119 protein-coding genes, 3 tRNA genes, 1 pseudogene and 1 other annotated feature (1 of these 124 running past the window's edge) are annotated in these 115343 nt (G+C 45.2%); of the genes and pseudogenes, 39 read left to right on the top strand and 84 right to left on the bottom strand.

Going from position 1 to position 115343, the window contains the following annotated elements; all coding sequences use genetic code 11:
• Window positions 1-432, top strand: partial view of a DUF2062 domain-containing protein gene (locus tag AB3351_RS06875; RefSeq protein WP_371146395.1) — the 3' portion only. 69 nt of this gene lie to the left of the window's left edge; only the last 432 of its 501 coding nucleotides appear in the window; its start codon lies off the left edge, out of view; the stop codon is at window positions 430-432.
• A gap of 46 nt (window positions 433-478) precedes the next feature.
• Here AB3351_RS06875 and AB3351_RS06870 read toward each other — a convergent pair whose 3' ends face one another.
• The 5 genes from AB3351_RS06870 to AB3351_RS06850 form a co-directional block, all read right to left on the bottom strand.
• Complete coding sequence (locus AB3351_RS06870; protein WP_371146394.1) at window positions 479-1273, bottom strand: ABC transporter ATP-binding protein; 795 nt, start codon at window positions 1271-1273, stop codon at window positions 479-481.
• A complete protein-coding gene (locus tag AB3351_RS06865) occupies window positions 1266-2216 on the bottom strand; it encodes an ABC transporter permease (protein ID WP_371146393.1) in 951 nt (316 codons plus the stop codon). Before AB3351_RS06865 ends, AB3351_RS06870 begins: the two co-directional genes overlap by 8 nt.
• Window positions 2217-2262: 46 nt before the next feature.
• Window positions 2263-3315 (bottom strand): ABC transporter substrate-binding protein, encoded by a 1053-nt coding sequence (locus tag AB3351_RS06860; RefSeq protein ID WP_371146392.1) that lies wholly within the window; start codon window positions 3313-3315, stop codon window positions 2263-2265.
• A 227-nt stretch (window positions 3316-3542) separates the two neighbouring features.
• Complete coding sequence (locus AB3351_RS06855) at window positions 3543-3827, bottom strand: hypothetical protein (protein ID WP_371146391.1); 285 nt, start codon at window positions 3825-3827, stop codon at window positions 3543-3545.
• 86 nt (window positions 3828-3913) lie between these two features.
• Window positions 3914-4834, bottom strand: a complete 921-nt coding sequence (locus AB3351_RS06850) for an RluA family pseudouridine synthase (protein WP_371146390.1) — start codon at window positions 4832-4834, stop codon at window positions 3914-3916.
• 189 nt (window positions 4835-5023) lie between these two features.
• Here AB3351_RS06850 and pyc point away from each other — a divergent pair, with 189 nt between their 5' ends.
• The gene (gene pyc / locus AB3351_RS06845) at window positions 5024-8479 is read left to right on the top strand and encodes a pyruvate carboxylase (protein ID WP_371146389.1); all 3456 of its coding nucleotides are present in this window, start codon (window positions 5024-5026) and stop codon (window positions 8477-8479) included.
• Between the two features lie 45 nt (window positions 8480-8524).
• Here the strand turns inward: pyc and ytfJ are convergent, their stop codons facing one another.
• Window positions 8525-9034, bottom strand: coding sequence for a GerW family sporulation protein (gene ytfJ, locus AB3351_RS06840; protein WP_371146388.1), 510 nt, complete (start codon window positions 9032-9034; stop codon window positions 8525-8527).
• A complete protein-coding gene (locus AB3351_RS06835; RefSeq protein ID WP_371146387.1) occupies window positions 9007-9681 on the bottom strand; it encodes a DUF2953 domain-containing protein in 675 nt (224 codons plus the stop codon). The genes ytfJ and AB3351_RS06835 overlap by 28 nt, the downstream gene beginning before the upstream one ends.
• A gap of 135 nt (window positions 9682-9816) precedes the next feature.
• Between AB3351_RS06835 and AB3351_RS06830 the strand changes: the two genes are divergently transcribed.
• Window positions 9817-10764 carry an S-layer homology domain-containing protein gene (locus tag AB3351_RS06830; RefSeq protein ID WP_371146386.1) on the top strand — a complete coding sequence of 316 codons (948 nt, stop codon included), beginning with the start codon at window positions 9817-9819 and terminating at the stop codon, window positions 10762-10764.
• A gap of 69 nt (window positions 10765-10833) precedes the next feature.
• Here the strand turns inward: AB3351_RS06830 and AB3351_RS06825 are convergent, their stop codons facing one another.
• The 8 genes from AB3351_RS06825 to AB3351_RS06790 all read right to left on the bottom strand — a co-directional run bounded on the left by AB3351_RS06825 (window position 10834) and on the right by AB3351_RS06790 (window position 17346).
• Window positions 10834-11652 carry a CoA-transferase subunit beta gene (locus AB3351_RS06825; protein ID WP_371146385.1) on the bottom strand — a complete coding sequence of 273 codons (819 nt, stop codon included), beginning with the start codon at window positions 11650-11652 and terminating at the stop codon, window positions 10834-10836.
• A gap of 1 nt (window position 11653) precedes the next feature.
• Complete coding sequence (locus tag AB3351_RS06820; protein ID WP_371146384.1) at window positions 11654-12628, bottom strand: CoA transferase subunit A; 975 nt, start codon at window positions 12626-12628, stop codon at window positions 11654-11656.
• 307 nt (window positions 12629-12935) lie between these two features.
• On the bottom strand, window positions 12936-14531 hold the full coding sequence (mbcS, locus tag AB3351_RS06815) for an acyl-CoA synthetase MbcS (protein WP_371146383.1): 1596 nt from the start codon (window positions 14529-14531) through the stop codon (window positions 12936-12938).
• Between the two features lie 236 nt (window positions 14532-14767).
• A complete protein-coding gene (locus AB3351_RS06810; protein ID WP_371146382.1) occupies window positions 14768-14974 on the bottom strand; it encodes a small, acid-soluble spore protein, alpha/beta type in 207 nt (68 codons plus the stop codon).
• A 98-nt stretch (window positions 14975-15072) separates the two neighbouring features.
• Window positions 15073-15747 (bottom strand): TerC family protein, encoded by a 675-nt coding sequence (locus AB3351_RS06805; protein ID WP_371146381.1) that lies wholly within the window; start codon window positions 15745-15747, stop codon window positions 15073-15075.
• 81 nt (window positions 15748-15828) lie between these two features.
• Window positions 15829-16017, bottom strand: coding sequence for a hypothetical protein (locus tag AB3351_RS06800; RefSeq protein WP_371146380.1), 189 nt, complete (start codon window positions 16015-16017; stop codon window positions 15829-15831).
• Window positions 16018-16057: 40 nt separating this feature from the next.
• Window positions 16058-16723: a Crp/Fnr family transcriptional regulator gene (locus tag AB3351_RS06795; protein ID WP_371146379.1), complete on the bottom strand. Its 666-nt coding sequence runs from the start codon at window positions 16721-16723 to the stop codon at window positions 16058-16060.
• 71 nt (window positions 16724-16794) lie between these two features.
• The gene (locus AB3351_RS06790; protein ID WP_371146378.1) at window positions 16795-17346 is read right to left on the bottom strand and encodes a DJ-1/PfpI family protein; all 552 of its coding nucleotides are present in this window, start codon (window positions 17344-17346) and stop codon (window positions 16795-16797) included.
• Window positions 17347-17522: 176 nt separating this feature from the next.
• Between AB3351_RS06790 and thpR the strand changes: the two genes are divergently transcribed.
• The 4 genes from thpR (at window position 17523) to AB3351_RS06770 (ending at window position 23436) form a co-directional block, all read left to right on the top strand.
• On the top strand, window positions 17523-18077 hold the full coding sequence (gene thpR, locus AB3351_RS06785) for an RNA 2',3'-cyclic phosphodiesterase (protein ID WP_371146377.1): 555 nt from the start codon (window positions 17523-17525) through the stop codon (window positions 18075-18077).
• Between the two features lie 410 nt (window positions 18078-18487).
• Entirely contained in the window at window positions 18488-18877 is a 390-nt protein-coding gene (locus tag AB3351_RS06780) for a response regulator transcription factor (RefSeq protein WP_371146376.1), read from the top strand.
• Window positions 18858-21785: an ATP-binding protein gene (locus tag AB3351_RS06775; protein WP_371146375.1), complete on the top strand. Its 2928-nt coding sequence runs from the start codon at window positions 18858-18860 to the stop codon at window positions 21783-21785. The genes AB3351_RS06780 and AB3351_RS06775 overlap by 20 nt, the downstream gene beginning before the upstream one ends.
• Window positions 21786-21792: 7 nt before the next feature.
• On the top strand, window positions 21793-23436 hold the full coding sequence (locus AB3351_RS06770) for a response regulator (RefSeq protein ID WP_371146374.1): 1644 nt from the start codon (window positions 21793-21795) through the stop codon (window positions 23434-23436).
• A 72-nt stretch (window positions 23437-23508) separates the two neighbouring features.
• Here AB3351_RS06770 and purU read toward each other — a convergent pair whose 3' ends face one another.
• Together purU and folE are read right to left on the bottom strand one after the other, a co-directional pair.
• The gene (gene purU, locus AB3351_RS06765; RefSeq protein ID WP_371146373.1) at window positions 23509-24402 is read right to left on the bottom strand and encodes a formyltetrahydrofolate deformylase; all 894 of its coding nucleotides are present in this window, start codon (window positions 24400-24402) and stop codon (window positions 23509-23511) included.
• 121 nt (window positions 24403-24523) lie between these two features.
• A complete protein-coding gene (gene folE / locus AB3351_RS06760; protein ID WP_371146372.1) occupies window positions 24524-25117 on the bottom strand; it encodes a GTP cyclohydrolase I FolE in 594 nt (197 codons plus the stop codon).
• Between the two features lie 161 nt (window positions 25118-25278).
• On the opposite strand from folE, the gene AB3351_RS06755 reads away from it, so the two are divergent.
• Window positions 25279-25599: an iron-sulfur cluster assembly accessory protein gene (locus AB3351_RS06755; RefSeq protein ID WP_371146371.1), complete on the top strand. Its 321-nt coding sequence runs from the start codon at window positions 25279-25281 to the stop codon at window positions 25597-25599.
• A gap of 57 nt (window positions 25600-25656) precedes the next feature.
• Here AB3351_RS06755 and AB3351_RS06750 read toward each other — a convergent pair whose 3' ends face one another.
• Window positions 25657-26466 carry a Cof-type HAD-IIB family hydrolase gene (locus tag AB3351_RS06750; RefSeq protein WP_371146370.1) on the bottom strand — a complete coding sequence of 270 codons (810 nt, stop codon included), beginning with the start codon at window positions 26464-26466 and terminating at the stop codon, window positions 25657-25659.
• Window positions 26467-26738: 272 nt separating this feature from the next.
• On the opposite strand from AB3351_RS06750, the gene AB3351_RS06745 reads away from it, so the two are divergent.
• Both AB3351_RS06745 and AB3351_RS06740 read left to right on the top strand, forming a co-directional pair.
• A complete protein-coding gene (locus AB3351_RS06745; protein WP_371146369.1) occupies window positions 26739-27182 on the top strand; it encodes a hypothetical protein in 444 nt (147 codons plus the stop codon).
• The gene (locus AB3351_RS06740) at window positions 27170-27469 is read left to right on the top strand and encodes a YxcD family protein (RefSeq protein ID WP_371146368.1); all 300 of its coding nucleotides are present in this window, start codon (window positions 27170-27172) and stop codon (window positions 27467-27469) included. Before AB3351_RS06745 ends, AB3351_RS06740 begins: the two co-directional genes overlap by 13 nt.
• Before the next feature lie 48 nt (window positions 27470-27517).
• Here the strand turns inward: AB3351_RS06740 and AB3351_RS06735 are convergent, their stop codons facing one another.
• On the bottom strand, window positions 27518-28531 hold the full coding sequence (locus AB3351_RS06735; RefSeq protein WP_371146367.1) for a DUF294 nucleotidyltransferase-like domain-containing protein: 1014 nt from the start codon (window positions 28529-28531) through the stop codon (window positions 27518-27520).
• A 198-nt stretch (window positions 28532-28729) separates the two neighbouring features.
• On the opposite strand from AB3351_RS06735, the gene AB3351_RS06730 reads away from it, so the two are divergent.
• Window positions 28730-29656, top strand: a complete 927-nt coding sequence (locus AB3351_RS06730) for a phosphatase PAP2 family protein (RefSeq protein WP_371146366.1) — start codon at window positions 28730-28732, stop codon at window positions 29654-29656.
• 25 nt (window positions 29657-29681) lie between these two features.
• On the opposite strand, the gene AB3351_RS06725 is transcribed toward AB3351_RS06730, so the two are convergent.
• From AB3351_RS06725 to AB3351_RS06690, 8 genes are all read right to left on the bottom strand, one after another.
• Entirely contained in the window at window positions 29682-30494 is an 813-nt protein-coding gene (locus AB3351_RS06725; RefSeq protein WP_371146365.1) for a hypothetical protein, read from the bottom strand.
• 14 nt (window positions 30495-30508) lie between these two features.
• Window positions 30509-30757, bottom strand: coding sequence for a hypothetical protein (locus AB3351_RS06720; protein ID WP_371146364.1), 249 nt, complete (start codon window positions 30755-30757; stop codon window positions 30509-30511).
• On the bottom strand, window positions 30754-32427 hold the full coding sequence (locus AB3351_RS06715) for an ABC1 kinase family protein (RefSeq protein ID WP_371146363.1): 1674 nt from the start codon (window positions 32425-32427) through the stop codon (window positions 30754-30756). The genes AB3351_RS06720 and AB3351_RS06715 overlap by 4 nt, the downstream gene beginning before the upstream one ends.
• Window positions 32428-32574: 147 nt before the next feature.
• Window positions 32575-32943, bottom strand: a complete 369-nt coding sequence (locus AB3351_RS06710; RefSeq protein WP_371146362.1) for a group I truncated hemoglobin — start codon at window positions 32941-32943, stop codon at window positions 32575-32577.
• Between the two features lie 106 nt (window positions 32944-33049).
• On the bottom strand, window positions 33050-34111 hold the full coding sequence (gene mtnA, locus AB3351_RS06705; protein ID WP_371146361.1) for an S-methyl-5-thioribose-1-phosphate isomerase: 1062 nt from the start codon (window positions 34109-34111) through the stop codon (window positions 33050-33052).
• Complete coding sequence (locus AB3351_RS06700; protein WP_371146360.1) at window positions 34108-34806, bottom strand: class II aldolase/adducin family protein; 699 nt, start codon at window positions 34804-34806, stop codon at window positions 34108-34110. The genes mtnA and AB3351_RS06700 overlap by 4 nt, the downstream gene beginning before the upstream one ends.
• A gap of 340 nt (window positions 34807-35146) precedes the next feature.
• Window positions 35147-35281, bottom strand: coding sequence for a hypothetical protein (locus AB3351_RS06695; protein WP_371146359.1), 135 nt, complete (start codon window positions 35279-35281; stop codon window positions 35147-35149).
• 17 nt (window positions 35282-35298) lie between these two features.
• Entirely contained in the window at window positions 35299-37254 is a 1956-nt protein-coding gene (locus AB3351_RS06690; protein ID WP_371146358.1) for a methyl-accepting chemotaxis protein, read from the bottom strand.
• 273 nt (window positions 37255-37527) lie between these two features.
• On the opposite strand from AB3351_RS06690, the gene AB3351_RS06685 reads away from it, so the two are divergent.
• Window positions 37528-38001: a YtxH domain-containing protein gene (locus AB3351_RS06685; RefSeq protein ID WP_371146357.1), complete on the top strand. Its 474-nt coding sequence runs from the start codon at window positions 37528-37530 to the stop codon at window positions 37999-38001.
• A 33-nt stretch (window positions 38002-38034) separates the two neighbouring features.
• Here AB3351_RS06685 and AB3351_RS06680 read toward each other — a convergent pair whose 3' ends face one another.
• The 3 genes from AB3351_RS06680 to phaQ form a co-directional block, all read right to left on the bottom strand.
• On the bottom strand, window positions 38035-38478 hold the full coding sequence (locus tag AB3351_RS06680; RefSeq protein ID WP_371146356.1) for a MaoC family dehydratase: 444 nt from the start codon (window positions 38476-38478) through the stop codon (window positions 38035-38037).
• Between the two features lie 100 nt (window positions 38479-38578).
• The gene (gene phaP, locus AB3351_RS06675) at window positions 38579-39157 is read right to left on the bottom strand and encodes a polyhydroxyalkanoic acid inclusion protein PhaP (protein WP_371146355.1); all 579 of its coding nucleotides are present in this window, start codon (window positions 39155-39157) and stop codon (window positions 38579-38581) included.
• 83 nt (window positions 39158-39240) lie between these two features.
• On the bottom strand, window positions 39241-39675 hold the full coding sequence (gene phaQ, locus AB3351_RS06670; protein ID WP_371146354.1) for a poly-beta-hydroxybutyrate-responsive repressor: 435 nt from the start codon (window positions 39673-39675) through the stop codon (window positions 39241-39243).
• A 331-nt stretch (window positions 39676-40006) separates the two neighbouring features.
• Between phaQ and phaR the strand changes: the two genes are divergently transcribed.
• The 3 genes from phaR (at window position 40007) to phaC (ending at window position 42524) form a co-directional block, all read left to right on the top strand.
• Complete coding sequence (gene phaR / locus AB3351_RS06665; protein WP_371146353.1) at window positions 40007-40516, top strand: polyhydroxyalkanoic acid synthase subunit PhaR; 510 nt, start codon at window positions 40007-40009, stop codon at window positions 40514-40516.
• Window positions 40517-40594: 78 nt separating this feature from the next.
• Window positions 40595-41338 (top strand): acetoacetyl-CoA reductase, encoded by a 744-nt coding sequence (gene phbB, locus AB3351_RS06660; protein WP_371146352.1) that lies wholly within the window; start codon window positions 40595-40597, stop codon window positions 41336-41338.
• Between the two features lie 97 nt (window positions 41339-41435).
• A complete protein-coding gene (phaC, locus tag AB3351_RS06655; RefSeq protein WP_371146351.1) occupies window positions 41436-42524 on the top strand; it encodes a class III poly(R)-hydroxyalkanoic acid synthase subunit PhaC in 1089 nt (362 codons plus the stop codon).
• Window positions 42525-42587: 63 nt separating this feature from the next.
• On the opposite strand, the gene thiI is transcribed toward phaC, so the two are convergent.
• Entirely contained in the window at window positions 42588-43793 is a 1206-nt protein-coding gene (gene thiI, locus AB3351_RS06650; RefSeq protein ID WP_371146350.1) for a tRNA uracil 4-sulfurtransferase ThiI, read from the bottom strand.
• Between the two features lie 5 nt (window positions 43794-43798).
• Window positions 43799-44953: a cysteine desulfurase family protein gene (locus tag AB3351_RS06645; protein ID WP_371146349.1), complete on the bottom strand. Its 1155-nt coding sequence runs from the start codon at window positions 44951-44953 to the stop codon at window positions 43799-43801.
• Window positions 44954-45275: 322 nt separating this feature from the next.
• Between AB3351_RS06645 and AB3351_RS06640 the strand changes: the two genes are divergently transcribed.
• The gene (locus AB3351_RS06640; RefSeq protein ID WP_371146348.1) at window positions 45276-45428 is read left to right on the top strand and encodes a hypothetical protein; all 153 of its coding nucleotides are present in this window, start codon (window positions 45276-45278) and stop codon (window positions 45426-45428) included.
• Between the two features lie 84 nt (window positions 45429-45512).
• Here AB3351_RS06640 and AB3351_RS06635 read toward each other — a convergent pair whose 3' ends face one another.
• The 3 genes from AB3351_RS06635 to AB3351_RS06625 all read right to left on the bottom strand — a co-directional run bounded on the left by AB3351_RS06635 (window position 45513) and on the right by AB3351_RS06625 (window position 47765).
• Entirely contained in the window at window positions 45513-46619 is a 1107-nt protein-coding gene (locus AB3351_RS06635) for a site-2 protease family protein (protein ID WP_371146347.1), read from the bottom strand.
• Window positions 46620-46695: 76 nt separating this feature from the next.
• On the bottom strand, window positions 46696-47007 hold the full coding sequence (locus AB3351_RS06630) for an AzlD domain-containing protein (RefSeq protein WP_371146346.1): 312 nt from the start codon (window positions 47005-47007) through the stop codon (window positions 46696-46698).
• Entirely contained in the window at window positions 47004-47765 is a 762-nt protein-coding gene (locus AB3351_RS06625; RefSeq protein ID WP_371146345.1) for an AzlC family ABC transporter permease, read from the bottom strand. The genes AB3351_RS06630 and AB3351_RS06625 overlap by 4 nt, the downstream gene beginning before the upstream one ends.
• Window positions 47766-47844: 79 nt before the next feature.
• Between AB3351_RS06625 and AB3351_RS06620 the strand changes: the two genes are divergently transcribed.
• Window positions 47845-48399 (top strand): helix-turn-helix domain-containing protein, encoded by a 555-nt coding sequence (locus AB3351_RS06620; RefSeq protein WP_371146344.1) that lies wholly within the window; start codon window positions 47845-47847, stop codon window positions 48397-48399.
• A gap of 40 nt (window positions 48400-48439) precedes the next feature.
• Here AB3351_RS06620 and AB3351_RS06615 read toward each other — a convergent pair whose 3' ends face one another.
• From AB3351_RS06615 to fabG, 4 genes are all read right to left on the bottom strand, one after another.
• On the bottom strand, window positions 48440-48790 hold the full coding sequence (locus AB3351_RS06615; RefSeq protein ID WP_371146343.1) for a DUF4190 domain-containing protein: 351 nt from the start codon (window positions 48788-48790) through the stop codon (window positions 48440-48442).
• Window positions 48791-48831: 41 nt separating this feature from the next.
• Window positions 48832-49050 (bottom strand): DUF1540 domain-containing protein, encoded by a 219-nt coding sequence (locus AB3351_RS06610; RefSeq protein ID WP_371146342.1) that lies wholly within the window; start codon window positions 49048-49050, stop codon window positions 48832-48834.
• Between the two features lie 133 nt (window positions 49051-49183).
• Window positions 49184-50398, bottom strand: coding sequence for a M20 metallopeptidase family protein (locus tag AB3351_RS06605; RefSeq protein ID WP_371146341.1), 1215 nt, complete (start codon window positions 50396-50398; stop codon window positions 49184-49186).
• 72 nt (window positions 50399-50470) lie between these two features.
• Entirely contained in the window at window positions 50471-51211 is a 741-nt protein-coding gene (gene fabG, locus AB3351_RS06600) for a 3-oxoacyl-ACP reductase FabG (RefSeq protein ID WP_371146340.1), read from the bottom strand.
• A gap of 152 nt (window positions 51212-51363) precedes the next feature.
• Here fabG and AB3351_RS06595 point away from each other — a divergent pair, with 152 nt between their 5' ends.
• Window positions 51364-52152, top strand: coding sequence for an SDR family oxidoreductase (locus AB3351_RS06595; RefSeq protein ID WP_371146339.1), 789 nt, complete (start codon window positions 51364-51366; stop codon window positions 52150-52152).
• Between the two features lie 88 nt (window positions 52153-52240).
• Window positions 52241-52441, top strand: coding sequence for a DUF378 domain-containing protein (locus AB3351_RS06590; RefSeq protein WP_371146338.1), 201 nt, complete (start codon window positions 52241-52243; stop codon window positions 52439-52441).
• Window positions 52442-52512: 71 nt separating this feature from the next.
• Here the strand turns inward: AB3351_RS06590 and AB3351_RS06585 are convergent, their stop codons facing one another.
• Entirely contained in the window at window positions 52513-52665 is a 153-nt protein-coding gene (locus AB3351_RS06585) for a hypothetical protein (protein ID WP_371146337.1), read from the bottom strand.
• A 444-nt stretch (window positions 52666-53109) separates the two neighbouring features.
• Window positions 53110-54684, bottom strand: coding sequence for a Vga family ABC-F type ribosomal protection protein (locus AB3351_RS06580; RefSeq protein ID WP_371146833.1), 1575 nt, complete (start codon window positions 54682-54684; stop codon window positions 53110-53112).
• Window positions 54685-55095: 411 nt separating this feature from the next.
• Between AB3351_RS06580 and AB3351_RS06575 the strand changes: the two genes are divergently transcribed.
• A complete protein-coding gene (locus AB3351_RS06575; protein ID WP_371146336.1) occupies window positions 55096-56250 on the top strand; it encodes a TIGR04053 family radical SAM/SPASM domain-containing protein in 1155 nt (384 codons plus the stop codon).
• A 185-nt stretch (window positions 56251-56435) separates the two neighbouring features.
• Here the strand turns inward: AB3351_RS06575 and AB3351_RS06570 are convergent, their stop codons facing one another.
• From AB3351_RS06570 to AB3351_RS06505, 14 genes and pseudogenes are all read right to left on the bottom strand, one after another.
• The gene (locus AB3351_RS06570) at window positions 56436-56999 is read right to left on the bottom strand and encodes a hypothetical protein (protein ID WP_371146335.1); all 564 of its coding nucleotides are present in this window, start codon (window positions 56997-56999) and stop codon (window positions 56436-56438) included.
• Between the two features lie 160 nt (window positions 57000-57159).
• Window positions 57160-57996: a hypothetical protein gene (locus AB3351_RS06565; RefSeq protein WP_371146334.1), complete on the bottom strand. Its 837-nt coding sequence runs from the start codon at window positions 57994-57996 to the stop codon at window positions 57160-57162.
• 85 nt (window positions 57997-58081) lie between these two features.
• Complete coding sequence (locus AB3351_RS06560; protein WP_371146333.1) at window positions 58082-58690, bottom strand: immunity protein Imm33 domain-containing protein; 609 nt, start codon at window positions 58688-58690, stop codon at window positions 58082-58084.
• A gap of 588 nt (window positions 58691-59278) precedes the next feature.
• Window positions 59279-59593: a ferredoxin family protein gene (locus AB3351_RS06555; RefSeq protein ID WP_371146332.1), complete on the bottom strand. Its 315-nt coding sequence runs from the start codon at window positions 59591-59593 to the stop codon at window positions 59279-59281.
• On the bottom strand, window positions 59575-60870 hold the full coding sequence (locus AB3351_RS06550) for an FAD-dependent oxidoreductase (RefSeq protein WP_371146331.1): 1296 nt from the start codon (window positions 60868-60870) through the stop codon (window positions 59575-59577). Before AB3351_RS06550 ends, AB3351_RS06555 begins: the two co-directional genes overlap by 19 nt.
• Window positions 60863-61921: an electron transfer flavoprotein subunit alpha/FixB family protein gene (locus tag AB3351_RS06545; RefSeq protein WP_371146832.1), complete on the bottom strand. Its 1059-nt coding sequence runs from the start codon at window positions 61919-61921 to the stop codon at window positions 60863-60865. The genes AB3351_RS06550 and AB3351_RS06545 overlap by 8 nt, the downstream gene beginning before the upstream one ends.
• A gap of 132 nt (window positions 61922-62053) precedes the next feature.
• Window positions 62054-62197, bottom strand: a pseudogene (locus AB3351_RS06540) (4Fe-4S dicluster domain-containing protein); the annotation flags it as partial.
• Window position 62198: 1 nt separating this feature from the next.
• Window positions 62199-63023, bottom strand: a complete 825-nt coding sequence (locus tag AB3351_RS06535; RefSeq protein ID WP_371146330.1) for an electron transfer flavoprotein subunit beta/FixA family protein — start codon at window positions 63021-63023, stop codon at window positions 62199-62201.
• A 407-nt stretch (window positions 63024-63430) separates the two neighbouring features.
• Entirely contained in the window at window positions 63431-63607 is a 177-nt protein-coding gene (locus tag AB3351_RS06530) for a hypothetical protein (RefSeq protein ID WP_206249633.1), read from the bottom strand.
• Window positions 63608-63760: 153 nt separating this feature from the next.
• Window positions 63761-64606, bottom strand: a complete 846-nt coding sequence (locus AB3351_RS06525; protein WP_371146329.1) for an acetyl-CoA carboxylase carboxyltransferase subunit alpha — start codon at window positions 64604-64606, stop codon at window positions 63761-63763.
• Complete coding sequence (gene accD / locus AB3351_RS06520) at window positions 64596-65441, bottom strand: acetyl-CoA carboxylase, carboxyltransferase subunit beta (RefSeq protein ID WP_371146328.1); 846 nt, start codon at window positions 65439-65441, stop codon at window positions 64596-64598. Before accD ends, AB3351_RS06525 begins: the two co-directional genes overlap by 11 nt.
• 3 nt (window positions 65442-65444) lie before the next feature.
• Window positions 65445-66629 (bottom strand): iron-containing alcohol dehydrogenase, encoded by a 1185-nt coding sequence (locus tag AB3351_RS06515; RefSeq protein ID WP_371146327.1) that lies wholly within the window; start codon window positions 66627-66629, stop codon window positions 65445-65447.
• Between the two features lie 35 nt (window positions 66630-66664).
• A complete protein-coding gene (locus tag AB3351_RS06510) occupies window positions 66665-67507 on the bottom strand; it encodes an SDR family NAD(P)-dependent oxidoreductase (protein WP_371146326.1) in 843 nt (280 codons plus the stop codon).
• Window positions 67508-67987: 480 nt separating this feature from the next.
• A complete protein-coding gene (locus AB3351_RS06505) occupies window positions 67988-68791 on the bottom strand; it encodes a DUF169 domain-containing protein (RefSeq protein ID WP_371146325.1) in 804 nt (267 codons plus the stop codon).
• Between the two features lie 183 nt (window positions 68792-68974).
• Between AB3351_RS06505 and AB3351_RS06500 the strand changes: the two genes are divergently transcribed.
• From AB3351_RS06500 to AB3351_RS06485, 4 genes are all read left to right on the top strand, one after another.
• The gene (locus AB3351_RS06500) at window positions 68975-70288 is read left to right on the top strand and encodes a BaiN/RdsA family NAD(P)/FAD-dependent oxidoreductase (RefSeq protein WP_371146324.1); all 1314 of its coding nucleotides are present in this window, start codon (window positions 68975-68977) and stop codon (window positions 70286-70288) included.
• Between the two features lie 4 nt (window positions 70289-70292).
• Entirely contained in the window at window positions 70293-72200 is a 1908-nt protein-coding gene (locus tag AB3351_RS06495; RefSeq protein ID WP_371146323.1) for a DUF294 nucleotidyltransferase-like domain-containing protein, read from the top strand.
• A gap of 266 nt (window positions 72201-72466) precedes the next feature.
• On the top strand, window positions 72467-72826 hold the full coding sequence (locus tag AB3351_RS06490) for a DUF485 domain-containing protein (RefSeq protein WP_371146322.1): 360 nt from the start codon (window positions 72467-72469) through the stop codon (window positions 72824-72826).
• Entirely contained in the window at window positions 72826-74355 is a 1530-nt protein-coding gene (locus tag AB3351_RS06485) for a solute symporter family protein (protein ID WP_371146321.1), read from the top strand. The genes AB3351_RS06490 and AB3351_RS06485 overlap by 1 nt, the downstream gene beginning before the upstream one ends.
• A gap of 279 nt (window positions 74356-74634) precedes the next feature.
• Here AB3351_RS06485 and AB3351_RS06480 read toward each other — a convergent pair whose 3' ends face one another.
• The 7 genes from AB3351_RS06480 to trpB form a co-directional block, all read right to left on the bottom strand.
• Window positions 74635-76878, bottom strand: coding sequence for a septation ring formation regulator EzrA (locus tag AB3351_RS06480; RefSeq protein ID WP_371146320.1), 2244 nt, complete (start codon window positions 76876-76878; stop codon window positions 74635-74637).
• Between the two features lie 96 nt (window positions 76879-76974).
• The gene (refZ, locus tag AB3351_RS06475) at window positions 76975-77601 is read right to left on the bottom strand and encodes a forespore capture DNA-binding protein RefZ (protein ID WP_371146319.1); all 627 of its coding nucleotides are present in this window, start codon (window positions 77599-77601) and stop codon (window positions 76975-76977) included.
• 27 nt (window positions 77602-77628) lie between these two features.
• Complete coding sequence (locus AB3351_RS06470; RefSeq protein ID WP_371146318.1) at window positions 77629-78288, bottom strand: TVP38/TMEM64 family protein; 660 nt, start codon at window positions 78286-78288, stop codon at window positions 77629-77631.
• A gap of 110 nt (window positions 78289-78398) precedes the next feature.
• Entirely contained in the window at window positions 78399-79382 is a 984-nt protein-coding gene (locus AB3351_RS06465; protein WP_371146317.1) for an MBL fold metallo-hydrolase, read from the bottom strand.
• 94 nt (window positions 79383-79476) lie between these two features.
• A complete protein-coding gene (locus AB3351_RS06460) occupies window positions 79477-81747 on the bottom strand; it encodes a sensor domain-containing diguanylate cyclase (protein ID WP_371146316.1) in 2271 nt (756 codons plus the stop codon).
• Between the two features lie 74 nt (window positions 81748-81821).
• Window positions 81822-82439 carry a histidine phosphatase family protein gene (locus AB3351_RS06455; protein ID WP_371146315.1) on the bottom strand — a complete coding sequence of 206 codons (618 nt, stop codon included), beginning with the start codon at window positions 82437-82439 and terminating at the stop codon, window positions 81822-81824.
• Window positions 82440-82593: 154 nt separating this feature from the next.
• Window positions 82594-83787, bottom strand: a complete 1194-nt coding sequence (trpB, locus tag AB3351_RS06450) for a tryptophan synthase subunit beta (protein WP_371146314.1) — start codon at window positions 83785-83787, stop codon at window positions 82594-82596.
• Window positions 83788-83909: 122 nt separating this feature from the next.
• Between trpB and AB3351_RS06445 the strand changes: the two genes are divergently transcribed.
• Window positions 83910-84824 (top strand): DMT family transporter, encoded by a 915-nt coding sequence (locus AB3351_RS06445; protein ID WP_371146313.1) that lies wholly within the window; start codon window positions 83910-83912, stop codon window positions 84822-84824.
• Between the two features lie 238 nt (window positions 84825-85062).
• Complete coding sequence (gene rpsD / locus AB3351_RS06440; RefSeq protein ID WP_371146312.1) at window positions 85063-85659, top strand: 30S ribosomal protein S4; 597 nt, start codon at window positions 85063-85065, stop codon at window positions 85657-85659.
• Between the two features lie 126 nt (window positions 85660-85785).
• On the opposite strand, the gene tyrS is transcribed toward rpsD, so the two are convergent.
• Window positions 85786-87048 (bottom strand): tyrosine--tRNA ligase, encoded by a 1263-nt coding sequence (gene tyrS, locus AB3351_RS06435; RefSeq protein WP_371146311.1) that lies wholly within the window; start codon window positions 87046-87048, stop codon window positions 85786-85788.
• A 48-nt stretch (window positions 87049-87096) separates the two neighbouring features.
• Window positions 87097-87330: a binding site (T-box leader), on the bottom strand.
• 118 nt (window positions 87331-87448) lie between these two features.
• Between tyrS and AB3351_RS06430 the strand changes: the two genes are divergently transcribed.
• Window positions 87449-89866: a transglycosylase domain-containing protein gene (locus tag AB3351_RS06430; RefSeq protein ID WP_371146310.1), complete on the top strand. Its 2418-nt coding sequence runs from the start codon at window positions 87449-87451 to the stop codon at window positions 89864-89866.
• Window positions 89867-89901: 35 nt separating this feature from the next.
• On the opposite strand, the gene acsA is transcribed toward AB3351_RS06430, so the two are convergent.
• On the bottom strand, window positions 89902-91620 hold the full coding sequence (acsA, locus tag AB3351_RS06425) for an acetate--CoA ligase (protein WP_371146831.1): 1719 nt from the start codon (window positions 91618-91620) through the stop codon (window positions 89902-89904).
• A 235-nt stretch (window positions 91621-91855) separates the two neighbouring features.
• Here acsA and AB3351_RS06420 point away from each other — a divergent pair, with 235 nt between their 5' ends.
• The 3 genes from AB3351_RS06420 (at window position 91856) to AB3351_RS06410 (ending at window position 94365) form a co-directional block, all read left to right on the top strand.
• Window positions 91856-92488 (top strand): N-acetyltransferase, encoded by a 633-nt coding sequence (locus AB3351_RS06420; protein WP_371146309.1) that lies wholly within the window; start codon window positions 91856-91858, stop codon window positions 92486-92488.
• Window positions 92489-92563: 75 nt separating this feature from the next.
• The gene (locus tag AB3351_RS06415) at window positions 92564-93211 is read left to right on the top strand and encodes a CBS and ACT domain-containing protein (protein WP_371146308.1); all 648 of its coding nucleotides are present in this window, start codon (window positions 92564-92566) and stop codon (window positions 93209-93211) included.
• Complete coding sequence (locus AB3351_RS06410; RefSeq protein WP_371146307.1) at window positions 93208-94365, top strand: acetoin utilization protein AcuC; 1158 nt, start codon at window positions 93208-93210, stop codon at window positions 94363-94365. Before AB3351_RS06415 ends, AB3351_RS06410 begins: the two co-directional genes overlap by 4 nt.
• Before the next feature lie 115 nt (window positions 94366-94480).
• Here the strand turns inward: AB3351_RS06410 and AB3351_RS06405 are convergent, their stop codons facing one another.
• From AB3351_RS06405 to AB3351_RS06385, 5 genes are all read right to left on the bottom strand, one after another.
• On the bottom strand, window positions 94481-94675 hold the full coding sequence (locus tag AB3351_RS06405) for a DUF4017 family protein (protein ID WP_371146306.1): 195 nt from the start codon (window positions 94673-94675) through the stop codon (window positions 94481-94483).
• A gap of 36 nt (window positions 94676-94711) precedes the next feature.
• Window positions 94712-95404, bottom strand: a complete 693-nt coding sequence (locus AB3351_RS06400) for a 5'-methylthioadenosine/adenosylhomocysteine nucleosidase (RefSeq protein ID WP_371146305.1) — start codon at window positions 95402-95404, stop codon at window positions 94712-94714.
• Window positions 95405-95415: 11 nt separating this feature from the next.
• Window positions 95416-96450: a catabolite control protein A gene (gene ccpA, locus AB3351_RS06395; protein WP_371146304.1), complete on the bottom strand. Its 1035-nt coding sequence runs from the start codon at window positions 96448-96450 to the stop codon at window positions 95416-95418.
• Between the two features lie 174 nt (window positions 96451-96624).
• Complete coding sequence (locus AB3351_RS06390; RefSeq protein ID WP_371146303.1) at window positions 96625-97269, bottom strand: hypothetical protein; 645 nt, start codon at window positions 97267-97269, stop codon at window positions 96625-96627.
• A 131-nt stretch (window positions 97270-97400) separates the two neighbouring features.
• Entirely contained in the window at window positions 97401-98492 is a 1092-nt protein-coding gene (locus AB3351_RS06385; RefSeq protein ID WP_371146302.1) for a bifunctional 3-deoxy-7-phosphoheptulonate synthase/chorismate mutase, read from the bottom strand.
• Window positions 98493-98692: 200 nt separating this feature from the next.
• On the opposite strand from AB3351_RS06385, the gene AB3351_RS06380 reads away from it, so the two are divergent.
• Window positions 98693-100855, top strand: a complete 2163-nt coding sequence (locus tag AB3351_RS06380; RefSeq protein ID WP_371146301.1) for a cell division protein FtsA — start codon at window positions 98693-98695, stop codon at window positions 100853-100855.
• A gap of 53 nt (window positions 100856-100908) precedes the next feature.
• On the opposite strand, the gene ytxJ is transcribed toward AB3351_RS06380, so the two are convergent.
• The 3 genes from ytxJ to AB3351_RS06365 all read right to left on the bottom strand — a co-directional run bounded on the left by ytxJ (window position 100909) and on the right by AB3351_RS06365 (window position 101912).
• On the bottom strand, window positions 100909-101229 hold the full coding sequence (ytxJ, locus tag AB3351_RS06375; RefSeq protein ID WP_371146300.1) for a bacillithiol system redox-active protein YtxJ: 321 nt from the start codon (window positions 101227-101229) through the stop codon (window positions 100909-100911).
• A 93-nt stretch (window positions 101230-101322) separates the two neighbouring features.
• Window positions 101323-101661: a spore coat protein gene (locus AB3351_RS06370; RefSeq protein ID WP_371146299.1), complete on the bottom strand. Its 339-nt coding sequence runs from the start codon at window positions 101659-101661 to the stop codon at window positions 101323-101325.
• A 17-nt stretch (window positions 101662-101678) separates the two neighbouring features.
• On the bottom strand, window positions 101679-101912 hold the full coding sequence (locus tag AB3351_RS06365; protein ID WP_371146298.1) for a hypothetical protein: 234 nt from the start codon (window positions 101910-101912) through the stop codon (window positions 101679-101681).
• 181 nt (window positions 101913-102093) lie between these two features.
• Here AB3351_RS06365 and AB3351_RS06360 point away from each other — a divergent pair, with 181 nt between their 5' ends.
• Window positions 102094-103173 (top strand): isocitrate/isopropylmalate family dehydrogenase, encoded by a 1080-nt coding sequence (locus AB3351_RS06360; RefSeq protein ID WP_371146297.1) that lies wholly within the window; start codon window positions 102094-102096, stop codon window positions 103171-103173.
• Window positions 103174-103459: 286 nt separating this feature from the next.
• On the opposite strand, the gene AB3351_RS06355 is transcribed toward AB3351_RS06360, so the two are convergent.
• On the bottom strand, window positions 103460-103840 hold the full coding sequence (locus AB3351_RS06355; protein WP_371146296.1) for a hypothetical protein: 381 nt from the start codon (window positions 103838-103840) through the stop codon (window positions 103460-103462).
• A gap of 472 nt (window positions 103841-104312) precedes the next feature.
• Between AB3351_RS06355 and AB3351_RS06350 the strand changes: the two genes are divergently transcribed.
• Complete coding sequence (locus tag AB3351_RS06350; RefSeq protein WP_371146295.1) at window positions 104313-105026, top strand: S1C family serine protease; 714 nt, start codon at window positions 104313-104315, stop codon at window positions 105024-105026.
• 8 nt (window positions 105027-105034) lie between these two features.
• On the opposite strand, the gene AB3351_RS06345 is transcribed toward AB3351_RS06350, so the two are convergent.
• The 5 genes from AB3351_RS06345 to AB3351_RS06325 all read right to left on the bottom strand — a co-directional run bounded on the left by AB3351_RS06345 (window position 105035) and on the right by AB3351_RS06325 (window position 108770).
• Window positions 105035-106612, bottom strand: coding sequence for a peptide chain release factor 3 (locus AB3351_RS06345; protein ID WP_371146294.1), 1578 nt, complete (start codon window positions 106610-106612; stop codon window positions 105035-105037).
• A 128-nt stretch (window positions 106613-106740) separates the two neighbouring features.
• Window positions 106741-107385, bottom strand: a complete 645-nt coding sequence (locus tag AB3351_RS06340; RefSeq protein WP_371146293.1) for a YhcN/YlaJ family sporulation lipoprotein — start codon at window positions 107383-107385, stop codon at window positions 106741-106743.
• A 114-nt stretch (window positions 107386-107499) separates the two neighbouring features.
• Window positions 107500-107931 (bottom strand): CBS domain-containing protein, encoded by a 432-nt coding sequence (locus AB3351_RS06335; RefSeq protein ID WP_371146292.1) that lies wholly within the window; start codon window positions 107929-107931, stop codon window positions 107500-107502.
• Window positions 107932-108079: 148 nt separating this feature from the next.
• A complete protein-coding gene (locus tag AB3351_RS06330; RefSeq protein ID WP_371146291.1) occupies window positions 108080-108562 on the bottom strand; it encodes a hypothetical protein in 483 nt (160 codons plus the stop codon).
• Window positions 108555-108770 carry a hypothetical protein gene (locus AB3351_RS06325; RefSeq protein ID WP_371146290.1) on the bottom strand — a complete coding sequence of 72 codons (216 nt, stop codon included), beginning with the start codon at window positions 108768-108770 and terminating at the stop codon, window positions 108555-108557. Before AB3351_RS06325 ends, AB3351_RS06330 begins: the two co-directional genes overlap by 8 nt.
• A 244-nt stretch (window positions 108771-109014) precedes the next feature.
• Between AB3351_RS06325 and AB3351_RS06320 the strand changes: the two genes are divergently transcribed.
• The 3 genes from AB3351_RS06320 to AB3351_RS06310 are packed head-to-tail and all read left to right on the top strand — an operon-like array spanning window position 109015 to window position 110098.
• On the top strand, window positions 109015-109251 hold the full coding sequence (locus AB3351_RS06320; RefSeq protein WP_371146289.1) for a spore coat associated protein CotJA: 237 nt from the start codon (window positions 109015-109017) through the stop codon (window positions 109249-109251).
• Window positions 109248-109505: a spore coat protein CotJB gene (locus tag AB3351_RS06315; RefSeq protein WP_371146288.1), complete on the top strand. Its 258-nt coding sequence runs from the start codon at window positions 109248-109250 to the stop codon at window positions 109503-109505. The genes AB3351_RS06320 and AB3351_RS06315 overlap by 4 nt, the downstream gene beginning before the upstream one ends.
• Window positions 109506-109528: 23 nt before the next feature.
• Window positions 109529-110098, top strand: coding sequence for a manganese catalase family protein (locus tag AB3351_RS06310; protein ID WP_371146287.1), 570 nt, complete (start codon window positions 109529-109531; stop codon window positions 110096-110098).
• Between the two features lie 104 nt (window positions 110099-110202).
• On the opposite strand, the gene AB3351_RS06305 is transcribed toward AB3351_RS06310, so the two are convergent.
• Window positions 110203-110775 (bottom strand): nitroreductase family protein, encoded by a 573-nt coding sequence (locus AB3351_RS06305; protein ID WP_371146286.1) that lies wholly within the window; start codon window positions 110773-110775, stop codon window positions 110203-110205.
• Between the two features lie 17 nt (window positions 110776-110792).
• Entirely contained in the window at window positions 110793-111917 is a 1125-nt protein-coding gene (locus tag AB3351_RS06300) for an alpha/beta fold hydrolase (protein ID WP_371146830.1), read from the bottom strand.
• A gap of 110 nt (window positions 111918-112027) precedes the next feature.
• Here AB3351_RS06300 and recU point away from each other — a divergent pair, with 110 nt between their 5' ends.
• The 3 genes from recU to AB3351_RS06285 all read left to right on the top strand — a co-directional run bounded on the left by recU (window position 112028) and on the right by AB3351_RS06285 (window position 114629).
• Window positions 112028-112663 (top strand): Holliday junction resolvase RecU, encoded by a 636-nt coding sequence (recU, locus tag AB3351_RS06295; RefSeq protein WP_371146829.1) that lies wholly within the window; start codon window positions 112028-112030, stop codon window positions 112661-112663.
• 51 nt (window positions 112664-112714) lie between these two features.
• Entirely contained in the window at window positions 112715-113128 is a 414-nt protein-coding gene (locus AB3351_RS06290) for a DUF309 domain-containing protein (RefSeq protein ID WP_371146285.1), read from the top strand.
• Window positions 113129-113342: 214 nt separating this feature from the next.
• A complete protein-coding gene (locus AB3351_RS06285; protein WP_371146284.1) occupies window positions 113343-114629 on the top strand; it encodes an FAD-dependent oxidoreductase in 1287 nt (428 codons plus the stop codon).
• A 67-nt stretch (window positions 114630-114696) separates the two neighbouring features.
• Here AB3351_RS06285 and AB3351_RS06280 read toward each other — a convergent pair whose 3' ends face one another.
• From AB3351_RS06280 to AB3351_RS06265, 4 genes are all read right to left on the bottom strand, one after another.
• Entirely contained in the window at window positions 114697-114822 is a 126-nt protein-coding gene (locus tag AB3351_RS06280; protein WP_371146283.1) for a hypothetical protein, read from the bottom strand.
• 184 nt (window positions 114823-115006) lie between these two features.
• Window positions 115007-115082: transfer RNA gene (locus AB3351_RS06275), tRNA-Ile, on the bottom strand.
• A 4-nt stretch (window positions 115083-115086) separates the two neighbouring features.
• A tRNA-His gene (locus tag AB3351_RS06270) sits at window positions 115087-115162 on the bottom strand.
• Window positions 115163-115184: 22 nt separating this feature from the next.
• Window positions 115185-115273 (bottom strand) — tRNA-Ser (locus AB3351_RS06265).
• Between the last annotated feature and the right edge of the window lie 70 nt (window positions 115274-115343).

The following is a 115343-nucleotide window of genomic DNA, read 5'->3' as shown; positions in this document are numbered from 1 at the left end:
TCTATCGTGGCACGCAGCTTTTCTCTCGGGATTTTTATTGAATTTATTACCTTACCTACGCTCGGCTCCGCATTTTTGCTTCTATATCCGCTAAATGCACTGATCCGTGGCAACTTCCCCGCCTCGATTATCGGATTTATTATGGGGAAGTTTGTACTTCCACTGTTTTTTGTCCTCAATCTAAGTGTAGGAAATCTGCTTGTCGGCCACAAGGCCATATCGGAGACAAGCGGACACATGGATCATATGAATATTATGGCTTTATGGGAATTTGTCAAAGAAAAAGGGATCGCATTTTTTGTTGGCAGCGCTACCAATGGTACCGTCGTAGCCATTGCCTGCTATGTGCTAGTATTTTATGCGCTTCAGCTATACCGTAAAAAACGGGAAAGTCGACGTATCGAAATTCGCTTAGAAAAAGAAATCAAGTAGCTAAAAATCCCCGAGGGCATTTCCCCGGGGATTTTTCTGTTCATCATTATGCGAGGACTGCGCGGTCGCTTGCAAACTTCTCTCCACGCAGACGCTGGAATTCAGCCAGAAGTCGTTCAATGGTCAGGCCCTTCTTCTCTTCTGTTGGCACATCAAGAATAATAGCCCCTTTATCCATCATAATCAGACGGTTACCCAAATCAAGTGCCTGTTGCATATTGTGCGTAACCATTAAGGTTGTAAGCTGCTGTCTTCCAACAATTTCTTCTGTCAGCTCTGTAATCCGCTGTGCGCGTGCCGGGTCAAGAGCTGCCGTATGTTCATCAAGCAGAAGAACTTTTGGCTTTGTAAAAGTCGCCATCAAAAGACTCAATGCCTGTCGTTCACCGCCGGACAGAAGACCAACCTTTGCATTCAATCGATTCTCAAGTCCAAGATGAAGCGTTTCAAGATACGTACGGAATTCCTCACGACGCTTGGCATTTACGCCTCGTCCGAGTGTTCTGCGCTTATCTCTGGCATAGGCAAGCGCGAGATTCTCTTCAATTGTCATGGCTGGTGCGGTACCAGCCATCGGATCCTGAAACACCCGGCCGATCATGGGCGCACGCTTATATTCCGGAAGGTTGTTAACCTTTACCCCATCGATCTCGACGCTGCCGTAATCAGGTTTTAATACGCCTGAAATAATATTCATTAGCGTGGATTTACCTGCACCGTTACTTCCGATAATGGTGACGAAATCACCGGGATTTAGCTGAAGATTCACATGGTTTAATGCAATCTTTTCATCTACCGTGCCTTCATTGAACACTACATAAATGTCATCTAGCTTAAGCATGTTTCTTCACCTCGTTCCGATCAAGCACCACGGGACTTTGCTCACGTTTTTTCATTCGTGCATTACGCCGCTTCCGCTCCTTGTAGCTAGATGAGACACGCGGCATGACGAGTGCAATAATAACAATCAATGCTGTCATCAGTTTCATATCGGACGGATCAAGTCCAACCTGCATAGCCAGCGCAACAACCATACGATAAATAATGGCACCACCAATTACGGCAAATGTTGCGCGTACAATCGTGCGATCTCCAAAGATTGCTTCCCCAATAATTACCGAAGCAAGACCGATAATAATCATCCCGATCCCCATCGATACGTCAGCAAACCCTTGGTATTGAGCATATAATGCTCCGGATAATGCAACCATACCATTTGATATGCTGAGCCCAAGAATAATTGTATTGTCCGTATTGGTGGAGAAGCTTCGAATCATACGCTGATTGTTACCTGTTGCACGCAGCGCAAGACCCACTTCCGTATGAAGAAACCAGTCATTAATAAACTTGATAACAAGGGCGATGACGGCTACTGCCAGTAACAGGCCGTAATCTCCGAGTGCAGAGAGCACACCTTGAATTTGGGTAAAAAGAGTATCTTCCCCTAACAGCGGAACATTGGCCTTACCCATAATCCGAAGATTGATGGAATACAAGGCAATCATGGACAAAATCCCCGATAACAGGGCGTTAATCTTTCCTTTGGTATGCAGAATGCCCGTCATAGCACCTACAAGTAAGCCAGTTAGCAGTGCTGACACTGTAGATACAAACGGCGCAATTCCTGCTGTAATCATCGTGGCGCTAATCGCGCCTCCCGTGGCGAAGCTTCCATCTACTGTCAAATCGGGAAAATCTAAAATCCGAAATGTTAAGTATACGCCAAGCGCCATAATTGCGAAAATTAAACCTGATTCAATGGAACCTAATAACGCTACGCTCATAGCGTCCTCCTTTCGTATGCTCCTCTATTGATGCTTTATTGGGGGACTATTCGATCATTTGCGGCTTCCATTTATCCATCGCTTCCTTTGGAAGCTTTTCAATATCAATTCCTTGCTCTTTCGCCGCTTTTTTGTTGATAGCAAGATTCAATTTATTCGGATAACCAACAGCCATATCTCCTGGATTCGCTCCGTCTTTTAAGATTTTCACAGCCATAAGGCCCGTCTCGTAGCCAATATCGGAGTATTCAAATCCCATTCCTGCAAAGCCACCGCCTCGCACTGACTCAAGCTCTCCTACGAATAATGGAATTTTATTTTTATTTGCTGTGGCAACGATTGTTTTTAGTGCGGCAACCGCCGTATTATCCTGCGGTACATAAATTGCATCCACTTTGCCTACAAGCGATTCTGCTGCTTGCTTGACTTCGCTTGTATTCGTGGCAGTCGCATCCACTGGAGTAAGCTGGAGCTTGCCTAATTCACTTTTTACCACTTTTACGTTTGCTACGGAATTCGCTTCGCCGCTATTATAAATTACGCCCACTTTTTTAGCCTGCGGGAAGAAATCTTTTATTGCCTTCATTGTATTAGGAATAACATCTGGCGGTGTATCAGAGAAACCGGTAATATTCTTGCCTGGCTTCTCCAGGTTGTCTACCAGCTTGGCTTCCACAGGGTCCGATACCGCAGTGAATAGAATCGGGGCATCCTTTACGTTTTGCAGCATCGCCTGCGCATTCGGCGTTGCAATAGCTAGAATTAAGTCCTTCTTATCAGAAGCAAACTTCTGTGCAATCGTTGTTGTATTTGTCTGATCAGCCTGTGCAATTTGGAAATCAATTTCGATATTCTTGCCTTCTTCCAATCCGTTTTCCTTAAGAGCTTTAATGAAGCCTTCACGGGCTGCATCCAAGGCCGGATGTTCTACGAACTGCGAAATACCTATTTTAAATGTTTTCTCCGCGCCTGCTCCTGCTCCCGGCTTCTCCGCGCCTCCGGCCTGCTTGTCTGTCGACTGACCGCCACAAGCAGCGAGCAATACCATCATTGCTGTAAGCAGCATTCCAAGCCACCGCTTCTTTTTCACCACATTCATTCCCCCCGCTATAACTTTTGTTTTATTTAAAAGATTCCATTTGCTCAGTAGGTTTATTATAGCATGTTCTCTTTTACTTTAAAGCAAAAAATTAACGGAAATATTCGATTTTTTAGAAATAAGTAGAGAGAATTGCTTGAATTTTCTACTTTAACGCGTCCTCACAGCAAAGCAATAAAAAAAGTTATTAATTGATTAACAAATCAAATAATAACTTTTTTTCGTTATTAATTACTTATTCCCTGAATCATTGCGAGTACAAATACATCAAGCGCAATAAGAAAACCCGCAAAAAATCCAAACATCCCAAATACAAACCGGTTTCTTTTTGCTTTCTCAAATTGCAGTGCTGCTCCTGCCGCAACAAATGGAATGATCGCCTCTAAAAAAATGAAACGTGTCTTAAGACTCTCGTTATTCCCCTGCAGCGCTTCAATCGAAATGGAATAACAATACGCCGCAAGTCCAGCAATCACAAGCAAAAACGGACTCATCCTCAGTAATGTCTTCACGTCGCTCCCCCCTATCGCCCATGTTACTTCGTTCCCGGATAGTGGTAAATAGAGAGACTATAATGTTCACGAATTATCTACAACATCTACGTAGCATCACCAAGCAGTGCACTCATATCCCCCGGTAGTGGCGCTTCGAATGAGTGGATGGATTTATCTCGCGGATGCGGAAAAGAGAGGGTTCGCGCATGTAAGGCTTGTCTGCCAATCAGCGACCGCTCCCCTCCATATAGATCATCACCAAGCAGCGGATGGCCAATATAGCTCATATGCACGCGAATCTGATGTGTTCTCCCTGTATCAAGTTTCACACGTACATGCGTATACGCTCCGTATCGGGCCAGTACGGTGTAATGAGTACGCGCCCACTGTCCGCCTTCCCCGACAACCCTCTCCATTAACGAATCTGATTTGCGACGAATCGGGGCATCAATCGTATCGCCCTCCCCCGCAATATGTCCGTGAACAAAGGCTTCATAGTGCCGCTCGATTCGATTTTCCTGCTGCACTACAGCCAACTGTTGGTGAGCATACTGACTTTTCGCGATAAGCACTAAGCCCGATGTATCTTTATCAAGCCGGTTGACCGGCCGAAATTTACGAGAAATCCCCTGCCTATTCCAATGATAAATCACCCCATTTGCCAGCGTTCCGCTTGGATGCAGCATGGTCGGATGCACACACAGTCCCGCTGCTTTGTTTACAACCAGTACATCCTCATCTTCAAATACAATGTCAAACGAAATCGGTTCTGCAATAATATTCTCCGATTCTTCTTCCGGTAGGTGCAGCTCAATACAATCACCCGGCAGCAGCGGATGATCAAGATACGTCACACTTCCGTTTAGACGAATTCCTTTTACATGCTTTAATTCCACTAAAAGGCTGCGGGAGATACCATGCTCTTCGCGCAGAAAGCTGCGTACATTCTTCTCATCAGTCTCTTTAATATGATCAGGCACAATAAATCGGATGACCTGATTTCTTTGTTCCTGTTTTTCATTCATTTTGCATTCCCCTTATCTGTGTTACTTCCATATGTATTTCCCATTCCTTCTTTCCAACTAAAATCCATACTTTAGCCGCTTTTCTTGGTTCTGAATATTCATTCATGTGTTATGATAAATGATAGTTCTCAAATGTATATAATGGTATTAAATTTGAGAGAAAAAATTCAGTAGGAGAGGGAGATGTGAATGGCCCAGATTCAAAAGTTCAAGAAAATTCTGGTGGCAAACCGTGGTGAGATTGCCATCCGTATTTTCCGTGCCTGCTCAGAGCTTGGCATCCGCACCGTCGCTGTATATTCCGAGCAAGACAATGTTGCTCTCCATCGTTTCAAAGCCGATGAAGCGTATCTGATCGGCGAAGGAAAAGGCCCGATCGAAGCCTACCTAGACGTTGAAAACATTATCCGTGTAGCGAAACGCCATGATATCGATGCCATTCATCCTGGATACGGCTTTCTGTCGGAAAACGAACAGTTCGCCAAGCGCTGCGAAGAAGAAGGCATTGTGTTCATCGGGCCTAAGTCCGAACACATTGCTAAATTTGGCGATAAAGTGATTGCCCGTCAAATGGCAGTCGAAGCCGATATTCCAGTGATCCCTGGAACGCCGGAACCTGTCCGTACTTTAGAGGAAGCGCTGCGCTTTGTCAAAGAAAACGGATATCCCATTATCATCAAAGCCGCATCTGGTGGTGGCGGACGCGGCATGCGTATCGTTCGCAAACAAAGTGAGCTTACGGATGCGCTTGATCGCGCACGCTCTGAAGCAAAATCAGCTTTCGGTAACTCCGCTGTCTATCTCGAAAAATTCCTTGAAAACCCAAAACATATTGAAGTACAGGTGCTTGCAGACCAGCACGGTCATGCGGTGCATTTATTCGAGCGCGATTGCTCGATTCAGCGCCGTCACCAAAAAGTCGTCGAGGTAGCTCCTAGCCTCTCACTGACTGAGCGGCAGCGCGAAGAGATTTGCAACGCTGCACTGCGCCTAACAAGAGCAACCGACTATATTAATGCCGGTACGGTTGAGTTCTTGGTAGCACCTGATGGAAGCTATTATTTTATCGAAGTGAATCCGCGAATTCAAGTTGAGCATACCATCACCGAGATGGTTACCGGTATTGATATTGTACAATCACAAATTCGCATTGCGGAAGGCTATGCGCTTGAAGATGTTGAGATTGGCATCCCATCTCAGTCTAGTATACAGATGCGCGGATTCGCGATTCAATCACGCGTTACCACAGAAGATCCTGAGAAGGGATTTGCACCGGATACAGGTCGTCTGCTTGCTTACCGTTCGGCCAGCGGCTTTGGCGTTCGCCTAGATGCAGGCATCGGTGCGCATGGTGCCGTAATTACACCACATTATGACTCATTGCTTGTTAAAGTATCCACGCATGCTTTGACATTTGAGCGGGCAGCCAGTAAAATGCTGCGCACGTTGAAGGAATTCCGAATTCGCGGTGTCAAAACCAACATTCCGTTCCTTGAAAATGTAATGCAGCATCCCGATTTCCTAAGTGGTAATTATAACACATCATTTATTGATACGAAGCCGGAGCTGTTTGTGTTTCCAGTTCGAAAAGACCGTGGGACAAAACTGCTCAGCTATATCGGACAAACCATTATCAATGGCCATCCGGGTCTGGTCAAATCCGACAAAAAACCGGCTTTTATCGAACCACGCATCCCGGAGCTTCCATCTAAAAAGGACATACCAGCCGGTACAAAGCAAATCTTAGATGAGCACGGACCAGAAGGCGTTGTGAAATGGGTACAGCAGCAAAAACAATTGCTTGTGACAGATACGACATTCCGTGATGCACATCAATCGCTATTTGCAACACGTATGCGCACACACGATCTACTACAGATTGCCGAAGCAACATCTGTACTCGCGCCTAATCTCTTCTCTCTAGAGATGTGGGGTGGCGCTACGTTCGATACGAGCATGCGCTTCCTTAATGAAGACCCGTGGGACCGTCTACGTCAACTACGCGAGAAAATCCCGAACCTGCTTTTCCAGATGCTGTTCCGGGGGGCTAATGCGGTTGGATATACAAATTATCCAGATAATGTGATTAAGAAGTTTATCGAAACATCCGCACAAGCAGGCATTGATGTCTTCCGTATTTTCGACAGCCTAAACTGGGTGGATGGTATGCGCCTTGCGATTGAAAGCGTCCGAGAAGCAGGCAAGATTGCGGAAGGAACGATTTGTTATACAGGCGATATTATGGATTCGAAGCGGGATAAATACAATCTGGGCTATTATGTCAATCTGGCCAAGGAACTGGAAAAAGCAGGCGCACACATGCTGGCCATCAAAGACATGGCTGGGCTTCTGAAGCCGTATGCCGCTTACGAGCTTATCAAAGCACTCAAGCAGGAGGTCGGCATTCCGATTCATCTGCATACGCATGATACGAGCGGCAATGCCGGTGCCATGCTGCTGAAAGCGGCAGAAGCTGGCGTCGATATTGTAGATGCTGCGCTCAGTTCCATGTCAGGGCTCACATCACAGCCAAGCCTCAACGCGCTTGTGTATGGACTTGAATATGATAAGCGTGCAACAGGACTTGATCATGATAATTACCAAAAATTATCCAATTACTGGGAAGACATTCGCACATTCTATGCCGGCTTTGAAACCGGCATGAAAGCAAGCAATGCCGAGGTGTACAAGCATGAAATGCCTGGCGGTCAATATACCAACCTGGAGCAGCAAGCCAAAGCCGTAGGACTCGGGGAACGCTGGGATGAAGTAAAAGAGATGTACACGACGGTAAATCACATGTTCGGAGATATTGTAAAAGTAACGCCGTCTTCTAAGGTAGTCGGAGATATGGCACTGTTTATGGTGCAGAACAACCTTACGGAGAAAGACGTGTATGAGCGGGGAGAATCCATCGACTTCCCTGAATCGGTCATTACATTCTTCCAAGGGTATCTTGGCCAACCGCACGGAGGTTTCCCTGAGGAGCTGCAGCGCATCATTCTTAAAGGGCGTGATTACTTCACAACACGGCCGGGCGAACTTTTGCCATCTGCTGATTTTGAAGAGATCCGGGCGCTGCTTGAGGATAAGCTTGAGCGGGATGTCACTGAATACGATATTATGTCCTATGTGATGTATCCGCAAGTCTTCTTGAATATGCAGGAGCGGCAGAAGGAATTCGGAGATGTGTCGGTTTTAGACACGCCAACTTTCTTCTATGGTCTACGTCTTGGTGAAGAAATCGCGGTTAATATCGAGAAAGGAAAGACACTCATCGTCAAACTTGTCTCCATTGGTGAGCCGACACCTGATGGCATGCGTACCATTTATTATGAGCTGAACGGTCAGCCGCGTGAGATTAGCATCCGCGATGCATCTGCTAAGGTTACGACGGTACAGCGTCCAAAGGCCGATTCTTCAGACCCGGGTCATATCGGCGCTTCTATGCCTGGAAAGGTTCTGAAGGTTATGGTAGAACCTGGTGATAAAGTGAAAAAGGGCGAGCATGTCATCGTAACGGAAGCGATGAAAATGGAGACGACTATGCAAGCTCCGTTTAGCGGTATCGTTAAGGAAGTGCATGCCAAAGCTGGCGACACAATTGAGACGAACGATTTGCTACTTGTCATCAGTAAAAGTTAATCAGCTTTTATACAAAAAAAGAGCACCTGGCGTGCTCTTTTTTTATTAGTGCAGCTCATCAATAATTTTTTCTTCCCTCTCACTTTTCTCTGCACAATTCGTTTTCCGATCTCTCTCCTTATCTCCTCCACGAATCATGCTTTGAATCTTCTCGACTACAGCCGGAGCTAAATCCATCATTCTTTCATAAAGATGAGACTGTCCTTGCAATGAAATGGAGCGAACGCCATGCTTTCCTACAATAAGGAATGCGATCGGAGTAATGGATACACCGCCGCCGCTTCCGCCACCAAATGGCAAATCACCCTTCGCCCCCCCATTAACATGCTGGCGGGCCTGATCCCCATCCTGTCGGTCCTGACGGCGGCCGGTTTCCTGATATGTCTCAAATTCACTTCCACCTGCTGCAAAACCAAAGCCGACTTTTGAGACAGGAATGATAACACTGCCGTCCGGTGTTTCTACAGGATCTCCAATAATTGTATTTACATCTACCATGTCCTTAATATTTTCCATGGCTGTCTGCATCAAGCCTTGAATCGGATGTTCTCCCATATACGTTCACGCCCTTTCCAGAAATAGTGCACTGCAATTCGAATGACTGCAATGATAGCATGTCCGATCCGGAAGCGGAGTATGCAAAGCAGATGGACATTGAAAGTCTCGCGCTGAAATTCGGGAAATACATACAAATACGGCCGAACATGCAGAGAAATATAATGTGCAAGCACAGCAACCAATGCGCTCTTTATTGCCCAGACTGCTCCAACAATCGCTCCGGTTGCTGATGCTTCCCCAAGCCCGATGCTTGTCCTCCATTCCAGCTTCTCCCCTTGAACATGCTTCATCGTCTGGATCAAGATATGGTTTAAGTCATGTACATTATGCAGAAGACGCGCAAAATTTCGTTGAAAGTGCGCAATAACACGCGGTGTAATCCACGTTTTTTTCTTCTTTTTTGTCTTATCTCCTTCTCCAACCTTCGCTCTCTCTGTAACCTTGACCCCTTTGGATAAACTTTCAAGCTGCAGCATATTTACTGTAAAACGATATTTTATCAATCTTTTATAGATGGATAATTCCACTTCGATTCGATCATTTTCCGCGATTCGCTTATAGACAATCTCGATACGCACTGACGTAAACCAGACGATTAATATAATCAATACGATACTGCCAAAAGTAATCAGCCAGCCGTTCATATCCGCTCCACCTTCCCACACGTAGTATGAGCGGAACCTCTGCTTGACATACGGAAATCATAAGCAACTTTTCCACAAAAAATGAGTCAAAACAATGGAGACGATTACTTTTTACATATAGGAGATGTGGCAAACGTGAAAAAAACTTGGATGGCGCTGGCGATTGGCCCATTGGTTGCTGGCAGCTTGTTGATCGGTGAACAATCTGCTGCGGCCGCGTCTTTTACCGATATAGAGGGCCATTGGGCAGAAACACAAATTCTTTCCCTGGCACGCCAGGGGATCATCAAAGGTGTCGATGACGGAAAGTTCGCCCCCGATCAGACGCTGACAAAGGGACAATTTGTCGTCATGCTGGCCGGTATTTTTAAAAGCGACTTAACGACGCGCGGGACAGCACAGGAGGTAACAAAGTATTTCTCAGATGCGAAACGGTCTGATTACTATGCGGATGAATTGGTTCGTCTGCGCAAAGCAGGAGTTGTAGACGATCGGGGAACCTTTAATGGGGAACGCAAGCTGACCCGACAGGAAATGGCTCACTATCTTACGAATGCATACCGCTACCTGTATAAGCAGGATCTCTCCTCCCTTATCAATGTCAATAACATTCCGTTCAAAGATGCGAAAGAGATCGCCTCTGGCTATCGTGATGATGTCGTAATTGCAGACAAAATCAATCTGATCAGCGGACGCGACAATGGAGAATTCGACCCCCGCGCTACCCTTACCCGTGGAGAAGCGGCTTCTGTGATCTATCGCTTCGGACAATTAGTTCCATACGATGATATCGGTGTACGCTCAGGAGCTAAGCTGGCTACTATTCAGAACGCATATTATAAAGGGGGAAAGCTATATATTACTTTTACTTATAGCCTCCCTGGAGCCGGTTATAATGGACAGATTATTGTTATTACCCGTTCTGGACAGCAGATGAAGATTGATGTGGATCAAGTTAAACTTGACAGCAGTTCCTCCACCGCTGGATTTAAGCAGACTCGTACCATCACTGTAGAAGAAAGCAATGTAAGCACCATCATTGTTCGTGTGAATGGAAAAGAACAATCCCGCTTTTCCTTCTAGAGCTTTTACGTTCACAGCATGCCAAAAGGAGCCGAAAATATAGCCCGGCTCCTTTTTTTGATCGCTCACTTATTTCCTCGGCTCAAGAAAAATCCCTTCAGGATCTACCACTTCATGAAGAATGCGAAGTTCTTCATATGTAGGAGGCTCGGTCTCACCTCTGCATTTTGAAAAATCAAGCGGGAATCCTGTATGTTCCTGCAATTGTTCACGCGTCACGCCCGGATGAAGCGTATCTACATACATTAAGCCTGTTTCCTCATCAAAACGCAAAACCGCCATATTGGTAATGACAGCGCTTGGTCCTCCAAGAAATTTTTTGCCATATGCTTCACGACGGTGAATCAACTCTCCTTCCGGCCACTTTTTAACCATCCAGCCAGGAGATGTAATATAATCTACACGCTCCTTAAATCGCCGCTTCTCCTGTACCATAATAAATACAGTTCGTTTAGCAAGAGAATTAATATCAGGATTTCCTCCACTGCCTGGAAAACGCATGGACGGTGTAAGATAATCCCCGACAATCGTCGTATTTACGTTACCATATTTATCAATTTCCGCCCCGCCTAAATAAGCAAGATCGACTTTGCCCCGTTGCAGTTGACTAAATACATCAAACAAACCGGACGCCACGGATGCTTGTGTAACACAGCGCGGATCTCCCACAGAAGAAGGAAGAGAATCGCCCTTAGAATCAATAGTGCCAGCTTCATAAATCAGCTTAGAGTTTGGAGCGCTTACCTGCTGTGCCAGCATAATTGCAAGCATCGGAAGGCCTGTTCCTGCGAATACAACCTCTTCATCTCTAACCTCACGCGCAGATGCCACAGCCAGCATATCAACTACTGAGTATTCACCGGGTTTTGCGTATTGCTTCTCCTTCATCTTACCGCACCCCCCGTTTTACTTTTGTACTATATTTATGGTATGAATTCGCCCGCAGCTTCTCTAGGCGAGATACCCCTACTTTATTCAAATACTCCTCATGGTCTTTCACACCATATACCCACTCATCAGCCCATACCGTAAATCCTTCATCCGTCTTCGACGCCGAAGAAAATTCGCGGATAAACGAACCATCTACGTCATAGCAACCGTATGCTCCGGTAGGGTGTGCTCCCCATGGCAGTTCAACGATCGCATCCACTAAATAGCCAGGAATGAGATTGCGTTCCGGTTCTTCACGCAAATACGACTCCGGTACAATCTCTTCAGCAAGCACAATAACGATTTCAGAAGCCTTAATCGCCTGCTCATCCGAGTATGTTTGACCGGTAATACGGATGGTACCTTCCTCTCCTACTTGTTGGGCATGTACAATACATACGCGCGGACGGACAGCAGGCACGTGAATAATCTCTCCCTCGTTATAAAAAGGATCTGCTGCGAAATCGAATTTCTTTGCCGGAATGCGTTCATTTGCGCCAGTACGCAAGCCAGCTTTCTCCAACATATCATATTCTGGATTGAGAATATCGGTACCACGCGATGCCCACGTCGGCATATACGGAACCCCTATCGCTCCGGCCGTCATTCGATATAGCATATGCTGATGGCTGTAGTCTTCTACAATGACTGAGCGCTCTTTCACTTTTCGATCTAAACAATACGGTACCTTCCCGTATAGCTCATGGCCGATCCAGCACGATTCCCAAATAGATACCGCGCCAGCACCTATTAATAGTTCGGCATGCGTACCTGAATTGACCTCGACCAGGTGCAATCCTTTCTTCTCCTGACGCAGCATTTCATATATGGCTGCCATCGGACGGCGCCAAATTACAAAACCGCTGAATGTAATCATGTCATTATCTTGAATCATTTGCACTGCTTCCTGTAGTGAGCATCTTTTATCTACCATGACACATCCTCCTTACTCCTATTTGTATATATTTATCTATCATTTACTATTTTTAAAGAAATTCAGAAAAATGTCTATACTGCACTTTTTAATTTTCTCGTCAACAGATCTTTTTTACTGAATGAGCGCTTGTTCGCTTTATAGTGCGGAAGAAAAACTGTAAAACAAGGCCTATTCTTTGTCTAAAAATCAGAAATTGCATGATCTATATTATTTTATTCTTTATCAATAAATATATTCATGGTCTATACAGCACAAAGCCCTCAGATGAGGTCTGAGGGCTTTGCTATAGCTGACATAGTTTTATTTATTGGGCTTGCGTAGTCTTACGCGCTTTTTCAGCCTGGCGCAGTTCTACACGGCGAATTTTTCCCGATGTAGTTTTCGGCAGATCCGCTACGAATTCAATCTCACGCGGGTATTTATACGGCGCGGTAACGTTCTTCACATGTTCTTGAAGCTCTTTCACTAACTCATCTGAAGCCGCATTTGTGTCACGAAGAATGACAAATGCTTTTACGATGCTGCCGCGCACTGGATCGGGGCTTGCAACAACCGCACACTCTTTTACTGCGGCATGCTTAACCAATGCATCCTCTACTTCGAACGGTCCAATCGTATATCCGGAGCTGATGATAATATCATCGGAGCGGCCTTCGAAGAAATAGTACCCGTCCTCATCTTCTTTTGCCTGATCTCCAGTCAGATACCAATCTCCACGAAACGCGGCAGCTGTGCGTTCCGGATCGTTAAGATAGCCTTTAAAGAGAGCCGGCACGCTGCGGTGTACCGCAATATCCCCTACCTGTCCACGCTCTACTGGGTTTCCTTCCTCATCAATGATCGCAATGCGATTGCCAGGTGTTGGCTTACCCATTGAGCCTGGTTTTACTTCCATGCCTTCAAGCGTACCGATCAACAGTGTATTTTCTGTTTGACCATAGCCATCACGAACCGTTACACCGAAATAGTTCTTAAATGTATCAATTACTTCACGGTTCAGCGGCTCTCCTGCGCTTACCGTACTGCGGAGATGCTCTAATTTATATTGCTCAAGCCCTTCTTCTTTGGCTATGATGCGATATTCTGTCGGTGTGCAGCACAGAACATTCACTTCATACTTGTCAAGAAGACTTAAATACTTCTTCGGATCGAATTTTCCAAGATACACCAGACCTATCGCACCGGAGCCGAGCACCGAGATAAATGGACTCCAATTCCACTTAGCCCAACCCGGTCCTGCTGTAGCCCATACGATGTCGCCATCCCGGACATTCAACCACAGCTTGGCAGCTACTGCCTGATGCGCGTATGCCCAGCTATGCGTATGAATAACACCCTTTGGATTGCCTGTTGTTCCTGATGTATAATTTAAGAACGCAACATCATCAGCACGAGTATTCTCCACTTCAAACTCATCGCTCTGCCCTTCCATCACTTTATCGAATGAAAGCCAGCCTTCCTTCTCGCCTCCATATACGATAAATGTTTCCATTGTGCGGCAATCCGGGCGAACCTCATCGATACGATCAAGCAGATCGTGGAAAGAAATAACGGCTTTAATCCCGGCATGCGTAGCGCGGTATAAAATATCTTTTGGCATCAACATCTCAGATCCAGGCAGGATAATTGCTCCGATCTTCAATGCGGCCATATAGCTAATGTATGCCTGCTCAATACGCGGCAGGATAATCATGATTTTATCGCCCTTCTCAATCCCCAGCTCACGCAAACCATTGGCTAATTGATTCGAAGCCTTGCTAAGTTGAGCGTATGTGAAACGCTTGGTTTCTCCTGCTTCATTCTCCCATAGCAGCGCAAGCTTATTTGGGTCCTTTGCGTGACGTTCAATGTCATTTACCATGTTGTAGTACTCAGGTGCGTGCAACTGTAATTCGGTCATTCTCCATCTCCCCTATCTTTCATCCATTTACTTTTTACAAAAACAAATAAACATTTTCTTATAAAATAAGTGAAAACGTTTACGATAAACTAATTATTCTATCTTTTTTGTTATTTTCCTGCTTTATTTTTAATTAATCCTGAATTAAAATAATCCGTTCGAAAATTTGTCATATCTATGCAGAGAAAGGGCCGACGAAGTATCGCCGACCCTTATCATTCAGGTATGCAGATTTACTATGCGCGACGACCGCCAAGTTGTTGTTCAGCCATTTGAACAAGACGCTTAGTGATTTCGCCACCAACAGAACCGTTTTGACGAGAAGTCGTATCCGCTCCCAGCTGTACGCCGAATTCAGAAGCGATTTCATACTTCATTTGGTCCAGAGCTTGTTGTGCGCCTGGAACAACCAGGTTATTTCTGCTGTTGTTGCTTTGTGCCATGTGATTTCACCTCCTTGAGTGGTGTATCTATAGAATGTCACCACCTCGAAGGTTACATACAGATAAACGCAAAGAAAATGTTGGAAGCAGAAGCAACTCTATAAAATCGAATGATATAACCGCTTACGCCACCAAAGACCTATAACAAGAACTACTATTGTTAGTAAGAGGGGAAATACCCAATCAACATAATAAGATACCGGAGCTATACGCTGCTGTATGCTTTCTTCAGATATAATCATCGTTCCTGCGGTATAACTGAGAATACAGGCACCAATATAGACAAGCGCAGGCAATCGATCCATGAGTGCCGCCACTGCATTGCTGCCAATCATCAACAACGGTATGCTAAGACCAAGACCGAACAAAAGCAGCACAAAATCTCCCTGTGCAGCGCCGCCGACCGCTAGCACATTGTCTAAGCTCATCACAAAATCCGCGATAATAATCGTCTGCACCGCAGCAAACAGTGTTTGACCTGCTTTTATATCCGATGCATCCTCCCCTTCACCAATAAGCAGCTTCAAAGCAATCCATGCAAGGACAGCCCCACCTATCGCTTTCAAGTAAGGAATCAATAATACCCATGTAGCCATTGCCGTTAGCAGAATCCGCAAGCCTACTGCACCTGCCGTACCATACAGTACTGCTCTTCTCCGCTGCTCATACGGAAGGTTGCGGCTTGCCATTCCGATGACTACAGCATTATCTCCGCTTAAAACAATATCAATAATAATAATATGGACAAATCCAATCCAGAATGAAGCATCCATGCGCCCTGTCCACCACCTTCTAGCACTGAATATATTCAGTAAGCAGACAGGCTATGCAAACGAATTTCATCTCATCTGGAGTTATGGAGATACTTGCGGGTTAGAAGACATTTTTACAACAATACCTGCCTGATTACTCTCAATGTCATGTGATGGTGTTGTGGGCTGTTCATAAAGTACAAGTAATGTATAGATAAGACTCCAAAACAGAAAACCTGCGGGAAGTAATATTTGTCTTACTTTTACTTTTTTCTTCTCTTTCTCCATCATGAACCGCCCCTTTCTATATTCCTCTTACGCCTTTGTATCACTATGGCCGCTGAATCCAAATATGATGAGAATCGAATTCTACCCTGCCTTCACGCTTCAGTTGACTGACAATTCGACTTGCAGTCTCTCTTGTAGTCCCTACCATATCTGCTATATCCTGGTGTGTAAGTTCCATCCGCAGCAAATAGCCATCATGATCCGCTTCTCCTCTGGAGGAGGCCAAAGAAGTAAGCGTATTCATAATTTTTTCCTTCATATCCTTGCTCAGCACATCGGTCAGACGCCGCTGCAAATCCCGAATCTTACCTTCAAGAATTTGAAGCAGCCGCAAGCACAGCGCAGTATTTCCCGTAAGCATAGTCGTAAGTTCTTGGACATTAATAGAGTATAGCGAACACTCTTCCATTGCTTCCGCTGTAGCCGGATATGGACTCCCTCCGAACATGCCTACATGCGGAAACAAGTCACCTTCATGCAGTACATTTACGATCTGTTCACGGCCGTCTTCTGTCGTTTTGTACACCTTAACTACTCCCTGCTCTAGCAGGTAGATCGCTGTACATGGATCATCTTCATAAAATAAGATCGCCCGCTTCTTTACTTTCTTATAAGACATGACACCTGCAATAGCTTCCCTCTCCTGTTCACTTAACGAAGCAAACAGCGGTATCGTCCCTAAAAAATGTTCTAATGAATCGTACTTCAACGCTTCCCCATCGTCCCTTCTTATGGAAAAATAGGAGGCCGCTTCATCAGCAGCCTCCTATATATTGCTCATTAGCGCAGCAACTTAATAAACTCGCGCATAAAGCCTGGCAAATCAGGCCATGCATGTCCCGATACTAAGTTCCCATGCGTATGCAGCGTTTTTTCGATATACGTGGCCCCACAGGCAACAACATCCGGCTTGCATGCAATATATGCCGTATATTCTCTGTCTTTCATGAGATCCGCTACAACAGAAAGCACTTGAGCGGCATGACAGATGGCACCAACCGGTTTGTTTGCTTCAAAAAAGTGACGCACAATCCTTGGCAGATTCTCATCCATGCGAATATACTCAGGCGCACGTCCTCCTGGTATGATTAATCCATCATACTGTGTCGGGTCTATTTCGGCAAATGAAGCATGGGAATCTAATCCGTATGCCGGCTTCTCCACATAAGTTTCCATACCTTCCACAAAATCATGACTTACAGTCTGCAATTTTTTTACGGAAGGTGAAGCAATTGTTACTTCAAATCCTTCTTCTAAACAACGATAATACGGATAAAAAACCTCTAGTGCTTCTACAGCATCTCCTGTAACAATTAATACACGTTTGCTCATAAGTCCACCCCATTAATTTAGAATCGTGATCTTTTGGAACATAGGTTTTGCTTTACCCGACCCTGTAAAGTATTCGACATACAGCAGGAAATTCCTGCTTTCTATTTTACAAAAGGGATGTACAGAAGAAGAGATAAGTATACTATATAAGCGACTACTCTTAGATAAGGAGAGGCATGATGAGATTATTTACCGCTGTTGAACTAAATCATGAAGCGACCCAAGAGCTTTTGCGGCTGCAGCAAGAAGCAAAAAAGCAATTCATCTCCCGCAAATGGCAAACACCAGAACGTATGCACCTTACCCTGCATTTTCTCGGCGAACTTTCTGCCACACAAGCAGATACAGTCAAGCAAGAACTCCGCCTAGCTGCCGCTTCCTGCCAACCTTTTGAGCTGTGTCTTACAGATATAGGGGCTTTTCCTAGCTTGCAAAGACCGCGAGTACTATGGGCCGGCATCGATGAACAAGACAACTGCTTATCCACGCTTCAGCGTACACTCTCGACCCGGTTACAAGAAAAGCAATTGTATGAGGAAGAACGACGGTATTCTCCCCATATCACACTTGCCAGAAATGTATCGGTAAAGAATGAAGCAAGTGCGCATGATCCCCTTCTTCGTGTTCAGCCTGTTCGCTGGACTGTACACGAGTTAACTTTGTTCCGCTCTACGCTTACAAAAGAAGGCCCTCTATATGTAGTAATAGAAAAATATCCTTTCATCCCCTAGATGTTTTACACACATGTACGAAGGGTAATACATAAAAGTACTACACAGATACAATTAGTCAAAGGGGGATTTACAGATGTTCCATCTATTATGTCATACATGCGGCGATCATTTTTTCAGCGGGGAGAGCGACAAGGACTATGTTTGTCCATTCTGTCATACGGAGCTTGAACCTAGCGGGGCGTCGTTCGCATCCGAAATGCCAGAAGATGCTTCGCAACCTTTCGCATAAGACATTCAAATAGTCTCACAGCAAAAGTACGGTCAATGTGACACGTACTTTTTTTATGTTCAAATTTGTTTTTTTAATTCTATTTTCCTATCTTCTATGGTAAAAATTCGTATTTAGTATTAAGGTGTAGTATAGAAGACTTTGTCTATTAAATTTTCAAATGAAAGATGTGAACGATATGCCCCCAAAGATACTTATTGCCGATGATGAAGATGTACTGCGCATGCTAATTATGGAAACCCTTGAGATTGAAGATTATGATCTTGATGAAGCCCAAGATGGAATCGAAGCGTATGAGAAAATCATGAACAATGATTATGATTTAATTCTGCTTGATTTAATGATGCCCGGCAAAACTGGACTTGAGGTCTGTCAGCTTGTACGCGAGCAGGGCAAAACAGACACACCGATTGTGATGCTCACAGCCAAAACACAAGCGGAAGATCGGCAAAATGCCATTCAAGCAGGAGTCAATCATTTTTTCTCCAAGCCATTTAGCCCTATGCAGTTATTAACCTTTATCCAGGATATTCTTGAAGGAGATGGCAATGAGAAAAAGTATCGTTAACCGCCTGCGCCTTTTTTTGCTGATTCCTCTTATCTCCATTTTCGTATTATCTGCTGTACTATGGACATTCAACATTCGTGAATTGAACAGCTATAATCGCGAAATGGCAGAGCTATTAGAAAAGCGTAATGAACTCCGTCTGATTCAATATGCTTTTGAGGCGGAAATATCAGAAATACGCGGCTTTATCGCCATTGGTAACGATACTTTCCTTACCCGGATGAACACCCAAAAAGAAAAGGCATTAAAAAGCATGCAGGCTTATAGCGCTCTGCCTCTTACAAGTGATGAACGCTCCTTTATTGATGGAATTAAACGCGATATCATTACGTATAACGAAAAATATATGCCCGCAGGTATTCAACTAGGAAAAGCCCGGGATTATCAAGGCATCAATAAATTAGCAAACAATCAAGGCGCCACTAAGTTTGTCAACAATATCCGTGAACGTCTCGAGAACCAAATGGAGAGGTATACACAGCAGCTAAGCGATGAACAGAGCGAGCACCAGAATTATATTACGTATTCACTTGGAGGCTTTCTGACGCTTCTCCTGCTTATTTTAGTCCTGTCCTTCTGGATTACTACCAGGTTCGGACGCGAGATTGGCAAACCGCTACAGACGCTTACAGCTTCTGCCCAGCGCTTATCAGACGGTGAATATGAACCGGTCACCACACTTGAGCGAGAAGATGAGATTGGTGAACTGGCTAGAGCATTCAATCAAATGATTAAGGACATTGAAGAAAAAGAAGTCGATCTTCTTTCACATAATCAAGAGCTAACCGCCCATCAGGAAGAATTATATGCTCAGCAACTCGAACTTGAAGAAACGGTAGAAAAACTGACCGATAAAGAAAACCTGCTGCTGCGCCGCAACCAGCTCAGCACGTCCCTTGCTACAGATATTGAGGTAGGCAGCATGCTCTCCAAGACACTCGATAGCATGTTATTACTTATGCGTTCACAACTAGGCGCTATTATTGTTCTCGATGAAGAGATTGAGCGACGCACCGTCAGCCGCGGTATTTCTGCTCCCCAGCTTGATGTGCTGCTCACTCATCTTCACAGCGGAATGAGCGGGCGAGCCATTAATGAGAAAACAGTCCATACACTTCAACGCCCGCCACAGGCCGAGGAACAGGATTATCATGAAGCCTATCCCATGCATGACCTGTATGTTCCACTTCTAGATCGGGAAGACAATGTCATCGCCTTGCTGCTGCTAACACGCTTATCCGGCCTTGCCTTCTCGCCTTCAGAAATCAGCGAGGTGCAAGCATTGGGCCGGCAGATCTCTCTAGCCATCGAGAATGCAGTATCCTACAACAAAACACAGCGCGCTCATTCTATCAGTCAGGCGATTCTCAACTCGGCTCTAGAAGGAATCGCTCTGATTGATACACATAAAAAAATGCTCGCAGTCAACCACGCATGGTGTGAGATGTATGGTCTAGATAAACCTGAAGATATCGCCTTAATGCCCAATGATGTCTTCGATACGCTTATTCGCCCAAGACTGAAATATCCAGACGAGGTGTCTTCCTTCTACACTCACGCAATTACCGGAGCACTCAGCGAGACAGAAGAGTTGACGTTCGAAATGGTGCTGCCATCCTACCGCGTAATGAAAATGTATCATCGCCGGGTTACGAATGAGCATAAAGAGACGCTTGGCTGGATCATTGTCACACGTGATATTACGCGTGAATACGAAGTAGATCGTATGAAGTCAGAGTTTGTCAGCACAGTAAGTCATGAATTGCGGACGCCTCTCTCAAGCATTCTCGGTTTCGTGGAGATTATGCTGCAGCGTAAGATAACACCTGACAAGCAAATGCGTTATCTTAATACCATCTATAAAGAGGCACGGCGCTTAACCAATCTGATCAATGACTTCCTTGATGTTCAACGCATGGAGTCTGGCAAGCAAGAATATAATAAACAACCGCTTCGCCTACATGAGGTAACAGAAGAGGTAATCCAACTCCAACAGACCTCCTCCCATCAGATTGTATTCAATCAGAATACTGAACGGGATGTGCTTATGGCTGACCATGAGAAAATGCAGCAGGTCATCACCAACCTGCTCAGCAACGCGATCAAGTATGCCCCAGCCGGCGGAACAATTACGGTAACGGTAGATTCTTGCGCATCGCGTCCACAGGATGTCTGCCTGCACATACAGGATGAAGGATTAGGCATTCCGGAAGAAGCCATTCCACATTTGTTCGAGAAATTCTATCGCGTGGATAATTCTGACCGCAGGAAAATCGGCGGTACCGGTCTGGGTCTTGCTATCTGTGCAGAGATTGTCAAAGCGCATAACGGCTTGATTCATGTCCAGTCTGAACTTGGCAAGGGAAGCATCTTTACCGTCTCTCTTCCTACCTACATGGGAGAAACACCGCTGCCTGATCCGAAATCACATACCTTGTCCGAGCCGCAGGCAGCCGTAACACAAGAGGCTGAGCAGATGTTTTATGGCCATATTCTTATAGTGGAAGACGACGAGAGTCTGCGAGCATACCTCAGCGAAGAACTCGGCAATTCACTGCAGCGTCGCGGTATAAAAATTGTGCATGTATCAAATGGGGAGAAGGCGCTGCAAAGCATCGAACAAGAACCGCCGCTTCTTATCATTCTCGATATTATGCTTGGAGAAGGAAAAGACGGCTGGGAAATCATTCAGGAATTAAAGCGAAGCGAACACCTCCGCTCCATTCCTGTCGTAATCTCTAGCGCATTAGAAGAAAAAGAAAAAGGCTATGGATATGGCATATCTGATTACCTTATCAAACCATATCCGGCTGAAAAGCTCACCACGACCGTCTGGAATGTATTGCAACAAACAAACAACGAGGGGCATGTTTTTATTCCGAAGGAAAAGGGAAGCAGGAGCGAGTGAGAAAACTATGGGAAAAGAGACGATCGAACAAATTTTTCGCAAAAAGTATTATGCACAGCTTTGTGAAGTAACCTCCAGGATCACCCAACCGGAGCGGCTTGCAAAGGATGAAAAATGGCGGCAGGAGATTTATCGGATTCTGCACAGCCTTAAAGGAACCGCCGGAACACTTGGCTACCATTCGCTTAGCCATATCGCAGAGACGGGGCTATCCATGTTTACGGATACGGATGACTATATACTTCCTAATTATATGGTATCACCCATGTATGCGCTCATCCGCGAGGCAATGGATCTGTTGCGTTCCACAGAGCACGCTTATGTGAGTGAAGGAATTATTCAAGAACTGCAGGCGTTTAATAAGGAAGACGAAAAGCCAAAACGCATCCTTATCATTGACGATGATGAAGCGCTGCTCGCCTCCATTCATCAGGTGCTTTCCCTGGCTGGTTTTGATGTTGAGGTCTTATCGGATGCAAGCACAGGACTTGATGAAATGCTAAACAAACAACCTGATTGCATCATACTCGATGTCATGATGCCAGAATTGAACGGATTCAATGTCATGCGTCGTATCCGCAGTGATACACAGCGACAATTTACACCCGTTCTATTCCTTACCGCAAAATCTGATATCGAAGACAAATATAAAGGGTTCCAACTAGGTGCAGACGAATACTTAACCAAACCATTCCAGTTTGAAGAATTGATGCTGCGGATTAAAACCCTCATCTCCCGCGTGGAAACCTATCGTTCCTTATCCATGCGGGACGCGCTTACTGGACTCTATAACCGCCGCTATCTCATCGAACGGCTGCAAGAACTCTTTGTCTCTTATGCACGAAAGCCATCCGATATCTCGCTCGCGATTATGGACCTTGATTATTTCAAACGGGTAAATGATACGTACGGCCATCCATGCGGTGATACTGTACTTAAAAGCTTTGCTAGTTTTTTGAAATCCAGACTGCGTGAGGTAGATATCATTACCCGCTACGGTGGAGAAGAATTCATTGTTATCCTTCCCGACACCAATGTAGAACAAGCACGAACAATTCTAAACCGGATGCGGGAAGAATTCGGACGCCATGAGATCGAATGTGACGATGCACGAATCTTCCAGACATTTAGCGGCGGCATTGCTCAGCTTGGCAAAGAGGGAGATGATATTCCCAAACTTATTCAACAGGCCGATCAAGCACTCTATTTGGCTAAATTTAAAGGCCGGAACCGACTATGCCTCGCCTCAGAAGTCGAGGCTGCCGGAGAAGAAGCGATGCGTAAGAAGGTGTTGATTGCCGACGATGACCTTATCGTTCACTCCATTCTTGAGCATCAATTAGAAGATACAGGTTGGGAATTGCATTTTGCAAATGACGGTCATGAAGTGCTGGACTTGGTGGACAATGTGACACCAGATATGTTTATTCTTGATGGGATTATGCCGGGTATGACCGGACTTGAGATCTGCGAGGCTCTGCGCAAGCAGCCGCGCTTTGCGAAAACCCCCATCATTATGCTGACAGGGCGCAGCGGAGAAGACGATGTGGCAATGGCCCTTGATACGGGTGTGGACGATTACGTAGTTAAGCCGTTCTCCCCCATTGAACTCAAGGCACGGATGAATCGATTGTTTGTGAGAATGAAGTAAGAAACACAAAAGGCTTACCCGCGAAGCGATCGCAGGGCAAGCCTTTTTATCTTGATTGCTTACTTACACTAATTACATGAATACAACCGTTTTATTTTTATCAACGAGAATACGGTCTTCAATATGCCATTTAACAGCACGGGCCAGCACGATACGCTCGATATGGCGGCCTTCTCTTTTTAACTCGGCAGCATTATCGCGATGGCTCACACGACTTACATCCTGTTCGATAATCGGGCCTGCATCCAGATCTTCCGTAACGTAGTGAGCTGTAGCACCGATAATTTTTACACCGCGCTTATATGCTTGATCGTACGGTTTGCCCCCAATAAATGCCGGAAGGAAGGAATGGTGAATATTTATCACACGATTGCGGTAGTGTTCTACTAAGTACGGTGACAAAATCTGCATATATCTCGCCAATACGATAAAGTCTACATTTCCCTCCATCAATTCACGCTGCCTCTGCTCTACTTCCAGCTTCGTCTCCGCTGTAACCGGAAGATGATGGAACGGAATACCCAGTGATTCTACGATTTCCCGTGAATCTTCATGGTTGCTGATGACCATTGTAATCTCTGCGTTCAGATCTCCAGCCTGCCAATTCCATAACAATTCGCGCAAGCAATGGTCTTCTTTAGATACGAAAATCACCATCTTCTTCGGTCGGCTTGCTTGCGTAATCCGCCAGTTCATCTCAAATGAATCCGCCACTGAAGCAAAAGCCCGGCGCAATTCTCCGATTGTTTCTTCAAGCCCTTCTTTAAAAAACTCAATGCGCATGAAAAACATGCCGCCTTCTGGGTCCTGTGTATATTGATCGGATTGCAAAATATTTGCTCCGCTCTGAAACAAAAAATTAGAAACCGCTGAAACGATTCCCGGCCTATCCGGACATGCGATCAACATACGACCCACGTCCCGATATTTTTCTTCGAATATTGTTTTCACTTGTTGTGCAACCATCTCTTACTAGCCTCCATAATTTTCACATACTATGTATTTTTCTGCCTATTATACATTATTCCCACCGCACAGCAAAGAAAAAAGAGACGAATGTATTCGTCTCTCCTTATTCTTCCCCAGTCTATTGCTTCTCTAGCAAACGGAAAAAGCGTTCTTCCTGGACACCATTATCTTTATCAAAAATTCCGCGGCGTGCAATTGTTCTTGTTTTGCTGCCAGGCTTCTTCACTCCGCGCATGCTCATGCACATGTGTTCAGCCTCCACAACAGCAATAACGCCAACCGGTTGGATCACTTTCTCAAGTGTATCGACAATCTGATTGGTAATGCGCTCCTGCACTTGCGGACGTCGTGATAAAATTTCAACCAAACGGGCAAATTTACTTAGCCCGACAATGCGCCCATTCGGAATGTATCCGATATGCGCCTTCCCGAAAAACGGAACAAAATGGTGTTCACATACACTGTGAAAAGGAATATCTTGTACGATTACGATGTCGTTGGTGCCTTCTGCCGGGAATGTCTTCCCCAATACTTCAGCCGGGTCCTCATCCAATCCGCTGAAAATCTCTCGGTACATCTTCGCGATGCGCTTCGGCGTCTCCTGTAATCCCTCGCGTTCCGGGTCTTCGCCGATAAGATGAATAATATCATAAAAGTGTTTTTCGATCGGGTCGGTACATGTTTTACTGGACTTAACTGCTTCTGCGCGCATAGCGGTCATCTCCTTGAATCATATATAGAACAGATTGAGCAGTGCCAGCGTCTGTTCTTCATACTACAACGTATAGCATTCGTCCAAGAATTGCAAGCTGAAAATGTTCTCTTCCACCATAGAAACAGGTACAATAGAAAAAAAGAGAAAGGAGACGTATCATGCTGCACATTACATCTACAGCACATAAAGAGGCGAAAGCACAACTTACAGCGCCGCGGCGGCTGTCCATTCTCGGTATTTTAGAAGGGGGCTGCGGATTTATGATGCGCTTCTCTTTGGTCAAAGGCGAAGTACCTGACTCCTCGTTTCATTGTTTCGAACAGGATGGTATTACCTACTGCCTCGACAAAGACATTCTGACTATGTATCCGGAAGCCTTCACGCTTGACTACGTGCCAAACCAAGGATTCCGCTTATACACAAACAGTCAATATATGGCCACTCACTTATCCATTCTCGATTCGGTTGAACAGGCGTAAGGACGCACAAAGGCCCCGGTCCTATCTGATAGGTATACCTGGGCCTTCTTAACTTTACTATACACCTTGCTTATTCATCAGCACCAGACGCTCCAGCGCTTCTGCCACACCGCTCTCATTGTTAGAAGCTACGACAAGATTTGCCTTATCCTTCACATCCTGCGGCGCATTCCCCACCGCTACACCAACTCCGGCCATCATAATCATGTCTAAGTCATTATAATAGTTGCCAATCGCGATGGTGTCATTTAGTGAGATGTTGAGATGCTGCGCTAAATTGTTGAGTGCCGCTCCTTTGGATGTTGCCTGGTCAATCAAATCAATATAAGAAGGACCGCTGCGAAGCGTTCGAACCGGAAGATTCATCAATCCCAAATCGGTATATGCCTTATCCAGTTGTTCTCTCGTACCGAACAACGTGAATTTCACCAGCTTGTCCTCTATATTGAGCGCATCAGCGAGGAGGGTTGGCTGCGCCAAATATTTAGCGTACATTGTCCGTACATCCTCACGCTCTAAACTCTCGGTATACATATCGAATGCCGTACAAAAATCAGTATGAATATTTTCCTTCCGACAGTAATTCAGGGCATTTCTCACTGAATCCATCAGAAAACCCGCCTCATGAAGCACTTCTTTTGTTTTGGAGTGCGAGGTAACAGCCCCATTATGACAAATATAATACCCATGAATTCCGATCTCTTCGAGCAGGGGAGTTACGCTGCGAGGAGCACGTCCTGAGCAAAGAACGATGCTTACACCCTCTTCCTCTGCCGCCTTTAGCGCCTCCTTGTTCGCTTCTGTAATTTTATAATCATCATTTAATAATGTACCGTCTATGTCGATTGCAGCTAATTTATATGCCATATGTTGCATCCTTTCCATTCGATATTCCATATGATCGACGCGATTCGACCATTTTTTCTTATCTTTTACTATACCACACATCATTTATCGGTTTTTACCAAGAAAACCATAAGGAAATTGCAATTTATTGTGCAGAAATGATATGAAACATGTACAATAGCAAGAGAGCCTTACAAAAAAGAATATTTTTCGAAAAAAATATGTAACTTTTATCGAAACGATCCGTATTGAATATACGTACGAAGATTATCAGAGAGGGGTTTACTCGCAGAATGAAAAAAATTATTATGCTGTTTATGTCTATGGCGTTGGTGTTTAGTGCAGGAACTTTCGTAAATGTGGATCATGCAGATGCAAAAGGAAAGAAATCATATAATTCCGGTACTAAAAACTACCAACCAAGCAACAATCAAAATTCTAATATTTCCAATCAAAACTCTAATGTAAACAGCCCGGCTAAGAATAACGCACCGACTAAAAATGCAGCCACACCTGCAAAAAGCAAAAGCGGCGGCTTGATGAAGGGTCTTCTATTCGGTGGTATTGCAGGCCTTCTTCTTGGCGGACTTATCAATAGCTTAGGTTCATTTGGTGCAATTCTTGGTCTGTTAATTAACGTGTTATTCATCGTTATGGCTATCGTTGTCATCCGTAAACTGTACGTTTCTTATAAAAAGAAGAAGAAAGAACAGGAAGCGAACGTATGGAGAAACTAAAACTTTCTGAACAAGATATCGTAAATGCACTATGCCTTTATGTGGCAAACAAAAAGCAGCTCAACCCACAGGATGTCAACATTGAACTCATGTGGGATGAAGAGTACGGATTTTCTGCTTCAGCTATGGAAAATGGCCGTACGCAAATGCTGATTCAAGCTAACATGATCGAGGCGATTCGCTTCTGGCTTCAGCATGAGCTTAACCGCGATCCGTTTGCAGCCAGTCTTGAGCTTGAACTTGATGATGACGAAGGTATTATCGCGTTTGCGACCTATCATAGATAGATAAAAAAGCACGAGGCTGTTGTATATACGCCTCGTGCTTTTTTGCTGCTAACGTGACAGCTTACCAGCAAGGTATTTCTGCTGGCTCTTAAGAAAATACAGCATTTCTTTCCACTCCATAAGCTGAGCTCTTCCCCAGATTTTTATATTCACATAATTATGCGGCTCAATCCCCTCTGCATAAAGCCTGACGTGATGTCCGAGCCTAACCGCTAAAATATGTCCAAGTACATCAAGCCAACGTTCATACTCAGAGACAGAAAAAATACCTACACGATACAAGCCGCCGAGCCTCTCTTTCGTTTCTATCGCATCGACCTTGTGGATAATGGAGAGAATACGTATCGTGTTCACCAATTGGTAATAACCGCCTTCCTTTACATTGTATTCTCCTGCATGCTCTCCCCATCTTTCATAATGAAGAGTACGAAAGGGGCCAAACGGGAGGCTGTGTGCAAGTGAGTGCTCGGCAAACCGGCGCTGGATCACCTTATTTTCGTATAACTGCTGCTGCATCCAGTTCTTCAGCTTATGATACAAAAGGCGATCTCCATAGATTGCACGCATATCACAGAGAATGAGCAGGTAGCGAATTGCATCAAGCCCCTGATCGTCTATCCAATTCATAATTGTTCTCTTCCATCCGTCTAGGTCATGTCGCCATCTTTCGTTTGAAGCTATGACATTACCTGTACATAAAGGATAGCCAGACAGCTCCAGTTCATAAGAGATGCGGCGGCCAAATAACAGAAAATAGTCGTGATGCATGAAAGGCTCTTGTACGGTATCTATAGCGCTATAGACGAGCCCATGATCCTGATCGTTCCCGATGGTACGCTCACCACGTCCGCCACTGCCCAACTCAAACCAGCAATACGGTGCAGGAGGCATACCAACTCCCTGAGCGACCATCCAAGCCTCCGCTCGCCGCACCGCTTCCTGGCATAATCGGTCATGCAGCAAATTCAATGTTCGATACTTCTCAAAAATCAGAAGCGTCGAAGCTACCAGCTTAACAGCCTCTTCTTCCATACTACGCTTTGCCTTTTCCCATGCATCCATTTCCGCTGCCTAAGCCGCCCCCCTTTCTCACATTATTTTTATACCATTCATCATACTATAGATGCTTTTTTCACAGCTTACCTGTGTAAGATAATCTGTCTTTTTTCTTTCGCAAGAGATATTGTTGAAAAAATATACATTGAGTATAATAAGTTACATGCAAAAATGAGTCTGTTAGAAATAAGAGGTGTCAGTGTATTGCAACAAGTACTGTCGGTCTTGCGAGGCCTCGGAGATATTCCTTTAGCACGGCGTATTATGCTTATTGTGCTGTTTATATGCTTTGGAGCCACTGTATGGAATATTTCTACCGTGGAAAATTGGATTATTTTCAATTGGCTATTTCTCGGAATTATGCTAATTGATTTTACAAAAGATCAAAAGCAGGTATCATGGCTCTCCTTTCTGCCGAAGGGTGTACTTTTGCTTTTTCTTCTTTATTTTGCCTACCGGAAGGCGCCGTATATTTGGTATGTGCTCGCCTCTTGGGAGATGAATCATATTAAGCACTGGTTTAACTGGAACGACTTATTTCGCAGCATTCCATTTAATGATGCGGCAATCTTTCGCATCTATCAGCCAGAGTGGTTCACCATCTTCCTGCGCTGGGTGTACGGATACGGTTTTTCGCTTGCTCTCTGGGTGGCTGTCATCCGTTCCTTTCTGACGCGAGACACTGGAAAAATGCTGCGTTATGTTCTATCAAGCCACACGCTCCAGCTCCCTATTATTGTACCATTCTATACAACGGTGCTGCTGCAGGAGGTGTGGTATGTGCTCGGCCATCCAGACGGTATGGCACGTAATTTTACGCCTGAGCAAGCCGCATTATGGTCGATGAACTGCTTTCCAAGCATGCATACATCCGTCTCTTTTGCAATCCTGCTGTTGGCACTGCGGGAGAAGGGAAAACTATTCCGCCGCATGATGGTGACATACTGCTCACTGGTCATCTTCTCGACAATGTATCTTGAGATCCATTGGATTATTGATGTCATTGCAGGCATGGCACTTGGATATGGAACGGTGAAGCTCGTTGACTTGTTGTATGCGAGATGGGCGCGACTTCAAGCAAAAAAAGCAGCCGCTGTCAAAGAAAGCGCAGCGTCCGCTGACACCCGATAGACTGTTATAAAAGTGAGCAGAACTTCTATACGATCTGCTCGCTTTTTGTTTCCTCTCTTTTCACAAGAAAGAAGTGTACATCGGCAGGGTAGTGTACCATACGGCATTTCAACTGTCCTGCTTGCAGAAGTACAAGATCCCCCGCTTGCTCCTGGCATTGCAGCAGTAAGCGGCGTGATGCCTTCGCTTCTTCTTCACCCTGATTTAAAATGAACAGCCAGCCCCCTGGATTAATTAACGCTAATGCACGCTCATATATTGCCTGCGGCTGGTAGTCACGCATAGCAAGCCCCCATAACAGCAGCGGCTTTACAAACACAAATGGAAAAAACAAGCTGACCATATCCGCAGGTGAGAGCGATGTATTCAATACATCTCCGACTACATAGCGGGCATCTGTTCGTTTTGCATGGTATGCTGCATGGTCATACCGACTGTGCAGGTCTCGATATACCCGGTATCCGTCCAGTTCAATGCCGGTCAGTTCTTTTTGTTCAGCGCTAATCCCTTCCTGAAAAGCACGAAACGCATAGGCATAATCGAAATTTTTACTACCGATATCAAGCCATGATAATGCAGATATCTCATTCGGAAGCATGGGACGAAGTTGATCAAGCCAATCCAACACTAACAGATTGCGCATAAAAAGAGGCCGATCCATATTGTCGGCCCACTTTTTAATCGGATATGCTTCATATAACCGCTCCCACTGCGTAGATGCTTCTCCAACGAAATCAACCGTGACTCCGGGAGATGCAATCGTATAGCCTGCACGGCGCCATTGAAGCCGTGAACGTATATGGTAAAAGAATGGATTAAGAATACGGTGTAGAAACATACCTATCCCCCTGTCTATTTATAGCGGCTCCAAAATCGGAGCAGCATACGAATCGGCCACGGAATCCACCAGCCTGCCCGCTGTGCTTGGCGAGAAAAATTAACGAATGAAGCACCTACTCTTCGCTGTTCCTTTACTTTCTCCTCATCTCCCCGGATGGTGAAACGGTATCCATCCTTTAACCCTTCCACTTTAAACTCCAGTCGGCCGCATTTTTGTGCCGCCTGCTTATATACCTTTTCTTCTCCATTGTTTTCGTTCACCTTAGATCACCCCTACTTCCTGGTTCTCCTACCTGCTCTTTTAGCAGCTTACCGGCTTTGCGATATGCCATTATCCACTGCTGCAGTGCAAGTACAGTAATACTTCCGCTAATATACGTTTCTACTGCGTGTCCCGTCATCCATAGTGCAACAACACCAATCCAGCCTCCAAACGCAAAGACAAGTGCGGCTTGCTGACGGCTTCGATAATGCATAAGCCAGCGTTCCGTCTCCTTTACTCTGCGTTTCCGGTATTCCGCCTCCGCCGACATATCAATATATCGATTAATCTGACGGGGCAATGCCGCCATTTCCCGGGCAACATCTTGGAGGAGTTGAAAAGCGATACGGCGATTGCTCTGTTTTGTCTCCTGTTGATTCAGCCATTCAGAAACAACGGGACGACCCACTTCCAAGAAATCAACATCCGGTTTAATCGTGGTTACTACACCTACCACCGTGCTGACCGCCCGCCCCAAAAAGGCATACTCTGCCGGTAATTGAATCGGCTGAGCCTGCACAAAATCCTGAATTTGCAACTGAATTTCTTCGATTACTTCGTCATCAAGTGCCTCAAATGCACGATTAAAGTACATCTCCAATCCAACCTGCAGCGCTACCTTCACCTGCTCTCGATCAGCCTGCGGCGTAAGGAATTGCAGGGAATCAAGCGCTTGCACCATCAACTCGTAATCCTTTAACACAACGGCTTGAATAAGCGTCTGGATATGCTGGCGTGCTTCCTGCTTAATCTCACCCACCATGCCAAAATCAAGCAGGACAATGGTTCCGTCTGAACGAATAAATACGTTGCCCGGATGTAGATCCGCATGGAAGAAGCCGTGAAGAAGCACCTGCTGCAAAAACAAATCGGTCAGACGCTGCACCAGTACATTCCGGTCAATCCCATGCGCATCAAGGAAGGCATGATCAACGACCTTGGCACCTTCCACCCATTCCATTACAAGAATGCGACGGGTCATCCACTCCTCATAATAGCGTGGAACTTGTATAGCCGGATTGTTCTCATACATCTGTGCAAACCGCTTGGCATGCGCATACTCCTTGCGAAAGTCCAACTCACGCGAGATTGTACGGTGCAATTCACGATACAGCGCATTCAGGTCCATGTTCTTACCAAAGCGAGTAAAACGTTTGGCAAGCCGCACCACTACCCTTGTCGCCGCAAAATCAGCATCAATAATTTTCTCAATGCCGGCACGCTGTACTTTAAGCGCTATTCTCTCGCCGTTATATAGCTGTCCTTCATATACTTCACCAATAGAGGCTGAGGCAACCGGACGTTCAGATAGTGACATAAACACATTCTCTATCGGCTGGTTTAACTCTTGTTCAATAATGACCTTGCTCTTCTCCCAAGGAATGGATGGAACCCGGTCTGTTAGATCGGTTAATTCAACAGTAAAAGCTCGAGGCATAATATCTGCCCGCGTACTGAGAAATTGCCCCATCTTAATCAGCAAGCCGCCCAACTTAAGCGCTGTCCGCTTATATTCACGCGCCTGCTTCGCTACCAGAGCTTCCCATTGTTCCCGCGCTTCTGTTCGTCCCGTGCTGCGATGTGTGCGATGAAACCACCATATCTGAAGAAAAAAACGGATCGTCATGGATACAATAACAAAGATGCGATAATAGCGATTATGAATCATACCTATTCTCCTGTTTTTTCTAACTATTTACATTATATATCAGCATCTATACTTTTCCACGTATTCGGTCTCATTATATCAACAAAACTGTAACAAAAAAGAACTGCATAGAAATTTCTACACAGTTCTTTCGATTTTTAGATAAAATTATTTTTCAATGATACTCTCTTCCATTGGTGCAAGCTTCTGTGCAATCGTCTGAATATCCTCGTCTGATACACCGAACTCTTTCAAGGAAGCTGCCAGGTGACTTACAATGGTCATAAAGTGCTCATGCTGAATATTCATGCCTTCATGGGCCTTTTCCATGCTTTTACCTGAGTATTGATTCGGACCGCCGAGAGCAAATGAAATGAACAATGTCTGGTGGCGACGCTGCTTTTCCATGTCGGTGTTTTTAAAGAAGCCGTTAACAGTATCATCTGCTAGAATGCGATCATAGAATACATCCACTACTTTAGCGATGGCCTCTTGTCCGCCAAGTCGTTCATATAAGCTTGGTTCTACTGTGCTCATGTGTGCACTCTCCTTTACTGATGCTTCATTTCTCACATAGACTAGTATACCTGAAGCCTGTCCCTAATGATGTGATGATTATCACTGATTTTACCGTTATAACATGTTATTTAAAAAGTGAGCGTACACTCTCTATATACGGAGCGCGTATGATGCCTTTTTCAGTAATAATGGCTGTTACATACTCATTCGGTGTAACATCGAATGCCGGATTATATACCTTAATATCTAAAGGAGCTACCTGCCGTCCAAGTCCGCGAATAATCTCATCGGCTTCACGCTCTTCAATCGGAATTTCTTTGCCTGTCGGTGTATCTACATCAATAGATGAAAGGGGAGCTGCGACATAGAAAGGAATATTGTGAGCACGAGCCAATACAGCCAGCCCGTATGTACCAATTTTGTTAGCAACATCACCGTTGGCTGCTACACGGTCTGTTCCTACGATAACAGCCTGCACCCAGCCGTTTGCCATAACTTTGGCAGCCATATTATCGCAAATCAACGTCACATCAACTCCTGCCTGCTGCAGCTCATATGCAGTCAGTCGCGCTCCCTGCAGCACCGGACGTGTTTCATCAGCAAATACTTTAAGATTCCATCCTCTCTCATGGGCGAGATACATTGGAGCTGTTGCTGTTCCGTATTTTGCCGTAGCAAGCCCACCCGCATTGCAGTGCGTTAATACCCCCATACCGTCTACAAATAATGTAAGCGCATGCTCACCAATAGCTCGGCATACCGCCTCATCCTCTGCCTGAATATCCTGCGCTTCTTGTAATAATGCATGCTTAATCTCTACTGCGGAGTTTCCTGCCGCCAGAGATTGTTCTGCACAACGTACCATTCGCTTCAACGCCCAAAATAAATTCACGGCTGTCGGGCGGGAAGTGGCAAGATAATCAGCCTGCTTTTTCACTTCTGCTATGAGAGCTTCCGCTTGCTCCTCTTCAGCATTTCGCACTGCGACATATACGCCGTAGGCAGCAGTAATGCCGATTGCGGGAGCACCCCGAACCTTTAGTCTCTCGATTGCATCCCATACTTGTTTTACATCAGATAAAATAAGGTATTCAGCTTTTTCGGGAAGCAGCGTTTGATCAAGCAAAATAAGCTGATCACCTTCCCAGCGTACGGACTGAAGCGGTTCATATGTTTGTGTCATCATTCTTTCCCCTTATTACGACGTTGATCAATAATGCTTTTACCTGGATGAGCACCCTTGAGCCCATAAAAGGAACGGGCATCCACCAATTCTTCTACCTGCTCATCCGATAACTCACGCACACGTCCAAGCATACGCGCGGTAAATAGAATTTTGGCACACATCTCTACAGATTCCATCTTAAATAGCGCATCCGTAAGCGTAGTACCCATCGTCACAGCCCCGTGGTTCGCTAACAAAATCGCATCATGCTCTTGATAAAACGGTCTGAGCGAAGCTGGCAGCTGGTCTGTTCCAGGCGTAGCATAGGGCGCAAGAGGAATCACCCCCATACTAACAATCAACTCCGGCATCGCCAATTGATCAAGAGGAATACCTGCCACTGCAAACCCTGTAGCCGTAGGTGGATGGGCATGTACAATGGCCTGCACATCCGGTCGATGTCGGTATATATCAAAATGCATGGCACCTTCAGTAGACGGGCGTCCTGTACCTTCCACTACTTCACCAGAGGCAAGATGCACTATAATCATAGATGCTTCATCCATGAAGCCTTTGCTTACCCCACTTGGCGTAATCATCACATGCTCAGGGTCAATACGCACACTAATATTACCATCATTTGCCGCAACAAATCCGCTGCCGTATAGACGGCGCCCTACTTCTACAATTTCATTCGCTCGTTTAATTTTATCCATCGTCGCCCCTCTTCTACATAAGCAGGCTTATATCTTGTAAAAATGGAATAAATAAACCTGCTTTGGGTAAACTAGTAAAGACTAAGTGATAAATTCACTTACCTGATGAAAGCTTCTAGAACCTCTTCCTTGTTTATTCATTGAGTATACGTTGATATAACCTAAACTGCAAGAAAGGAGATGGGCATTAATGGATGAAATGGAGTGGAAAGAATGGGAGTTCCCAAGTGTGTATGAAATCACCCGCATCCTTACCGAAGCAAAGGAACAAAGCTAAACACGCACAGTGCAAAAGGGACCCCGGATATCATGTCCGAGGTCCTTTCTGTACTTTCTTCATTTATGGAGATTCCTCTTCTTCATAGCAGGAAAAGCATACCAAATTCCCCGCCTCCAGAACAACACCACCAATAAAACCATCATGGCAATATATATCTTTTTTGCATATCATACAAGTTCCAACGTATTCTTGCATATCCTTCCTCCCGTTATCTACAGTGCGAATTTCTCACCTTGACGTACGATCGAGTCAGCAAGACCATGCAGCTCATCAGCGCTGTCTGAGATCTCCTGCAGCGCTACTGCCTGCTGCTCGCTTGCACTTGCCAACTGTGCTGTTGATTCGGCCATTTCTTGTGAGGATAATCTAATCGTACTAATATACTCCAACAGTTTGGTTTTTTGCTGATTCATCTTCTTCACGAGTTCTCCGGTCACTGCCGTGAATGATTCGATGACTTGCATTCCTTCCTGCGTCGCCTCGAACACATGACGGGTGCTGCTTTGTTCTTTCTTCTGCTGTTCAAACTGGCTCTCCGCTGCTCGCACCGAGTGAACCGCACCGCTTACCTGCTTTTTCATCTCTTCGATGAAATGCTGAATCTCGTGGGCGGATTGCTGAGATTGTTCCGCCAGCTTACGCACTTCTTCTGCCACCACACTGAAGCCCTTTCCCGCTTCTCCTGCACGAGCTGCCTCAATGGACGCATTAAGCGCAAGCAGATTCGTCTGTTCAGCAATGCCGCTAATTGCACTGGTAATTTTCTCAATGTTTTGTGACTTGGCATCCAATTCTTCCACGGCTTCTTCAATTTTTTGAAACAATGCATAACTGGCATTCGTTGCCTTAGCTAGATTCCCCAGTGCCTGTACCCCGCGCTTCGTAATGTCCCCCTGCTCTTTTACTTTTACCCCTGCCTGCTCTGTCTGTATAGTAATTTCACCCATATCCTGCTGCCATTCTTCCATTAACGCCGCAAATTGACCGCTGATCTCTTTCTGATCGGCAGCATGATGAGCAATAAAATCGATACTGCCTGCCGTCTCCTGACTTTGTGATGAAAAATGATGAAAAACAGTCGTTAGATTGGTGGAAGATTGATTTATAATCTGAGCATCTCTATTCAATGATTCAATAATTTGGCGCAGTGATTCACGCACCTCATCAAATGTTCTAGCCAATCGTCCCAATTCGTCATTCGTATACTCGAAGCTCTCTTCCCGCAGATCCCCCTGCTTCAAACGTTCAGCAAAAGATAGCAAGCGCTGAATGGACTGCTGGATTCCACGATTAATATAGAGCATAAACAACACAGTCAACAAAAGAATAAGACCGGTTACCAACGGCGGTAACCACTTCATGACCGTAATCGCAGATTTCTCTCGACTTTCTGCTGCTTCATATTGTGCCAGGGCCGCTTTTTGAATGGACGCGGTCAGCGGATTCATTTTGTCAGCCGCATCATGATACATCGCAATCATTACTTTTTCATTCTCCACAGCATACACAAGCTTTTCATACGCTACCCTGTACTTATCTATAGAAGGAGCAAGCGTGGGCATTGCCTGTTTCAGTTGGATTAGCGCCTTCTGCATTTCCGGCGTATTTTTCTTTCCTTGCTCATATACATACTCATTTTCAAGACGCTTTACCGTAAGCAGCGGAGCAATTGCTGAAGAATTGCCACTCTGTGCAATCTGGCTTTCTAGCTGTATACGTAGCGTATGATGAGCTGGGATGTTTTTTGTCTGTGCAACTTTTCCAAGACTTTCTTCAATTTGATAAACACCGCTAAAGAAGCTCTTATATGTTGCGGTTAAGGCTACGGCTTCCTTTATTATTTTTTGCTCTTCTGAAGTCTTTACCTCTTTCTGCATTCTCTCAAGTGTCTGCTGTGCCTTATCTACTTGTTTTAGCACCTCATCTGCCTTCGTCTTGTCAGGTTTATGCAACGTCTCTGATGCACTACGCTGCGCCTCCGCCATCGCCAGTACAATTCCCTGCGTCATCCTAATTTTCTGATTGGCTATGTCTTTCTCCGCCGAGGCAGACAGGAGTTGACTTTTTGACCACTCATTTAAGAGGAGAAGCAGCACAGACCCGCATACAACGACGAACAATGCGGAAAACAGCTTGCGTTTTACGGACCAGTTTCTCATTATGTACATTCCTTTCTCCTAACTATATAAATTACACTTAGCGTATCGACAACTCTGTATGCATAGAAAGACAGTACTCTTCCCTATTATCTCTTTTAACCATATCCTTCTTCCTGTGCCTTCATGCCAATATACTAAGATAACTTTATGAAACATTACCTAAAGTCCTATACGAATCAGTTCGACAAACATGATTTTTTTCCTTCTCCCTTACTTTTTCGTTTTTATTTTTGTCAAATCGGGTACTTCATACATAACAACAATCGATAGGGGGAACCAAACATGGACAACAAATCTACTAACACAAACGCCAATAGCTACAACTGGTATGAAGACAATTCAGTCAACCGCACAGAACGCACAAGCATGGTAGAAGACGCACGCAATACAGACTGGGCCACTGCTGAGAGCAGGGCCGCGAAGAAGTCGATGAACAAACTCCTCTGGGGCACAGTTGCCGGTGGTGTACTTGGTGCTACAGCTGTGATCTTAGCTGACAAAGCGACACGTGAAGATGTATTCCGCGGCACGGCAAAAGCCAAGGATAAAACAATGGAATTCATGTCATCTACCATGTCTAATCCAAATGCATTGGTAGAAAAAATTGAAGAGGCATCCAATCGTGTATCAGAGATGGCTGAAGATACACAGGAGAACATGAAAAACGCAACATCTTCTACGACCGATCATACAGATTCAACAACTACGATTAATTATATGAACGACAACATTTCATCGGACCGTTATACGAATTAATGCTTGTGACACAAAAATGGAGTAGCTTTTAAGCTACTCCATTTTCATTACCATCGCTTCTCCTTCAACCACGACTTTTTGATCCTGATTTATAAGATTTGTGCGCAGTTTTATTAACTTTCTGTCGTCTCTCTTCTCTATCACTTCGGCCATAGCTGTAATCGTATCACCAATTTTAACCGGTGCTTTGAATTTCAGATTCTGTGACAAATAAATCGTATTCGTTCCCGGAAGCTGTGTTCCTAACACAGTCGAGATGAAGCTTGCTGTCAACATGCCATGCGCGATTCTACCTTTAAAAAAGGTTGTCTTCGCAAACTCTTCATCTAGATGAATCGGATTTACATCTCCTGTAAGAGTCGCAAAAGCCACAATATCTTCATTTGTAATCGTTTTGATTATTTCAGATGTGTCACCAATGTGAATATCAGCGTAAGAGCGCTCAATGACTTGTTTCGATTTTTCGTATATGTTCATGATTTATCTCTCTTTCTTTTTTCTATGTTAATAGACAATTTTCGACAAAAAAGTGTAAGGAAAATCCCCCCATCATGAGGGGGGAACTACTTGGTGCTGGTTATTTGAACATATTCATTGTATTGTTTTTATTCGCTTCTACCGAGTCAAGTAGGCCTTTTTGCGTCATTTTCACTTGTTGCAAGAAATTATCCATCAATGACTGCACTTCTTCCCGCGTTCTCTGCTGCTGAGAAATCAAATTCTTCACGGATGCTTCAAGCTGGTCTTGTGACTTGTTGACCAGGTTGATATTCGCCTTGCCCGGTGTCCATGTGAGTTGCTGAATACGTCCTGCGATTTCATCAAGACGATGCGTCCAATCCTCAAATGTCTTGCTCATTTGTTCGCCACCGATATTTTTTACATTGTTTTGATAGTTTACCTTTACATCTTCGAGGAACTTCTTCATTTCCTCTTCCATTTTTTCCATGTTCTCTGTTGTCTTTGACCAGATTTCTTTTTGACGTTCAAGCGTTTGCAGCGTTAGGTTTTCCATCTCACGCTGGTACGCATACATTGTCTTTACACCATTCATCCAGCCATCCCACACTGCATCAATTACGCTTCCATTTGCGCTTTCTTGCGCTTGCACCTCTACCACTACGGGTTCTTTTTCATTTTTTCTATTGATCGCCATCTGTTTAATTCCTCCTTAAAGACTTAAGTAAAAGAATAATGTATATGGTAAGTGCAGCATGCTGCAGTACCGCCGACAAACTATTATTTTTCTTCCTTGCGATCCGTCTCTGACCTATCCGGTGGTGTTGGGGGCATAAAGAACCCTGTATACATCGTAAAGAAACGATCAAGCATCGATTGATATTGCTCAAGCGAAGAGGCCCACGAATTCAAGTATTGCTCCCCGGCGTCCGTCAGCGAATAAATTCGCTTGGCAGGTCCGCCTGCCGAAGTATCCCATTCTGACTTCACCATATTATCTTTCTCCAACTGTCGCAGCGTTCGGTATACATTTCCTTGGTCAATGGATGGAAATCCGAATTTGATTAATTGCTGAATCAATTCATAACCGTGCACGTTCCAGCCACGCAGGCTAAGCAAAAGAAACGGTACCATCAAATTTTTGGGCGCACCGCCCATTGTCTTGTCATCTTTCTGCTGGGCGCCCATGCGAGATTTATCATCACTCGCAGACATGTGCATCACCTACAAATCTGTTAATATCTCTTATGTGTAATTTACACCTACAGAAAGATTTTGTCAAACATTTCCTTAGAAATTTTTTGTATGCAATTTGAAACTTATTACCCATGACATTTCTTTGTCTATAGATAACAAGTTGCCAATCCCTTCCGTTCACTAATTCTTCACAGATTTTTAAGAAAAATATCGTAATTTATCGAATCTTTTTATTTGAGTTTCGACGTAGGGTTCAATATACTTTTACATGAAATACCTTTTTCATACATAATTTTCATTGCTGTGCATAATTATGGTAAGGTGGAAAAAAGGGAGAGGAGATGTATTCGTGAGCAAACAAAACCCGTTTGATCCGTTTGCAATGTGGAAAGACCTATACGACAAAACAGAATCTCAATGGAGCAAGACCTTTGACGAGTCAATGAGAAAAGAAGATTTCTCAGAATGGATGGGCCAGTTCTTAAATCTATATCTGCAGTACCAGAACATGGTGAAGCAATCAACAGAGAACTATCTGGCACAGGCAAATATGCCTTCTCGTGCTGATCTATCCAACCTGGCTTCCCTTCTCGTTAATCTCGAAGCTAAAGTTGACAATTTAGAAGAAATGATTGAAGAAGATTTATCGCACCAGATCAGCAGCCTGAATGTCAGCCGCGAAATGAACCGCCTTAAAACCGACATGAAATCCATAGATAAAAAACTCGATCAGCTTATGACCCTGCTTGAAAAACAGGCGGAGACAAAAGAAGCACCTGTAAAAGAATCATCCGTAAAGGAAGTCGCCGCTACACAAGAAAACGAACAGAAACAAGAAACCGAGCAGAAAAAAGCGTAAGTTTTATCTGTATGTATCTGTATATAATTCATCACTTTCTTAATTAAAATTGATGTCAACTAAGGGGTGTATTTGGTTATGGTGAAATTAAACGGTAGAGTAGCGATTGTAACAGGTGGGTCCCGCGGAATTGGTGCGGCAATTGCCAAGGAGTTAGCTGCCAATGGCATAAAAGTCGTCATCAACTATAACAGCAACAGCGAAGCTGCCGATGCTGTCGTACAAGAGATTGAACAAGCAGGTGGAGAAGCTTTTGCCTCACAAGCCGATGTATCTGATGCGGCACAAGCACGCGTGCTCGTAGAAGAGGCGGTTCGCAAATACGGTGCTCTCGATATCCTTGTCAATAATGCGGGCATTACTCGTGATCGCACTTTCCGCAAAATCACCGAAGACGACTGGAATCAAGTTATTCAAGTGAATCTCTCAAGCGTCTATAATATGACAACGGCTGCCCTCTCCCACATTCAAAATTCCGATGCCGGCCGCATTATTAATATCTCCTCGATCATCGGTCAAGCAGGCGGCTTCGGTCAAACGAATTATTCTGCAGCCAAAGCAGGTATGATCGGCTTTACTAAATCACTCGCACTTGAATTAGCAAAATCAGGCACAACCGTTAATGCAATCTGCCCTGGTTTTATTGATACTGAAATGGTGCAAGCAGTTCCAGATGAGATTCGAGCGCAGATCGTAGCCAAAGTACCGGCGCGGCGTTTCGGTCTTCCTGAAGAAATTGCTCGCGGCGTTCTTTATCTATGCCAAGATGGTGAATATATTACAGGCCAGCAGTTAAATATTAACGGCGGACTTTATATGTAAATACATAGCATGGCTTTATTTACAAATTTTTTCTGCACATCTGCATAATTCTGGTATAGTTAATAGAGAGAATATATAGGTTGGAGGGAAGATGAATATGTCAGCTCCAGTGACGAAAGATTGGGAAGACTTGATCGATTCTATGCCGCAGGAGATGCAACGAACATACCGACGCTTCAAAAAAGCTACAGAAGTGTTAACGACAGAAGCAGAGCCCGAAGTTGGCTTGACACCAAAAGAGGTCATTTGGACAAAAAACAAGACCAAATTGTATCGCTATCAACCTGCCATGCCAAAAAAACACCGTGTGCCGCTCCTTATGGTATACGCGTTGATTAACAAACCATATATTTTGGATCTCTCCCCTGGCAACAGCCTCATCGAGTATCTTGTTAACCGCGGATTCGATGTCTATTTGCTCGACTGGGGTACGCCGGCACTAGAAGACCGGAACATGAAATTAGATGACTACATTATGGATTATATTCCACGTGCTGTTCGTAAAGTCATGAAGACAGCAGGTGCCGATGAAATCTCTGTGCTCGGTTACTGCATGGGTGGTACGATGACATCGATCTTCGCTGCGCTGCATCCGCAGCTGCCAATCCGCAACCTGATTTTCATGACCAGTCCGTTTGATTTTGCTGATGCGGGCTTGTTTACAAACTGGTTGGATGAGAAATACTTCAACCTCGATAAAATGGTTGATACAATGGGGGTAATCCCACCTGAAATGATTGACTTTGGCAATAAAATGCTAAAGCCAATCGTGAACTTCTACGGTCCATATGTTAACCTTGTAGATCGTGCGGAGAATGAAAACTTTGTTAACGGCTGGAAGCTCATGCAGAAGTGGGTCAACGACGGCATTCCTTTCCCTGGTGAAGCGTTCAGACAATGGATTCGTGAATTCTATCAGAACAATAAGCTTCTTAAAGGTGAATTATATATTCGCGGTCGTCAAGTAGACTTGAGTAACATTAAAGCCAACGTATTAAACGTTGCAGCAGAACGTGACCATATCGCTATCCCGCATCAGGTCGAAGCTTTGATGCCGGTGATTTCTAGCAAAGACAAGACTTATGTAGAGATGCCAACAGGGCATGTATCTGTATGCTTCGGCCGCCAAGCAATCAATAAAACCTATCCGACAGTCGGAGATTGGTTGGAGCAGCGCTCCAAATAACATAAGAAAAAGAGCGGAGACCAGCCGCTCTTTTTCTTTGTCTTTTTCTCTATAACAATACTACTAAAAGAAGTCTTGATTCTCTTCTTCCTCAGCCACCGGGTCAATCCAGATGCTTTCCACAGCCGCTACCGCTTCTTCTACCAAGCGTTCCACATCCAGTGCCTGTTCGAATCTCTCCGCGATTTCCGGTTTAGGGCGTGTCACCGGTGATTTCGGCACGAAAACTGTGCAGCAATCCTCGAATGGGAGAATCGAAGTCTCATATGTTTCGATTCTACGCGAGATCGCCATGATCTCCTCTTTATCCATCGCAATAAGCGGACGAAGCATTGGTGTGTTAATAACATGATTAATTGTATACATGCTCTCCATTGTTTGAGATGCCACTTGTCCAAGGCTCTCGCCTGTTGCAATTGCCAATGCTCCATGTTTTTGTGCCAATCGCTCAGTAATCCGCATCATAAAGCGACGCATAATCGTAATTGTGTAATGCTCCGGGCAGTGCTGACGAATCTGAGTTTGAATCTCTGTGAATGGTACGACATGCAGCTTCATACCTCCACTATATTGAGTCAGGATACGCGCTAAGTCAATTACCTTCTGCTTCGCTCGCTCCGATGTAAACGGATAGCTGTGGAAGTGCACACCTTCGATACGCACGCCGCGCTTCATTGTCATCCAACCAGCCACGGGGCTATCGATTCCTCCGGACAGCATTAACATCGCCTTTCCGCTGCTGCCTGTCGGCAAGCCTCCCATGCCGGGAATCGTCCGGCATGAAATAAACACACCTTCTACGCGAATCTCTACGTTCACTTCAACATCCGGATTGTGTACATCAACTTTTAGATCCTCAGTATTCCGAAGAATATAGCCGCCTACAAGATGGTTCATCTCCTGAGAACGGTGTGGGAATTGCTTATTTGGACGTTTTGCTCTTACTTTGAATGTGCGCGGGAAAGGCTCTACGTCACGAACCGCTTCGAGCGCCGCCTGCTGAATCGCTTCAAGCTCAAAGGTTTGTAGAAAGCGTGTCGGACTGAAGGAATGAATCCCGAATACTTTCTTTAGCTTTGCTTCTATCTGTTCGTACGGCTCACCGTTTAGAACAAGATACATCCTTCCATATACGCGCTCTACCTTGACATTCGGATGGGCTTTCAGGCTTTTTTTGATGTTGCGCACGAGCTGCGTCTCGAATTCCCCACGATTACGCTTCTTAAGCGCCAACTCGCCGTAACGAATTAGAATATGTTCATATTGCATATCTTCTACACCCTCATTATCTTTGCTAGATTTGGTACAACCTCTTCCACCGCCCGTACGAATGCATCAACCTCGGCTTCTGTATTCTCTGCTGAAAAACTAACACGCAGTGCGCTCTTCGCTCTCTCTTCGTCGATACCTGCGGCAAGCAATACGCGTGATGGCTTATTTGCCTTGGATGAACAAGCCGAACGTGTCGAAATGTAGATCTCTTTCTTTTCTAACGCGTGAAGCACGACCTCTGCCTTTACACCAGGAAATGAAAAATTGGCAATATGAGGAGCCGCACACGCATCATCTTTACCTGGTCCGTTCCATGTACAGTAGGTAAGCCGTGTAAGACCATCAAACAATCGGTCGCGCAATTTTTTCATATGTGAACGATTAGCCTCAAGAGCATCACGTTGCATACGCATTGCTTTTGCCATGCCAACCGCACCAGCTACATTCTCTGTGCCTGCGCGTTGGCCTGCTTCCTGCCCGCCGCCAATAATAAGTGGAGACAGCGTTACCCCTCGACGTACATACAGAAGGCCATTGCCCCGCAGACCATGGAATTTATGTGCTGACAGAGATAGAAGGTCTATCCCCCACTTGCCTGGGGTAAGCGGTATTTTACCGAATGCCTGTACTGCATCTACATGGAAGCAAGTCTTCGGATAATCAGCCAGCACACGTCCAATCTCCTCAATAGGCTGTACCACCCCCAATTCACTGTTCACGTGCATGATCGAAACAAGAATGGTATCATCACGCAGCGCGCGTTTTACGTCTTCTGCGCGCACCTGCCCCTTCTCATCCGTCGGCAGGTATGTAACACAGTATCCCATCGTCTCAAGCTGCTTACACGCCTCATATACAGACGCATGCTCTACACTGCTTGTAATAATGTGATTGCCTCTTGAACGGTATTGAAAAGCGATTCCCTTTAATGCCGCATTGTTGCTCTCTGTTCCACCGGACGTAAATATAACTTCACTGGGCTGGACACCCAGACAATCAGCTGCTACCTTGCGTGCCTGCTCTAAAAGTTGGGCCGCCTTCCCACCAAGATGATGAAGCGAAGAAGGATTGCCAAAATACTGGCTTGCCACATCACTGAACACTTTTACCACATCCGGATGGGGGCGTGTTGTGGCACTGTTATCGAAATAAATCATAGTTTCCCCTTCTTTGTCTTTCAAGTTTCTTTATCATAGTATGACCCGTACTATCGAAAAAAGTTCAACCTTTATCATAGCACATTTGTTTTCGTTTCGAAAATATTCCTGGTTTAATAAAGCAAAATAGAACTTTCTAAAATTTCTATTAATTTGGAAGCGATTACATTTAAAAACCCTATTTACAAATAAAATAGAGACTGTTATTATAGTTTTCAATAAATTAAAAATACATCGACATATAAGCGACTGTGGGGAGCTGATCGCTGTAAAAGTCGAACTATTATTTTTCAGAATATTAAAATAAAAGGAGAGATTAGTTATGACAGTGATGGTAAAGGTAGAGAAACTTCAAAAGATGGAAGCAGAAATCGCACGCTTGCAGCGTGAAATTCGCGCAATGCAAACTGAACCAACGCAAGGATTTGAACATCTAGATACCGATGTATTTCTTACAGAAGTATATAACGGATAAATATAATAGACCAAAGAGAAAGTACACGGAGAGATAGAAAAGACCGACACGCCTGCGCGATCAGGAATGTCGGTCTTTTGTTCATTATCCGGCAAGCGGTACTTGCGGCATCTGAACCGCTGTATATGCCATCAGCAAACCTAATGCAACGGCCAGTCCGAAATACGCCACTCCATAGATCAAGCGCGTACGCGGTGACACTTCATAATACTTGTCGTCACGGATCATTCCTTGTTCTGCCTCATACAGCTCAACCTGCATCTCAAGCGACATCTTTACCTGATCATCCGCTATTTCCGTCTTCACCAACTGAACATCACGCACAAGTCCATGTTCATATACGAATGTCTTTGTCTCTTCCATGCCGGGATAGCCGATTGTCAGCATATCCTGCTTCTTTTCCATATCGCCCACATGTGTAAAGGGAAGGGATCGACGGTGTTCAGCAGCAGGAATAAACATCCCCTTCTCATCAAACATGCGTACCGGAATTAATAAATACGCACGCTCTTTATGCTGAAGCTCACCCGATGCTTTCTTTTTCTTTTTACGTACATACTTATTGTACAGCTCCCAAGCGAATAAGCCCCAGAAGAGCAAGAAGATAATCGCCTTAAGGTATAAGATAACAATCAATCCACCCACAAGCCCAACCACCCAAAGCCAACGGGAAATAGCTGTGACAATGCGCCCGCCATCCAGCGGATGAATGGGAAGCAGATTGATCAAATTTAGGAAAAAGCCAAGCATTGCAATGGCATAAAATACCGGTGAATCCGCCGCCATCCCAATCAATAGCGCCGCTACTGCGCCAAGCGTACCTACTACCGGTCCACCTAATGCAACATAGGCTTCTGTCTCCGCATCCTTTGGCTGCTTTTTCATCGTAATAAGTGCACCTAAAAATGGAATAAATGCCGGGGTGGACACCGGGAGTTTTTTGCGCTTCGCTGCCAATACATGTCCCATCTCATGAATGAACAGCATAAGCACAAGCCCAAGAGCAAATGTCCATGGATAAATTAACATATACGCGCCGATGGACACAACCATCGTCCAGACCGTCGTACCAAACTTGCCCATTTTCAATAGCGGCAGCAAAAATTTCAGCTTACCACCGAAAACTGCAAGGAATCCGAGCAGTCCTCCAAGCGCTCCCCAGTTGCGCTTTTTCTTTTTTGTTTCAGCCAACTATTGCAGCCTCCTTATTCATAGTGCCATCTATGCTATGCTTATACGAAGCATCTGGGAAAAAGTTTCACTCTTTCTACCATATGGTTTGCCACAATAGCACAGTTATAATTCCAGCAAGCACAACAATCATAACATTCAAGCGCAGCCAAGCAAACAACACACACACCAATCCACCGGCCACAGCGGCTGCTATATTATCTTCCCCTGCGGAAGTAAGAATGCCGGGAAAGATTAATGCGCCAAGTGCAGCAAAAGGAATGAATTGAAAGAAGCGCTGCAAAAATGGCGGCAGTTGAAGATTTTGCAGAAGCACCATAGGCAGCATGCGAGGAATATATGTAACAGCTCCCATGCCAAGCACTAACAAAACAAGCGTCATATTCATACCTTAGCCCCCTCCTGTTCATCTTCTGGGAATAGTATAGCACCAAGCGCCGCTGCCGTTACTGTAGCAATGATGATACGCCAGCCTGTGGATAAAGAAACAAAGTACGGTAGCCAGTCTAGTGCGGAGTGAAGCGCCATGGCACAGAGCGCCACTACACAAACGATACGAGATGTGCGCACGGAAGGAACCAAAAGTCCAATAAACATCGCATACAGCGCAATTCCCATGCTTGCCTGCAGCATGGGCGGTAAGCCAGCCGCAAGAAAGACGCCGATCCATGTTCCAATATTCCAGGCCACAAAACCGGTGAGATTTAGCCCGAGAATAAACTCTTTTGTTAATTTTCTTTCTTTTCTAAGCGCAGCCATCGTAAAGCTTTCATCTGTAATCCCAAAAGAAAGCACCGCTCCCCATATGCGCGGCATTGATTCCATACGCTGTGATAGTGCGGCTGACATCAAAAAGTGACGCAAATTCAAAATAAATGTCGTAAGTATAATTTCCCCATAAGCTGTACCTAACGCAAGAAGGTTCACGCCAACGAACTGGCTTGCTCCAGCAAAAACAAATAATGACATAAGTATACTTACATAGTTTGGAATGCCCGATGATTTGGCCAGCAGCCCAAATGCAATGGCAACGGGAATATATCCGATGGCAATCGGAGTCCCAGCACGCATTCCATCAACCCATGTAGATTCATGTGTGTCCGTTCCCTTTTCCTTCGTTTCATGATAAACCGACTCCGCTTTCATTCCCTTTTCCTCCTCGCCTGTTGTATACTATATTGTATTATAAGTGCGTTATAATAAACAACTAATTAGGAGCATACTGATGGAAAAAATACACATAAAAATCGGACGTAACCTTCAGCGCCTGCGAAAAAACCGGGGACTCAGCCTCGATAAAACAGCAGAACTAACCGGGGTCAGCAAAGCAATGCTCGGACAGATCGAGCGCGGAGAATCGAACCCAACCGTGACAACCGTCTGGAAGATCGCTTCAGGTCTCCGTATTTCCTTCTCTTCACTGATTGAAGAAGAAACACCCAGCGTCTCTGTGATTAACTGGGAAGAGCTTACACCCATCACCGAAGACGACGGTCGTTATCAGGTGTACTCACTTTTTCCTTTTGATCAGGAGAAACAATTTGAGATGTATACCGTTCTTCTGGCCCCTACTTGCATACATTATTCAGAAGCACATACGCAAGGAGTGCAAGAGTATATTACGGTAACTGAAGGGACGCTACATCTGACCTTGCAGGGCATCGAGTATACCATTCACGCAGGAAATGCCATCCGATTTGCTGCTGATACGCCACATAAGTATGCCAACCCTACAGATAAGACCACACGACTGCAGTTATTGCTATACTATCCAGCATAAGACAGAGGAGCCGGATAGATATCCGGCTCCTCTGTCTTATTTAATAAAACAAGCGCAGCAGCAGCGTGAGCAATACCGCGACCACGGACAGCCCCATTGCCCAACGTCCGGTTGCGGCTCCCCGTGCAGCTGCAATATATCCAGCTACAAAACCAGAGATCCCGAGTATAATCGGCATCATAAAAAAGGCAAGCAGGGCCATGATTAGCCCAAGAATGCCAAGACCTGCTCCGCCTTCTCTCTCGCGCTCATTCACTTCTTCATATTCCCTGTGGTTCTGTCTTTTCTGAATGACATAACGCCGTGCCGGTACTGGCTTGTATGCTTCCGAAGCGAATTCTTCACGAAACGGAAATGGAATGACCTTGCCCGAACGATTCGGTTTTTTCATACCGATAAATCCCTCGTCTCCATAAAGAATTGTAAGCCGGATTATGCTTTATTTTTTGCCTTAAACGTATGACAGCATGTCTCACTTGAATACGATGCTTTTTCCTTGTCGCTAGTGGATACGCCAATTTCACCAATTTCTTCTTTATAGTTCACATTGGCACGTGGATCAATATCAACCATGATCGCTTCCGCTGCGCAATTGTTCCCCTGGGCGTAATATACACAATTTGATACGCTGCATTTAACTCCTTGCGGCATAAAAAGCCCCCCTTTGATTTGCATAAAGGAGGGCCGCTGCATCAGCGACCGACCCTCCCTTATTACATAGGGTGTACCCGACCACGTGGATGCATTCGTTTATTTTTTTCCAACAAAGAAGCCAGAACTAGGCTCATCCCTCTTGTTCTAGATAGGCAATTGCAATGCCTGCAAGAAGCTTGCTGCCGACCGGAAGCATACTTTCATCAATGGTAAAACGAGGATGGTGATGACCATATTGAGCCTCGCTTCCACCAATTCCAAGGAAGAAATATGCACCTGGTACACGCTGTAAATAATAAGAGAAGTCTTCCCCTGCCATACTTGGCACGGCAGGACGTACCTTTGTCTCTCCCATTATCGTGTGTGCAACCTGCTCTACGATTGCATTCATACGCGGATCATTGATGACGGACGGATCGCCCTTTACATACTCACAAGAGGCTTCCGCTCCGAACGAGGCACACACACCGTTCGCCAACCGCTCAAGCAAGCCCGGAATCACAGCCTGGACATCGGGATGAAAATAACGGACAGTCCCTTCAAGACAAGCCGTATCTGGAATGATGTTATACGTATCGCCGGCATGAATTTGTCCTACGCTAATGACGGCTGGGTAGATGGGGTCCAAGGAACGACTAACCACTGTCTGCATCTGTGTAACCAAATGCGATGCGATCACAATCGGATCCACTGTCAGGTGTGGCATGGAACCATGACCGCCTTTTCCTTGAATTTTTATTGAAAATGAATCGGAGCCGGCCATGATAGGACCTGCACACGCTTCTACAACACCAAGGTTTGTATTTTGCCATAAATGCAGCCCAAATATGGCATCAACATCCTCAAGCACACCGGCTGCTACAAGCTCGGAAGCTCCCCCTGGTACTACCTCCTCGGCATGCTGGAAGATCAGCTTAATGCGCCCAGAAAACACCGCATCGGCCTCAAGCAATGCGCGGGCTGCCCCCAACAGAATGGCCGTATGACCATCATGCCCACAAGCATGCATCACACCTGGGTGCTGCGATGCAAATGGTAAGTCCGTCTCTTCCTGAATGGGTAAGGCATCTATATCAGCACGCAGCGCGACCGTTCTGCCAGGTTTGCTGCCTTCGATATAGGCGACAACATCCTTACCTGTATACGATTGTGTAAGCAATCCCATATTCTCTAACTGCTCGCGGATATAAGATGCTGTTTTCGTTTCCTTATGCGACACTTCCGGGTATTGGTGGAGGTAGCGTCGCACGTCTACCGTCCATGCCGTATACTTATCTACGGCACGATGTATATCTGTTTGCTTGTCCGCATACGTACGCGCAGCGCCTGCTAACTTGCTGTTCATGTAAAAAATCCCCTCCACCTCATTGGTAATATACTAATAGTAGAAGATGAAGAGGATTTTGAAAAGGGGCAATTATAAAGTAAGCCCCCCGTCGACCGACAGAACCGCTCCGTTAATATAGGAAGAATATGGTGAAGCAAGGAAGAGATAAGCACGCGCAATATCTTCCGCTTCACCTAACCTCTGTACTGGAACTTTACGACGCATCATGTCGAGAACTTTTTCTGGTACATTATCAAGCATCGGTGTACGAATATAACCTGGCGCCACTGCATTTACGGTAATGCCTTTGCCGCCAAGCTCTTTGGCCCATGTCTTCGTTAGACCTATCACGCCCGCCTTTGTGGCCGCATAATTCGTCTGTCCGATGTTTCCATATAAGCCCACAACAGAAGACGTATTGATAATTCGACCGTAGCCATTTGCTAGCATTAACGGAACCGCAGCTTTCGTGCATAGGTAGACACCCGTAAGATTAATCTCGATGACTTGATCCCATTTTTCTTTCGGCATTTTATGCAGCATACCATCACGCGTAATGCCTGCATTGTTAATCAGTATATCGAGCCTTCCTTCTTGCTTTGTTACTTGTGACAGCAATGCCTGCACAGAAGCTTCATCACCTACATGGACCTCGATGAATTCCGCACGTCCTCCCGCTTCTCTTAGCCCAGATACCGCATGCTGCCCCTGTTCTTCGTTAATATCAGCAATGATTACATGTGCGCCGCGTTCACACAATAACTGTGCCGCTTTCTTCCCCAGTCCGCTTGCGCCCCCGGTTATCAAGGCTACCTGCTTTTCGAATTCCATTCGAATCCCTCCCCTGGAGATGTTCTTCGTATAGTGTATTCGCCTAGAAGCGAAATGTTACATATACTGTAAAATGTCTGATACTGGATTTTTTCACATAGAGGCAGGGATTGTCTCTCCCATGTCAAACCTATGGAAAAGGAGGTGGATGAATGGCATCCTTAGAAAATAAAATCATCGTGATTACAGGCGCCTCAAGCGGTATTGGTCGTGCAACTGCACAGCTTGCGGCCAGAAGCGGAGCTACCCCGGTGCTGCTTGCTCGTTCTACAGAGGCACTGCGTACGCTTGCAGAAGAATTGAAAAGATACGCGCCTAAAACAAGCTTTTATGCAGTAGATATAACGGACGAGCAGCAGATTATGGATACGACAACCGCAATCATCGCACAATACGGCCAGATCGACATCTGGATTAACAATGCTGGGTATGGAGTATTCTTACCGTTCAGCGACACTTCGCCCGAAGATATTGAAGGTATGATGAATGTAAATTATTTTGGCGTGGTGCGCTGTATACGAGCTGTGCTTCCTCATATGCTCACTCAAAGAAACGGGCAGATTGTTACCGTTGCTTCTGTTGCAGGCAAGCTCGCCACACCAAAATCAAGTGGATATGCGGCCAGCAAATTTGCCGTAATCGGATTCATGCAAAGTCTACGTGAAGAATTAAAAGGCAGCGGCATATCCGTCTCGACCATAAACCCCGGGCCTGTGCGAACACCTTTTTTTCAGCGGGCAGATCCAAGCGGAAGCTATCAGCGTAGTGTTGAACGCTTTATGGTTACCCCGGAATCAGTTGCCGAAGCATTGCTTCGTATATGCCGCACCAGAGAAGCAGAAGTTACCATTCCACGATACATGAATTTTGGGGTAGTTCTATCCCATGCTTTTCCCCGTTTTTTTGATTGGATGATCAGGCCTCGCTTGAATAAGAAATAACAGGCTAATACAAGCTGTCTCCTTTCTGATTATCTCGTATAAAAATGGACATAATGAGGGTACAGGTACAGAAAGGAGATGAAGAAATATGGATCGCTTAGCCCTTATTCTTGTTATCATCGGTGCTATCAACTGGCTTTTGGTTGGATTGTTCCAATGGGATCTTGTGGCCGCACTGTTCAACGGGGAAGGATCTTTCTTAAGCCGCATCGTATATTCTTTGGTCGGTTTAGCAGGACTTTACTGCATCAGCCTGTTGTTCCGCGAGCGCCGCACCGTCTCCGAATAAAAACAACACGTAAAAAAGCACCGGAGCTATCCGGTGCTTTGACACTTTTATGAGAAAAAATCTTGCCTGGATTAAGAATTTCTTCGAGGTCCAGCACTGTCCTCTATAAATTCTTTCCAAATAGGCTTATTTAGTTCACTTTCCAATTCATCGAGTGTTTGCTTAAGCTGCATTTCTCGGCTCTGATCGTAGAGAATTTCCGTTTTCTCAGGGTATTTATTCATGCAAATTTCACTCCTTAATGCCATTGTACCCAGTTACAAGTAGAATGAAACAATATAAAATAAAAATTTTTTCTTTATTTATATGCTCACCTCGCATAAACGGACTTTTTAGACCGAGTCTTTAGAACCTATATCTATTTATTCTATTTCATATACATAGATCAAATGAGCGAGACTTGCCCATTGCTGTGTAAACCTCTTAAAAAATGGGGTAATAAGAATATAAATGATAAAGGCTAGCACGTGGCATATGCCCTACTGTATACGCTAGCAAAGGAAATGGAGAGGATGTTGCGATATGAAATCCGAAAAAAAGAAACGGTTCTTTCAAAAAGCTTGGTTCTGGATTTTTATATTTATTGTTACTGTATGGCTTATTGTCCGCGAGATATCTCAACCAACCATGTAAACAAAAGGACCCGCTACAGCGAGCGGGTCCTTTTGTTATGTGGTATTCTCCAACCTTCGCTTCTCCTGTAGAAGCTTCTGAAACTCCCTCTCCAGTTCTTCCGAAGGCTCTAAGCTAAGCTTGCTCAGCACTTCCGAGAGCTTTGTTTCAATTACCAACCGTTGGTCTTCTGTTGTATCCCGGCTTTGTGCTTGCACCTGCCGCTTATATTCTGCAAACGTTCCTTCAAATACCTCAATCTTCTTCTCATCAATCGCAAGAATTCTTGTGGCGACATTCTCGATAAACTGCCGGTCATGGGACACAAATATCACGGTACCTTCGTATTCGATCAATAACGATTCCAGCGCTTCCACCGCTTCCGTATCAAGAAAATTCGTCGGCTCATCGAGAATGAGCGTATTAATATCAGAGACAAACAACTTTGCCAAAGCAACCTTTACCCTCTCGCCTCCACTCAAAACACCGACAGGCTTATGCACATCGTCCCGAAAGAATCGCAGCCTTGCAAGTACCGTCCGGATCAGGGTCTCATCCTGCTTTGAGGTGACGCTTACATTTTCTAGCACTGTCCGCTGGCTGTCCAATATGCTTAAATTCTGGCTGAAATAGCCGATTTTCATGGAAGGAGAGAGAGTAATTCCCTCCTTTTGGTGGATCATCTTCTTTATCAGTGTCGTTTTTCCGCTGCCGTTCGGCCCAATGATCGCCACCTTATCCCCACCCCGGATGTGAAAGCTTGCCGGCTCCCAAAGAACACGGCGTCCGATCATCCCCGGCACCTCGACCGCCCGCACAATGGTCCGTCCTTTAAAAACGGCTTCGTTCGGCAGATTCATTTTAATCGGAGTCGCTTCCTTTACCTTCTCTACCTTCTCCAGTTTGTCTATGCGCGTTTCCATCGCTTTAACCGTCTGCTGAAGCTTCTTCTGCTTCTTCGCAAAATACGGCTTCGCTCCGGTAATTTTTGCTTCAGACGGACTAACTGATTTTGGCGCTTTCGTTGCTCTGTTTGCTTTCTTCTCTTTTAGTTTTGCGGCTTCTTCAAGCTGTTTCTTCTTTTTTTCGTATTTCTCATAGGCGATCTCCTGCTGGCGCTTCTGCTCCTCCTTTTGCTTGACATAATCGGAATAGTTCCCTTTATAAATAGACAGCCTTCCTTCATCGATCTCCCATATTGTCGTACAGAGCGCATCCAGAAAAGCGCGGTCATGAGAAACAATTACCAAAGCGCCCTTCCACACCGAGAGTTTCTTCTCCACCCATTCAATATGGGTGGTATCCAGGTTCGTCGTCGGCTCATCCGCAAAAAGAATGGCTGGATTCTTCGTAAATACTTCATTAATATATTCTTGAGTTACCTCGCCACCGCTTTTGACGCTATCCTGGTGCTTTAATTGCGGCAGCAATTCGCTCGTGGCACGAATCGTGACAACCCCTTCTTCAGGTTCTGTCTTTCCTGCTAATACCTGCAGTAAACTCGTCTTGCCGCTTCCGTTTCTCCCGACAAGACCAATTCGATCATTCTTATAAATGCCAAGCATTCGCACATCTACTAGTAAGCGGTCTTGGACAGAGATTTTCACATCGTTCGCTTCCAATAACATCAAATCAATCATCTCCATTCTTCCTGATCTGGAGACAAAAAAATGCCTCCTATTCGCATTCAAAATAGGAGGCATAGGTGTACACAGAAAGAGAGACCGCTCCCTTTCGGCCCAACCACAATAATCCAATCCTATTTTGAAAACTCCGATTGAAGACAGACGGAATAAGAGCAATAACATACTCTCTTACCAATGCCTTCAATTGAAAGGTTCTCGAAAAATAGGATTAGTACTTCATGTAATTGGGTCACCCTTCCGCGTTTTAGTTACCCTAAACATAAACGATCTGAAAAAGGAAGTCAATAAATTACAAACTATTTGTAGTCGATTTGTAACATTTTTTTCCTTCTCTGCAAACGATCAAATTTATAATGAAGATAGCAGTAAAAATTATGTAGAAGAATGGTGATACGCATGCAAATGAAAGGACATCATCATCAACATATCATCGATTACAATCAAAACCCCTATATCGTCATTTGGGAGGTTACTAGGGCTTGTCAGCTCAAATGCATTCATTGCAGAGCGGATGCACAACTGACACCGGACGCAAATGAATTAAGCCATACAGAGGGATTTCAGCTCATCGATCAAATCTATGAAATGAATAATCCGCTATTAGTTTTTACGGGCGGCGACTGTATGATGAGAGAAGACCTGTACGAACTGGCAGAGTATGCTGTAAAAAAAGGAATGCGCGTCTCCATGACCCCAAGCGCTACCGCAAATGTTACAAAAGAAAACATGCAAAGAGCGAAGGAAGTGGGCCTATCAAGGTGGGGCTTTAGCCTTGACGGCCCTACACCGGATATTCATGACCATTTCAGAGGAACACCGGGATCGTTCGACTTAACGCTTGAAAAAATAAACTACTTAAACGAACTTGAGATGCCGCTGCAAATTAATACAGTGATTTCAAAATACAATGTTGATCATCTCGAGCAAATGGCGGAACTGATCAAAGATATTGGAGCGATCATGTGGTACATCTTTTTGCTTGTTCCAACAGGAAGGGGACAGCTTGATGCGTGTCTTTCACCGGCTGAACATGAAAAAGTATTCACATGGCTGTACGAATTAGGGAAGACCGCTCCCTTTGACATCAAAACAACAGCCGCCCAGCACTACAGGCGCGTGGTTCTGCAACAAAAGGTCAAAGAACAGAAGCTGGATAGAGGTATCATTCGCTATGAAGATACGATTACGAATGATGCAGCCTCAATCGTTGACGGCTTAAAAAGAGCACCTAAAGGGGTAAACGACGGAAATGGTTTCATTTTCGTTTCGCATACAGGGGATGTTTTTCCAAGCGGCTTGCTGCCGATCAAAGTCGGAAACATTCGAGAAAAATCATTGCAAGAGATCTATCGGGAATCACCGATTCTCCAAGAGCTTCGCAACCCTGATTTGTATAAGGGAAAGTGCGGGGTATGTGAATACCGTTTTGTATGCGGAGGCTCCCGCTCAAGGACGTATGCTGTGACAGGGGATTACCTGGAAAGCGAACCGTTTTGCGTCTATATCCCAACCGCTTTGCGCAATAAAAAAAATCAAGCGGCTGCTTTTTAATTGATCTGATTCCTCATAAGCAATTTGTGTATACGCCTGAGATTGAGGGTCTATAAAAAAACGAGGCTGTCCGTAATCGACCAACTCATTCGTCCTTTATGGTCAGCCATTCTTTTCTCCTATTTCATTCTCATGCTGCATGCCTATTCCTTTCATGTAATCCCCTGCTCTGCATGTACGGCATGTTAGTATCTCTTCTTCCTTCTCCAAATAAAAACGATAACCCCAACTACTACAAGGGCTAAGATCCATACGTACACACCAATGTCTTGTCCTGGATTTTTGAGATTTACTTGTTCTGTCGGTGTCTTTCCTTTTCCTAATAGGGTCACATCCTCTTTGGCAGAAGATGCTTCATTCGTTCTGTTGCAAATCGTGGTGACAAGAGCGTTACCACCATACATGGATGATTGGGAGGCATATACGATATACTCTTTTCCCTGCTTAAATTCATATCCGCAATCACCACCGCCAAAACCCGTAGTAATGATCACTTGAGATTCGGATACTCCTTTCCAGGTGGTTGTCACATCGAAAAGAACAGATTTTGTCCTTTCACCATTTAGCTGCTGTCTTTCTTTCACTTCTATCACTTTGCCAGAAAAAACAGCGGCAGAGCGTTCATATTCCTCTTTAACACCCGGCAGTTCAACACATGAACAGGCATATGCGATCGAAGGAGCAGAGGCAAACAGCACAAAAAACAAGGCGAAACAAATGTATAAAGCAGTTTGATTGTTTATCCGCATGTACATCTCCCCTTTCACCTAGAGACGTTCTAATCCACTGGATTGTTTCAACCATACAGTTATGAAACAAAAAAAGAAGCACCCTGTACAAAGAGCGCTTCTTTTTTCGTTCTTTTTACGCCAGTCTGAACACAATCCCATTAAGCAAATGTAGATTTTATTATGACACTTTCGGCGTATTCAGGAATCGACCAAACGGTAAAAGGTCACTTGCCGAGTGAATAGCTTGCACTTTCGCCTCTTCAGGTTTCATTTGTACATCCAAGTTAAAAAAATAACAAAACCGTTCTCTGTAGGTATTCTCATAACTTTCCAGACCGTTCTTTTCACTTTCTTTCATGGTTACTTCTTCTTTTATCTTTTCATTTACATATCTGACTTGTATTTTAAATCCCTTTATATTTTTCATTTTTAAATACTGATAAATCTCAAACAATTTTTCCATTTCTTTATTAACATTTTGCGGAGTTACGGTTTTGTAGGGATAGATAAACAGGTACTCTTCTAACTCTTTCGATTGTTCCCTTTTTATCTGGTAATACGGAATGTTTACAGAGTATTTATCTTTTATTTCTTCATCGGCTCCTACATTAACCATAAATCCGAACTTATCAGGGTAAAGCCGATCAATTAACGGTTTGATTTCATTCCTTGCTTCATCCCGCCACTTCGCCTCTTTGTAATCATCGGATGGTGAAGTCATTTCTTCATTATCGATCACGCCAAAACGGAGATTTTTATTTCTTTCTGGCATTGCATCTATGTAGTACGTTCCCCCTTTATCACCGAGTGGACGACTATAGGTAACCTCACCTATAATAAATTTTTCTTTATACTTATCTTGAAGATACTGAGATACTATTTGCTGAATCTCACTGTTATTATATTTCTTTTTGTGTATCAGAAAATCGAATAAGGGAAGCCCACCAAGGACAAACATGCTTCCCAAAATCCATACCCCCGTTATTATCAATAATAGTTTGACCACTGTTCCCATGCAAAAAACTCCCCTGTCTTTTTCAACCAACTTATCAAAAATGCCAGCATGTATATAAATCTGGCTATACTGATTCCTATTTCAATTAACCGTTTACATAACTTTCCCAATCGTAATCATCAATCTTATAAAATTCGCCTTCATCATTTCTTTCATACGCACATAAAGGCGGTTCTTGGATAAATTCTAAAATGGAATCATCGATATTTAAGATTACTCCAACAGAGACAATCTGAAAGTTTTCATCCTCATAGCCGCTTAATATTGACCAACCAGAATCACCTTCACCATTTGGATAATCTTTTATCATAAAGTTGAATTCTCTTTTTTCAAGTACGTCTTCGCTAACCGTTACTAAAGTGTCAAAATAAAAATCCCATTCAGTTGAATTTGGATCTTCATATTCAGTATCACATATGTTTTCAATTCCGAATGAAATCTCATCACCTATTTTTAAAGGTAAACGGTGAGGCACATTGTCCAGTTTCCCTATAAATTTCTTTTCTTTTATGTGGGTGATTTGAACCCACATTCTCTCTCCTCTAAACCCATCATCTTCAGCTTCCTCAGTTACGAAGATTAACTTTACCAAATCACCAACTTTTAATTTGTCCAACACCTCTGAACTTGGAATATAAAACGTATACGGCGATTCTTTGTTTAGGTCGTAAACATTATCTAAATACCAGGACATCCTTTTTTCCCCTTGTTCTCGCAAAATTTTCATTTACTGTATATAGGTTATTTCTTTAATGTCAAAAATCTTATTTGTAATCTCTATCCATTTGAGCATCGTTCAGATTGAAATCACCACGGGCAGTGGTCCTGGATAAACTCTTCACTCTAGATGCCCATCTTCATTTGATTCTTCAAACTTCTTTTCAAGTTCTTCCGACGTTATGCAGTTGCCTTTTTTCATATTCTTTCTATTTTACATTATTCCAAGTGAATCTGTGATAGGAATAGTATTCCGTTCATCTTCATCTAACCGGTTTATTGATATTCTTGCGCCACCAATAGATAACACATCACAAATATCACTACACGCACGTTGGAATTTCCGTAGTTAAATACTTGCGTAGCTAATCTTGGACAAGCCCATATGTTCAAGTGTCTTACTTTTCTTCTACCATTAGGCTATACAATGCATACTTACATAACAAAAAAAAGAGAGCTTATTAAGCCCTCTTTAACGGTCACATCCATTGAATTTTAGTCGAGTTTTTCAATGAAAAAGGTAAAATAATTACTGCCTTAGCTTATACTTCTCACAACTCTCCCTCTACGCCAGTCTGAACACAATCCCGTGTCCGCCTTTCGGATACTCCCACTTGATGTTCTGGTACGGACAGCCAATGCGGCAGCTGCCGCATTCATGACAGCCCTCGTAGCCGACCGCCATCCGCATGCCTTCCCACTTATACACTTCCGCCGGACAGAACACCGTGCACAGCTTATCGGGGCAGCTTGTCGCACACACATCATGATTAAGCACATGCAGATGCGACTGGGTATCCGCTCGAAATCTCACCAAATACTGCTTCTCTTCAATCGTGTTTGTTTTTGGTACGAGACTCATTATTTCATCACCTTCCATGCGCGATAAATGTCCTGCACCATCCCAAGCTTACTCTTACCCTCTGTCAATCCTCTAAAAATCTTCTTCTGCTTCTCACGCTTCGGCATCCCATCCACCGTAAAGAACTGGCTTGCCGCCTGGTTGATCATTGGGATGTATTCTTTAAAATACTGCGGATACGATTCAAACGTATGCGTTGCGTCTTTATACTTCTTCAAATCCTGTCCAACGAAGCTCTCAAGCAGGCGAACTCGATACGTATCAAGCATATTGGCTGAGAAATCCCCCGCTTGCTTGGCAAGCACGATCGTCTCTGCCGCTAAGCGGCCCGATGTCATCGCCATGTTGCTGCCCTCACGGTGAATACTGTTGACCATCTGTCCGGCATCACCAATTACAACCACACCATTGCCTACAATCTTAGGCATCGCATTGTATCCGCCCTCCGGAATAAGGTGTGCGGCATATTCCATCGACTCGCCGCCACGGATCAGCGGACGTACAATCGGATGGTTTTTCAGGTAATCAAGCAAGTCATACGGACGAAGTTTATGCTTAATCATACCCGAGAGTGTGGCTCCCACCCCAATATTAATGCTCTCCTTATTGGTATAAATGAAACCCGTACCCAGGATGCCTTTTGTTGCATCACCAAAAATCTCAATCGTCGTACCCTGATTTGGCTCTAGATTAAACCGATCTTCAATTTTTTCCGCTGGCAGGTTGACCACTTCCATCACAGCAAGCGCTACTTCATCCGGTTTAAATTCTTTATGGAAGCCAAGCGACTTGGAAAGCAGAGAATTTACCCCATCGGCTAGGACGACTACATCCGCGTACACATCACCATCAGGCCGATCCGTACGCACCCCTACTACTTTCCCGTCTTCAACGAGACATTCTGTCACGACTGTTTCATTGATCAAAAGCGCGCCTGCTTCAACCGCTTTGCTGGCGTACCATTGATCGAACTTGGCGCGCAATACAGTAAAGTTGTTGTACGGTTCCTTGCTCCACTCAAGCCCCTTGTATCCGCTTGTAAATACAGAATCTTCTCCAAGCATCCAAAATCGCTGTTCCACAACCGGACGCTCGACTGGCGCTTCTTTATAAAAACCAGGAATCATCTCTTCCATTTGGTGACGATACAATACCCCGCCCATAACATTCTTAGCGCCGGGATATTCTCCCCGCTCAATCAGCAGTACGTTTAATCCTGCTTTCGCCATAGTATATGCGGCAGATGTTCCCGCAGGTCCGGCACCCACTATAATTGCGTCAAACTTCTCAGACATGGACTGCTTCACCGCCTTTTACGACTTTTTTGAACGCTTCGATAAGCTTTGGTACGACTTCAAATGCATCGCCAATAATGCTGTACGTAGCCACACTGTGAATGGGAGCGTCCGGGTCCTTATTAATCGCAATAATAAACTCGGAGTTCTGCATGCCAACAATGTGCTGTACTGCACCGGATATGGCAATCGCAAAGTAAATCTTCGGCGTCACGGTAACTCCAGTCTGCCCAATCTGATAATGGTGATCGATCCATCCTGCTTCAACTGCATCACGGCTCGCACCGACGCTTGCACCGAGCACTTCAGCTAAGTCATAGCAAATCTGAAAACCTTTCGCATCTCCCAAACCTTTGCCACCTGCAACAATAATATGAGCTTCATCGAGCTTTACTCGCTTGCCGGTCTCTCGGACAATCTCTAGCACTTTTGTCTGCAGGTCATTTTCATGCATACCAAGCGGCTCATGAATAACCGTACCCACACGGCCTTTTTGCGGCTCCAGTGCTTTCATTACTTTTGAGCGAACCGTTGCCATCTGTGGACGATGGTTTTTACAAAGAATCGTTGCCATAATATTGCCCCCAAAAGCTGGACGACTCGCCTCGAGCAAACGCTTCTGCGGCTCCACATCCAGCATTGTACAGTCGGCAGTCAACCCTGTCGCAAGATCTGTAGCTACCGCACTGGCCAGATCCTTGCCGTTGATTGTGGCACCATATAGAATAATTTCCGGCTTATATTTATTGCACAGGTCCACCGTTCCTTTCATGTACGTCTCCGATCGGTAGTCCTTTAGAACAGAATCATCAATGATATACATCTGGTCCGCTCCGTATTCAAAACATGTCTGTGTGAGCGGTTCAATCTGATGACCCAGCATGAAACCAGAGAGCGGCGTATTGAGCTTATCTGCCAAACGCCGTCCCGCTCCGAGCAGTTCAAGGGATACTCCGGCAATGACGCCGTCTGTCTGATCAATAAATACCCAGACACCTTCATGGTCAGCAAATCCGTCTGTACGTTTCTCCGTCTGCGCTTCCGTCTTCAGTGCGGCAGGTGGAGGCGTAGATTGGGCGATCGGCTCTGTCGTTTCTTTTGGCTTTTCTTCGGCAACAGAAGGAGCTGGCGGCGGGGCCGCTTTTGTTTTTGTAGGATTTGGCAAACTAATTGCTTCTGTTGGACAAACCGGAATACAATCAGTACATTCCTCGCATTTTGCCGCATCCACCTCACACTTATCCGGTCCAAGATACAATGCACTTACCGGGCAGGTATCTACACAAGTTCCACAAGAAATACAAGCAGCAGAAATTGTAACAGCCATGTTATTTGCCTCCCTGCACGAGTAATTCGCGTTTTTCTTTTAACAGGATATCAACGAGTTGATGTACCTGTTGATCAGTCGTGCCTGTAAGACGCTTTCCACCTTCGGGCTTAGGTGGGCTGAACATCTTGCCGACAATAGTGGGCGAGCCCTTAAGCCCAAGCTGAGTACGATCTACATCCTCCAATTCATTCACCGTCCACACAGTAGGCTGGTAACGGGCAGCTCGAATCATGTTGGGAAGAGGGGAATAAGGAACCTCATTGATCTCCTTCTCTACTGTAAGCAAGCACGGAATGACAGATTGCAGCACTTCATGACCATCTTCAAATTTACGATGGACAACGATTTTTCTGTTTGCTTTATCCACCTCCACCACCTTCTTCACTCCGGTCAACGGTGGAATGTTCATACGACGTGCAATCCCAGGACCCACTTGTCCTGTATCACCGTCAATTGCCATCTTGCCGCAGATAACTAAATCAATTGGCTCTTCTTTCATGATACGGTTGATGGCGCGGGACAGAGCATAGCTGGTAGCCAGCGTATCCGCCCCTGCAAATGCGCGGTCTGAGATTAGATAGCCCTCGTCTGCTCCAATTTCTACGCATTTTTTAATAGCTGCCACAGCTTGCGGCGGTCCCATCGATAGAATGGTCACTTTTCCACCGTATCGCGCACGCAATCGTACCGCTTCCTCGACCGCATGCGTATCGTACGGATTTAAAATAGCCGGAACACCACGCCTGTCAAGCGTATTGGTCTTAGGGTCAATCTTAATGATCTTCGTATCCGGCACTTGCTTAACACATACCAGAATGTGCATAAAAAAGCCTCCTTGTGCAGAATGGATATATTGTGAAAAAAAGCACGTACACAAGATGAGCCATGATGAACAACTAGGAAGTAAAATAAAAAGGGAGTAAGAATCATGATGGAATGGACAAGAGACGAAATCTTCTGACTTTAATTACTACAATAACAGTAGTTATGGTGGAAGTAGTGGGAATATGTATCCGCGAAGTTTAATTCAAGTTTGTCATGTATTACATTACTATTCGTTGTCTTTATTCGAATTCCTTCTTTTCGCTTGGAAAATTATAAATACACGTATCCAAAAATAAAAAGGGTGTCCATGTCGGACAACCCATTTCTTTTGCTTATGTCTATTAATTTACCTTTACCTATTCCGTCTGCTTAGCTATAAAGCGGTTTGTTCTGTACAAGGAAAGACTATTTCACTCCAGCATACTCATCCAGCGCCCAATAGATTTTTTTAATCTCATCTGTTCTCTCTTTTGATGAAAGGCTTGCATCAAACGTAATCTGGCGGATCAACTCGAGCACAAAACTTTGTGTATTGCCATTTTTCTGTTCAGCCTCTGACAATAATTTTAAGTATCTTTCCATGGGTAACTCCCTCCCATACCACTAGTAAATGCATAAACATCTCCTTTATTATACCATTGTTTTGCTACAGAGTGGGAGAATTTCCTCACACGCCGAAAAACCCGCATTCTGTTCTACAACAAGGCGGGCTTTACTCAGCTTTTCCTATATTTTTCATTCCTGATATTCACCTAGACGACGCAAACGTTCATAGCGCTGTTTCATGATCTCATCCATTGGCTGCTGTAATAAACCTTCTAAGTGATACCGTAATCTTCTGCCAACATATGCGACCGTCTCCCGCACAGCCGTATGCGCACCTTCACCTGGCTCCGCAAATATCTCATCAATGACTCCGAGACGATAGAGTTCATCGGCTGTAATTTTCAATGATTGCGCTGCTTCCTCCCACTTACTGGCATCTTTCCATAAGATCGAAGCACAACCTTCCGGACTGATAACGGAATAATAAGCATTTTCCAGCATAAAAAGTCGATCACTTACTCCGATGCCAAGCGCACCGCCGCTACCACCTTCTCCAATCACCACACTTAAAATGATAGTACGCAGCCCAGCCATCTCCAATAGGTTGCGGGCAATCGCTTCTGCGACACCTCTCTCTTCCGCTTCAAGGCCAGGATAAGCTCCAGGTGTATCAATAAAGGTCAGAATCGGACGTCCAAATTTTTCTGCTTGTCGCATCAAACGCAAGGCTTTACGATATCCTTCCGGCTGCGACATTCCAAAGTTTCGGGCAATTTTGTCGCGTGTTCCCCTCCCCTTCTCATGTCCGATTACGGTCACCGGAATGCCTTGAAAAGTCGCAAGTCCTGCCAAAAGTGACTCATCATTACCGTATAGACGGTCCCCTTTTAATTCGATAAAATCTGGAAATAAACCGGAAATATAATCACTTGTCAACGGACGCTCCGGATGTCGCGATAGCTTGACTCGCTCCCCTACTGTACGCGGGGTAATACGGAAAAGGGGTACTTGTGCTTCATACTCTTCAACCGCCATAGGCTCTCCATTCCTTCGGCCTGCGGTGCAGCGCTACAAATTGGGCCAGCGTGTCCCTCATTCGCTTGCGCGGTACAATCGCATCAAGCATTCCATGCTCAAGCAAAAACTCAGCACTTTGAAATCCGTCTGGAAGCTTCTGCTTAATCGTTTGCTCAATTACACGCCTTCCGGCAAATCCAATTAATGCACCCGGCTCGGATATAATAATATCTCCTAGCATTGCATAGCTTGCAGTCACCCCACCTGTAGTCGGATGTGTAAGCACGGAAATATACAGCAATCCAGCTTCTTCATGACGCTTCAGTGCCGCACTCGTCTTGGCCATCTGCATCAGACTAAGTACTCCTTCCTGCATCCGTGCACCGCCAGATGCAGAAAAAATAAGAACAGGCAGCCCCTCTTTTGTGGCTCCTTCTATCGCGCGTGTGATTTTCTCACCGATGGCCGAACCCATGCTGCCCATCATGAATAACGGTTCCATAACCGCTACCACAACACGCTCACCATGCAGCGTACCTTCCCCGGTAATGACCCCCTCTTTTACTCCGCTGCTGCGGCCTGCTTTCATTAACTTCTCATCATATCCGTTAAACTCCAGCGGATTAACGCTGGCGAGCTGCGCATTCCACTCGGCAAAACTTCCAGGGTCCAGCAAGGTCTTAATGCGGTTTTTTGCTGTAAAACGAAATTGAAAACCACATTCACACGTATATGCTTCTTCCAAAAGACGCGATTTCTGATACAGCTTGTGACAGGTTGGACAAACAACGACCTGCGGAGGTTTTCCCTCCGCAAGCCGATGAAACTGGAAAGGGGTTGTTGTATGGTGCATATGCTATGCCCCCTTTGTCAGATAAGATTTCTCAACAAGCTCCTTATATAATTCAATAATTTCTTCATCATTGGCAAGACGAGGATTATTGCCCGGACTGCCGCTTGCCAGCGCATCCTTAGCCATCTTCGGCGCAGCCTCCATGAATTTCTCCGGATCGACGCCAAGCTCTTGCAACGATGGAAGCTGGAGCGATTCACACAAATTTTCAACCATCGACACTGCAAGATCAGCCGCTTCTTCCAACGGCATCCCTTCTGTATCGACTCCCATCGCACGGGCAATATCAGCAAAACGTTCTACAGCCTGCGGCGCAGAAAAGCGCATAACTGAAGGAAGCAAAATCGCATTTGAGATACCATGCGGCACATGAAACAGTGCTCCGATCGGGCGCGACATGCCGTGCACAAGAGCAACCGACGCATTGCTGAACGCAAGACCTGCTTCCATCGCACCGATTAGCACTTGTTCACGTGCTTCCATATCGTTACCGTCTATCCATGCTCGCTCCAAGTTCGGATAGATCCGACGAATCGCTGATAGCGCCATCGTATCCGTCAGCGGTTGCTGTTTACGTGAGATATAGGCTTCGATTGCATGGGTCAGCGCATCCACTCCCGTCCCTGCTGTTACGCCCTTCGGACAGCTTACTGTCAACTGCGGATCAAGTATGGCAACACACGGTACAAGAAAACGACTGGCGATCATCATTTTGACATCGGTTTCTTCGTCTGTAATGACCGTCACCCGTGTTACTTCAGAACCTGTACCTGCTGTCGTGGGAATTGCAATAATAGGAAGCCCCGGTTGCTCCACTTTTTCCATCCCCATGTATTGAGACATGGGTGCTTCATTACGTTGCATCATCGAGATGGCTTTAGCCGTATCAATAGCGCTGCCGCCGCCAATCGCAAGCAGCACCTCACAGTCCTTTTCACGGCATAGCGCAAGCCCTTGATTTACTTCAGATAATGTCGGCTCGCCGGACACATCAGAAAATACTACAGCCTCTATCCCCGCCTTCTCTAGAATATCTTCTAGCGGCTTTGTAATACCAAGACCAGCCAAGATTTTATCTGTTACAATCAGCGCTCTACTTCCATAACGTGCTGCATATTCTCCAGTTTTTTGCAGCGATCCGGCACCCGTTACAATCACTTCTGGCGTTAGAAATTGATGAATGTTCATTATGTGCACACCTTTCTTTTTTTCTATAAATTCGTTTATCTCATTTCTGTACCGCAGGATACATTTAGCGACTGCCCTGTCATGCTGGCGGAGTCATCCGAAGCAAGGAACAGCGCCACCTTCCCTACTTCATCTTCAGTTGGAATGCGGCGTAGTGCGGCCATGCGAAGCATCTTATCTTGGATGACCTCCCATGGAACGTTGCGGATCTCTGCTCTCTTCCGCCATACACGCTCAATACGCGGTCCTTGTACCGGCCCTGGACAAATACAGTTCACGCGGATATTATGCTTGCCAAGCTCTGCCGCCACGCTCTGCGTAAAGCCGATCATGCCCCATTTGGCTACAGAATACGGTGTGCGATACGGGTATGCCCGTTTACCAAAAATCGAAGAGATATTAATGATGTTGCCTGACTGCTGAGCAATCATTAACTTGGCTGCTTCCTTCGTACATAGAAATGCACCTGTTATATCAATATTTAATGTGGTATTCCAATCTTCTAGTGAGATTTCAGCGACAGAACCGGTAGGTCCTGAGACTCCCGCATTGTTAACCAAAATATCAACACGACCAAATCGCTCGATTGTCTTCTCGAAAAGATGCTTGCAATCCGTCTCACTAGCCACATCCGTCGGTACGCTCAGCACATCCGCCCCTAAGCCTGCGATTTCCTGATGAACTTTCGCCAAGGTTTCCTCATTGCGAGCTGCAAGCACTACCTTTGCTCCCTCTGCTATATAAGCAAGCGCAATTGCACGGCCCAATCCACCATTTCCGCCCGTAATAATCGTAACTTGATCCTGCAGCTTTTTACCGCCCGTATTCTTGGATTGGCTTCCTGTTAACGTCTGGTTTTGCGCAGCGCTGTTCATCATTATAATCTCTCCTTTTATTGTATTGGTACAGTTTTTATTTTTTATCTTGTGTTATATAATAATCACCGCAAACTCGTCTGTCAACAAAAAATTCTGAATAAACAGCCTATAATAAAAACATTTTTTCTCATAAAAAATACAGACCCAAACGGTCTGCATTTTATCGCTGCTTCTTTTGTAATAACGAATGATTCACTCTCTGCTTTAGCTTTGTCTGGGCTGTACCTGTTGGTAACACCGCAAAATCAAAGCTGTGCCGTCTTTTTGTATGATTCATGTATAATCCCTCCGTATATAGTTATATACCTCAAATCTGTATTGATACAGTGTGTTGAATAATCTTTTCTGTTATATAATAATATGCAACGTAAAGAAATGTCAACGGAATTTTCTAAAAAATAAGCCCATATTATAATAATGAACGCAGTAAAAAAGGGTCGAAAACTGTTATACAGCTCCGACCCTTCTCTTTTATTCTCTTTATTCTTCTTCCCACATTTTATTTAGCTTCTCATATGTTGCTGGATACTTAGCTTGATATTGAAGGAAATTCGGAATTGGATAACGAACGCCACCTTTATGAGTGCCAGCAAACCCGGCCATCACATCTTCACTCATACGATACGGAAACGAGAACGCCATTTCATGGTCATATGTCTGACCGAACACTCGGTCACCATAACAAGGCAAAATAACCTGAGGGCTATCTGTCTGTATCGTTCGTATCACGATATCGGCACAGTCTGCACGTGCTGAGAACTCTGAGGTAATCGCGCCTCCCGTTCTGAATAACGACGCTGCTACCATACGCATCACTTGAGCTGAATTACCATATACGACAATCACATCCGGTTCAAAAGCTGCGCGGCTCAATGGACCGACAACAATCGTGCCGCTCTCCTCTTTTGTAAAAGAGGGTACTTCATCTTCAGTTAACTTGGCACAAGCCAATGTCTCGGCATACATGCCATGCGCCAAGTTCCCTTCTTTGTAAAACGGAAGCGGCTCTTCAAAATGAAAAGCTGCCTTTGCAATCGGACAGGATAGGTCTTCTCCGCCCATCGCAATCGTCCAACCGTAGCGGCGTGACATCGTAATGCCCTGACAAATACTTAATTGAACCTGCATATCACGAAGTGGGCGTTTTGCTTTAGGAGGAATTTCTTCGCCTGGGCGGAGTACTCGGATTGCCAATGGAAAAGTATCAGGGCGCACATGCTTCTCAATCTCCTGATTCATATGTTGCAGTTTCTCTTTTAATGATGAATGAATGATTTCAGCCATTTCTTCTTCTCTCCCTTTCACTAGAATATTTATTATATTCTATCTTTTTTGTTAATTTCCTCTTTTTCTGTTTCTTTTTATGTTAGAGTTGCAATCTGAGCCGAATCCTGGCAAGAATAGATACATGTGAAAAAAATGTACAAGATCAGAGCTGCTTCAGCTATAAAAAGGAAGGTGTTTTCTATGTCACACTGGGATGTCATCGTAATCGGCGGGGGTCCGGCCGGGCTGATGGCCTGTGTCGCTGCCGCCTCTCATAATGCCCGTGTGCTTTTGATTGATAAAGGGAATAAGCTGGGCCGAAAATTAATGATTTCAGGTGGTGGACGCTGTAATGTAACCAATGCCAAACCGCTCGAAGAATTAATGAAAAATGTACCCGGCAACGGTAAATTTCTATTCAGTGCTCTACATACTTTTGGCAATCAGGAGATTATCGATTTTTTTACCGGGCTTGGTATTGCGTTAAAGGAAGAAGATCGGGGCCGGATGTTTCCTGTAAGTGATAAGGCCAAAACGGTAGTCGATGCGCTGCTTGGCGAAGTACAGCGTCTCGGTGTCTCCTTCCGTGTAAACGAGCCTGTCAAACAATTGTTATACAATGACAGTGGCGTAGAAGGTGTCGAGCTTCTCTCCGGCGAAATCATACCTTGTCAACATGTGATTGTCGCAACAGGCGGAGCTTCTGTACCAACTACCGGATCTACCGGCGATGCATACCCGTGGGCGCGTACCGGGGGCCATACAGTTACCGAATTATTTCCAACGGCCGTGCCTCTTACCGCAGCAGATACGTATATCAAGGAAGCACGAATGCAAGGCTTATCACTGCGTAGCGTCTATCTTACCCTCTGGAGTCCAAAAGGTAAAAAGGTGTGTACGGAAGAAGGTGATATGCTGTTCACCCACTTCGGCATCTCCGGACCTGCGGTCTTGCGTGTCAGCCACTATGTGTCTGTCACGCAGCGTAAATTTGGCCCGGTGCCGCTTCACCTAACCGTCGATATTCTACCGGATAAAACGGTAGACGAGATCGACAAAGAAACTCTATCTCTTATGGAAGAAGAGTCGAAGAAAACGGTGAAAAACGTACTCCGCACCTATCTGCCTCAACGTCTGCTCCAGCTCGTTCTTGAGATGGCCGAAATCGATGAAGATACGACATATGCACACATCTCGCGCGCCAAATGGAGAGAAATGGCACGGCTCATGAAGCAATTTCCCGTAACGGTTACAGGTACGCTCCCACTCGAACAGGCTACAGTGACAGGAGGTGGAATCAGCGTTAAAGAAGTAGATCCGAAAAGCATGCAATCCAAAATAAAACGCGGTCTCTTCTTTGCAGGTGAAGTGCTTGATGTGCACGCGCATACAGGCGGCTATAACATCACTGTTGCATTTACAACCGGTCATGCAGCCGGCTTAGCTGCTGCCAAACAAGCCCTAGCGATTGAAGAAAGTTTTGTTCCGCTGAAACAAAAGAACAAGGGGCGATGAAGGGATGAAGGAAAGAATAAAAGAAATGTTACAGAAAAATGAGCTGTTTCGCTCGCTTCCGGAAGAAGCCATTGATAAGATGATTGCCGCATCCATGGTGGTAGAATATCCGAAGCATCATTTCGTCATTCATGAACGTGAGCAGGAAAACGATCTGTTTTTTTTGCTTGAAGGGATGGCAAAAAATATTATTCTCACGGATGAAGGGGAGGAGATTTCAGTCCGCTTCTACCATCCTGGAGAGCTTGCCGGTCTCATTAATACACTCGCAGAGGATCCTTCCCGCTTCTCTGTCCAAACAATAGAAGATTCCCGATTTCTTGTCATCAAGAAGGCGCTATTCAATCAGTTGGTACATGACTTCGCTCCCTTTGCTGAACAATTAACACATGATATCAGCAAAAGATTGCAGCATATGTATCATGCACTGACTATGGAATCCTCAGCACATCACCACGGATTCGAGACCTATCCATACCGTAAAAAGGTAGGCGAGATGATGGAAACCGCCATCGTCTCTCTTCCTCCTACCGCTTCTGTAGTCGAAACAGCTTCACTTATGCTGCGTGAGAAAATCAGCTCTGTGCTTGTACTCAAAGAAGAACAACTGCTCGGCATCGTAACAGAACGAGACTTGATTACGCTCCTTCCACAACATGAAACGATTGCTTCCCTGACCATTTCAGACATCATGAGCAAGGAAGTGATCACCATTTCAGAAAACGCCTATTTCTATGAAGCCATGCTTATGATGATGAAACACCAAGTAAAGCACCTTCCTGTTCTCTTCAATAACCAAGTCAAAGGAATTATCACTCTTAAGAAACTCACCGACTTCCGCGGTCATTCGGTACTTAGCATCGTAAAAGACATAGATGATGCTACATCAATAGAACAGCTCGCAGAACAGCACGGGAAGATTACCACTTTTATTGATAGGATGATGAAAGAAGGGGCAGCGGCCTACGAGATCTGTTCCATTATTACTGAATTTAATGACCGAGTTCTACGGCAAATTATTGAACTGTCCGAGAGGAGCATGGTAGAAGAAGGGCTCGGCGCTCCTCCAACCGATTACTGCTGGATTACGATGGGCAGCGAAGGTCGCAAGGAACAGACGCTCAGTACCGACCAGGATAACGGAATTATTTATCCTGATATTGAAGATGAAGACCATCATATGGAAGTAGATGCCTATTTTGCAAGACTGGCAGAAAAGATTGTAGCCGGCTTAGAGTTATGCGGCTTTCCACGCTGTAAGGGTGACGTAATGGCAACGAACCGCAAGTGGCGTAAATCACTCTCCGGGTGGAAACGTATGGTCAACGCCTGGTTCTCTCATATGCAGGGCGAAGAGATCCGCATGTTTACTATTTTCCTTGATTTTCGGCCTGTCTACGGGCAAGCGGAGTTGGCACATGAGCTGCGGCATTACTTTTTAAGCCGCAAAAAAGACTTTCCATTCATTTATAATCTATTGGCTGAAGACGATGCCTCCTGCGGGGTACCGCTTGGCATGTTCGGGCGGATTATCTACGATAAAAAAATTAAAGACGGAATCGATATTAAAGGCGGAGCACTTGTTCACTTCGTTAATGCCATGCGCCTGCTCTCCATATTTGAAGGGATAGAAGCTGTATCGACACTTGAGCGACTCGAGAATCTAACTGCCCAACGCGTATTTACTAAAGAGGAAGAAGACGAGATACGAGATTCTTTTAATACACTGCTCCACTTCCGCATCCGAGAAAATATGAGACAGATAAAGCAAAATGAGCCGTTATCGAATGAACTTCATGTCGCTCGACTTCCTCGGGAAGATCAAATCCGTCTAAAGAAATCGCTTAGCACGGCTAAATGGCTGCAGCATAAACTCATTCGCCAATTCCAAGTGCGCGGCATCCGTAGTTAATACCTATAACACCAGTAAAAACGTGTAATACCTCCGATTGCCCTACTTTAATTAAGGTGAGAGGAGGTATTCATTCATATTGTCGTAATATGTCGAAAAAATTAAGTTTTCAAATTTTTATAAATATTTTACTATTAGTAAAGAGTTGTGAACACGCTTTCAGTGCTGTGTATATAACTTTATCAATCATTCATATAGGGGGTGAAGGATCTTTTACAGCCAGGACGAGACAGAGGATATATATTTATAGATTGGAGTGAGATTAGATGGCAAACCTTGCACAAAAGAAAACATCTAACACAGGGGGAAGTGGTGGGCAAAATATTGACTACTCAGCTATAGCCCGCAGTGATAAATTTCAACGATTAATGCAGCAAAAACGAAGCTTTATCGTCCCGATGTGCATCTTTTTCTTTGTTTTCTATTATACACTGCCAATTATGACATCCTATAGCAAAGTATTAAACACTCCGGCGATCGGCTCCATTACGTGGGCATGGGTCTATGCGTTTGGGCAATTCATTATGACATGGGCATTATGCATGATTTATTCTAAAAAAGCGACCTCCTTTGACCAATTAGCGGATGAGATTATAGAAGATCACCATAAAGGAGGCCGTAACTAATGGCATTTACTTTCTTTCTTCTTATTGTAGCTGCTACGCTTATTATCACTTATTTCGCTTCCAAAAAAACCAATACGACCAGTGAATTTTATACAGCAGGCGGCGGCCTGACAGGTTGGCAGAACGGCCTGGCAATTGCCGGCGATTATATGTCTGCCGCTTCCTTCCTCGGTATTGCCGGAGCAATCGCGCTTACCGGATTCGATGGATTCTTCTTCAGTATCGGCTATTTGGTAGCTTACCTTGTGGTATTGTATATTGTGGCTGAACCACTGCGTAATCTCGGTAAATATACGATGGCTGACATGATCGCAGCTCGCTTCGATAATGCAAAGGTTCGTAGTACAGCAGCGCTCAGCACGATTACGATTTCCATTTTTTATATGATTGCCCAACTTGTAGGGGCAGGCGCACTCATTAAGCTTCTTCTCGGATTAGACTATACAACCTCAGTGCTGATTGTTGGTACACTGATGACCGTATACGTTATCTTCGGCGGCATGACAGCAACCAGTTGGGTACAGATCGTCAAAGCTGTCCTGCTAATGTTCGGTACATTCTTAATCTCCGTCATGGTATTTGCAAAATTTAACTTCAATGTTCTTGAGATGTTCGAACATATGAAAACAGCTACGCCACTCGGCGAGACATTCCTAAATCCAGGTGTTAAATACAAGGATGGATTAGATACCATCTCGATCAATATCGCGCTCGTGCTTGGTACAGCAGGTCTACCACATATCTTAATCCGCTTCTTCACCGTAAAGGATGCAAAGACAGCACGTCAATCAGTTGTATACGCAACTTGGCTGATCGGACTATTCTACATCATGACGATCTTCCTCGGATTCGGTGCCGCAGCGCTTGTAGGAAATGATGAGATTATCGCAGCAAACAAAGCAGGGAACATGGCAGCACCACTGCTCGCCAAAGCATTGGGTGGAGATTTACTGATGGCATTCGTAGCTGCTGTGGCATTTGCAACCATCCTTGCTGTTGTAGCGGGTCTCGTACTGGCAGCAGCTTCCGCATTCGCTCATGATTTCTACAGCCATATTATCCGTAAAGGCAAAGCGACCGAAAAAGAGCAAATGGTGGCAGCACGCTACGCTTCCATCGGTGTAGCCATCCTCTCCGTTATTCTTGCACTGTTCGCACAGAAGATGAATGTTGCGTTCCTTGTGTCACTTGCCTTCTGCGTAGCGGCCAGTGCAAATCTCCCTGTTATCATCTTTACAATCTTCTGGCGCCGCTTTAATACGGCAGGAGCGATTACAGGGATGCTGGTTGGACTCTTTACCGCTCTTATTCTTGTGGCTGTAAGTCCAAGCGTGCTCGATCCGACTCCAGGCAAAGCGATTCTAACCGGAACGCCGCTGATTAGTTTAACAAATCCAGCTCTTATCTCTGTACCTGCCGGATTCATCGCCGCCTACCTTGGTGCCATCCTTTTCGGAAAACCAGAAAGCGATGCGAAATTTGATGAGGTTGTGGTAAAAGCTAATACAGGAATTCGCGAATCTGCGTAATGAATCTTTCTACTATGTAGAACAGAGGCCGCTTATCTAGGCGGCCTCTTTTTTTCAAAAAAATTTTTATCGTTTTTTTTAGTTTTGATGTTTAAACTCATATCGCACAGGGAAGTATATTAATGAACCTACTCCCCTTTGAAATTGCAACTGACTCTCACACCTCTACTCCCTTTTTGACACATCGATTATGATGTGTCACTTTTTTTGCCTATATAGTTTATATTAGCTGCACGACAAATAAAAAAAGGAAGCATTTCACTTCCCTTTTTTATCTTCTTATTCTTCTAACCCATATTTTGATTGGGAGAGGCGGAAGGCCTGGTCCGCTGCTGCATGCGCTTCCTCATATTCGGCCTCATGAAACGCCTTCTCAGCAGTCGCAAGCAACGCTGAAATTTCTTTATCATGGCGTCTAAAACGGTTGGTGCGCTGAATTTTATCTTCTGCCATCCGTATATCGCGGATCATTTCAGCTCCATCTTCAAGCAGTGTCGTTACCTGCTCCTTCGCTTCCTTCAACAAATGATCTACTTTTTGTATCTTTAACGGAATCTCCTGCAGAGCTTCTTCAACATTTCCAATTGCTTGACGACATAACGTGATATTGCTTGTAATTGTATAAGGCATCTTCGGCAGATGCAGGCGCTTGAGCTGTTGTTCTACACGAGCCACGCTACTGCGCAGATCATATACTTCTTCACGTGCCATGCGCTCTCCATGACGGAAGTCTTTCAACTCTTTCATAACGAGCTCACGTCGCTCCATCATTTGCGTAACACGTTCTGCTACCTGTGTAAGCGTTTCTCCATGGCGGTCGTAATTCTCTTTTGCCCCATCGCCATTAATCTGTTCAAGTGTATTCTCAATATCGGCTGCCACTTCAGGGATTTGCTGGTAGTAGTGAAACGCATCTCCATCTTCTACCTGATAGCGCTGAGCCAAATCATTAAGTTCACCTGCCAGGTATTCTTGATCCTGCCGTAGTGTATCTAGATAATATGGTAATTCCGTCATATACTGCCGATATTGGTGACGATTCATTACTATCTCTTCCATCGTCTGGTAGACGGCTTCAATCGCTTCACGAATTTCAAGGATAAGATTCTCTGCCTCTATTACCTTGCCTTCTTCAAATAGGACTGGAAGTTTCTCCGCCTTTCCACGAATCTTAACCAGGCGGGCGACAAAGAACTCTTCACCGCTCGTATAACCGCTCTCAACCATTTCTTTCGCGTCTTCATCAAGCTGACGAATTTCCTGATCCAAATCTTTAACAATTGTCTGGCGCAGCAGCGGCACCTTTTGCAAAAGCTCTATTACTGTCTGCTGCTCATCAACCAAAGATTGTAGACGATCACGCGCCTCCTCAAAATCACCCTTCTCTTCCGCTTGCTTTACGGTTTGGGACTCTCTGTCAAACTCATTCATCTGCTCTTTCAAAGAATGAAAGGAGACACCATATTGAATCCGAAGCTCGTCCAATCGACGTTCGTTCTTTTGTGCAAGCTGCACTGTCTCTTCCTTTAACGCAGCTACATCCTTGAGCGTCTCTCGTAATTTATCAAGTCGGATATGTAAATTGCGATAGTCATCATCAATACGCTGTAATTTATCTTTTGCTTCCTGAATGATCTCTTTTCCTCGCTTAAAGCGGAATTTCATCAGGTTCTCTTCGGCATCAACCAAAATAAGCTCGACATCTGCAATCGCATCTTTTTTCAGGTCATCTAATGAGGTTAGAATCGCCAAATATTTCTCCTTGATTCTACCTGGTTCCTTCTTCCATGAAGGATCAATCTCAAACGCGTTGAGCTGCTCAGCCACCTTCGTGCGCCACTCATCAACCTCATCAATTTCTTTAAGCGCGCGGCTTCGCTTCGTATAGGCATACATTGCTCCACCTAATGCAGCGACAATAAGCCCAAGCCCGATTAGAAGCCAGATTGGCCAAGAGGTTACTTTGTCAGCCGCTGCCGGAGCCGGTGCGCCTGCCGTTACAATCTGCTCCGTGCTGCCCTGCTTTTGGCCCTGTGACTGAAGTTCTTCATTCACCGCCCCTACAAAGGAGGTTGCTCCAGTCATTAGCATGCCCTGATTAGCATATGGTTCGAAATAATGCTCCATTTTACGCTGTAGAATTTCCTGGCTAATTCCCTTTTCTCGAAAATATTTTCCGCTAAGAATGACCATGGTTTTATCTTCTATAGACAACACCATCACCATTGTTTCATCTTCGACCGTGAATTTTTTCAGTAATTCCTGCGCATACTGCTCCAACGTTCCCGGTTTTGCATTCGCAATAGCCACCAGCTTGTACTTCTGCTTCATACCGGAAGCCTGCCGAGTAAATTCTTTCTCCTCCTCGCTCTTAATCAGGTTATTCACATCAATAACCGATTTACTCAGCGAAGTCGGCAGTTGAGCCGCCAGCGCATAAGTAGGGCTCACTAGAACGGCAAGCAGCATTATCCACACTATAAAAAAACGGTTTCTCCGTTGTAGTCTCTTATCGATCATCATGCCGTACTCCTTTGGGAAAAGTCAATCTACCTTATCTATATTAATTAGGTATGTGTTAAGGAAGTTCCTGCTTGAAAGTAAGTTTTCTTAAAAAACTTAGCGAAAAGTGTTGATTGGTGTCAGCATATGCTGCAAAAAGTTAGACGTATGCTGCACCATTTGCTCTACAAAGCTATCATCTAGCGGCTCTAAATAAAACACCTCACGGATAATCTGCGGATATGTATATGGAAAACTAGTGACCGCCATCAATTGAATCACGATGCCGTCCACCTTTAACACAGGAAATTCCCCCTCTGCAATTCCCTCTTCAATCACAGCGGTAAAATAATGCTTAAACCGGGCTAGATACGTACTCATAATCTCTCGCCCAAGCATAGACTCTACTGATAGCTCACGTTGGATCAACCGTGCGACCCGATAGGATTCACATTGGAAGCGAACCAACCTCTCCACCATGCGATGCAGCAGTTCAGAAAGCGATTCCTGTCCGCTATCCGAGCGGCAATCATCAAATCGCTGAAACATACTCTCATAATAATCAATCATGACATATTCAAGCAGTCCTTTTTTACTCTTAAAATAATAAGAAATCAGCGCAACGTTCACCCCTGCCTTGCATGCGATTTGTCGAGTAGTCGTGCCGTCAAATCCTTGCGAATCAAATAATTCGACCGCAGCTTCTACAATTTTTTGTTTCGTCAGCTTCGGTGAACGCTTCACAGACTCTCCCCCTAAAAAAACCTTGCTTTATAAGAGCAAGGTTGATTTTTTCTTCTTCACATAATGAATTCCAAGCATAAATAAGCCAAGACCAAGCACAATCAAGAATAACTCGCCCTTGTACTGTTCCCAATTCATAAGATAGTGACCCAAAACAGATTCTAGGAACACTACCGGTCCTTTGCCAAGTAACGTCGCAAACAAAAAAGCTTGAAATGATACGCTTGAAATGCCCGCCGCTGTATTAACCATGCTTGATGGCATCACTGGAATAAAGCGAGATAGAAGGATAATCATAAAACCTTTTGTCTCAGCATACCGATTCAGCTTCTTCATGAAAGAATGGTGGCCAATCTTTTTCTCCGCCCAGTCTCGCCCTATATAGCGTGCCACTAAAAAATTTATGAGCGCTGCCAAAACCGCGCCGATCCAGCCGATAAAGAAACCCGGCCACACACCAAAAGCAAGCACATTAGCCCCTGCAAGCAGGACAAAAGGAATTACAGGAAAAAACGTCTGTATAACCATTGCTGCAATTGCTATAAGAAAGGCAATCCAGCCGTACGATTGAATATGTACAGCAATCTGTTCAAGGTTCCCTGTACGAATGATCTGTCCAAATGTTGTCTGCATAATCAGATAGATTATAATAACAAGGACAAGGGCAGAAACCAATAGACGCTTCAACCCATAGCCTCCCTCATAATAGCACATTTTGTTCTTTTCATTATATCACTAAAAAATAAAAAATCCTCTCTTTCCTAAAGGGTTTTAGCGACAAATTCTAGCTTATCTACTTATTTACACTGCCGATAACGATATACTCCCGCCTCTTCCGCCCATCCGAACTCAATCTGTCCTCTTTCTACCAAAAGATCCAGATGCCCCAACGTTTCCGAAAATGTAAGCGGAAGCTCTTTAATATAGATGGATGGAAATAAAAGTGCGGAAAGTCCAAATACCGTCTTCTCCCCTTCCGCAAGCAAATCATACATCCGCATCGCCTTCTCATCACTACGCTGTAAACGCTGAGCGATCAGTTCGGCCGGATTCTCTATATAATCGCCATGAGCCGATAGCATACGGCGAATCGGTAGCTCGGCGATTCGCTGCATCGCCTCACGATAGACAAGCAGTGGTTTTGGTCGTATACGTCCAGAGTTCATTGGGGGCTCTAAAAAAGCATTAGAAGAAATTTCTTTAATAAGGAAGTCCCCGGATAGCATAATCTGATCCCGCTCTCTGTATAATGCCAGATGGTTTTGCGTATGCCCAGGTGTAGATACATATTGCCACTCACTGTCCCCTTCAAAGGTCTCTCCACCTTCTACCGTCTTATGCACAGGAGCCGGTTCGCTGTATATATTCATCATTTCTTGGAACCGTGCCACATAACTAAGCATTTTAGACGGTACACCATTCTGCTCATACAATGTATAGAAGAAATCGTTATGATGCTTCATAAATGCTTCGTCCATCGTTACATAAGGAACTACACCTGGATGTGTGAGAACAGTAGCATCAGAGCGTCTTACTACTTCCGCTGTTAAACCAGCATGATCAACATGCTGATGGGTTAAAAATACATAATCAATATTATGCCACGCCAGTCCGTTCTGCTTGAGGAATCCCTCAAGCAGCTCATACGCTTCTTTCGTTTTCGGACCCACATCGACCAGCGTACAGCTCTCTCCTTTTAGCAGAAATACATTGATGGGACCTACACTAAATGGCGTAGGAATACGCAGCTCGATTACTTCTGTGCCTTGACTTGTATTCATAATTTCCTCCTTTATGACTGAATGTTCATTCATGTATAGGGGAAGAAAGAAGCTTCGACACGCGAAGCTCTCTTCCCTCTTTCATCGATTATTTCTATACCAGTTCTGCTACACATACTTGATTTCTTCCTGTACGCTTGGCTTTATACAACGCCTCATCAGCAAGCTGAAACAACTGCTGCACATCGCCCGTCTCTTCGTCCTCCTCTTTGATCCAAGCGGCCACCCCGCTAGAGATCGTAACAGACGGTGATGTCTTATGCATGATATTAATCCGAAGGCGCTCTGCCACCTGATGAGCGATATCCGGCTGTACTTTGGGCAGATAGACAGCCATCTCTTCGCCTCCCCAACGGGCTGCGATGTCGGAAGCGCGGATGGAAGCCTGAAGTTCGTTGGCTACCTGAATTAGAATTTCATCGCCTGTTTGATGTCCGTATGTGTCATTAACATTCTTAAAATGATCGACATCAATTAAGATAAGGGAGCCGCATATATCCCGCTTTTGGGAATGACGGATGCTGTCGTACAAATACTTACGATTATACAAGCCTGTAAGATTATCTGTTACAACCATCCGTTCTACCTCGGCATGCAGCGAAGCGTTCGTCACAGCTACCTTTACATGACGGGATAGCATCTCTAGCCGTTTAAAGTCATCGAACGTATAACGATTCGGCGTAGAATCCAATAGAAGAATGGCGCCTTTTACTTCTTCTTTCTCAAGTAAAGGAACTGCCATTAGTGATTCATACGTAAACGAAGCGATCTGCATTTCCCGATCCGCACCACTTGCCAGTAGAATCGGCTCTTTTTTCACAAATAATTCATGTAGTTTTCCAAAGGCGGGTATCGGCGGTAAAATGTATTCTTCAGCATCATCTTGGTCAGAAGCCCGCATGACGAATGCCTCCTCTTCATCTGACCAAGAAAAAATACAGCAGTGTTCCGTACGGAATGATTCCGTTAATTTACGTGTAATAAAAGCTAAAAGATCGTTTAGTTTAATGTTTTTGTTCAACTGACTTGTCATCTCATCGATCAGCAATAATTCTTTGATCAATCTACGAGATTGCTCGTATAGCTGCGCATTCTCAAATGCATTACCGGCTGTATCAGCAAGCATCGTAATGTATTCGACTTCACGCAGAGAAAGGGACACCGACTTGGCACTAAACAGCTCCAGCACGCCGTATACCCCTTGTTTGCCCCTCAGCGGAGCGGCAAGTGTCAAAGTCCGTGCACCGTCGGAACGCGCAATTACGGTCCGCGCCTCCATAAAAGCTTGAGCGCTTACGCTATTTCCATCAATCGAGATTGAAAATTGCTTTACAGGCAGGGCCGTAGAAAATGAATCATGCGACATCCATAAATCTACGCCCATATCCGGATATAGTTTTCTCATATTCTCAATAACAGCCTGCAGGACATCATCCACATTAATCGAAGAGTGAAATTTCTTCGTAATTTCAAATAACATCGCCTGCTTTTGCTCATCACGCTGCGCACGCATATGCAATGTAGAATTATGCACAGCCGGGCTCAATCTTTTAGTAAACCGACAGACGAATCGCTCTTCCTGAGTTGAAAACGGCTGCAGCCTATCACGTATTACAGCGAGAAAGCCAATGGTCTTCTCCTGATGACGAAACGGAGCGATTAACCAGGCTTCATTAAACGGTGTCTTCAATCGCAGCACGCTATCTAGGTCTAGGTCGCCATTGCGCAGAATCATGCGCTCGTCTGAAAAATGGGTAACAATATCTTCATATACTGTTTGAGAATTGTAGATGACTTCGGATTGCCACTGTGGAAGCTTCGTTTCGCTTGAAGACCAACGCGGAAGCAAGCTATCCTGCTCCTCGTCAAAAACAAAGGCGATACAGTCACTCAATGCTAAATTACGGGCAGCCCGCTGCACAATCGTCTGCATCACATTATCAAGATGCAGGTTTTGATTGACCGTCTGAATACAGGAGTTCACTTCCTCCTCAATGTACTGCTCTTGCATAAAGCGAAACACACCAGAAAGCCCTTGCAAAAAGATATCGATCGCATTCCGATCGACAGATAGCGGGAGAATAACACCTAAACAGCTAGAAAACCATACGTTCTCTAAAATGGGTAACGTAACAGCAAACTGTCCATTTCCCAAATCAGTACACATCTGCTCTCCATTTGCTGAAACCGGATACACTTCCTGTATCGCACAGGCTGGATTTCCTATTTTTTCATACGCTAAGACTCTGCCTGTTGTATCTGCAATATATACCCATCCTTCTACCACTAAAAAAGATGGGAGGGAAACAACCTGATAGCTTTTTCGAAATGCACTAATAATTTGTTCTGTATATGCATGGCTCAAAAAAGCTCCCCCTTGATGATTTAGTACATCTTCTTTCACGATCCCGCCTTCTTTCTCACTATACCGCTCTCTTACTAATTATCGAGATGGGTTCCGTCATTTACTATGTGAACCATCCATGCCTCTTTTTCATATTGAATGTGGCTAAGCGAGGTGTTACTAAGTTTCGTCTTACCTGTACCGTGAAATCCACCACTCATATGATGAAGCATAGCATTAATTAATCCACCATGGCTGACCACAAGAATATGTTCAGCATCGCTCTCTTTCAGAATGTCTGAAAGACAAGCGAGCCCGCGCTGCTGTAGCGCCGCATAGGTCTCGATGTTATACCTGCTCTCTGTATCAATCCACGGGTCGAAATCCGGATACTTCTCACGGATCGTACGAAAATCTTTTCCTTCCCAATCCCCGTAATTTCGCTCCCGCAGCTCTGCATGACGACATACGGAAAGCTGAAGTGCTGAGGCGGCTGCACAGGCGGTATCATATGCACGAACAAGGTCGCTAGAGCAAACTTGCGTAATCGGAAGCTGCCTTACTCTCTCAGCCAAGCGCCTTGCCTGTTCGTTCCCCCTCTTGTTCAACGGAATATCGCTGTGTCCTTGAATAAGGCGTTTCGCGTTCCATTCTGTCTCCCCATGCCGGACAAGGTAGATATGTTTCGCAGTAGTAGTAATAGAAGCTTCCATCCTTTCTTACATTCTTTTATTATCTATAATTATACGAAATATCAAACAATGTTTCACGTATTATTTCTATAGTTTTCCATTTCGCCTTACATTTTTTCAGATACACTAAGAAAAAGAGCCTGAATTGCAGCTTCAGGCTCTGTCCTATCTTCAGTTACCCCTGATTTCTTACCATATCAAACACTTGCTGGACATCTTTATCGCCACGACCGGATAAGTTTACAATAATAGACTGCTCAGAAGGCAGTGAGGGAGCAAGCTTCATCGCATAGGCTACCGCATGAGAACTCTCAATAGCTGGAATAATCCCTTCTGCCCGCGATAATGCATGGAACGCTTCAAGCGCTTCCTCATCGCTGATCGCTACATAATCAGCACGACCAATCGCTTTATAATAGCTATGTTCAGGACCTACACCCGGATAATCTAGCCCTGCGGCCACCGAATGAGTAGCGGCCGGCTCTCCGGTTTCGTCTTTTATCATATAGCACTTAAATCCATGAAGCGTACCAGGCTCCCCGGCTACGAGCGTCGCTGCATGCTCACCTGTCGCAAGACTCCTGCCGCCTGGCTCTACGCCTACGATCCGCACATCTTTATCGTCAAAAAACGGTGCAAATAACCCGATGGCATTGCTACCGCCACCAACGCAAGCAACAATATAGTCAGGCAATCGCCCTTCCCTCTCCAAATGCTGTGCACGTGCCTCCTGCCCGATGATCGACTGGAAATGGCGTACGATTGTCGGGTACGGATGTGGGCCTACCGCAGATCCTAATAAGTAAAATGTCCTCTCATAATTCTGGGCATAATCCATAAGCGCAGCATCGACTGCTTCCTTTAGTGTGCGAGCACCCTCTTGTACCGGCACAACCTTCGCTCCTAGAAGCTCCATTCGGAACACGTTAAGCGCTTGGCGCCGCGTATCCTCTTCACCCATATATACCACACACTCCATGCCAAACATGGCACACGCCGTAGCGGTTGCCACACCATGCTGCCCGGCACCCGTCTCAGCAATGACACGTTTTGCGCCCATCCGCTTGGCAAGCAGCACCTGTCCCATTACATTATTAATTTTGTGAGCACCCGTATGATTTAAGTCTTCACGCTTTAAATAAATCTTAGCGCCACCCAGCTTATCGGTTAACCGCTGTGCATAGTACAGCGGATTCGGTCTTCCTACATATTCTTTTAAATAGTACTGTAATTCTTCATTAAATTCGTCATCATCTTTATACTGCTCAAATGCCTGCTCCAAATGATCAAGGGCCGCCTGCAGCGGTTCAGGAACAAAGCTTCCTCCGAACTCTCCAAAATATCCTTTTTTCACTTCTACTTCACTCATCTGTCTGGCTCCTCTCAACTTGTCTTCACAATTTTTTGTACATTGCTTTGCTGGATATTGTACTATATCTATAGTATCTTTTCATCCTTTTTATATTTCCAAAGAAAGAAGGCGTCACACTAGTGAATATAGAGAGATTTTTCACACATCGGGCAAGCATTGCAGCCATCGCAGTGTTTGTCTGTTTTTTATGGGGGAGCGCATTTCCGTTTATTAAATTAAGCTATACACTCCTCGATATTGGACCGAGTGAGTTTTTTGAACAAATCTTATTTGCCGGCTATCGCTTTTTTCTTGCCTCGCTGATGCTTGCTATCCTGCTTATCATTAAAGAAAAGCGGATTTCTTTTGTCAAAGGCTCCCTACCGGCCCTTCTACAAGTTGGATTTTTTCAAACGACACTGCAATACATTTTGTTTTATATCGGGCTTAGCTACAGTACAGGAATTCAAGGGTCAATCATTGCCGGGTCAAGCACGTTTTTCTCCGTCATTCTCGCCCACTATATGTACGCCAATGACCGCATCAGCACCCGACGACTCATCGGGCTTTTGCTTGGATTTATCGGCGTGGTGCTTGCAAGCAGTAGCCGCGGCACGCTCCGCCTTTCATTTGGCCTTGGTGAACTTGCTCTGTTGATTTCGGCCTTCGCAAACTCGATGGGCGGCATTCTGGCGAAAAATAGAGCAGCGAAAATGGGAACGCTCTATCTCACTGCTTATCAGATGATGCTCGGCTCGCTTGTCCTGCTTGCGCTTGGCATGAGCGGTGCTGGATGGCAGCCGTTTCACTTTTCTTTAGAAGCAGTATGGTACCTGATTTATCTTGCCTTTCTTTCCGCCGCCGGATTCGTTTTATGGAATACGTTGTTAAAGTACAATAAAGTAGGTACTGTATCTATGTACTTCTTTCTTATTCCCGTATTCGGTGTTTTACTATCCACTCTACTGCTCAAAGAAGCACTTCACAGCATCGTCTTTCTTTCGCTTCTGCTTGTGGTGACTGGTATCATTATCGTAAACAGAGAAAAAAGTTGACTTCCATCTATAAGCAAGTATAATAATAGTTATGTGTTTTACACAGGGTAGCAATGATTGTAGGTAAAAACGTCTGGTTAATTCGTTAGCTTCCTCCCTTGGAGCTGCGGCTGTACCAATCTCCAATGGAGCATGCGGCGGAAACGCTACCGTCCGAAGAGCATGCGGCAAAGTTTAGGAACTCGCCAGGCGGAAGTAAACACCTATTAAATCTATATACAAAGGAGAACGAAAACTTATGGCACGTTATACTGGACCTCGCCACAAGCTGGCTCGTCGTCTGGGTATCTCCCTCGACGGAACAGGCAAAGACATTAAACGCAACTTCCCACCGGGACAACATGGACATGGACGTCGTAAAATGAGCGAATATGCGCTTCAGCTGACTGAAAAGCAAAAGCTTCGCCACATGTACGGCATGATGGAAAAACAATTCCGCAAACTGTTTGATGATGCAAACAAAATGTCCGGCGTTGTTGGTGAAAACTTCATGAAATTGCTTGAATCCCGTCTGGACAACCTTGTGTACCGTCTTGGTTTTGCAACATCTCGTCCGGCTGCTCGTCAGCTAACAACTCACGGTCACATCACAGTAAACGGCAAGAAAGTGGACATCCCTTCTTACCGTGTAAAACCAGGCGATGTAATCGGCCTGCGTGAGAAAAGCCGCAACCTGCAAATCGTAAAAGAATCTCTAGAAGTTCGTGCATTCCTGCCGAACTACCTGAGCTTTGACGAAGCGAAAATGGAAGGTACGTACACTCGTCTTCCAGATCGTGAAGAATTACCGGCTGAAATCAATGAAAAACTAATCGTTGAGTTCTACTCCCGTTAATCGGAAAGAACACAACTGGAACCCACCTGCGCTATGCTGGTGGGTTTTTTATATAAATAGCATGGTAAAAACGGGATGATGTACTTCATTCCGTTTTTACCATGCTCTGCTTTTGGTGAGAGGCTCTTATTTTACAACTACTTTTGCAAACTTGCGCTTGCCGACCTGAACGATCATTCCTTCCTCTACGGCAACATGATCATCCACAGAAGCAACTTTTTCTTCATTGATCTTTACTGCGCCCTGCTGAACCATGCGGCGTGCTTCCGCATTAGACGGTACAAGCTGCAGTTCGGAAAGGAGCTTCACAATCCACAGTTTTCCGTTTTCTAATGCAGCTGCCGATATTTCCTTCTCAGGAATATCCGTTGGAAGCGCCCGCTGCTGGAACACCGTTTTGAAATGATTCTCAGCATCGGCTGCCGCTTCTTTGCCCCAATACATCTGCACGAACGTGCGGGCCAGTCGCATCTTCGCATCACGCGGGTGAATCGTACCATCCGCAAGACCTTTTTTCAGGCTTTCCAATTCCTCAAGCGACACATCGGTTGCCAGCTCATAATATTTCACCATCAACTCATCTGGAATCGACATCGCTTTACCATAAATCTCATTCGGCGGCTCGCTGATTCCGATGTAGTTCCCTAAGCTTTTGCTCATCTTCTGTACGCCGTCTAACCCTTCAATAATAGGCATCGTCAGAGCGCATTGCTGTTCTTGGCCGTATTCCTTCTGCAGTTGACGACCCATGAGCAGATTGAACTTCTGGTCTGTTCCACCAAGTTCCACATCACTCTCCAACGCTACAGAATCATATCCTTGCATAAGAGGATAGAAGAATTCATGAATGCCGATTGGCTGATTGCTGCTGTAGCGCTTCTCAAAATCATCGCGCTCTAACATGCGGGCCACTGTCATTTTGGCAGATAAGCCAAGGACTTCGGCAAACGTCATAGGGGAAAGCCATTGACTGTTGTATTTCACTTCCATTTTTTCGGCATCAAGAATTTTGGCGAACTGCTCTACATACGTTGCCGCATTCGCTTTTACCTGCTCCTCGGTTAACTGCTTACGCGTCTCCGACTTTCCACTAGGATCGCCAATACGCCCGGTAAAATCCCCGATTAGCAGCTGCACTGTATGCCCAAGCTCCTGAAATTGACGCAGCTTATGCAGCACAACCGTATGACCGACATGGATATCTGGCGCAGATGGATCAAGTCCCAGCTTTATTTTTAAAGGCTTGCCGGTCACAACTGAACGTTCCACCTTTTTGCGCATATCTTCTTCCGGAACAATCTCTGCTACGCCGCGGCGGATGATGGCCATCTGCCGTTCTACCTCTCGCACCTGCTCTTCTGTCAGGTTGATTGTATTCTCTCCACTCATTTCGCTACCTCCTGTTTCTTCTATAAAATAAAAAAAACCCGTTCCCAAAAAAGGGACGAGTTTGCTCGCGGTACCACCCTTACTTAAGGACCGAAGTCCTTCGCTCATACGAATAACGGCCCATGTTGGTGTAAGCCGTCCATTCCGCACCACAATATGTACGGCATGGAATCCGCTCCCGTGCTGTATTTCACGACTTAGCCGGGTCGGTTCGCACCTCCCACCGACTCTCTGCTGCTCCCAGGTCTTAAGCCACTACTGATACACGTTCATTGCGAATACAATGATATTGTTTTGACGTTATCCTCATAATAACTAAAAACAACACCACATTGCAACATTTATCATCTTATCTCGTCTTTATGATATAATGTTGCTGTTATTTGTAAGGGGGAGTTATATGGATAAACAAAATGATCCTGCCAATACACCAGACAGGCGGAGACGTAAAAAAAGCTTCTGGCATACTCTTCTTGTTATTTTTCAAGTCTCTGCCATTTTGTTCTTCATGGGCGTATTGTTTGCAGGTGGTGCCGCCGCTGGCTATATCGCTTCACTTGTTAAATCAGATCCGGTTCGCAGTTATAATGAGATTTACGAAAAAATCTCTGCTAATAATCTAACCGGGTTCGCTTATTTCAGAGATAAGAAAATGATTGGCCAGTTAATCACAGCGGAAGACCGGCGCCTCGTATCGCACAAGGAAGTCTCGCCTCATCTGATTGACGCTATTATTTCTACTGAGGACAAGTATTTCTATGAACACAACGGGATCGTACCATCCGCTATCGCGCGCGCCGCGATTCAGCAAGTTACGAATTCACCCGTTCAAACCGGAGGAAGTACACTTACCCAGCAATTAATTAAGCAGACCATCCTTTCTCCAAAAGTTACACCGGAAAGAAAGTTCAAGGAAATCTTCCTTGCTCTTCGTATGGAACGAATGTTTAGCAAGGAACAAATTCTTGATGCTTACATTAATAAAATGTATTTTGGTCAGAATGCCAACCGTACGAACTTATATGGAGTACAGGCCGCTGCAAAAGGGATTTTTGGTGTTGATGCTAAAAATTTAAACATCGCTCAATCCGCTTATTTGGCAGGCATGCTGCAAGCTCCGTACTCGTATATTCCATTCGAGAAAATTAAAAAGAATGGACTCGCGCTTGGCTTAGACAGACAAAAACTTGTGCTCAGCCGTATGTTGGAAAACGGAAAAATATCCAAACAACAGTATGATGAAGCGCTGGCTTATGATATCAAAAAGAACCTGCTGACCAATCCGCCTCAGTCAGCCATCACGAAATATCCGTACCTCATGATGGAAATTGAGGAAAGAGCAGCTAAAATTCTGCTTGATCAGGATTTCGAAAAAAATCCTGAATTGAAAAATGAATCCTACAACAAACTGCTAGAAGAAAAGCGTATGGACGTCCGCCAAGGCGGCTATCACATCTATACAACAATTGATAAAAACATCTATGAGAAGATGCAGGCAATCGCTGCCGACTCCAGCAACTTTGGACCGGAGAAACCACCGATTAACGGCAAGCCGATGCCTGAACAAGTAGGTGCTGTTCTCATTCAGAACAAAACAGGCGCCATTCTCGGTATGATGGAAGGCCGCAACTTTAAACAGGAAAATACAAACCATGTCACTGCACCACGTCAGCCTGGTTCGGCCATTAAGCCAATAGGCGTATATGCACCTGCCATAGAAGAGGGGATCATCTCGCCCAACTCTACTGTAGTGGATGAAGAAACAACCTTCCCTGGCAACTGGACGCCTAAAAATAGCGGAAGTACCTTCAAAGGGCCGATGTCGGTACGCAGTGCTCTTGCTCAGTCCCGTAATATTCCAGCCGTCAAAGTATACTTTGAAACCGGGGTCCGCAAATCATTAGCGTACGTGAAAAAAATGGGCGTAAATACGATTGTAGATAACGATTATTATCTGCCGACTGCACTAGGTGGATTTACGCGCGGTATTTCTGTTGAAGAAATGACCAACGCGTATGCTACGTTCGCAAATGAAGGAAACTTCATTGACGCTTACCTGATTGATCATATCGTAAACAGCGAAGGTGAGAGCGTGTATCAGCATAAAGTACAGCCTGTGCGTGTATTCTCTCCACAAACATCCTGGATGATGACCGATATGATGCGCGATGTCGTAACAGGTGGTACGGCACGCAAAGTCGTGGCTCGCTATACACTCGGACGCGATGTAGCAGGTAAAACAGGTACGACGCAGGAAGACGGAGATAAATGGTTTGTCGGTTATACACCGGACATATCCCTTGGTGTGTGGATCGGTTACGACATGAAATATAAGCTCAACCGAAGCTCGCATGATAATGCGATGAGAGTCTGGGGTAAGACCTTCTCCACCCTTGTGAAGATGAATCCCGATCTGTCCCCTGCCGGTAATTATGCAAAACGTCCACCAGGCACTTCTATGGCGGCCATCTATAACGCTAATCTGGCGGCGTCCAAAAACCCTGCTTCTTATGGAAAAGTAGAGGAAAAGACGACGGAGACAGAGGAGAAGAAGACGACCGAGGAGAACAAAGAAAAAACCGAACAACCTACTACCGATGAGCAAACGGACAAAGACAAAAAAACCGAGGAAAATAAAAAAGACGGCGATACTGATCAAAAAACTGGTAAAGACGATAAACAGAAAAATGACAGCGATGATAAGAAAAACACCGAAGACGGTTCAAATAAAAAGCCGGATAAATCTTCTGGTGAACAACAAAAACCGTCAGATAAAAAGCCGGATAAAAAGGATAACAAAAAACCGGAAGAGGAATAACTCCTCTTCCGGTTTTTCTTGTGCCGCTATTATTTCTAGTCTTCCATTGTAGACAAATCGCCTGTTGGAAGCCCCAGTTCCCATGCTTTTAGTACGCGACGCATGATCTTACCGGAACGCGTCTTCGGCAGCTTATCGCGCACTTCAATTTCGCGTGGAGCCGCATGTGCAGCAAAGCCTTCTTTTACAAACTTACGAATCTCTTCAAGCAATTCATCCGAAGCCTCATAGCCTTCACGCAGTGCAATAAATGCCTTAATAATCTCACCACGGACAGGATCAGGCTTACCGATAACACCGGCTTCAGCTACAGCAGGATGCTCCACGAGCTTGCTCTCAATCTCAAATGGACCGACCCGTTCTCCAGCCGTCATAATAACGTCGTCTACACGGCCTTGGAACCAAAAGTATCCTTCTTCATCCATATAAGCCGAATCTCCAGACACATACCAGCCTTCAAATCGGAAATATTCTTCATACTTGGTCGGATTATTCCAGATCTTACGCATCATTGAAGGCCAGCCCTCTCTGATGGCCAGATTCCCCATTCGATTCGGTGGAAGCTCATTTCCTTCGTCATCAATAATTGCAGCGACAATGCCCGGGAACGGTTTGCCCATCGATCCTGGCTTAACCGGCATGCTTGGATAGTTGCAAATCAACTGTCCACCGGTCTCTGTCATCCACCATGTATCATGGATGCGTTTATCGAATACCTTCATTCCCCAATATACAACTTCTGGATTCAACGGTTCTCCAACACTTAAGATATGACGCAGGCTCGATAGATCGTATTTGTTTACGATCTCATCTCCGGCGCTCATAAGCATCCGGAACGAAGTCGGAGCGCTGTACCAAACGGTTACTTTATACTTCTCAATCGTGCTATACCAATCCTGAGGACTAAAGCGTCCGCCACGTACGACATTTGTTGCACCGTTCAACCACGGACCAAAAATTCCATAGGATGTTCCTGTCACCCAGCCAGGGTCCGCTGTGCACCAGTATACATCCTCTTCCCGGAGATCAAGCACCCATTTTGCTGTCTGATAGTGCTGAAGCATAGCATTATGAACATGAAAAACACCTTTAGGCTTTCCAGTTGAGCCCGAGGTATAGTGAAGAAGCAGCCCATCTTCACGGTCTACCCACTCAATTTCAAAATCAGCGGAAGCTTGCTCCATCTCTTTTTCATAGCTGACTTGTCCTTCTTCTAGCTTCCCATCTCCGCCGACAAGAATCACATGCTTAAGAGCCGGCAATTCACTGACAGGTACCCGTGGAAGAAGCTCTGGCGTCGTAATGATTGCTACCGCCCCACTATCTTCAAGACGATCGCGCACAGCCCCCTCCATGAATGCTTCAAAAAGTGGTCCGACAATCGCACCTACTTTAATTGCGCCTAGAAGACCTACATAAAGTTCAGGTGCGCGCGGCATGAAAATAAACACACGGTCACCTTTGGCAATGCCTAGCTTGCGCAGCACGTTACCAAATGTGTCAGAGAGCGTTTTCATTTCTGCAAATGTATATTTTTCATCGCGTGTTGCATTGCTGTAATAAAGCGCTACTTTATTCTCGCGGGGAGTGCCGACGTGGCGGTCGATCGCTTCATACGCCATGTTGACCTTGCCTGTCTCATACCAGGTAAATTGCTTCTCTATATCTTCCCAGCTAAAATTATTGTAAGCCTCTTCATAAGCAGGCATGTTATAGCCAGTCCCAATTACCGGAAGCACTTTTTTATTCATCATTTCTTTCATAAAACGATAGCCCCTCTCCCACTAAATTTAGTTGTTCCTACCTAACTATAATTCTATCTTCCTTTTTGAAAACCCTTTCTCTTTTTCAATTATATCAAATAATCTGTTAACTGAGCAATTCTAATCGTTCACGTTTTCTTCAAAATATAGGTTGGCAAGCAGAGTATAAATATAAGATAATTTTTGCAAAAGAGAAAAATTACATAATAGGATAAGGTGTGAGAGAATGGAACACAAAAAAAAGTACGAAGCATTGCAAATAGAAAAGAAAGCTGGACACCTGCTTATTGAAGGACCCGTGCTGCCGCAGCGTATCGCAGCGCTTGCAATGGACGAAGGACTTACAGCCTTCCGCAATCCCCCCGCTCAGAAAAAAGCGCTGGAGGAAATTGCCACGCTTCCCGAAGGCCGTGTGATTCTAGCCGTACATCATGATACGATTATAGGATACGTAACATTTCTCTATCCCGACCCGATGGAGCGGTGGTCGGAAGCTAAGATGGAGGATTTGCTGGAGTTAGGAGCTATTGAAGTCACAAGTCGCTTTCGCCACCAGCATGTAGGTGAGGATATGCTTGAGCTCGCATTTCGCGGTGGGGCTCTAGAGGAATATATTGTTTTTACGACGGAGTACTACTGGCATTGGGATTTAAAAGGTACGGGGCTTGATGTGTGGGCCTACCGCAAAATAATGGAAAAAGTCATGGCCTCAGTGGGTCTTTCCTGGTTCGCGACTGATGACCCGGAGATTTGTTCACATCCTGCCAACTGCATGATGGCACGTATCGGAAGTCTCGTCCCGCTCGAATCTATTGAAGCATTTGATCGGATCCGTTTTCAAAATCGCTTCATGTATTAAAAAATTCTTTACTATTCAGATGATGAATGGAATAAAATGATAGATAAAAAGGATGAGTTAGGGGGAGCGTGCACAATGCTTGTGGAAGATATTATGAAGCGTGACGTAATTACTGTAGATCCATCCGATTCCATTCGGCTTGCGCTTTTGAAGGTTCATCAATACCGGGTCCGTCACTTACCGGTTGTCTCTTGCGGAAAGCTCGTCGGCATTATTTCTGATCGGGATGTCCGGGACGCCTGTCCTTCCGTTATCAGCGAGCCGCACCAAGATGATGATAAGGTGCTTAACACCCCTGTGTCTTCCATTATGCGCAAAGATGTTATTACGACTCACCCGCTGGACTTTGTAGAAGAAGCGGCGCTCTCACTCTATGATAATCGCATCGGCTGCCTGCCTGTCGTCGTGGATGACGAATTAAAAGGAATCATTACAGAGACAGATATTCTGCACACGCTTGTTGAGTTAATGGGTGTACATTATCCAAGCTCTCATATTGAAGTAGAGGTAGAGGACCGAACTGGTCTTTTGGCCGATGTCGCTACGATATTCAAAGAAGCCAAGTGTAACGTAACCAGTGTGCTTGTCCTGCCAGGGAAGCATCTTGGAAAGAAGAACCTCGTATTTCGGGTGCAGACCATTGATCCGCGCCATGTTGTTGCCAAAATTGAAGAGGCCGGTTATCGCATTGTATGGCCCAGAGAATCAGAGGGATTAGTATGAAGATAAAAACAGCTTTTATTTATAGCGATGATTATTTGGAATACCATTTTAACGACGACCACCCTTTTAACCAAAAAAGGCTAGCTATGACACTGGATTTGCTTCGGATGATGAATCTAGTCGAAGATGAGGAAATCGTCGCACCCCGCATGGCAACCGATGATGAATTGGCACTTGTTCATGATCGACAATATATCGAAGTAGTAAAAGAATGCGGACACGCAAACCAGGAGGTCGCCATTGCCTCAAGCTTCGGCCTTGGCACAGAAGACTGCCCCATCTTTCCCAATATGCATGAAGCTACAGCACTTGCTGTCGGCGGCACCCTGCGTGCCGCCGACCTAGTCATGTCCGGTGAATATCGTCATGCCGTAAACCTAGCGGGCGGCCTGCACCACGGATTCCGTGGACGAGCCTCAGGCTTCTGCATCTACAATGACTGCTCAGTTGCCATCGCTTATTTGCGTCAGAAATATGATGCACGCGTTCTCTATATTGATACCGATGCCCATCACGGGGATGGCGTGCAGTGGGCATTTTATGATGATCCGAATGTGCTGACGCTCTCGTTCCACGAAACTGGAAAGTACTTATTTCCTGGGACCGGAAATATTACAGAGCGTGGGGACGGGCAAGGCTACGGCTTCTCCGTCAATGTACCGCTTGATGCGTTTACGGAAGATGACTCTTGGCTAGAAGCGTATCATGGTGTTCTGCCAACCGTAGCTAGAGGATTTAAGCCCGATGTGATTCTTACACAAAATGGCTGTGATTCACATACATTCGACCCGCTTACTCATCTCTCCGCTTCCATGCGCATCTATCAAGAAATACCAAAGCTCGCACGCGAGCTGGCGGACGAGCTGTGTGACGGACGTCTTATCGCAACAGGCGGCGGCGGATACGATATCTGGCGCGTCGTGCCTAGAGCTTGGAGCCTGCTCTGGGCAGAATTATCCGGAAGAAGCATTACAGACAATATTTCGATTCCTACAGCTTGGATCGAAAAGTATCAAGGCGAAAGCCCTGTTCAGCTCGCTCCTACCATGCTTGATCCTGAAGGGTTATTTCCTGCGATTCCACGCCGGGAGGAGATCGCAACTAAAAATCAAAAAACCATCGAAAAAGCGCTTCTCTACTGCCCACGTGGGTAGACAGAGAAGCCTCTCTTCATCCACATGCAAGCTGCGTTCAACCCCGCATAATATTCAATAAAAAAACAGAAGCCACCAGAAAAGGTACGGCTTCTGTTTTATAACTGTATGCTGTTTATCTGATCGCCTGTTTCTTTTTCACATAGAAAGAAAGTACAGAGGCTACGAGTAATACAGGAATAGCAACGACTTGAGAAACAAATAACTTCCAAGCAACCGCATCATATCCTTCAGAGGCAGGGGCTGTCATCCCGATTAAACAAACAGCAGCATATAACAAGATAGGAACAAGCCAATATCTCATATTCATATCACTACTTTCCGCAAATGAAATGCATAGCCTTATTTAGATGTGTACGAGCATCTTCTTAACAATTTCATACGATCGCTGCGAAGCAAGCTTTGTAAACTCTGGGAAATTGACATGTGCAGAACCGTCTGCCTTATCCGACATCGAACGAATCACGACGAATGGCACTCCATTCATAACACATACTTGTGCTACCGCCGCTCCCTCCATCTCCGTGCACATCCCCTGCATGGTCTCATATAATTCACGTACCGTATCACGGTTGGCGATAAACTGGTCTCCTGAGAGAATGCGTCCGGTCATTGTCTTACCGGATGTTACCTGCTCGCTTGCCTTTACCGCAGCGCTTACCAGCTTCTCATCAGCATCAAATACGGAAATCTCTGTAAACGGAATCACGCCACGCGGAAAACCCAGTGCTGTTACATCCATGTCATGGTGCTGGCAATCTGTCGCTACGACAATATCACCAATCTCCAGGTCAGGATGCAGCGCACCGGCCACACCGGTGAAGATGACGGCATCTACTCCAAAAGCATCAAGCAGAATTTGCGTGCATACACTGGCGTTTACTTTGCCGACACCACACTTGCACAATACAACCTCTTTATCTTCCCATTGGCCTTCATAATACGTAATACCTGCCTTGGATGTCTCGCGCGTAAGATTCATTCCATCCTTATACAAGGCTATTTCCTCGTCCATCGCTCCAATAATTCCGATTCTCATACCTGCTCCCCTTATTCCGCTTCTTTTTCTGTTTGGCCGCTGTCTTGTGCTTTCGTAGACTGCCTCTCCTCGATGCGATGCGGCAGAAGCACGATATGGTTCTCCACCTTTTCATTGTTCATATATTTGGTTAGCAGACGCATGGCTACCGCACCGATATCATACATCGGCTGCACGACCGTTGTCAGACGCGGTCGCACCATTTCAGCGAGGCGAGTGTTATCAAAGCCAATCACTTCTATATCTTCCGGCACGCGCAGGCCACGATCCTGAATGCCATGAATGACACCGACTGCCATCTCGTCACTCGCCGCAAATATCGCTGTCGGCTGTTTTACCAACGACATGAACTGGTCTACAGCTTCCAAACCGGATTCATAACGGAAGTTCCCATTGTATACATGACTGTCTTTAAATGACAATCCTGCTTCTTCCATCGCTTTCTTATACCCATCAAAACGCCGCATGCCTGCCAGCGGATCAATAAGCGGACCTGTGACCATAGCAATATGCTTATGGCCCTTCTCAATTAGATACTTCGTGGCATCATAGCCCGCTTCGTAATGGCTAATATCGACGGACGGAAGCTGTCCGGTCGGGTCCTTCGTGCCTGCAAGTACAATCGGCACAGCCGCCGTGGTAAATACCTGCATGTGATTCTCGGTAATTTCACGGCCCATAAATACGATACCGTCCACCTGCTTCTCTAGGAGCGTATTGGTTAAGTGCAGCTCACGTTCGATACGCTCATCTGAATCACATAAAATAATGTTGTATTTATACATGCTGGCGATATCATCAATCCCACGCGCTAGTTCCGCGAAAAACGGGCTTGCGATATCCGGAATGACTACGCCAACCGTTGTCGTACGCTTGCTTGCAAGTCCTCTTGCCACTGCATTTGGGCGATACCCCAACTGCTCAATTGCGGCAAGTACCTTCTTCCTTGTGGAAGGCTTTACATTCGGATTTCCATTAACGACACGAGAAACGGTTGCCATTGAAACGCCCGCTTCTCTTGCCACATCATAAATTGTAACTGGCAATCGTAACTCCTCCTACTACAGTTTGCTGTGATGTAAATGATGAGTTTTCATTCATTTTCATAATTTTTCACTTATCATATTATAAATTACCTTTGTATGCAATCGGATTCACATAAAGTTTAACAAAAAGAAACAGACAAACCCTCGATTGCGCGCCGGTCTGTCTGTACATACCTATCTTCCTTTTTTATTTCCTATATACGGACCAACGCCTCCCTGGCTAATCGCTTTATGAGCAACCAGCCAACGGTCGTTTTCATTACTTTTCATAAGCGTATATTGTATCCGATACGTCTGGCCATTTTCCACCTTGCCTACATACTCCACAATAGCAGTGTTTTTATAATAGGATGTAATCCGTGTTTGCGGCAGACGCATAGACAGCGGACTCACCTGCCGAAATGTTGCATTCACGGCTAATCCCTGACCCGGGATAGAATAATTCAAATCAATGGTTTCATGGGTAAGCTGTGTAGCTAGCTGCTCGCTCCAATTCTTAGCATAATAATCGTAGAGCTGCTTTTTACTTGTGAAATCAAGATACGTAGAAACCGGTTGGTTCTTTATATACATAGCCTGCGTGCGCGCTACGGCTCGCTGCACCCTTGCCTCCGCTTCTTCAATTGCCTTGATAACCTCTTTACGCTGTGCTGCATTTAGATTCGGCGTTGTATGTTCAAACGACATCGGTCCCTCAATCGGTGTCTTTGTTTGTTCGCTCTGAATTTTTTGCCCGCCGCATCCTGCTGTGACAGCTATTGATGCAACTGCGAGAAGCGTGGTAAGGAGCCTTTGCTTCTTCTTGTATTTGCACAACATATGCGTCACCCTGTTCCATTAAGAATTGTTGGCTTTAGGATGCGCCTTCTCTACCTGGTTTATGTACGTTCTGCGCTTGCATAAAAAAGACCGCCAGGAGGTTCCTGACGGCCTTTACTTCTCATATTGTCCTATACTACCGGTGCGCTTACTTTATACAGACCGGATTCACGTAGTTTTGTTACGAATTCGTTGAACTGCGGAATATTAATCTGCTGCTTAGCGTCAGATAACGCCACATCCGGGTCTGGATGCACTTCGATCATTACTCCGTCCGCACCTACAGCCAACGCGGCTTTCGCTGTCGGAAGCAGAATATCACGGCGTCCTGTCGAATGTGTAACATCTACGAATACCGGTAAATGCGTTTCCTGCTTTAGAATAGGTACAGCTGAAATATCAAGCGTATTACGGGTCGCTTTCTCATATGTGCGAATACCACGCTCACAGAGCATCACCTGATCATTACCGCCCGATACAATATACTCTGCGGCATGAATAAACTCTTCGATGGTGGCTGCAAGGCCACGTTTTAATAAAACCGGTGTTTTTACACGGCCGGCTGCTTTTAATAGTTCAAAATTCTGCATATTACGAGCACCGATCTGAATGACATCGACGTAGTGGGTCGCCATCTCAATATCACCCGGTGTGACGATCTCACTGACAACTTTTAAGTCGAACTCATCAGCTACCTGACGCAGAATTTTTAGACCTTCTTCACCAAGACCCTGGAAGTCGTATGGAGACGTACGTGGTTTAAATGCTCCGCCTCTTAACAGCGTAATTCCGTTCGCTTTAAGTGTCTCGCCTACTTTACGTACTTGCTCGTACGATTCTACAGAACACGGACCTGCGACCAGAACTGGCTCGTCGCCACCTACGCGCGCCGCTCCAAGTGTGACTACGGTATTCTCCTGCTTCTTCTTACGACTTACGAGGAGCGCTTTGCTATGATTATCTTTCTGCAACTCAAGAGATGCCTTGAAGATTTGCTTGAACAGGTGCTGAATGGTTCCATCTTCAAACGGGCCCTGATTATTCTCGATAATCAAGTTTAACATAGCGCGTTCCCGCTCAGGATCGAAACGGTTAATACCTTGCTTAAGCTTCACCTTTCCGATTTCTTGCACCAGCTCAGCTCGTCTGTTAATCAGCTCCAGAATCTGCAGATTGACTGAATCGAGATCGCTGCGAAGCTGCTCTAACTTTTCGTTGCTCATCTTCTCTCCACCTCTTGTACTTTATTCTCAGAACATTTTCAAAAGATTTTCAAAAAATATTTAAAGTGTATTATAGACTATTCTTTTTACTTTGTCAGCCCTTCAATGAAAATAGGAAAAAGGAATTTCTTTGTATACCGCGAATACCTTACTTATTCCCTACATCACTATAAGGTATTTCTTTGAAGGAGCTGCAAGACATGTACGAAGAAAATAAAAAACAAATATTCGCCCTTGATATCGGTACACGCAGCGTAGTCGGACTTGTAGTAGAACCGGCTCCCGGCGGCAAGTTCGCCGTACTTGGCTATGAGCGCGAAGAACACGAAGAGCGTTCTATGCTTGATGGACAAATCCATGACGTCGTGGCTGTTGCCGATGTCATCTCGCGTATTAAGCAACGGCTAGAGGCCAAGCTTTCTCTTACGTTACACGATGTGGCCGTCGCTGCGGCAGGCCGCTCTCTCCATACGCAGCGCATCGAGACTGCCGAAGAGATTACAGGAGTTGGCCAGCTTAGCCGCAATGATATACTTACGCTTGAATTATCAGCGGTGCAAAAAGCACAGCATGCTCTGGCCGAGTCACAAAATACAAATGATTTTACCCAATATTATTGCGTTGGATACAGCGTTGTGAATTATTATCTGGATGGCGAAATGATTGGCAGCCTAATGGATCAGCGCGGCAAGGAAGCACGTGTTGAAGTAATCGCAACTTTTCTGCCTCGTATGGTTGTCGATTCGCTTGTCGCCGCCCTCAAACGAGCCGATCTGAAGATGCGCGCGCTTACGCTAGAGCCGATCGCGGCCATCAATGTCCTTGTCCCGGCTACGATGCGCAGACTTAACGTAGCGCTCGTTGATATCGGGGCAGGCACATCAGATATCGCTATTACGGGAGATGGGACAGTAACCGCCTACGGCATGGTTCCTACTGCCGGAGATGAAATTACGGATGCGCTTAGCCAAGCATACCTGCTTGACTTCACGATTGCAGAAGAGGTCAAGCGCCAATTGTCTGTGGAAGAAGAGATTACTTTCTCCGATATTCTCGGGATGGAATACACATGTACACGGGAGGAGATTACCGGACAAGTTGATGAGGATATCAATAACCTAGCCACACTGATCAGCAACCGGATTATCGAGCTGAATGGGCGAGCACCACAAGCTGTCATGCTGATTGGCGGAGGAAGTCTGACTCCTGGACTGCCGCAAAAAATAGCGGAGCGTCTCCAACTGCCTGTCGCGCGTGTAGCCGTGCGAGGTGCGGACGCAATCCAGTCGTTTACAGATAAGGCCGATCTCAGCGGACCAGAATTCGTTACACCGTTAGGCATTGCCGTAGCTGCGGAGAAACATCCTATTAAATACTTAACCGTATATGTGAACGAAGAGTCCTTACGTATTTTTGATTTGAAGCAGATGACCGTAGGTGACGTACTGCTGTATGCGGGAGTGGATATCAAACGAATGCACGGACGTCCCGGCCTTGCGATGACCGTGCATGTCAATGGAAAAATGAGGATCATCCCAGGTAGCCATGGCACATCGCCTCTCTTGCTGCTTAACGGTGAACCCGTGCCGCTAGATGCCCCGGTGCAGGCAGAAGATCGCCTAACATTCTCAGCCGGACAAGATGGCGCACCTGCTACCGTAAAACCGATTGAACTTGCCCAGAATGAAAGCATTGATACGCTTGATGTGACTATAAATGATACACCGCTCTCACTTTCTCCTCTCCTGTTGGTGAATGGACAAGAAGCGGACTGGAACGCTCCGCTGCAGGATCGGGATGAAATGGAAATTCGACTTCCCTCTACCCTACGGGAAGTACTTATAGCTGCGCACATATATACACAGGAGATGGAGAAGCGGCGTCTCTCCTTTACCGTGAATGGAAAGCCGATGCATTATGATTATTCTATGTACACTTTTACGGTAAATAAACACAAGGCACATCTTGATGAAAAAATCAGGCGTAATGATGCGATCACCTACAGTCAGGAGGCGGTGCAGTTTCCGGCCATCGCCGATATATTGCCGCTCGAAGACCAGACTGAGATTCATACCATCGTTACGTTTAACGGACAGACCCTCACCATTCCCGTAAGCGAGATGGAGGTACGTCTTGACGGCGAACCGGTTCAGCTCACAGATACCATCCGTGCACATGCAGCGGTTACCACAGAAGTACGCTTCAAGCGTGAGCCTGTATTCAGTGACGTATTCCGCTATGTAAACGAGACACTGCACGCAACCGAACCGGGAAAGAACCTTGTCATTACCATCAATGAGTCTCCTGCATCCTTTCAAGACCCGATTCACACTGGAGATGTGCTCGAATTCAAGTGGGAATAGAATAACAGGGCATAGGATTTTTCTCTCCTATGCCCTGTTATTATCTTTAAAAATTATGCGATAGCGCTCTTTAAATTCTTCTCTGTAATATTCCAATGTGATGTATGCCATGCCACGCTGCCGTCTTTTACATACAGCACCTGCGGAGATTCATGCTTAATGCCGAAACGCTCGGCAATTTCCGTTGAAACAGGACGGGCTGTCTGTACAATGACAAGCGCCCACGGTTTTATCCCCTCATTCTTTGTATACTGCATAAATTCATTGTATGCACCGGTGCTAATAGGACACGTCGTGCTATGCTTGAGCAAAACCGCTTCCGGATTTTCCTCTAGGAATTGATTTAACTCTTCGATTGTAGTAAGTTCTTTCATCTCTTTATTCTCCTTTCGATGAATCATCTTTCTCCCTATCATACCACACTTCAAGCTCTACTCACCGTTTGCATGCACACATATAAGCACCTGTTAATTTTGCCGCTGCCGCTCGCCCTCTGCATTCATTGCCGATGCTTCCGCTGCCTGCCATGCATGTACGGCCTGCTGCAGATTCTGATTCATTTGAGAGGCTTGTGCAGCTACTTGCTCAATCTCATCTGGAAACGCATAACGAGGAGATGTCCAGCCGCTTGCTGTCATAACCTGACCAAGTTCTGCTACATTCTGCATGGAATGATTCAACAACTGCTGAAATCCCTGTCGTAATTCCGGGCAGCTAATCTCGGTAACCGTCTGGGCATATGCCGTTACCATCATTTTTTCGTAAGCTAAAAGCTCGGTTGCAATTTGTTTATCTGTCACAGGCATTACAAGACCTCCCTATACTATTGAATGCCCTGCGGCGGATGCTGGTGTTGATTCAACATCTGGCAGAGAAGCTGATGATTTTTTTGATGGCGAACTGCCATTTGTCCGCACACATCCTTAAGTTCTGCGGTAATCGTCTGAGCTGATGCATTCATATATGTCTCACACAGCATGGCTTCTTGGCTCATTCGTGCTTCTATCTGCAATAGCTCAATGGAAGTTAACGGTTCCATATGCATTTTTTGTACCATGTTTTCACCCTCCGAAAAAATTCGAATTGCTCCTGTTTTATTTTCCCCTAAATTTTCTATGCTTCCTCATACAATTATTGTCAATAACAATTGAGATATTTCACATAATCGTGCATAATAAGAAAGGTTGAGGTTATGAAATATAGAATGTGTAAGATTTTCAGAAGAGGTGGTTACAAACATGAAGAGAACTGTTGTTGTAATGCAAGGTGACCAAACTGGCCAAGAGCTTCTTGATGAAGCACTACGCGTACTCCAGCCGGACGTAATCGGCTTTGAAATTGATTTTGAAACATACGATCTAAGCCTTGAAAAGCGTAAATCCACAAATAACGAAATCGTTCACGAAGCCGCTCGTGCGATGAAGCGGACAGGCTTCGGTCTAAAGGCAGCGACAATCACACCGGAAGAAAAAGGATCTGTAGGCAGCCCGAATGCAATTCTTCGCCGTGAAATTGATGGCAAAGTGATTCTGCGCACAGGACGCCGCATCCCTGGTATTCGTCCTGTAGCAGGCGCATACGCTCCGATTTCCGTTGTTCGTATGGCTGTAGGCGACGCATACGGTGCAAAAGAATGGCGCGAAGGCGAAGGCGTAGATGAGATTGCCTTCCGTACGGAAAAAGTTGACCGCAAAACTTGCCGTGCCGTTGCAGAGTTCGCATTCCGCCATGCTCAAAAAACAAACGCAAAAGTGTTTGGAGGACCAAAATATACGGTAAGCCCAGTGTATGAAGGCATGCTGAAAGAAGAGATGGATGCTGCAAGCAAACGCTACCCTACCGTTCAATATGAACCGCAGCTAATCGATGCCACATACGCGCTCCTTCTTTCCTCTGCGGGAGATGCGATGGTTATTCCTGCACTGAACCGCGACGGCGACTGCCTAAGCGATATGGTTCTGCAAATGTTCGGCTCAATCGCAGGTGCTGAATCGGTTCTGCTTGGATTCGACGAAGAGTTCAACACACAAGCTGTCATGGTGGAAGCGCCGCACGGTACAGCTCCAGCACTGCAAGGCAAAAACATTGCCAACCCGATGGCCATGATCCTTGCTTGCGCATCCCTACTTACGTACTTCCATGACCAAAAATCAGCCATGGCTTCCCGCGCGATCTACGAATCAACCATCGAAGCAGTAAGCCAGGGCATTCGTACAGCCGACCTGGGCGGCAGCGCTACAACAAGCGAGTTTGCGGATGAAGTTATCAACCGCGTAAAAACAAAACTTGATGTATGGTCTACAATGCAAAACTTCTAAGCAAACCATAAAAAATCCCCAACCTTTATTAAGGTGGGGATTTTCTTTATGCGCTGTTTACGCTTTCTTATTTTTTCTCTTTGCGGCAATAAACATCGTGGTTAAAAGAATGAGCGGAATCGCCATAGAGCCGATTAACCCGAAAATTGCAATTTGTTGTCCACCCATAGAAATGTACCCCCCTGTACCGATTTGATTCTATTGTAATAGAGGGATGCGGGTAAAGTCTACCAAACGACCGGAGGATTCCGTATAATATTCTCCATTTCTTGGTGATTGTAAAACTTTATTCACATTTCTTTTTATGTGCCAAGAAAAGATCATCAAGGATCTGCTTTGACCATATCGCATCCCCCAGCGTCTTGACTAGCAAATATAAATCCAGCTTCTCATCCACATCTAACAGCGGATGAAATTGATCCTTCCGCAGCATCATACGGGTAAAGGCGGAGTGCTCAGCAAATGAAATCGCCTGCCTATCTCCTGCCCGCTGCAGGCGCTGCAAACATTGCTTCAAATCTTCTTTCACCTGCTCTACCAGTTCATGATGTTCACAGTAACAGCACCGATGCATTGGCACATGGTCAATCTGCGTATGATTCATATACACCAATTTGCGCAAATATAAATACATCGCATGGCCGCAGCGCGTACACTGTTTCTCCATTGTCCTTCCCATCTCCCATCTACACCATCATATCAATTTGCCATATATGTATTCAGGGAGGAGGAATTTTAACCCATTTTAATAGCGGGCATTAATTTTTTGACATGAAGGACATATGGCTACACGAGTGGTATCTCCGCATTCATCTTCTACAACGTACCCCTTTAAATTCTTGCTTGTGTCACAATATATGCACTCGGACGAAAAATCCATATCAAAATTTGCTTTCCAGGCAAACGGCTTAAACGTTTGTCCAGTGTATATCGAAATAGGCATGTCATTCATCAAGTATCCTCCTTACATTCGTTAGCATTCATCTTTCACTATGTTCTAGCATGAACAAAAAATATCTGCTTTATACGAATTGCAAGAAAATAATACTTTCACATTGTCCTATTCGCTACATACACTATATAAAACACTGTAATTAGATCGTTATTCTTTAGTGGAAAGAGAGAAAGGAGGAGAACGATTGAAACGTAAAACAACACACGTAGTTCGTACCTTCCGCAAACCTTCCCACATGCATCCAGCTAACTTCTTCGTCCCGATTGTCGAGAAGGCCAAACCAGCCATCATTTCTATTACGACGGAAGATACGACTGTAAATAAAAAAATGACACAAATCCTGCACCACTTCCTATTCCCTAATTCTCAGGCACCGGGCAAGGAAGTACGCCGCAGCTTCGGTACCGGCTTCATCATTCATCCACGCGGCTATATTCTGACAAGCGAGCATGTTATTCATAATGCAAAAGCCATCCATGTTAAATTATCATCTGGTGAAACAAAAAAAGCCGATGTTATCTGGACGGATCAAACGCGTGATCTGGCTTTGCTTCATATTACAAGCCGCACTCCACTTCCTGTCCTTCCCCTCGGTTCTTCAACAGAAACCCAGGTAGGTGAACTCGTCATCTCCATCGGCAATCCGCTCGGCCTTGAAAATACTGTAACGACCGGCATTATTAGCGCAAAAAACCGGCCGGTACAAATCGCCGGCCGGAAATATGAAGATATTATTCAAACCGATGCCGCGATTAATCCCGGCAATAGCGGCGGACCGCTCATTAATATGAACGGAGAAGCTGTAGGCATGAATGCCTTTATTATCAGGGACAACCATGGGCTTGGCTTTGCTATTGGAATTGATAGCATTAAGCCATTTATCCGCAAGTACATGTAGTTATTGGTTTATTCGTATGATGTGCTGGCGAATTCCACATCAGGATTCTTCTCCTGCGCCCACCGTTCGGCAAATTCATTCTCTAGCAGCACGACCAAGCGACCTTCACGATCCCGTACCGTCAAGCTTCCTCCATACTGGATCAAGTTTAGCTCATGCTCTTTTTTATTTCCCTTTACCCAACGGGCCAATGAATAGCCCAACGGCTGAATTTCTACCTCTACACCATATTCACCGCGCATCCGATGTTCGAACACTTCTAGCTGCAACTGGCCCACAACGCCGAGAATGAGCGTTTCGGCGCCGGGAGCGGCTGTCGTGAAATATTGGACAGCCCCCTCTTCTGTTAATTGTTGCATTCCTTTATTAAACTGCTTATGCTTCATTGCGTCTTTGGCACGGACACGAGCGAAAATCTCCGGGGAAAAATGCGGAATTCCCTCAAAGCTGAACGCCTGATTCCCCTCTATCAACGTATCGCCAATTCCAAACGTACCCGGATCAAATAAACCAATGATATCACCCGGATAGGCTTCTTCAACAATACTGCGCTCTTGTGCAAGAAATTGCTGTGGCTGCGCGAGCTTCACACGCTTACCTGTTCGGACGTGCTGCACGGACATTCCGCGACTAAATGTTCCCGATACGATACGCAAAAATGCGATACGGTCGCGGTGTGCTGGATTCATATTAGCCTGGATCTTGAAGATAAAGCCTGAGAACTTTTTCTGATCCGGCATGATTAAGCCTTTATCGCTCATCCGCGCTGCCGGAGACGGGGCCAAGCGAAGAAAGTACTCAAGGAATGATTGAACTCCGAAGTTCGTTAATGCACTTCCGAAGAATACAGGCGTCAGCTGCCCATTGTCAATCTTTTCACGATCGAACGGATCGCCTGCAATATCAAGCAGTTCGCTATCCTCTTCAAGCTTTGTATATAATGCCTCCCCAATGACTTCCTTTACCTTGGCATTATTTGCTTCATCCTGAAAGACAGGAATCATAGTGCGCTCTTTCTCACCGCGCTTAAACAGCTCGACCTGCTGCTTCTCCCGGTCATATACCCCATGGAAATCAATTCCTGATCCGATCGGCCAGTTCATTGGACATGAGCGAATACCAAGCACTTCCTCTAACTCTTCAAGCAGCTCTAGCGGATCTCTTGCATCACGGTCCATTTTATTAATGAACGTAAAAATTGGAATTTTGCGCATGCGGCACACTTCAAAAAGCTTAATTGTTTGCGGTTCTACCCCTTTGGCTGCATCAATTAGCATCACCGCGCTGTCTGCAGCCGTAAGTGTACGATACGTATCTTCACTGAAATCCTGGTGACCTGGCGTATCCAGAATATTTATTGCATAATCGTTATACACAAACTGCATCACACTTGAAGTAACAGAAATGCCGCGCTGCTTCTCAATCTCCATCCAATCGGATGTGGCCGCTTTTGACTTACGGCTTTTTACCATGCCCGCCGTATGAATGGCGCCGCCAAAATACAGCAGCTTCTCTGTCATTGTTGTCTTTCCGGCATCCGGGTGCGAAATAATCGCGAATGTCTTTCTCGGTTCGATCGTAGCCATATATGTAAAAAAGCCTCCGTTTTCTTAAAGGTAAAATCAATACATTTAACTATACCATGTTTCTACGCCTCGAAAAAGAAAAAGAGAACGCCCCAATCCGAGGCATTCTCCTTATATATAACGGTTCGTCAGCGAAATGGGGATGTAATGGTTCGACCAATATCTCGCACAAGTACAGCAAAATCCTGTCCGGCAGTGCGCAGCGCTCGTGTACCTGCTCCGCCCATCTGTGTACTGAGTGTGCGGATACGCTGTGTTAGGTTCTTATCTGCTGTTACATGTATCGTATAACCAGGCTCAGCGCGCTTCATCACTTGGTGCACACTACGCTCAAGCATCTTCATATTGGCTGCGGTAGCGCCTTCGATCCCAATAACGGCTTCTTTGCCCTGTACAACCGCCGTAGCACGGGTTACTCCATCTACGTTTGCCGCCAACCGTGCCATCTGTTCCGCTTTCTTTTGGTCATGCATTGGACTTGTACGGACAGATGGACTGACACTATAAGCATTGTAGCGGTATGGTGAGGCATTTGGATAAGGATATGTGCTAGCCATATCCGGACGGACCCCATACTGCTGAGTGCCGTATGGACGAATGCCAAGGTTATCATTTACCGTTGTTCCATTCGTACCGTACTGATTTACACGATACGTCTGAGATTGCGTATTCGCTCCGTTATTCGTACCAGCGCGCGGCCCACAAGCAGTAAGGGTACCTGCCAGCATAAATGTGAGCAGCGCAGCGACACCTGCTTTATATGGTGTATACATAATAAGTCACCCCCCATGCTTAGTTTGTGTCCATTTCTCCAATTCCATCGTGAGAATAAATGGAAAAGGCCGGGTTATAAACCCCGACCTTCTCCATTAAAGCCTGTGAGATTGTTAACGATCAGACTCACCCGGCTTGGAAATGCTAGAAAGAGCATCGCCTGCTTCGTTTTGATAAATATTCTCCACAGCCAAATCACCAAGCGCCACAATGCCGACAACCTGATTGTTGTCGACTACAGGAAGACGACGGATTTGGTTTTTGGCCATAAGATCAGCAGCCTCATGAATATCCATTTGAGCTGGAGCCGTCACGATATTGTGTGTCATTACATTACGTACTTGTGTTTGGCTATCACGATTTTGTGCAGAAGCACGGATCGCAATATCGCGGTCCGTAATCATTCCGACGCATTGGCCGTTTTCTACAACCGGAACGGCACCTACGTTATAATCGTTCATAATTCTTGCGGCTTCTTCAAGTGTTTGATGCGGTTGGACGGTAGCCACCTGACGGGTCATAATATCTTGCAGACGTTGCGACATATGCTTTTCCCTCCCGTATGCGTGTATGGGGATTCAAATGAATCCTTTTATAGCGTGACGAATAATGAAGGGATGTATGTGTGGGTAATTCTGCAAAAAAAAAGCGTCTTCCTGCCTAGTATGACTGGCTAAGAATGACGCGTACGCTTTATTTAGCTTTTGTCTTTGTAATGATCTGTGCGATTTCAATGATCTTCATATTACTGTTCAAATCATATGTACCAAATCGTACCGATCCCATCAGACTGTAATCATTCAAGTACTTCAAAAACTCTTTCTTCTCAGAAAGAATATGTGCCTCCACCAGCTTATTAGCAACCTCTTCCGGACTCATGCCCTTCCCGATCACAAGCTGATATGTATATACTTTCTTCTCAGGCTTTGCAGGCGGCTTTGCAGGCGGCGTATCAGTCGTCTGCGGCTCCGTACTTTCTTTGGCCGTTGAAGATTCTTCCGGGAGCTTTACTTCCTTAATCGGCTGACTCTTAGGGTCCTCTTTCTGTACGCTCTCCGCCTGTACTGGCGCTGCCGCTTGCGGAAGCTCACTATAATATACAACAGAGAGGACTGCCGCAGAGAATAGAATACCGCAGGCAAATCCACGCAATCCCTGCTTCGTTACTCTAAGCACCTTCTTTTTTCTCCTTTAACACTTGCTTTACCGAACGATTTCCATTTGGCTCAAGCGTGTTCTGAACCTGATGAATCTCCTTTAGAATCTGAATGGACAGATTTTCAACCTTTTCCTCTAACTGCACAGCCTGGTCTTTCTCTTTATAGAATGAATAGATTAAAATCCCAATACCAAGCAGAAGCAAGCCAACAATTGCATACTCCATATCTTTCCTCCACAATTAAAATTTTCCGTGTCAGGCCTTCGGTGTATGTTTTTTGTGCCCTTTCCTTTATACCATACCTAGATAAAATTTCAAGGGAAAATCGACAGGATGGTCGCTTTTCCCCCTGTTTTATACTCGATTTTTGTCGAAAAAGGACATTTGTCCTTTTTAAAAAAACTGTACTTTCTATCCTCACTCTTCCATATCTATAGGAAAGATGAAACATATGGAAAGGAGTACACGCATGCATACATTCCGTAAAAAATACCGCGTCTATGTAAGTCCATTTGATCCGTGTCCACCCATGTCCAAAAATACGTACGAGACGCCGCCGCAGCTTTATCTGGGCTTTCAGCCTTACAATCTTCCTCAATATCCCCCAGCCGAAGCATTGTGTAAGGGTACACTCTGGCCGGCACTATATGCCCCCTATCAAAGTCCATACAAAGACAAGTACGGCAGAGGAGGCGGCGATACTTGAAACAGGTGGACGAAAAATATTATGAGCTTCTACTTGAAATCCAACAGGTTGATTTTATTATCGTTGAATTAAATCTATATCTTGATACGCATCCGAACGATCAGGCGGCCATCGCCCAATATAACGATTTTGTGCAACGCAGCATGCAAATGAAGAAAAATTTTGAGGCGCTCTACGGACCGCTGACCGCAGGCTTCAGCTTTTCGCCCACGCCCTGGCAATGGCACAGATCTCCCTGGCCCTGGCAGGTATAATAAAGCAAAGGAGGCAGCCTACATTGTGGTTGTATGAAAAAAAGCTGCAGTATCCAGTAAGGGTAAGCAAGTGTGACGTGCGCATGGCTAAGTTTTTAACGGAACAGTATGGTGGTTCAGACGGAGAACTTGCGGCGGCTCTGCGCTACCTGAACCAGCGCTATACGGTGCCTGAGAAAGTAATCGGCCTACTTAATGATATCGGCACAGAAGAGCTTGCTCATCTGGAAATGATCGCAACAATGGTATATAAGCTAACAAAAGATGCAACACCGGAAGAGTTGGAGAAGGCAGGGCTTGGCGCACACTATGTCAATCATGACAAGGCGCTTTTTTATGAAAATGCGGCAGGTGTCCCCTTTACCGTTGCCTATATCGCAGCCAAAGGCGACCCGATTGCTGATCTGTATGAAGATATTGCGGCGGAGGAAAAGGCACGGGCTACGTATCAATGGCTGATCAATATGACCGATGATCCGGACCTAAAAGACTCGCTAAGCTTCCTGCGCGAACGAGAAATCATTCATTCGCAGCGCTTTCGCGAAGCCGTGGAGATTCTTAAAGAAGAACGGGATCGTAAGAAGGTCTTCTAATAGGCTGGTACCTGAATAAAAAAGGAGCCAAACGCTCTTCTCTATCCATCATACGATCGGGAGAAAAGGGCCGTTCAGCTCCTTTTTTATGCTGTATGCAATTGTTAGCTCCACCACTCGGTTTTCTGTTCTACAGGTACACGCCGTGATTCACGTATCATATCGGCTTTGCCAATATAAATAAATCCTACCATACCGTCCTTCTCACCTAGCTTGAATGTCTGCTTCATAACCGGATGATAGCATGCGCCGCCTGTACGCCAGATGGCACCGTATCCCAACGCATGCGCAGCGAGCAGCATATTCTGAATGCTGGCCGCGACCGCGGTATATTCTTCCGCTTCGATCACGTATGCTTCTGTATGCGGCAGGCAGGCTACGGCGATAACAAGCGGGGCGCGAAGCGCTTTTTTTACGCTTTTTTCATGAAGTTCCTTCTTCTCCTCTGCTGAGAGCCCCTCCCCTTTTTCAAGCAATGCAATGGTCGCATACGCTTCTCCTAGCTTATTTCGCCCATTCCCCGTCATCACAAAGTATTTCCACGGTTGGGTATTGTAATGGCTTGGCGCCCAATTTCCGGCCTCTAAAATCTGTTTAATATGTTCCTGAGCCACAGGCTCTTCTCCGACCCTGCCAATTGTACGTCTGGTGAGAATCGTATCCACTAGTTTATCCATGAATTATATGACCTCCCTTATTTCGAGTCATTTACTCCTTGTAGAAAAGCTGCAAGAGGTTCAGCGAACAGATGCGTATCAAATACCCCAGCCATATGTCCGCGCGGGCTCTCAAATTCATAATAAGAGGCGCGTCCGCCAAGACGGTTGATACGATCGACCGTCTCCTGGCTGTACTGCGGCGGAAACAATAAATCCGATGTGCATGGAATCATAAGGACACGCGCCTGAATACGTCCAAGCGCTTCGTCAAGTGATGAAAACCCTCGGGCGATGTCATGCATCATAGCGGCACGAGCAGTATATACATAATGGCTCGCATCATATGGACTCATCCGTTCAGCGACAACCTTTTTGAATGTATGCGTAAAAGGCGGCATCTGCATTGGAGAGGAGTGAACCCTATCCTTTGCTGCATCGCGAGGAAAAGAAGTATCATACCACTCGTACTGATACGCAGCTATATTCATAAGGGAAAGAGCTAAGTGAAGACCCTCTTGCGGTTCCTTCTCTTCTTCATATGCACCTTCCGCCCAATTCGAATCCAGCGTGATGGCATCAATTGCTGCCTGTAGATAAGCAAGTGAGGTAAGTACAGGTGTCTGTGCGCCGCTAATAACGGCAATGCAAGCATCCATCATCTCCGGATAATGCACAGCCCAATTTAATGCCTGCATTCCCCCTGCTGAAGGGCCGACAACAGCAACAAGTTTCTCGATGCCCAACGAGCGGATTAGCTCATGCTGAATGCCCGCCATATCTCGATATGTAAAAGAAGGAAATGACATACCATAGCGTTCACCTGTCTGCGGATTGATACTTCTCGGCCCTGTGGTGATCACATGAGGCTGCTTACATTGAATGTTGCACAGTGTGTCGGCACACAGTACAAAGTATTGATTGGTGTCAATCGCCTTTCCTGGGCCAATAAGGCCATCCCACCACCCCGGTTCAGCATCATCTGGGGTATATTTGCCCGCAGCATGACTGGTAGCGCTGAAAAAATGGCATACGAGTATCGCATTGCTTCTCGCTGCATTTAATTCACCATATGTTTCAAACCCTATTGTTACAGGAATCGTCTTACCGCACTCCATATCATAGCCATCAAGTGAGAATGTCTGCTTCACCACATGATCCATATTCATTCCACTCCCTCTTTTTTTATTTCCTTTCTTCACTTCCAGTATAAATTTTTGCTTCTTTTTGCTATTATACTAGAAGTACAAAAGGAGGGAGCGCATTGCGAAATATTCGCTATCCGAACGGAAAACTTCTCATCAGCAGTCAAAGCAGCAACAAGACCCCCGAACGCATGAAAGCGGAAGAATTCCTTGCGCTTGTCCAAGGAAAGGAAGCGTCTGCTGCCAATCGCGGCATGTCGTTAGAAGAAGAACTTAACGAGAGTAATACATATTATGTGGCTAACAGCATTGCTTCCGTTCATAAAAAGCCAACGCCGATCCAGATTGTAAAAGTTGACTATCCTTCCCGTTCAGCAGCCGTTATTAGGGAAGCCTACTTCCGCCAGCCCTCGACAACCGATTATAACGGCATATTCGAAGGGCGGCATATTGATTTTGAGGCGAAAGAAACACGCAACAAGACGTCTCTTCCACTTAGTAACTTTCATGCGCACCAGATTCATCATATGCGCTTAATTTTGCAGCATCATGGCATCGCCTTTGCTATTATTCGCTTCACTGTACACAATGAAACCTATGTGCTTGATGCTTCGCATATTATTCAATTCTGGGAAGATGCACAGCATGGCGGCCGAAAGTCAATCCCTTACTCATACATCAAAGAACACGGGCATTGTATTCCTGAAGGCTACCGACCGCGTCTTGATTATCTCTCCGTCATTAGACAGCAGTATCTCACATAGCCTTTTTGACGCTTTTCTACTATAGACATGTACAAGAGAGGGGCGGCTCACATGTACCATCGCTTATATATTGAATACTTATATTATTTTAATGTAGAGCAGGATTATTATGAATGCCATGAAGTGATGGAGGAGTTGTGGCTGAATGAGGGGCGAAATCGACTGCTGCAAGCCCTGTTGCAAGTGGCCGTCGGTCTGCATCATTTCCGCAACCATAACATCGAAGGGGCTGTACAGTTATTTGAAGCGGCATTAGCCAAGTCCACGGAATCATGGGACGGCAACCTTGGCATTGATACCGCTGCCTTATTTACTGAATCCAGAGAGTATCTGAAAAAACTATATGCTTATGAAGAAGCCCCCTTTTCCTTCTATCCTCTCCATATCTCCATTCTTGATCCTGAATTAGAAAAAATAGTTGCTGCCTGTGTGCCGGAAGGCGTAGCGGAAGAGGACAAATTCTAATACGAAATGACATGCATGATTACGGAGGCGGCAGTAAGCGCCTCTTTTTTATTTATAAACATACAGTTGACAGTCCTCCTAATCCTGCATATAATGTAAGCAGGTTTATTTATAATGGTTTTAAATTAATAATTAGAAGTTATAAACAGCGAAAATGATTAAAACATACTACATTTGTAGAAAAAACAAAGAGAGATTTCAGGAGGCGATGTAAATGGAGAACAATGTAATTGTTTATACAAGCAAAGGCTGCCCATACTGCCATAAAGTAAAGGAACAATTGGCCGCTTGGGGTGTTGAATTCGACGAGCGCAATGTCTCAGAGAACTACGAGTATTTTGAAGAGCTGCAGCAGAAAAAAATCTTCGGTACACCGGCTACGTACATCAATGGTAAGCTTGTTCTTGGCTTCCAGGAAGCAAAAATGAAGAAGCTGTTGAATCTGCCGGAAGATTATGAAGCACCGCAAAAAGAAGAAGCTGCTGCACCATCAAATGAGCAAGCTTTAAGCAAAGAAACTTCGAATGGAATTTTCCAGACGGTTGATGAGAAGATACTTGATGATGTATACGATTTTGTTACAATTGGCGGCGGCCCTGCCGGGGCTTCAGCGGCTGTCTATGCAGCACGTGGCCGTATGAAAACGCTCGTCATCGATAAAGCACCTTCAGCCGGTACACTAGCGATCACTCATAAGATCGCCAACTATCCAGGTGTAAAAGAAGAATTGACCGGTATTGAATTACTGACACGCATGCAGGAACAAGCACACGATTTTGGCGCTGTATTTGTTCGCACAAATGTACTGTCTGTTGATTTCTCTGATCCGGATATTAAAAAACTTGAGGTTGCTGAAGGAACTATTAAAGCCAAAAGCGTATTCATCGCTGTAGGAGCCAAAGCACCATCAAGCAAAATTAAGGGTGAAGAGGAATTCACCGGACGCGGTGTAAGCTACTGCTCGACGTGTGACGCTGCATTCTTCCAAGATCGTGTTGTGATTGTTACAGGAGATAATGAAGAAGCTATCCATGAAGCAGAGTCGCTGTCCAAGTTTTGTAAAGAAGTACGCTTCTTGATTCCAACAGGAAACATCAAGGGACAGGCTGATCTATCAACATTAGAGGCAAAAGCCAATGTGAAAATCTACAAAAAATACCGTGTAAAAGAAATTCAAGGCGAAAACAGCGTAGAAAAGGTTATTGTACAGACCGATCAAAAAGAGCTGGAAACCTGGGATATTGATGGTGTGTTCTTATATTTAGCTGGCATGAAGCCAGGTACTGACTTCTTAAAAAATGCAGTGGAACGTGATACAGATGGATATGTAAACGTAGATGATATGATGCAAACAAGCGTGCCAGGCGTATTCGCAGGCGGAGACGCACGTCGGACACCAATCAAGCAGGCTGTCCTTTCTGCGGCAGATGGAGCGATTGCTGCGCTTAGTGCTGAGGCACATGTCAATAAGCGCTCACAACTTCGCCCTCAATATAGCTAATGTAATAAAAGCTGAGCCCTTTAAAACAAAGGCTCAGCTTTTTATATCTTACATGATATACGGATTTTTATTCTTCCTCTTCTTCTTGCCCCATCATTAACTCTGTTACCTGATGGACTCCATTTCCAATGACCCAGCCATACATAGAAGAATTCTCCATAAGATTATATGCACCTATTGTATTATCCTTCATAATTACTCTATTCCTCCTCAATCTTTGGCCTTATTTTTATTGTGATTATATTGTTTATTTCCTTCTACCCTATTATGTATACGCTTACACTTTGGCGTTTATAATTTTTTATGAGAAATAACGAGAGAAAAACCATCTTTTATTGAAACATCACATTTTCAATAAAAGATGGTTTTTCGAAAAGTGGTGGGCCCTGCAGGACTCGAACCTGCGACCAATCGGTTATGAGCCGACCGCTCTACCAACTGAGCTAAGGGCCCATTATGGGGCGATCGATGGGAATCGAACCCACGAGTGTCGGAGCCACAATCCGATGCGTTAACCACTTCGCCACGACCGCCATATTGTTTTTTTAAAAAAAGTGGCGGAGGGAGAGGGATTCGAACCCCCGTGGGCTTGCGCCCTAACGGTTTTCAAGACCGCCCCGTTATGACCACTTCGGTATCCCTCCGCAAACATATGAAAATGGCAGGGGCAGTAGGAATCGAACCCACACTGGAGGTTTTGGAGACCTCTGTTCT

This window comes from Aneurinibacillus sp. REN35, from assembly GCF_041379945.2.
GTDB lineage: Bacteria > Bacillota > Bacilli > Aneurinibacillales > Aneurinibacillaceae > Aneurinibacillus.
The sequence above is the reverse complement of the archived record's forward strand: the minus strand, read 5'-3'. Positions and strand labels throughout refer to the sequence as shown.

Coding starts and splice junctions, on each gene's coding strand:
- AB3351_RS06870 (WP_371146394.1), bottom strand. CDS start 1,273: ATGCTTAAGCTAGATGACATTTATGTAGTGTTCAATGAAGGCACGGTA.
- AB3351_RS06865 (WP_371146393.1), bottom strand. CDS start 2,216: ATGAGCGTAGCGTTATTAGGTTCCATTGAATCAGGTTTAATTTTCGCA.
- AB3351_RS06860 (WP_371146392.1), bottom strand. CDS start 3,315: ATGAATGTGGTGAAAAAGAAGCGGTGGCTTGGAATGCTGCTTACAGCA.
- AB3351_RS06850 (WP_371146390.1), bottom strand. CDS start 4,834: ATGAATGAAAAACAGGAACAAAGAAATCAGGTCATCCGATTTATTGTG.
- pyc (WP_371146389.1), top strand. CDS start 5,024: ATGGCCCAGATTCAAAAGTTCAAGAAAATTCTGGTGGCAAACCGTGGT.
- ytfJ (WP_371146388.1), bottom strand. CDS start 9,034: ATGGGAGAACATCCGATTCAAGGCTTGATGCAGACAGCCATGGAAAAT.
- AB3351_RS06835 (WP_371146387.1), bottom strand. CDS start 9,681: ATGAACGGCTGGCTGATTACTTTTGGCAGTATCGTATTGATTATATTA.
- AB3351_RS06825 (WP_371146385.1), bottom strand. CDS start 11,652: ATGAAGGAGAAGCAATACGCAAAACCCGGTGAATACTCAGTAGTTGAT.
- AB3351_RS06820 (WP_371146384.1), bottom strand. CDS start 12,628: ATGGTAGATAAAAGATGCTCACTACAGGAAGCAGTGCAAATGATTCAA.
- mbcS (WP_371146383.1), bottom strand. CDS start 14,531: ATGACCGAATTACAGTTGCACGCACCTGAGTACTACAACATGGTAAAT.
- AB3351_RS06810 (WP_371146382.1), bottom strand. CDS start 14,974: ATGGCACAAAGCAACAACAGCAGAAATAACCTGGTTGTTCCAGGCGCA.
- AB3351_RS06805 (WP_371146381.1), bottom strand. CDS start 15,747: ATGGATGCTTCATTCTGGATTGGATTTGTCCATATTATTATTATTGAT.
- AB3351_RS06800 (WP_371146380.1), bottom strand. CDS start 16,017: ATGATGGAGAAAGAGAAGAAAAAAGTAAAAGTAAGACAAATATTACTT.
- AB3351_RS06790 (WP_371146378.1), bottom strand. CDS start 17,346: ATGAGCAAACGTGTATTAATTGTTACAGGAGATGCTGTAGAAGCACTA.
- thpR (WP_371146377.1), top strand. CDS start 17,523: ATGATGAGATTATTTACCGCTGTTGAACTAAATCATGAAGCGACCCAA.
- AB3351_RS06780 (WP_371146376.1), top strand. CDS start 18,488: ATGCCCCCAAAGATACTTATTGCCGATGATGAAGATGTACTGCGCATG.
- AB3351_RS06775 (WP_371146375.1), top strand. CDS start 18,858: ATGAGAAAAAGTATCGTTAACCGCCTGCGCCTTTTTTTGCTGATTCCT.
- AB3351_RS06770 (WP_371146374.1), top strand. CDS start 21,793: ATGGGAAAAGAGACGATCGAACAAATTTTTCGCAAAAAGTATTATGCA.
- purU (WP_371146373.1), bottom strand. CDS start 24,402: ATGGTTGCACAACAAGTGAAAACAATATTCGAAGAAAAATATCGGGAC.
- folE (WP_371146372.1), bottom strand. CDS start 25,117: ATGCGCGCAGAAGCAGTTAAGTCCAGTAAAACATGTACCGACCCGATC.
- AB3351_RS06755 (WP_371146371.1), top strand. CDS start 25,279: ATGCTGCACATTACATCTACAGCACATAAAGAGGCGAAAGCACAACTT.
- AB3351_RS06750 (WP_371146370.1), bottom strand. CDS start 26,466: ATGGCATATAAATTAGCTGCAATCGACATAGACGGTACATTATTAAAT.
- AB3351_RS06745 (WP_371146369.1), top strand. CDS start 26,739: ATGAAAAAAATTATTATGCTGTTTATGTCTATGGCGTTGGTGTTTAGT.
- AB3351_RS06740 (WP_371146368.1), top strand. CDS start 27,170: ATGGAGAAACTAAAACTTTCTGAACAAGATATCGTAAATGCACTATGC.
- AB3351_RS06735 (WP_371146367.1), bottom strand. CDS start 28,531: ATGGATGCATGGGAAAAGGCAAAGCGTAGTATGGAAGAAGAGGCTGTT.
- AB3351_RS06725 (WP_371146365.1), bottom strand. CDS start 30,494: ATGTTTCTACACCGTATTCTTAATCCATTCTTTTACCATATACGTTCA.
- AB3351_RS06715 (WP_371146363.1), bottom strand. CDS start 32,427: ATGATTCATAATCGCTATTATCGCATCTTTGTTATTGTATCCATGACG.
- AB3351_RS06710 (WP_371146362.1), bottom strand. CDS start 32,943: ATGAGCACAGTAGAACCAAGCTTATATGAACGACTTGGCGGACAAGAG.
- mtnA (WP_371146361.1), bottom strand. CDS start 34,111: ATGATGACACAAACATATGAACCGCTTCAGTCCGTACGCTGGGAAGGT.
- AB3351_RS06700 (WP_371146360.1), bottom strand. CDS start 34,806: ATGGATAAAATTAAACGAGCGAATGAAATTGTAGAAGTAGGGCGCCGT.
- AB3351_RS06695 (WP_371146359.1), bottom strand. CDS start 35,281: ATGCAAGAATACGTTGGAACTTGTATGATATGCAAAAAAGATATATAT.
- AB3351_RS06690 (WP_371146358.1), bottom strand. CDS start 37,254: ATGTACATAATGAGAAACTGGTCCGTAAAACGCAAGCTGTTTTCCGCA.
- AB3351_RS06685 (WP_371146357.1), top strand. CDS start 37,528: ATGGACAACAAATCTACTAACACAAACGCCAATAGCTACAACTGGTAT.
- AB3351_RS06680 (WP_371146356.1), bottom strand. CDS start 38,478: ATGAACATATACGAAAAATCGAAACAAGTCATTGAGCGCTCTTACGCT.
- phaP (WP_371146355.1), bottom strand. CDS start 39,157: ATGGCGATCAATAGAAAAAATGAAAAAGAACCCGTAGTGGTAGAGGTG.
- phaQ (WP_371146354.1), bottom strand. CDS start 39,675: ATGTCTGCGAGTGATGATAAATCTCGCATGGGCGCCCAGCAGAAAGAT.
- phbB (WP_371146352.1), top strand. CDS start 40,595: ATGGTGAAATTAAACGGTAGAGTAGCGATTGTAACAGGTGGGTCCCGC.
- phaC (WP_371146351.1), top strand. CDS start 41,436: ATGTCAGCTCCAGTGACGAAAGATTGGGAAGACTTGATCGATTCTATG.
- thiI (WP_371146350.1), bottom strand. CDS start 43,793: ATGCAATATGAACATATTCTAATTCGTTACGGCGAGTTGGCGCTTAAG.
- AB3351_RS06645 (WP_371146349.1), bottom strand. CDS start 44,953: ATGATTTATTTCGATAACAGTGCCACAACACGCCCCCATCCGGATGTG.
- AB3351_RS06640 (WP_371146348.1), top strand. CDS start 45,276: ATGACAGTGATGGTAAAGGTAGAGAAACTTCAAAAGATGGAAGCAGAA.
- AB3351_RS06630 (WP_371146346.1), bottom strand. CDS start 47,007: ATGAATATGACGCTTGTTTTGTTAGTGCTTGGCATGGGAGCTGTTACA.
- AB3351_RS06625 (WP_371146345.1), bottom strand. CDS start 47,765: ATGAAAGCGGAGTCGGTTTATCATGAAACGAAGGAAAAGGGAACGGAC.
- AB3351_RS06620 (WP_371146344.1), top strand. CDS start 47,845: ATGGAAAAAATACACATAAAAATCGGACGTAACCTTCAGCGCCTGCGA.
- AB3351_RS06615 (WP_371146343.1), bottom strand. CDS start 48,790: ATGAAAAAACCGAATCGTTCGGGCAAGGTCATTCCATTTCCGTTTCGT.
- AB3351_RS06610 (WP_371146342.1), bottom strand. CDS start 49,050: ATGCCGCAAGGAGTTAAATGCAGCGTATCAAATTGTGTATATTACGCC.
- AB3351_RS06605 (WP_371146341.1), bottom strand. CDS start 50,398: ATGAACAGCAAGTTAGCAGGCGCTGCGCGTACGTATGCGGACAAGCAA.
- fabG (WP_371146340.1), bottom strand. CDS start 51,211: ATGGAATTCGAAAAGCAGGTAGCCTTGATAACCGGGGGCGCAAGCGGA.
- AB3351_RS06595 (WP_371146339.1), top strand. CDS start 51,364: ATGGCATCCTTAGAAAATAAAATCATCGTGATTACAGGCGCCTCAAGC.
- AB3351_RS06590 (WP_371146338.1), top strand. CDS start 52,241: ATGGATCGCTTAGCCCTTATTCTTGTTATCATCGGTGCTATCAACTGG.
- AB3351_RS06585 (WP_371146337.1), bottom strand. CDS start 52,665: ATGAATAAATACCCTGAGAAAACGGAAATTCTCTACGATCAGAGCCGA.
- AB3351_RS06575 (WP_371146336.1), top strand. CDS start 55,096: ATGCAAATGAAAGGACATCATCATCAACATATCATCGATTACAATCAA.
- AB3351_RS06570 (WP_371146335.1), bottom strand. CDS start 56,999: ATGCGGATAAACAATCAAACTGCTTTATACATTTGTTTCGCCTTGTTT.
- AB3351_RS06565 (WP_371146334.1), bottom strand. CDS start 57,996: ATGGGAACAGTGGTCAAACTATTATTGATAATAACGGGGGTATGGATT.
- AB3351_RS06560 (WP_371146333.1), bottom strand. CDS start 58,690: ATGTCCTGGTATTTAGATAATGTTTACGACCTAAACAAAGAATCGCCG.
- AB3351_RS06555 (WP_371146332.1), bottom strand. CDS start 59,593: ATGGAAGGTGATGAAATAATGAGTCTCGTACCAAAAACAAACACGATT.
- AB3351_RS06550 (WP_371146331.1), bottom strand. CDS start 60,870: ATGTCTGAGAAGTTTGACGCAATTATAGTGGGTGCCGGACCTGCGGGA.
- AB3351_RS06535 (WP_371146330.1), bottom strand. CDS start 63,023: ATGCACATTCTGGTATGTGTTAAGCAAGTGCCGGATACGAAGATCATT.
- AB3351_RS06530 (WP_206249633.1), bottom strand. CDS start 63,607: ATGGAAAGATACTTAAAATTATTGTCAGAGGCTGAACAGAAAAATGGC.
- AB3351_RS06525 (WP_371146329.1), bottom strand. CDS start 64,606: ATGGCGGTTGAAGAGTATGAAGCACAAGTACCCCTTTTCCGTATTACC.
- accD (WP_371146328.1), bottom strand. CDS start 65,441: ATGCACCATACAACAACCCCTTTCCAGTTTCATCGGCTTGCGGAGGGA.
- AB3351_RS06515 (WP_371146327.1), bottom strand. CDS start 66,629: ATGAACATTCATCAATTTCTAACGCCAGAAGTGATTGTAACGGGTGCC.
- AB3351_RS06510 (WP_371146326.1), bottom strand. CDS start 67,507: ATGATGAACAGCGCTGCGCAAAACCAGACGTTAACAGGAAGCCAATCC.
- AB3351_RS06505 (WP_371146325.1), bottom strand. CDS start 68,791: ATGGCTGAAATCATTCATTCATCATTAAAAGAGAAACTGCAACATATG.
- AB3351_RS06500 (WP_371146324.1), top strand. CDS start 68,975: ATGTCACACTGGGATGTCATCGTAATCGGCGGGGGTCCGGCCGGGCTG.
- AB3351_RS06495 (WP_371146323.1), top strand. CDS start 70,293: ATGAAGGAAAGAATAAAAGAAATGTTACAGAAAAATGAGCTGTTTCGC.
- AB3351_RS06490 (WP_371146322.1), top strand. CDS start 72,467: ATGGCAAACCTTGCACAAAAGAAAACATCTAACACAGGGGGAAGTGGT.
- AB3351_RS06485 (WP_371146321.1), top strand. CDS start 72,826: ATGGCATTTACTTTCTTTCTTCTTATTGTAGCTGCTACGCTTATTATC.
- AB3351_RS06480 (WP_371146320.1), bottom strand. CDS start 76,878: ATGATGATCGATAAGAGACTACAACGGAGAAACCGTTTTTTTATAGTG.
- AB3351_RS06465 (WP_371146317.1), bottom strand. CDS start 79,382: ATGAATACAAGTCAAGGCACAGAAGTAATCGAGCTGCGTATTCCTACG.
- AB3351_RS06455 (WP_371146315.1), bottom strand. CDS start 82,439: ATGGAAGCTTCTATTACTACTACTGCGAAACATATCTACCTTGTCCGG.
- trpB (WP_371146314.1), bottom strand. CDS start 83,787: ATGAGTGAAGTAGAAGTGAAAAAAGGATATTTTGGAGAGTTCGGAGGA.
- rpsD (WP_371146312.1), top strand. CDS start 85,063: ATGGCACGTTATACTGGACCTCGCCACAAGCTGGCTCGTCGTCTGGGT.
- tyrS (WP_371146311.1), bottom strand. CDS start 87,048: ATGAGTGGAGAGAATACAATCAACCTGACAGAAGAGCAGGTGCGAGAG.
- AB3351_RS06430 (WP_371146310.1), top strand. CDS start 87,449: ATGGATAAACAAAATGATCCTGCCAATACACCAGACAGGCGGAGACGT.
- acsA (WP_371146831.1), bottom strand. CDS start 91,620: ATGATGAATAAAAAAGTGCTTCCGGTAATTGGGACTGGCTATAACATG.
- AB3351_RS06420 (WP_371146309.1), top strand. CDS start 91,856: ATGGAACACAAAAAAAAGTACGAAGCATTGCAAATAGAAAAGAAAGCT.
- AB3351_RS06415 (WP_371146308.1), top strand. CDS start 92,564: ATGCTTGTGGAAGATATTATGAAGCGTGACGTAATTACTGTAGATCCA.
- AB3351_RS06410 (WP_371146307.1), top strand. CDS start 93,208: ATGAAGATAAAAACAGCTTTTATTTATAGCGATGATTATTTGGAATAC.
- AB3351_RS06405 (WP_371146306.1), bottom strand. CDS start 94,675: ATGAATATGAGATATTGGCTTGTTCCTATCTTGTTATATGCTGCTGTT.
- AB3351_RS06400 (WP_371146305.1), bottom strand. CDS start 95,404: ATGAGAATCGGAATTATTGGAGCGATGGACGAGGAAATAGCCTTGTAT.
- AB3351_RS06390 (WP_371146303.1), bottom strand. CDS start 97,269: ATGTTGTGCAAATACAAGAAGAAGCAAAGGCTCCTTACCACGCTTCTC.
- AB3351_RS06385 (WP_371146302.1), bottom strand. CDS start 98,492: ATGAGCAACGAAAAGTTAGAGCAGCTTCGCAGCGATCTCGATTCAGTC.
- AB3351_RS06380 (WP_371146301.1), top strand. CDS start 98,693: ATGTACGAAGAAAATAAAAAACAAATATTCGCCCTTGATATCGGTACA.
- ytxJ (WP_371146300.1), bottom strand. CDS start 101,229: ATGAAAGAACTTACTACAATCGAAGAGTTAAATCAATTCCTAGAGGAA.
- AB3351_RS06370 (WP_371146299.1), bottom strand. CDS start 101,661: ATGCCTGTGACAGATAAACAAATTGCAACCGAGCTTTTAGCTTACGAA.
- AB3351_RS06365 (WP_371146298.1), bottom strand. CDS start 101,912: ATGGTACAAAAAATGCATATGGAACCGTTAACTTCCATTGAGCTATTG.
- AB3351_RS06360 (WP_371146297.1), top strand. CDS start 102,094: ATGAAGAGAACTGTTGTTGTAATGCAAGGTGACCAAACTGGCCAAGAG.
- AB3351_RS06355 (WP_371146296.1), bottom strand. CDS start 103,840: ATGGAGAAACAGTGTACGCGCTGCGGCCATGCGATGTATTTATATTTG.
- AB3351_RS06345 (WP_371146294.1), bottom strand. CDS start 106,612: ATGGCTACGATCGAACCGAGAAAGACATTCGCGATTATTTCGCACCCG.
- AB3351_RS06340 (WP_371146293.1), bottom strand. CDS start 107,385: ATGTATACACCATATAAAGCAGGTGTCGCTGCGCTGCTCACATTTATG.
- AB3351_RS06335 (WP_371146292.1), bottom strand. CDS start 107,931: ATGTCGCAACGTCTGCAAGATATTATGACCCGTCAGGTGGCTACCGTC.
- AB3351_RS06325 (WP_371146290.1), bottom strand. CDS start 108,770: ATGGAGTATGCAATTGTTGGCTTGCTTCTGCTTGGTATTGGGATTTTA.
- AB3351_RS06320 (WP_371146289.1), top strand. CDS start 109,015: ATGCATACATTCCGTAAAAAATACCGCGTCTATGTAAGTCCATTTGAT.
- AB3351_RS06305 (WP_371146286.1), bottom strand. CDS start 110,775: ATGGATAAACTAGTGGATACGATTCTCACCAGACGTACAATTGGCAGG.
- AB3351_RS06300 (WP_371146830.1), bottom strand. CDS start 111,917: ATGGATCATGTGGTGAAGCAGACATTCTCACTTGATGGCTATGATATG.
- AB3351_RS06290 (WP_371146285.1), top strand. CDS start 112,715: ATGTACCATCGCTTATATATTGAATACTTATATTATTTTAATGTAGAG.
- AB3351_RS06285 (WP_371146284.1), top strand. CDS start 113,343: ATGGAGAACAATGTAATTGTTTATACAAGCAAAGGCTGCCCATACTGC.
- AB3351_RS06280 (WP_371146283.1), bottom strand. CDS start 114,822: ATGAAGGATAATACAATAGGTGCATATAATCTTATGGAGAATTCTTCT.